General features: G+C 40.2%; 134 protein-coding genes and 2 riboswitches (2 of these 136 only partly in view). Of the genes, 98 read left to right on the top strand and 36 right to left on the bottom strand.

The window, feature by feature from the left end:
- Positions 1-1,079 carry the 3' portion of an Nramp family divalent metal transporter gene (locus FCL54_RS11715; RefSeq protein ID WP_138126614.1) on the top strand. Its footprint begins 217 nt before the window's first position, so only the last 1,079 of its 1,296 coding nucleotides appear in the window; the start codon falls outside the window, past its left edge; its stop codon occupies positions 1,077-1,079.
- A 229-nt stretch (positions 1,080-1,308) separates the two neighbouring features.
- Entirely contained in the window at positions 1,309-2,091 is a 783-nt protein-coding gene (locus FCL54_RS11710; protein ID WP_138126612.1) for a hypothetical protein, read from the top strand.
- Between the two features lie 53 nt (positions 2,092-2,144).
- Here FCL54_RS11710 and FCL54_RS24410 read toward each other — a convergent pair whose 3' ends face one another.
- The gene (locus FCL54_RS24410; RefSeq protein WP_246055224.1) at positions 2,145-2,345 is read right to left on the bottom strand and encodes a hypothetical protein; all 201 of its coding nucleotides are present in this window, start codon (positions 2,343-2,345) and stop codon (positions 2,145-2,147) included.
- 4 nt (positions 2,346-2,349) lie between these two features.
- Between FCL54_RS24410 and FCL54_RS24405 the strand changes: the two genes are divergently transcribed.
- The 7 genes from FCL54_RS24405 (at position 2,350) to FCL54_RS11675 (ending at position 6,211) form a co-directional block, all read left to right on the top strand.
- Positions 2,350-2,763, top strand: a complete 414-nt coding sequence (locus FCL54_RS24405) for a DUF3267 domain-containing protein (protein ID WP_246055223.1) — start codon at positions 2,350-2,352, stop codon at positions 2,761-2,763.
- Positions 2,723-3,193, top strand: a complete 471-nt coding sequence (locus FCL54_RS11700; protein WP_138126609.1) for a helix-hairpin-helix domain-containing protein — start codon at positions 2,723-2,725, stop codon at positions 3,191-3,193. The genes FCL54_RS24405 and FCL54_RS11700 overlap by 41 nt, the downstream gene beginning before the upstream one ends.
- A 65-nt stretch (positions 3,194-3,258) precedes the next feature.
- The gene (locus FCL54_RS11695) at positions 3,259-3,453 is read left to right on the top strand and encodes a hypothetical protein (protein ID WP_138126607.1); all 195 of its coding nucleotides are present in this window, start codon (positions 3,259-3,261) and stop codon (positions 3,451-3,453) included.
- A gap of 164 nt (positions 3,454-3,617) precedes the next feature.
- Positions 3,618-4,166: a sigma-70 family RNA polymerase sigma factor gene (locus tag FCL54_RS11690; RefSeq protein ID WP_138126605.1), complete on the top strand. Its 549-nt coding sequence runs from the start codon at positions 3,618-3,620 to the stop codon at positions 4,164-4,166.
- Positions 4,159-4,563: a PadR family transcriptional regulator gene (locus tag FCL54_RS11685; protein WP_138126603.1), complete on the top strand. Its 405-nt coding sequence runs from the start codon at positions 4,159-4,161 to the stop codon at positions 4,561-4,563. Before FCL54_RS11690 ends, FCL54_RS11685 begins: the two co-directional genes overlap by 8 nt.
- Positions 4,564-4,570: 7 nt before the next feature.
- A complete protein-coding gene (locus FCL54_RS11680) occupies positions 4,571-5,860 on the top strand; it encodes an FtsW/RodA/SpoVE family cell cycle protein (RefSeq protein ID WP_138126601.1) in 1,290 nt (429 codons plus the stop codon).
- Between the two features lie 96 nt (positions 5,861-5,956).
- The gene (locus tag FCL54_RS11675) at positions 5,957-6,211 is read left to right on the top strand and encodes a hypothetical protein (RefSeq protein ID WP_138126599.1); all 255 of its coding nucleotides are present in this window, start codon (positions 5,957-5,959) and stop codon (positions 6,209-6,211) included.
- Between the two features lie 208 nt (positions 6,212-6,419).
- Here the strand turns inward: FCL54_RS11675 and FCL54_RS11670 are convergent, their stop codons facing one another.
- Entirely contained in the window at positions 6,420-8,153 is a 1,734-nt protein-coding gene (locus FCL54_RS11670) for a metallophosphoesterase family protein (RefSeq protein WP_138126597.1), read from the bottom strand.
- 360 nt (positions 8,154-8,513) lie between these two features.
- Here FCL54_RS11670 and FCL54_RS11665 point away from each other — a divergent pair, with 360 nt between their 5' ends.
- The gene (locus FCL54_RS11665; protein ID WP_138126595.1) at positions 8,514-10,028 is read left to right on the top strand and encodes a bifunctional metallophosphatase/5'-nucleotidase; all 1,515 of its coding nucleotides are present in this window, start codon (positions 8,514-8,516) and stop codon (positions 10,026-10,028) included.
- A gap of 273 nt (positions 10,029-10,301) precedes the next feature.
- On the opposite strand, the gene FCL54_RS11660 is transcribed toward FCL54_RS11665, so the two are convergent.
- Positions 10,302-10,976: a DUF2238 domain-containing protein gene (locus FCL54_RS11660; protein ID WP_171016805.1), complete on the bottom strand. Its 675-nt coding sequence runs from the start codon at positions 10,974-10,976 to the stop codon at positions 10,302-10,304.
- A gap of 188 nt (positions 10,977-11,164) precedes the next feature.
- Here FCL54_RS11660 and FCL54_RS23995 point away from each other — a divergent pair, with 188 nt between their 5' ends.
- The 6 genes from FCL54_RS23995 (at position 11,165) to FCL54_RS11635 (ending at position 15,241) form a co-directional block, all read left to right on the top strand.
- Positions 11,165-11,338, top strand: a complete 174-nt coding sequence (locus tag FCL54_RS23995) for a hypothetical protein (protein ID WP_171016804.1) — start codon at positions 11,165-11,167, stop codon at positions 11,336-11,338.
- A 12-nt stretch (positions 11,339-11,350) separates the two neighbouring features.
- Positions 11,351-11,794: a hypothetical protein gene (locus FCL54_RS11655; RefSeq protein WP_138126591.1), complete on the top strand. Its 444-nt coding sequence runs from the start codon at positions 11,351-11,353 to the stop codon at positions 11,792-11,794.
- 142 nt (positions 11,795-11,936) lie between these two features.
- On the top strand, positions 11,937-12,245 hold the full coding sequence (locus tag FCL54_RS11650) for an NUDIX hydrolase (protein ID WP_138126589.1): 309 nt from the start codon (positions 11,937-11,939) through the stop codon (positions 12,243-12,245).
- A 201-nt stretch (positions 12,246-12,446) separates the two neighbouring features.
- The gene (locus FCL54_RS11645) at positions 12,447-13,481 is read left to right on the top strand and encodes an STAS domain-containing protein (RefSeq protein ID WP_246055222.1); all 1,035 of its coding nucleotides are present in this window, start codon (positions 12,447-12,449) and stop codon (positions 13,479-13,481) included.
- A gap of 207 nt (positions 13,482-13,688) precedes the next feature.
- Entirely contained in the window at positions 13,689-14,672 is a 984-nt protein-coding gene (locus FCL54_RS11640; RefSeq protein WP_138126587.1) for an alpha/beta fold hydrolase, read from the top strand.
- 347 nt (positions 14,673-15,019) lie between these two features.
- Positions 15,020-15,241 (top strand): hypothetical protein, encoded by a 222-nt coding sequence (locus FCL54_RS11635; protein ID WP_138126585.1) that lies wholly within the window; start codon positions 15,020-15,022, stop codon positions 15,239-15,241.
- A gap of 523 nt (positions 15,242-15,764) precedes the next feature.
- Here FCL54_RS11635 and FCL54_RS11630 read toward each other — a convergent pair.
- Together FCL54_RS11630 and FCL54_RS11625 are read right to left on the bottom strand one after the other, a co-directional pair.
- On the bottom strand, positions 15,765-16,214 hold the full coding sequence (locus tag FCL54_RS11630; RefSeq protein ID WP_138126583.1) for an ArsI/CadI family heavy metal resistance metalloenzyme: 450 nt from the start codon (positions 16,212-16,214) through the stop codon (positions 15,765-15,767).
- A gap of 131 nt (positions 16,215-16,345) precedes the next feature.
- Positions 16,346-16,675, bottom strand: a complete 330-nt coding sequence (locus FCL54_RS11625) for an ArsR/SmtB family transcription factor (protein ID WP_138126581.1) — start codon at positions 16,673-16,675, stop codon at positions 16,346-16,348.
- Positions 16,676-16,910: 235 nt separating this feature from the next.
- Here FCL54_RS11625 and FCL54_RS11620 point away from each other — a divergent pair, with 235 nt between their 5' ends.
- From FCL54_RS11620 to arsC, 3 genes are read left to right on the top strand one after another with little or no spacing between them, the layout of a single operon-like run.
- On the top strand, positions 16,911-17,255 hold the full coding sequence (locus FCL54_RS11620) for an ArsR/SmtB family transcription factor (RefSeq protein ID WP_138126579.1): 345 nt from the start codon (positions 16,911-16,913) through the stop codon (positions 17,253-17,255).
- Positions 17,256-17,268: 13 nt separating this feature from the next.
- Complete coding sequence (locus FCL54_RS11615) at positions 17,269-18,564, top strand: arsenic transporter (RefSeq protein ID WP_138126576.1); 1,296 nt, start codon at positions 17,269-17,271, stop codon at positions 18,562-18,564.
- A 28-nt stretch (positions 18,565-18,592) separates the two neighbouring features.
- Positions 18,593-19,015: an arsenate reductase (thioredoxin) gene (gene arsC, locus FCL54_RS11610; RefSeq protein WP_138126574.1), complete on the top strand. Its 423-nt coding sequence runs from the start codon at positions 18,593-18,595 to the stop codon at positions 19,013-19,015.
- Between the two features lie 172 nt (positions 19,016-19,187).
- On the opposite strand, the gene FCL54_RS11605 is transcribed toward arsC, so the two are convergent.
- Positions 19,188-19,388, bottom strand: a complete 201-nt coding sequence (locus FCL54_RS11605) for a cold-shock protein (protein ID WP_138126572.1) — start codon at positions 19,386-19,388, stop codon at positions 19,188-19,190.
- Between the two features lie 246 nt (positions 19,389-19,634).
- Here FCL54_RS11605 and FCL54_RS11600 point away from each other — a divergent pair, with 246 nt between their 5' ends.
- The 4 genes from FCL54_RS11600 (at position 19,635) to FCL54_RS11585 (ending at position 23,909) form a co-directional block, all read left to right on the top strand.
- Complete coding sequence (locus tag FCL54_RS11600) at positions 19,635-20,033, top strand: IDEAL domain-containing protein (RefSeq protein ID WP_138126570.1); 399 nt, start codon at positions 19,635-19,637, stop codon at positions 20,031-20,033.
- A gap of 302 nt (positions 20,034-20,335) precedes the next feature.
- Positions 20,336-21,613, top strand: a complete 1,278-nt coding sequence (uraA, locus tag FCL54_RS11595; RefSeq protein ID WP_138126568.1) for a uracil permease — start codon at positions 20,336-20,338, stop codon at positions 21,611-21,613.
- Positions 21,614-21,684: 71 nt separating this feature from the next.
- Positions 21,685-22,119, top strand: coding sequence for a nucleoside 2-deoxyribosyltransferase (locus tag FCL54_RS11590; protein WP_246055221.1), 435 nt, complete (start codon positions 21,685-21,687; stop codon positions 22,117-22,119).
- A 287-nt stretch (positions 22,120-22,406) separates the two neighbouring features.
- Positions 22,407-23,909, top strand: coding sequence for a malate:quinone oxidoreductase (locus FCL54_RS11585; protein WP_138126566.1), 1,503 nt, complete (start codon positions 22,407-22,409; stop codon positions 23,907-23,909).
- Between the two features lie 56 nt (positions 23,910-23,965).
- Here FCL54_RS11585 and htpX read toward each other — a convergent pair whose 3' ends face one another.
- Positions 23,966-24,844, bottom strand: coding sequence for a protease HtpX (gene htpX / locus FCL54_RS11580; protein WP_138126564.1), 879 nt, complete (start codon positions 24,842-24,844; stop codon positions 23,966-23,968).
- Between the two features lie 187 nt (positions 24,845-25,031).
- Here htpX and FCL54_RS11575 point away from each other — a divergent pair, with 187 nt between their 5' ends.
- Positions 25,032-25,787: a DUF1836 domain-containing protein gene (locus FCL54_RS11575; protein WP_138126562.1), complete on the top strand. Its 756-nt coding sequence runs from the start codon at positions 25,032-25,034 to the stop codon at positions 25,785-25,787.
- An 84-nt stretch (positions 25,788-25,871) separates the two neighbouring features.
- On the top strand, positions 25,872-26,234 hold the full coding sequence (locus FCL54_RS11570; protein WP_138126856.1) for a cupin domain-containing protein: 363 nt from the start codon (positions 25,872-25,874) through the stop codon (positions 26,232-26,234).
- A gap of 41 nt (positions 26,235-26,275) precedes the next feature.
- Here the strand turns inward: FCL54_RS11570 and FCL54_RS11565 are convergent, their stop codons facing one another.
- Both FCL54_RS11565 and FCL54_RS11560 read right to left on the bottom strand, forming a co-directional pair.
- The gene (locus FCL54_RS11565) at positions 26,276-27,097 is read right to left on the bottom strand and encodes an STAS domain-containing protein (protein WP_138126559.1); all 822 of its coding nucleotides are present in this window, start codon (positions 27,095-27,097) and stop codon (positions 26,276-26,278) included.
- Between the two features lie 379 nt (positions 27,098-27,476).
- Positions 27,477-28,220: a DUF4397 domain-containing protein gene (locus tag FCL54_RS11560; protein WP_138126557.1), complete on the bottom strand. Its 744-nt coding sequence runs from the start codon at positions 28,218-28,220 to the stop codon at positions 27,477-27,479.
- Positions 28,221-28,349: 129 nt separating this feature from the next.
- Here FCL54_RS11560 and FCL54_RS11555 point away from each other — a divergent pair, with 129 nt between their 5' ends.
- The 7 genes from FCL54_RS11555 (at position 28,350) to FCL54_RS11525 (ending at position 33,380) form a co-directional block, all read left to right on the top strand.
- Positions 28,350-28,823, top strand: coding sequence for an NUDIX hydrolase (locus FCL54_RS11555; RefSeq protein ID WP_138126555.1), 474 nt, complete (start codon positions 28,350-28,352; stop codon positions 28,821-28,823).
- Between the two features lie 274 nt (positions 28,824-29,097).
- Positions 29,098-30,036, top strand: a complete 939-nt coding sequence (locus tag FCL54_RS11550; RefSeq protein WP_138126553.1) for a C40 family peptidase — start codon at positions 29,098-29,100, stop codon at positions 30,034-30,036.
- Positions 30,037-30,149: 113 nt separating this feature from the next.
- Positions 30,150-30,716, top strand: coding sequence for a sigma-70 family RNA polymerase sigma factor (locus FCL54_RS11545; RefSeq protein WP_138126551.1), 567 nt, complete (start codon positions 30,150-30,152; stop codon positions 30,714-30,716).
- Positions 30,717-31,409, top strand: coding sequence for a DUF4367 domain-containing protein (locus FCL54_RS11540; protein ID WP_138126549.1), 693 nt, complete (start codon positions 30,717-30,719; stop codon positions 31,407-31,409). It begins immediately after the preceding gene.
- Positions 31,406-31,834: a hypothetical protein gene (locus FCL54_RS11535; protein WP_138126547.1), complete on the top strand. Its 429-nt coding sequence runs from the start codon at positions 31,406-31,408 to the stop codon at positions 31,832-31,834. The genes FCL54_RS11540 and FCL54_RS11535 overlap by 4 nt, the downstream gene beginning before the upstream one ends.
- Positions 31,835-31,949: 115 nt before the next feature.
- Entirely contained in the window at positions 31,950-32,615 is a 666-nt protein-coding gene (locus FCL54_RS11530) for a Type 1 glutamine amidotransferase-like domain-containing protein (protein WP_138126545.1), read from the top strand.
- Between the two features lie 18 nt (positions 32,616-32,633).
- On the top strand, positions 32,634-33,380 hold the full coding sequence (locus FCL54_RS11525) for a class I SAM-dependent methyltransferase (protein ID WP_138126543.1): 747 nt from the start codon (positions 32,634-32,636) through the stop codon (positions 33,378-33,380).
- A gap of 82 nt (positions 33,381-33,462) precedes the next feature.
- Here FCL54_RS11525 and FCL54_RS11520 read toward each other — a convergent pair whose 3' ends face one another.
- Entirely contained in the window at positions 33,463-34,095 is a 633-nt protein-coding gene (locus FCL54_RS11520) for a spore coat protein (protein WP_138126541.1), read from the bottom strand.
- A gap of 476 nt (positions 34,096-34,571) precedes the next feature.
- On the opposite strand from FCL54_RS11520, the gene FCL54_RS11515 reads away from it, so the two are divergent.
- From FCL54_RS11515 to FCL54_RS11490, 6 genes are all read left to right on the top strand, one after another.
- Positions 34,572-35,075, top strand: coding sequence for a sigma-70 family RNA polymerase sigma factor (locus FCL54_RS11515; RefSeq protein WP_138126539.1), 504 nt, complete (start codon positions 34,572-34,574; stop codon positions 35,073-35,075).
- Complete coding sequence (locus FCL54_RS11510) at positions 35,068-36,081, top strand: anti-sigma factor (RefSeq protein WP_138126538.1); 1,014 nt, start codon at positions 35,068-35,070, stop codon at positions 36,079-36,081. The genes FCL54_RS11515 and FCL54_RS11510 overlap by 8 nt, the downstream gene beginning before the upstream one ends.
- On the top strand, positions 36,078-36,362 hold the full coding sequence (locus FCL54_RS11505) for a hypothetical protein (RefSeq protein WP_138126536.1): 285 nt from the start codon (positions 36,078-36,080) through the stop codon (positions 36,360-36,362). The genes FCL54_RS11510 and FCL54_RS11505 overlap by 4 nt, the downstream gene beginning before the upstream one ends.
- Before the next feature lie 433 nt (positions 36,363-36,795).
- Positions 36,796-36,999, top strand: a complete 204-nt coding sequence (locus FCL54_RS11500) for a hypothetical protein (protein WP_138126534.1) — start codon at positions 36,796-36,798, stop codon at positions 36,997-36,999.
- Positions 37,000-37,072: 73 nt separating this feature from the next.
- Complete coding sequence (locus FCL54_RS11495; protein WP_138126532.1) at positions 37,073-37,402, top strand: hypothetical protein; 330 nt, start codon at positions 37,073-37,075, stop codon at positions 37,400-37,402.
- A gap of 23 nt (positions 37,403-37,425) precedes the next feature.
- Entirely contained in the window at positions 37,426-38,352 is a 927-nt protein-coding gene (locus tag FCL54_RS11490) for an MBL fold metallo-hydrolase (protein WP_138126530.1), read from the top strand.
- 67 nt (positions 38,353-38,419) lie between these two features.
- Here the strand turns inward: FCL54_RS11490 and tatC are convergent, their stop codons facing one another.
- Together tatC and tatA are read right to left on the bottom strand one after the other, a co-directional pair.
- Positions 38,420-39,157 carry a twin-arginine translocase subunit TatC gene (tatC, locus tag FCL54_RS11485; RefSeq protein WP_138126528.1) on the bottom strand — a complete coding sequence of 246 codons (738 nt, stop codon included), beginning with the start codon at positions 39,155-39,157 and terminating at the stop codon, positions 38,420-38,422.
- A 36-nt stretch (positions 39,158-39,193) separates the two neighbouring features.
- Positions 39,194-39,394: a twin-arginine translocase TatA/TatE family subunit gene (gene tatA / locus FCL54_RS11480; RefSeq protein WP_138126526.1), complete on the bottom strand. Its 201-nt coding sequence runs from the start codon at positions 39,392-39,394 to the stop codon at positions 39,194-39,196.
- A gap of 509 nt (positions 39,395-39,903) precedes the next feature.
- Here tatA and FCL54_RS11475 point away from each other — a divergent pair.
- Positions 39,904-41,523, top strand: coding sequence for an alkaline phosphatase D family protein (locus FCL54_RS11475; RefSeq protein ID WP_138126524.1), 1,620 nt, complete (start codon positions 39,904-39,906; stop codon positions 41,521-41,523).
- A gap of 224 nt (positions 41,524-41,747) precedes the next feature.
- Here FCL54_RS11475 and FCL54_RS11470 read toward each other — a convergent pair whose 3' ends face one another.
- Positions 41,748-42,152, bottom strand: coding sequence for a hotdog fold thioesterase (locus FCL54_RS11470; protein ID WP_138126522.1), 405 nt, complete (start codon positions 42,150-42,152; stop codon positions 41,748-41,750).
- Positions 42,153-42,380: 228 nt separating this feature from the next.
- Between FCL54_RS11470 and paaK the strand changes: the two genes are divergently transcribed.
- Positions 42,381-43,709, top strand: coding sequence for a phenylacetate--CoA ligase PaaK (gene paaK / locus FCL54_RS11465; RefSeq protein ID WP_138126520.1), 1,329 nt, complete (start codon positions 42,381-42,383; stop codon positions 43,707-43,709).
- 67 nt (positions 43,710-43,776) lie between these two features.
- Here the strand turns inward: paaK and FCL54_RS11460 are convergent, their stop codons facing one another.
- From FCL54_RS11460 to FCL54_RS11445, 4 genes are all read right to left on the bottom strand, one after another.
- Entirely contained in the window at positions 43,777-44,952 is a 1,176-nt protein-coding gene (locus FCL54_RS11460; RefSeq protein ID WP_138126518.1) for a Ger(x)C family spore germination protein, read from the bottom strand.
- Complete coding sequence (locus FCL54_RS11455; RefSeq protein ID WP_138126516.1) at positions 44,949-46,448, bottom strand: spore germination protein; 1,500 nt, start codon at positions 46,446-46,448, stop codon at positions 44,949-44,951. Before FCL54_RS11455 ends, FCL54_RS11460 begins: the two co-directional genes overlap by 4 nt.
- A gap of 16 nt (positions 46,449-46,464) precedes the next feature.
- The gene (locus tag FCL54_RS11450; protein WP_138126514.1) at positions 46,465-47,541 is read right to left on the bottom strand and encodes a GerAB/ArcD/ProY family transporter; all 1,077 of its coding nucleotides are present in this window, start codon (positions 47,539-47,541) and stop codon (positions 46,465-46,467) included.
- 169 nt (positions 47,542-47,710) lie between these two features.
- Entirely contained in the window at positions 47,711-48,943 is a 1,233-nt protein-coding gene (locus FCL54_RS11445) for an MFS transporter (protein ID WP_138126512.1), read from the bottom strand.
- A gap of 264 nt (positions 48,944-49,207) precedes the next feature.
- Here FCL54_RS11445 and FCL54_RS11440 point away from each other — a divergent pair, with 264 nt between their 5' ends.
- On the top strand, positions 49,208-49,378 hold the full coding sequence (locus FCL54_RS11440; RefSeq protein ID WP_138126510.1) for an aspartyl-phosphate phosphatase Spo0E family protein: 171 nt from the start codon (positions 49,208-49,210) through the stop codon (positions 49,376-49,378).
- Positions 49,379-49,506: 128 nt separating this feature from the next.
- Here the strand turns inward: FCL54_RS11440 and FCL54_RS11435 are convergent, their stop codons facing one another.
- Positions 49,507-50,502 (bottom strand): LLM class flavin-dependent oxidoreductase, encoded by a 996-nt coding sequence (locus FCL54_RS11435; RefSeq protein WP_138126508.1) that lies wholly within the window; start codon positions 50,500-50,502, stop codon positions 49,507-49,509.
- A 103-nt stretch (positions 50,503-50,605) separates the two neighbouring features.
- The gene (locus tag FCL54_RS11430) at positions 50,606-51,223 is read right to left on the bottom strand and encodes a histidine phosphatase family protein (RefSeq protein ID WP_171016803.1); all 618 of its coding nucleotides are present in this window, start codon (positions 51,221-51,223) and stop codon (positions 50,606-50,608) included.
- 124 nt (positions 51,224-51,347) lie between these two features.
- Between FCL54_RS11430 and FCL54_RS11425 the strand changes: the two genes are divergently transcribed.
- Positions 51,348-52,187, top strand: a complete 840-nt coding sequence (locus FCL54_RS11425; protein WP_138126504.1) for an MBL fold metallo-hydrolase — start codon at positions 51,348-51,350, stop codon at positions 52,185-52,187.
- A gap of 46 nt (positions 52,188-52,233) precedes the next feature.
- Here the strand turns inward: FCL54_RS11425 and FCL54_RS11420 are convergent, their stop codons facing one another.
- Entirely contained in the window at positions 52,234-52,629 is a 396-nt protein-coding gene (locus FCL54_RS11420; protein ID WP_138126502.1) for a hypothetical protein, read from the bottom strand.
- Positions 52,630-52,779: 150 nt separating this feature from the next.
- Between FCL54_RS11420 and FCL54_RS11415 the strand changes: the two genes are divergently transcribed.
- A complete protein-coding gene (locus FCL54_RS11415; RefSeq protein ID WP_171016802.1) occupies positions 52,780-53,931 on the top strand; it encodes an ATP-grasp domain-containing protein in 1,152 nt (383 codons plus the stop codon).
- A gap of 51 nt (positions 53,932-53,982) precedes the next feature.
- Here the strand turns inward: FCL54_RS11415 and FCL54_RS11410 are convergent, their stop codons facing one another.
- Entirely contained in the window at positions 53,983-55,098 is a 1,116-nt protein-coding gene (locus FCL54_RS11410) for a right-handed parallel beta-helix repeat-containing protein (RefSeq protein WP_138126498.1), read from the bottom strand.
- A 191-nt stretch (positions 55,099-55,289) separates the two neighbouring features.
- On the opposite strand from FCL54_RS11410, the gene FCL54_RS11405 reads away from it, so the two are divergent.
- Positions 55,290-55,742, top strand: a complete 453-nt coding sequence (locus FCL54_RS11405; protein ID WP_171016801.1) for a YndM family protein — start codon at positions 55,290-55,292, stop codon at positions 55,740-55,742.
- A gap of 59 nt (positions 55,743-55,801) precedes the next feature.
- Here the strand turns inward: FCL54_RS11405 and FCL54_RS11400 are convergent, their stop codons facing one another.
- Positions 55,802-57,418 carry an MDR family MFS transporter gene (locus tag FCL54_RS11400; RefSeq protein ID WP_138126494.1) on the bottom strand — a complete coding sequence of 539 codons (1,617 nt, stop codon included), beginning with the start codon at positions 57,416-57,418 and terminating at the stop codon, positions 55,802-55,804.
- An 85-nt stretch (positions 57,419-57,503) separates the two neighbouring features.
- Positions 57,504-57,923, bottom strand: a complete 420-nt coding sequence (locus tag FCL54_RS11395) for a MarR family winged helix-turn-helix transcriptional regulator (RefSeq protein WP_171016800.1) — start codon at positions 57,921-57,923, stop codon at positions 57,504-57,506.
- Positions 57,924-58,194: 271 nt separating this feature from the next.
- Here FCL54_RS11395 and FCL54_RS11390 point away from each other — a divergent pair, with 271 nt between their 5' ends.
- Positions 58,195-58,662: a DinB family protein gene (locus FCL54_RS11390; protein ID WP_138126854.1), complete on the top strand. Its 468-nt coding sequence runs from the start codon at positions 58,195-58,197 to the stop codon at positions 58,660-58,662.
- Between the two features lie 248 nt (positions 58,663-58,910).
- On the opposite strand, the gene FCL54_RS11385 is transcribed toward FCL54_RS11390, so the two are convergent.
- The gene (locus FCL54_RS11385) at positions 58,911-59,552 is read right to left on the bottom strand and encodes a CPBP family intramembrane glutamic endopeptidase (RefSeq protein ID WP_138126490.1); all 642 of its coding nucleotides are present in this window, start codon (positions 59,550-59,552) and stop codon (positions 58,911-58,913) included.
- A 22-nt stretch (positions 59,553-59,574) separates the two neighbouring features.
- Entirely contained in the window at positions 59,575-60,015 is a 441-nt protein-coding gene (locus FCL54_RS11380) for a hypothetical protein (protein WP_138126488.1), read from the bottom strand.
- Between the two features lie 213 nt (positions 60,016-60,228).
- On the opposite strand from FCL54_RS11380, the gene FCL54_RS11375 reads away from it, so the two are divergent.
- From FCL54_RS11375 to FCL54_RS11355, 5 genes are all read left to right on the top strand, one after another.
- Positions 60,229-61,146 carry a DMT family transporter gene (locus tag FCL54_RS11375; RefSeq protein ID WP_138126486.1) on the top strand — a complete coding sequence of 306 codons (918 nt, stop codon included), beginning with the start codon at positions 60,229-60,231 and terminating at the stop codon, positions 61,144-61,146.
- 237 nt (positions 61,147-61,383) lie between these two features.
- On the top strand, positions 61,384-61,878 hold the full coding sequence (locus FCL54_RS11370; protein ID WP_138126484.1) for a DinB family protein: 495 nt from the start codon (positions 61,384-61,386) through the stop codon (positions 61,876-61,878).
- Between the two features lie 353 nt (positions 61,879-62,231).
- On the top strand, positions 62,232-64,340 hold the full coding sequence (locus FCL54_RS11365; protein ID WP_138126482.1) for a hypothetical protein: 2,109 nt from the start codon (positions 62,232-62,234) through the stop codon (positions 64,338-64,340).
- Positions 64,341-64,359: 19 nt separating this feature from the next.
- Positions 64,360-66,336: a beta-propeller fold lactonase family protein gene (locus FCL54_RS11360; RefSeq protein ID WP_484083219.1), complete on the top strand. Its 1,977-nt coding sequence runs from the start codon at positions 64,360-64,362 to the stop codon at positions 66,334-66,336.
- Between the two features lie 482 nt (positions 66,337-66,818).
- Positions 66,819-67,178, top strand: a complete 360-nt coding sequence (locus FCL54_RS11355; RefSeq protein ID WP_138126481.1) for a SpoIIAA family protein — start codon at positions 66,819-66,821, stop codon at positions 67,176-67,178.
- A gap of 89 nt (positions 67,179-67,267) precedes the next feature.
- Here FCL54_RS11355 and uptA read toward each other — a convergent pair whose 3' ends face one another.
- The 3 genes from uptA to FCL54_RS24805 all read right to left on the bottom strand — a co-directional run bounded on the left by uptA (position 67,268) and on the right by FCL54_RS24805 (position 68,514).
- Positions 67,268-67,870, bottom strand: coding sequence for an undecaprenyl phosphate transporter UptA (uptA, locus tag FCL54_RS11350; RefSeq protein WP_138126479.1), 603 nt, complete (start codon positions 67,868-67,870; stop codon positions 67,268-67,270).
- 123 nt (positions 67,871-67,993) lie between these two features.
- Positions 67,994-68,176: a hypothetical protein gene (locus tag FCL54_RS11345; RefSeq protein WP_138126477.1), complete on the bottom strand. Its 183-nt coding sequence runs from the start codon at positions 68,174-68,176 to the stop codon at positions 67,994-67,996.
- Positions 68,177-68,214: 38 nt separating this feature from the next.
- Positions 68,215-68,514: a TIGR04104 family putative zinc finger protein gene (locus FCL54_RS24805; protein WP_138126475.1), complete on the bottom strand. Its 300-nt coding sequence runs from the start codon at positions 68,512-68,514 to the stop codon at positions 68,215-68,217.
- A 185-nt stretch (positions 68,515-68,699) separates the two neighbouring features.
- On the opposite strand from FCL54_RS24805, the gene FCL54_RS11335 reads away from it, so the two are divergent.
- The 4 genes from FCL54_RS11335 (at position 68,700) to FCL54_RS11320 (ending at position 72,265) form a co-directional block, all read left to right on the top strand.
- Positions 68,700-69,689: a Gfo/Idh/MocA family protein gene (locus FCL54_RS11335; protein WP_138126473.1), complete on the top strand. Its 990-nt coding sequence runs from the start codon at positions 68,700-68,702 to the stop codon at positions 69,687-69,689.
- Positions 69,690-69,798: 109 nt separating this feature from the next.
- Positions 69,799-69,903: riboswitch (SAM riboswitch) on the top strand.
- A gap of 248 nt (positions 69,904-70,151) precedes the next feature.
- Complete coding sequence (gene sfnG, locus FCL54_RS11330; protein ID WP_138126471.1) at positions 70,152-71,234, top strand: dimethylsulfone monooxygenase SfnG; 1,083 nt, start codon at positions 70,152-70,154, stop codon at positions 71,232-71,234.
- Positions 71,235-71,304: 70 nt separating this feature from the next.
- The gene (locus FCL54_RS11325; protein WP_138126469.1) at positions 71,305-71,769 is read left to right on the top strand and encodes a pyridoxamine 5'-phosphate oxidase family protein; all 465 of its coding nucleotides are present in this window, start codon (positions 71,305-71,307) and stop codon (positions 71,767-71,769) included.
- Positions 71,770-71,908: 139 nt separating this feature from the next.
- Entirely contained in the window at positions 71,909-72,265 is a 357-nt protein-coding gene (locus tag FCL54_RS11320; protein WP_138126467.1) for a KGG domain-containing protein, read from the top strand.
- A gap of 128 nt (positions 72,266-72,393) precedes the next feature.
- Here the strand turns inward: FCL54_RS11320 and FCL54_RS11315 are convergent, their stop codons facing one another.
- Positions 72,394-72,630: a YczF family membrane protein gene (locus FCL54_RS11315; RefSeq protein ID WP_138126465.1), complete on the bottom strand. Its 237-nt coding sequence runs from the start codon at positions 72,628-72,630 to the stop codon at positions 72,394-72,396.
- 110 nt (positions 72,631-72,740) lie between these two features.
- Between FCL54_RS11315 and FCL54_RS11310 the strand changes: the two genes are divergently transcribed.
- From FCL54_RS11310 to FCL54_RS11275, 8 genes are all read left to right on the top strand, one after another.
- Positions 72,741-74,372, top strand: coding sequence for a spore germination protein (locus FCL54_RS11310; RefSeq protein WP_138126463.1), 1,632 nt, complete (start codon positions 72,741-72,743; stop codon positions 74,370-74,372).
- Positions 74,369-75,580: a Ger(x)C family spore germination protein gene (locus tag FCL54_RS11305; protein WP_138126461.1), complete on the top strand. Its 1,212-nt coding sequence runs from the start codon at positions 74,369-74,371 to the stop codon at positions 75,578-75,580. The genes FCL54_RS11310 and FCL54_RS11305 overlap by 4 nt, the downstream gene beginning before the upstream one ends.
- An 18-nt stretch (positions 75,581-75,598) precedes the next feature.
- A complete protein-coding gene (locus FCL54_RS11300) occupies positions 75,599-76,717 on the top strand; it encodes a GerAB/ArcD/ProY family transporter (RefSeq protein WP_138126459.1) in 1,119 nt (372 codons plus the stop codon).
- 120 nt (positions 76,718-76,837) lie between these two features.
- Positions 76,838-77,749, top strand: a complete 912-nt coding sequence (locus tag FCL54_RS11295) for an ABC transporter ATP-binding protein (protein WP_138126457.1) — start codon at positions 76,838-76,840, stop codon at positions 77,747-77,749.
- Positions 77,746-78,498 (top strand): ABC transporter permease, encoded by a 753-nt coding sequence (locus tag FCL54_RS11290; RefSeq protein ID WP_138126455.1) that lies wholly within the window; start codon positions 77,746-77,748, stop codon positions 78,496-78,498. The genes FCL54_RS11295 and FCL54_RS11290 overlap by 4 nt, the downstream gene beginning before the upstream one ends.
- Positions 78,499-78,529: 31 nt before the next feature.
- Positions 78,530-79,264, top strand: a complete 735-nt coding sequence (locus FCL54_RS11285; RefSeq protein ID WP_138126453.1) for an ABC transporter permease — start codon at positions 78,530-78,532, stop codon at positions 79,262-79,264.
- Positions 79,265-79,317: 53 nt separating this feature from the next.
- The gene (locus FCL54_RS11280) at positions 79,318-80,049 is read left to right on the top strand and encodes a response regulator transcription factor (RefSeq protein WP_138126451.1); all 732 of its coding nucleotides are present in this window, start codon (positions 79,318-79,320) and stop codon (positions 80,047-80,049) included.
- Position 80,050: 1 nt separating this feature from the next.
- Entirely contained in the window at positions 80,051-81,454 is a 1,404-nt protein-coding gene (locus FCL54_RS11275) for a HAMP domain-containing sensor histidine kinase (RefSeq protein WP_138126449.1), read from the top strand.
- Between the two features lie 313 nt (positions 81,455-81,767).
- Here the strand turns inward: FCL54_RS11275 and FCL54_RS11270 are convergent, their stop codons facing one another.
- Both FCL54_RS11270 and FCL54_RS11265 read right to left on the bottom strand, forming a co-directional pair.
- A complete protein-coding gene (locus tag FCL54_RS11270) occupies positions 81,768-82,190 on the bottom strand; it encodes a cupin domain-containing protein (RefSeq protein ID WP_138126447.1) in 423 nt (140 codons plus the stop codon).
- A 157-nt stretch (positions 82,191-82,347) separates the two neighbouring features.
- Positions 82,348-83,067 (bottom strand): YebC/PmpR family DNA-binding transcriptional regulator, encoded by a 720-nt coding sequence (locus tag FCL54_RS11265; RefSeq protein ID WP_138126445.1) that lies wholly within the window; start codon positions 83,065-83,067, stop codon positions 82,348-82,350.
- A gap of 208 nt (positions 83,068-83,275) precedes the next feature.
- Between FCL54_RS11265 and cypC the strand changes: the two genes are divergently transcribed.
- Positions 83,276-84,532 (top strand): CYP152 family fatty-acid peroxygenase CypC, encoded by a 1,257-nt coding sequence (gene cypC / locus FCL54_RS11260; RefSeq protein ID WP_138126443.1) that lies wholly within the window; start codon positions 83,276-83,278, stop codon positions 84,530-84,532.
- 58 nt (positions 84,533-84,590) lie between these two features.
- Complete coding sequence (locus FCL54_RS11255; RefSeq protein WP_171016799.1) at positions 84,591-84,788, top strand: hypothetical protein; 198 nt, start codon at positions 84,591-84,593, stop codon at positions 84,786-84,788.
- A 259-nt stretch (positions 84,789-85,047) separates the two neighbouring features.
- Here FCL54_RS11255 and FCL54_RS11250 read toward each other — a convergent pair whose 3' ends face one another.
- Positions 85,048-85,557 (bottom strand): GNAT family N-acetyltransferase, encoded by a 510-nt coding sequence (locus FCL54_RS11250; RefSeq protein WP_138126439.1) that lies wholly within the window; start codon positions 85,555-85,557, stop codon positions 85,048-85,050.
- A gap of 266 nt (positions 85,558-85,823) precedes the next feature.
- Between FCL54_RS11250 and FCL54_RS23990 the strand changes: the two genes are divergently transcribed.
- The 25 genes from FCL54_RS23990 to FCL54_RS11135 all read left to right on the top strand — a co-directional run bounded on the left by FCL54_RS23990 (position 85,824) and on the right by FCL54_RS11135 (position 103,801).
- The gene (locus tag FCL54_RS23990) at positions 85,824-85,961 is read left to right on the top strand and encodes a hypothetical protein (protein WP_171016798.1); all 138 of its coding nucleotides are present in this window, start codon (positions 85,824-85,826) and stop codon (positions 85,959-85,961) included.
- Between the two features lie 332 nt (positions 85,962-86,293).
- Complete coding sequence (locus FCL54_RS11245; protein ID WP_138126437.1) at positions 86,294-86,506, top strand: IDEAL domain-containing protein; 213 nt, start codon at positions 86,294-86,296, stop codon at positions 86,504-86,506.
- 66 nt (positions 86,507-86,572) lie between these two features.
- Positions 86,573-86,737 carry a hypothetical protein gene (locus FCL54_RS23985; protein ID WP_171016797.1) on the top strand — a complete coding sequence of 55 codons (165 nt, stop codon included), beginning with the start codon at positions 86,573-86,575 and terminating at the stop codon, positions 86,735-86,737.
- Positions 86,738-86,807: 70 nt separating this feature from the next.
- Positions 86,808-87,071, top strand: a complete 264-nt coding sequence (locus tag FCL54_RS11240) for a hypothetical protein (RefSeq protein WP_138126435.1) — start codon at positions 86,808-86,810, stop codon at positions 87,069-87,071.
- Between the two features lie 509 nt (positions 87,072-87,580).
- Positions 87,581-88,273, top strand: coding sequence for a response regulator transcription factor (locus FCL54_RS11235; RefSeq protein WP_138126433.1), 693 nt, complete (start codon positions 87,581-87,583; stop codon positions 88,271-88,273).
- Positions 88,251-90,464 (top strand): histidine kinase dimerization/phospho-acceptor domain-containing protein, encoded by a 2,214-nt coding sequence (locus tag FCL54_RS11230; protein ID WP_138126431.1) that lies wholly within the window; start codon positions 88,251-88,253, stop codon positions 90,462-90,464. The genes FCL54_RS11235 and FCL54_RS11230 overlap by 23 nt, the downstream gene beginning before the upstream one ends.
- A gap of 24 nt (positions 90,465-90,488) precedes the next feature.
- A complete protein-coding gene (locus FCL54_RS11225) occupies positions 90,489-91,007 on the top strand; it encodes an RNA polymerase sigma factor (protein ID WP_246055220.1) in 519 nt (172 codons plus the stop codon).
- Positions 91,008-91,254: 247 nt separating this feature from the next.
- Positions 91,255-91,318: riboswitch (Fluoride riboswitch) on the top strand.
- Between the two features lie 55 nt (positions 91,319-91,373).
- Complete coding sequence (locus FCL54_RS11220; RefSeq protein WP_138126429.1) at positions 91,374-91,748, top strand: fluoride efflux transporter FluC; 375 nt, start codon at positions 91,374-91,376, stop codon at positions 91,746-91,748.
- Entirely contained in the window at positions 91,748-92,110 is a 363-nt protein-coding gene (locus FCL54_RS11215) for a fluoride efflux transporter FluC (protein WP_138126427.1), read from the top strand. The genes FCL54_RS11220 and FCL54_RS11215 overlap by 1 nt, the downstream gene beginning before the upstream one ends.
- A gap of 175 nt (positions 92,111-92,285) precedes the next feature.
- Positions 92,286-93,404 carry a GerAB/ArcD/ProY family transporter gene (locus FCL54_RS11210; protein WP_171016796.1) on the top strand — a complete coding sequence of 373 codons (1,119 nt, stop codon included), beginning with the start codon at positions 92,286-92,288 and terminating at the stop codon, positions 93,402-93,404.
- Positions 93,361-94,848, top strand: a complete 1,488-nt coding sequence (locus FCL54_RS11205) for a spore germination protein (RefSeq protein WP_171016795.1) — start codon at positions 93,361-93,363, stop codon at positions 94,846-94,848. Before FCL54_RS11210 ends, FCL54_RS11205 begins: the two co-directional genes overlap by 44 nt.
- A 1-nt stretch (position 94,849) precedes the next feature.
- A complete protein-coding gene (locus tag FCL54_RS11200) occupies positions 94,850-96,040 on the top strand; it encodes a Ger(x)C family spore germination protein (RefSeq protein WP_171016794.1) in 1,191 nt (396 codons plus the stop codon).
- 278 nt (positions 96,041-96,318) lie between these two features.
- The gene (locus FCL54_RS11195) at positions 96,319-96,726 is read left to right on the top strand and encodes an HIT family protein (RefSeq protein ID WP_138126419.1); all 408 of its coding nucleotides are present in this window, start codon (positions 96,319-96,321) and stop codon (positions 96,724-96,726) included.
- 157 nt (positions 96,727-96,883) lie between these two features.
- Positions 96,884-97,240 (top strand): hypothetical protein, encoded by a 357-nt coding sequence (locus tag FCL54_RS11190; protein WP_138126417.1) that lies wholly within the window; start codon positions 96,884-96,886, stop codon positions 97,238-97,240.
- Positions 97,241-97,503: 263 nt separating this feature from the next.
- The gene (locus FCL54_RS11185) at positions 97,504-98,391 is read left to right on the top strand and encodes a TIGR01777 family oxidoreductase (RefSeq protein WP_138126415.1); all 888 of its coding nucleotides are present in this window, start codon (positions 97,504-97,506) and stop codon (positions 98,389-98,391) included.
- 22 nt (positions 98,392-98,413) lie between these two features.
- On the top strand, positions 98,414-99,334 hold the full coding sequence (locus tag FCL54_RS11180; RefSeq protein WP_246055219.1) for an alpha/beta hydrolase: 921 nt from the start codon (positions 98,414-98,416) through the stop codon (positions 99,332-99,334).
- 111 nt (positions 99,335-99,445) lie between these two features.
- Positions 99,446-100,072 carry a nucleotidyltransferase family protein gene (locus FCL54_RS11175; RefSeq protein WP_138126413.1) on the top strand — a complete coding sequence of 209 codons (627 nt, stop codon included), beginning with the start codon at positions 99,446-99,448 and terminating at the stop codon, positions 100,070-100,072.
- Positions 100,073-100,109: 37 nt separating this feature from the next.
- Positions 100,110-100,421, top strand: a complete 312-nt coding sequence (locus FCL54_RS24400; protein ID WP_246055218.1) for a histidine phosphatase family protein — start codon at positions 100,110-100,112, stop codon at positions 100,419-100,421.
- 74 nt (positions 100,422-100,495) lie between these two features.
- The gene (locus tag FCL54_RS24395) at positions 100,496-100,684 is read left to right on the top strand and encodes a hypothetical protein (protein ID WP_246055217.1); all 189 of its coding nucleotides are present in this window, start codon (positions 100,496-100,498) and stop codon (positions 100,682-100,684) included.
- Between the two features lie 55 nt (positions 100,685-100,739).
- On the top strand, positions 100,740-101,159 hold the full coding sequence (locus FCL54_RS11165) for an SRPBCC family protein (protein WP_138126411.1): 420 nt from the start codon (positions 100,740-100,742) through the stop codon (positions 101,157-101,159).
- A 233-nt stretch (positions 101,160-101,392) separates the two neighbouring features.
- Positions 101,393-101,596: a transcription initiation factor TFIIIB gene (locus FCL54_RS11160; protein ID WP_138126409.1), complete on the top strand. Its 204-nt coding sequence runs from the start codon at positions 101,393-101,395 to the stop codon at positions 101,594-101,596.
- A 256-nt stretch (positions 101,597-101,852) separates the two neighbouring features.
- The gene (locus tag FCL54_RS11150; RefSeq protein ID WP_138126405.1) at positions 101,853-102,155 is read left to right on the top strand and encodes a hypothetical protein; all 303 of its coding nucleotides are present in this window, start codon (positions 101,853-101,855) and stop codon (positions 102,153-102,155) included.
- Between the two features lie 66 nt (positions 102,156-102,221).
- The gene (locus FCL54_RS11145; protein ID WP_138126403.1) at positions 102,222-102,689 is read left to right on the top strand and encodes an NUDIX hydrolase; all 468 of its coding nucleotides are present in this window, start codon (positions 102,222-102,224) and stop codon (positions 102,687-102,689) included.
- A 70-nt stretch (positions 102,690-102,759) separates the two neighbouring features.
- Positions 102,760-103,320, top strand: coding sequence for an AAA family ATPase (locus FCL54_RS11140; RefSeq protein WP_138126401.1), 561 nt, complete (start codon positions 102,760-102,762; stop codon positions 103,318-103,320).
- A gap of 91 nt (positions 103,321-103,411) precedes the next feature.
- A complete protein-coding gene (locus FCL54_RS11135; RefSeq protein WP_138126399.1) occupies positions 103,412-103,801 on the top strand; it encodes a VOC family protein in 390 nt (129 codons plus the stop codon).
- A 108-nt stretch (positions 103,802-103,909) separates the two neighbouring features.
- Here the strand turns inward: FCL54_RS11135 and FCL54_RS11130 are convergent, their stop codons facing one another.
- Complete coding sequence (locus FCL54_RS11130; RefSeq protein WP_138126398.1) at positions 103,910-105,013, bottom strand: mechanosensitive ion channel family protein; 1,104 nt, start codon at positions 105,011-105,013, stop codon at positions 103,910-103,912.
- A 69-nt stretch (positions 105,014-105,082) separates the two neighbouring features.
- Positions 105,083-105,316 carry a hypothetical protein gene (locus FCL54_RS11125; RefSeq protein ID WP_138126396.1) on the bottom strand — a complete coding sequence of 78 codons (234 nt, stop codon included), beginning with the start codon at positions 105,314-105,316 and terminating at the stop codon, positions 105,083-105,085.
- A 357-nt stretch (positions 105,317-105,673) separates the two neighbouring features.
- On the opposite strand from FCL54_RS11125, the gene FCL54_RS11120 reads away from it, so the two are divergent.
- The 3 genes from FCL54_RS11120 (at position 105,674) to corA (ending at position 107,135) form a co-directional block, all read left to right on the top strand.
- Positions 105,674-105,880 (top strand): hypothetical protein, encoded by a 207-nt coding sequence (locus tag FCL54_RS11120; protein ID WP_138126394.1) that lies wholly within the window; start codon positions 105,674-105,676, stop codon positions 105,878-105,880.
- Positions 105,877-106,041 carry a hypothetical protein gene (locus FCL54_RS23980; protein WP_171016793.1) on the top strand — a complete coding sequence of 55 codons (165 nt, stop codon included), beginning with the start codon at positions 105,877-105,879 and terminating at the stop codon, positions 106,039-106,041. Before FCL54_RS11120 ends, FCL54_RS23980 begins: the two co-directional genes overlap by 4 nt.
- 140 nt (positions 106,042-106,181) lie before the next feature.
- Complete coding sequence (corA, locus tag FCL54_RS11115) at positions 106,182-107,135, top strand: magnesium/cobalt transporter CorA (protein WP_138126392.1); 954 nt, start codon at positions 106,182-106,184, stop codon at positions 107,133-107,135.
- A gap of 268 nt (positions 107,136-107,403) precedes the next feature.
- On the opposite strand, the gene FCL54_RS11110 is transcribed toward corA, so the two are convergent.
- Both FCL54_RS11110 and FCL54_RS11105 read right to left on the bottom strand, forming a co-directional pair.
- Positions 107,404-107,844, bottom strand: a complete 441-nt coding sequence (locus FCL54_RS11110) for a cell wall hydrolase (protein ID WP_138126390.1) — start codon at positions 107,842-107,844, stop codon at positions 107,404-107,406.
- 144 nt (positions 107,845-107,988) lie between these two features.
- On the bottom strand, positions 107,989-108,411 hold the full coding sequence (locus FCL54_RS11105) for an HIT family protein (protein ID WP_138126388.1): 423 nt from the start codon (positions 108,409-108,411) through the stop codon (positions 107,989-107,991).
- A gap of 142 nt (positions 108,412-108,553) precedes the next feature.
- On the opposite strand from FCL54_RS11105, the gene FCL54_RS11100 reads away from it, so the two are divergent.
- The 6 genes from FCL54_RS11100 to FCL54_RS11075 all read left to right on the top strand — a co-directional run.
- Entirely contained in the window at positions 108,554-108,946 is a 393-nt protein-coding gene (locus tag FCL54_RS11100) for a MerR family transcriptional regulator (RefSeq protein ID WP_138126386.1), read from the top strand.
- The gene (locus tag FCL54_RS11095; RefSeq protein WP_138126384.1) at positions 108,943-110,169 is read left to right on the top strand and encodes an MFS transporter; all 1,227 of its coding nucleotides are present in this window, start codon (positions 108,943-108,945) and stop codon (positions 110,167-110,169) included. Before FCL54_RS11100 ends, FCL54_RS11095 begins: the two co-directional genes overlap by 4 nt.
- Before the next feature lie 135 nt (positions 110,170-110,304).
- Complete coding sequence (locus tag FCL54_RS11090; RefSeq protein WP_138126382.1) at positions 110,305-110,895, top strand: kinase; 591 nt, start codon at positions 110,305-110,307, stop codon at positions 110,893-110,895.
- 22 nt (positions 110,896-110,917) lie between these two features.
- Positions 110,918-111,859, top strand: a complete 942-nt coding sequence (locus FCL54_RS11085) for a hypothetical protein (RefSeq protein WP_138126380.1) — start codon at positions 110,918-110,920, stop codon at positions 111,857-111,859.
- Between the two features lie 34 nt (positions 111,860-111,893).
- A complete protein-coding gene (locus FCL54_RS11080) occupies positions 111,894-112,640 on the top strand; it encodes a class I SAM-dependent methyltransferase (protein WP_138126378.1) in 747 nt (248 codons plus the stop codon).
- 51 nt (positions 112,641-112,691) lie between these two features.
- Positions 112,692-112,936 carry the 5' end (the start) of an MBL fold metallo-hydrolase gene (locus tag FCL54_RS11075; protein WP_138126376.1) on the top strand. The gene runs 610 nt beyond the window's last position, so only the first 245 of its 855 coding nucleotides appear in the window; the start codon lies at positions 112,692-112,694; its stop codon lies off the right edge, out of view.

Here is a 112,936-nt window from a genome sequence, read left to right as displayed (position 1 = left end):
TTCTAGCATCCAACTTGATGGCAGTTTTGATTCAAACGATGTCAGCCAAGCTTGGAATCGCAACCGGGAAAAACCTTCCGGAAGTGTGCAGGGACCGTTTTTCTAAAAAAACGTCCTTCTTCTTATGGATTCAGGCTGAACTGGTGGTCATGGCTACCGACCTGGCAGAGTTCATAGGGGCTGCCCTGGGATTGTATTTGATCTTTAATATCCCGATGGTAACCGCTGCACTTATTGCTGCAGTAGGATCATTCGCAATATTAGAGTTGCAAAGGCGAGGGGTTCGCCCGTTAGAAGCGATCATCACCGGAATGGTGTTTATCGTTGTTATCGCATTCGGCGTCCAGGTGTTTTATGCCCAGCCTGAAGCAGGTCCAATGTTGACAGGGCTATTCACTCCAAGATTTGAAGGTATCGACAGCGTGTTGTTATCTGCAGGAATGTTAGGGGCGACAGTCATGCCACATGCGATCTATCTGCATTCTGCGCTTACGCAAAAAAGAATCGTCGGAACGAACGAAACAGAGAAAAGAAAGATTTTCAAATTCGAATTAGTCGATGTCATCATCGCGATGGTTATTGCCGGTGCTATTAACGCAAGCATGCTGATCGTGTCGGCAGCATTGTTTAATAAAGAAGGGCTCTTCGTTGAAGACCTTGATGTTGCATTCCATCAATTCGATCACCTGCTCGGTTCTACTGCTGCCGTTATGTTTGGAGTTGGTTTGTTATCGGCAGGGCTTTCAAGTTCTTCGGTCGGTACGTTATCAGGAGATGTGATCATGCAGGGGTTCATTAAAAGAAGAATCCCGATCTATCTAAGGCGTTTTATAACGATGGTGCCTCCTTTAGCTATTATCATAATGGGGGTCAATCCATCGAAAGCACTGGTGATGAGCCAGATCGTTCTTTCCTTTGGTATCGCGTTTGCGCTCGTTCCTTTGATCATGTTCACAAGCGATAAAAATTTGATGAAATCACTCGTTAACCGTAAGATAACAACCATTATCGCCTGGATTATCGCGGTCATTATCATTGTTTTAAACGTGTTCTTGTTGTATCAAACACTTTTTAGATAAAAGGTAATAACATCAATTAAGCAGCCGCCTTTTTGGGGCTGCTTTTTTATATGGCTTTCTCTTTCTCAAGGTTTCTAAACCATGTTTCTTTAACGGATTAATTTAGATGAATAGAAGGCAGTTAGTCAGTTTTCGCAGTTTGTAATTTTGGAAGGATATCAGCTTTAAAGAAAGAAATAGTAATAACAAAACCAGAAACATGAGACCAAAGAATAAGAGGTGACGTCCTTTGAACATTTCCCGGGTCATTGTAGGACTACTTGTTCTCGTTGTGATCGCTTCAGGGATTTCTTTTGGAGAAAATGGCAGCCTTATTGACCATGTAAAAAAGCAGATGACAGCTAATGAGCATCCGAACGGTAAAAAGGAAGCAAAGGAAGTATCCTCCTCTCCTTCTCTCAAAGAAGAGGATTCAACAGATAATAAGGAGCAGGAATCTAAGGGCAAAATTGCCGAGAAAGAAGAAACAGGGGAAACAGCAAAGGATGAACCAGAAGATAAACAAGAAGCTGACAGTAATGAAAGTTCCGAGAAGATTTATGATGGTCCGATCGCAAAATGGGTGGAAAAGATAGATTACGAAGATGCAGTGAAATACAGGGACGGGCAGGAAGAAAAAGCGAAGAAACTGGTTCAGGTTTCCCATAACTATTTAAACGATACTTTTGCATATGGAAGATTGGACGAAACCGAGTTAAATAATCTGATCGAAGGACCGAATTATCCGGAATGGTCTAAATTTCAGGACGATGTTGCCTGGCTGCGCGGCTACGGATTTACGGAAGATTCCCGCGTCTATTATGACATGATGAATGTGGAAGGTTTGTTCTATAGTGTCATTAAGGGGGATAAAATGGCTGTAAGATACATTCACCGGATCTTCCATGACCTTGATAAAAATATAAACAACAGCTATCCGGATACGAAAGAGTGGGGAGTGACCGAAGCCTTTGGCGATAATTATAAAAAGGTTGAAGACTACGTGGCTGGAGATGTGGAAACGGATGAATAGGAGGGAGCAACCATCAAACTGCTAACCAGAATGCCAGAAGGAAATGAAGATTATCAGCTTAACTTACTAGAAAAAGGGTGGAGGCAGTTAAAGGAGCCAAAAAGTATAACCTCTGCCATATTTCTTTCGATTCCTGTCATGTGCGTTACTGTTTTGATCACAATAGGAATCCTCATGACAGTCTCTTCTCTTTCTTTAGAAGAGTTAGGCTTTTCCAGTGAATCGATTACATTCACCATCAATATTGGAGCCATATTTTTGATCTTCCTGCTCGTTGTTATACATGAACTGCTGCATCTTGTTTTCATCCCTGATTTTTTAAAATCAAAAAGTACTTCTGTCGGGCTTACGATCTTTGGGGGATTTGTTTATACAGAGGAAGAGATTTCTAAACCAAGATATATATTGGTGACGATCGCTCCGTTCATAATTCTTTCTGTCGCGTTGCCGCTTTTCCTCGGAGGATTAGGATGGCTGACACCGACATTGAAATTTGTCATTTTGCTTAATGCATTGGCATCCTCTGTCGACATCTTGAACCTTATTATCCTTTTGACACAGGTACCGAAGAACGGAAAGTTAAGAAGCAACGGCATGAAGACATACTGGAAAAAGGGAGGGGATGATCAAAATGAAAAGAAAGAAATCGCCAAAACTTCCTTTAACGGATGAGGAAAGAAACAAACTAAGAAATGCTAAAATAAAGTTAGCCGATATCCATTTGCTCGAGATAGATGACTTAGCAAAAATCCCCGGGTTTTCAAATGCGCGTGCAAGATATTTGATTGGTCTTGCATCCTTTCAACAGGTACCATCGATCGGTTATGAATTCGCTGATAAAGTAGTACGTTATCTGGAGTTTTACAGTATGGAAGAATTAATAGACCAAAACTGGGCCGAGCTGGTTCATCGGTTAGAACGTAAGCTTGGATGCTGGACTGACCCGTGTGTAGAAGACCAGGTCATCTGCCTGATTCACCATGCAAGCCATCCTGAAAGTGATAAACAGTGGTTTCACTTTACGGATGAAAGAAAGAGGTACCGCACTGAGTTTGGGTATCCGGACACACGGCCGAAGCTTGCATGGTATGAAAAGAAATGACTCGATTTTTATATATTCGATAAAAGGTATCTGTTCATGCTATAGTGAAACACAGGGTGATATAGTTGATCGTCGTACAAATTATACTTTTACTTGTTTGCGCAGCAGCAATCATTAATATACTTTTGATCGGTTCGAAATATGGTTCAAGTCATAACCTGGATCCCAAACTGGTTAACAAGCTTGGAAAAAGAACTTTTTATTCGATCTTAGCATTGATGATAAGTGCTGCCCTGTTTGTTTTCATTCATAATTCTTAAGATAGTTTCCAACTGGTTTTCGCTTTAAAAAAATGAAAAGCAAGATACATAGTTTAGGCGTGCAAACTGGAAACAGCTCCGGCACGTTTTTTTTGTTTTTTTTCAATAAAATAAAAACTTCTTTATACGGGGAGTCGTCAAAGAAAAGGGAGAGGGGGAGTGACATGGAGGATTTTGTTGCTGAAGCATGCAATACGACAGAGAAAGAAGCATTGATAGATGACTTAATGTGCAGTTACGGCCAGGATATTTTGCAGCTTGTTTTTTCATATGTGAAAAATAAAGCGACAGCGGAAGACCTGACTCAGGAGATCTTCGTCAAGTGCTATAAATCGCTGCATACATACAAGCAGAATGCGAAAATTCGTACATGGCTCTGGCGGATCGCCATCAATCATACAAAAGACTATTTGAAAAGCTGGTATTACCGGAATGTGCAGCTTGCAAAAGATGAAGAAACGGAGATCGTGGTCCAGGAACGGGTGACACCTGAACAGACAGTTGTACAACGGGATGAAGACAGAGAGCTTGCTGAGACTGTAATGGAGCTTTCGGTTGACTATAGAGAGGTAGTCTACCTGTTTTATTTTGAAGAACTTTCATTGAGAGAAATCGCTGAAGTGACAGGCGTTAAAGAAAACACAGTGAAAACAAGGCTCCGCCGTGCCAAACAGCTGTTAAAAGAGCGACTGGAGGGATCACATGATGGATGAGCGATTAAAGAAGCTAAAAAAATCGATGAAGGAAAATACCTTTAAAGGGCTCGAATTCACCGGCGAGCACCGCCTGGCGATAAATGAGAAGATCAGAAGAGAAGAGAGCGAAGAGGATATACTTTTGGCCGTGATGCAGCTGCTGGTCCGTGAGAAAACCGGATTCGAGCTATCCAAACTTCTCCGGGGCCGAGGCATCCGTAAGTTCGAAGGAAATGAAGGGTTTCTTTATTCACTGCTTCATAAACTTGAACAGAAAGAATACTTGAAAGCGATCTGGAAAGACGAAAGCGTAAAAGTCTACTTGTTAAACAATAAAGGGAGAAGAATGTTGAAGAAGGCGGAGAAAAAGAAAGACGGGAAAGGTTTCGTCCTGAAGGAATTGTTGGAGGGATGATGCGGAAATGAGTGACAAAAAGTGTTCTTTCGTTGATGAGGTTATATCCCAGATTAAATCAAGAGAAGCGAAGAAGTTTGTTTCTTCCGAGCTTGTCTACCATTTGAATGAAGCAAAAAAAGATTACGTGAAACAGGGATATTCAGAAGAGGATGCAGAAGAAAAAGCGGTTAAGCAGATGGGGAACCCGATTTCGTTGGGACAGCAGTTTAATAAGCTGCACCGACCGGGGGTTGACTGGTATCTAGTTGCCCTCTTAGTGACGGTGATGGGACTGGGATTCCTGCCGATCTTCGTTTTATATCTTGGCGATTCTCCACTTGGATACATGGACATCAGGCATGTTTCCTTTATCAAAAGTTTTTCCGTTCTGGCAGGTATGGCTGTGGTGGTCGGGCTCATGTTCGTTGATTATCGTAAGCTGAAAAATTTAGGATGGCTTTTCTATGCAGCAGGAATATGTTTGATTTTTATTTTTCAGTCTACCGGGATACCTGTAAACGGTGTACCATACTTGATGTTAGGGCCTTTTACAGCCAGCAATATGATAGTGATTCCATTCTTTTTCCTTGCGTGGGCGACCTTTTTTAGAAATGAGCGGTTGAAAATATGGATGTTAGCTCCTTTGTTTGCCGTTTCATTGTTTTTGCTCCTCAGGTTAAGTAATCTGCCTGTGGTAGGAATCTATCTCATCATGGTGATGGCGATGTTATGGGGCAGCCATTTCACCAGGAAAAAGGCAGCTATCTTTACAGGGACTGTATTCAGTATTTTTACTATTTTTGCATTGGTAGTATGGAATACGACAAGGATTGAACAAAAGGATAGGATACTGGGGTTTTTGTACCCTGAGAACTATCCGAAGGGAGCAGGCTTCATATACCTCCGGATAAAAGAGTCGATGTCTGGTGCAGGATGGTTCGGGAAGTCCGAGGCGATTTCCTATATACCGAATACACTCACGGATCTTGTTTTTGTAGGTTTAACTGAGCGTTTAGGCTGGTTGTTTGCGATTGCACTTGTCTTCGTCCTTTCGCTGCTAATCGTCAGAATGGTGTTCATGATGGTAAAGGTCAGGGACCCGTTCGGCCGTATATTGATTATCGGCGGAATTTCCCTTTATACGGTTCAACTTGCAGTAAATGTTGGAATGACGATCGGACTTTTTCCGATCATTGGAGTATCGATGCCGTTCATCAGCTATGGCACGATGCCAGTCCTCTTTAACAGCATTATCTTTGGAATCATCCTGAGCGTATACCGAAGAAAAGATCTTGTATCCGCAAAAAGCGTTTGATAGCACACTGGCAATGTGATTTAGTAAAAAGTACACACGATTCCGAACGTTTGGTTCTTTATAATGGGAGTTAAAAGAAACAAAGGGGGATGAACGGTGGAATTGCTTGATTGGGGCTATTCTAGAAGATATAACATTAAGGCTGTTTTTGACCGGTTCCCGAACTCCCTTGTCGTTTTTCGAATGATAAGAGACTATTATTTCGTCTATATCGTGAACTGGTCTGAGGACGATCCGATTGTTACAAGGCCTGATTTGAAGCAGATGGAGTTACTTCTCAACCAGGAACTCGGCACCCTTGGAGAATATCGGAAGAGGAAAACTTATATAGAGGATGCAGGAACTGTTTAAGCGTAGATTTCATCGTGGGATCGCGCTTTTTTGTTTTGCCTCGTGTATGAGGATTAGAGGTTGAAAGTATACCAGGGGAAGTTGAAAATATTTACCGCAAAGGCCGAGCTCTATGACTGAATGTTAGGCAATAGATAAGTAGTTATTGAATTATTTTGCTTAATAAATGAAAAAGCGGCGTCATTAACGCCGCTCTTCTATCTTTCTGTTAATTTACTTCAATTGAGCTCGTACTGTTAGCAGGAATGGTTACTTTTACCTCCAGGTAGTGCATATCACTGTTGTCAAGTTCGTTTACGATGGAACCAGAGCTCGTTTTGTAATCACCAGGTTTCATATAAAAAGGCAGTGTAACAGTGATTGCTTTGTTATAACGATTATAAACGGTTGCTTTTTGAGAGGCTGCTGTTCCATCGTTAGGTTTTTCATAGTAGCTTTCAAGTGACATAACGCCTGTGGAAGTGTTTCCGTCTTGATATACTGGCATTGAATTATGTGGTTCTTCGTAAATGTAAGAGTTGAAGCCTTGCTGATCTTTTTCAAACAAGCGAAATCCAACCCATGGCTTTCCTGTCAACTCGATGGCAGCGGTAGTTGAGTACAGGATGCCATTCTGCTTTGAGATATTATCGATATGGGTATGCCCGTGAAGGCTAATATCAACGCCATGCTGTTCCATAAGATCGATCAGTTCATGTGCACCTTCACCGTGCCATTGCTGGTCATATTGGGTACCGAGCTTTTCACCCAGCAATAAAGTATCGAGTCTTTGAGGGTTATGCTGCAGGTCATATTCCTTCCAATACTGTTGAACATTCGAGTCGGCCTCAGGCCAGATGTCACGGTCTCTCCATAATGGATTATGGTGGGAGAATAACCCTGTTACCTGTGATGGGATTTTTGTCTTTTCATTTTGAATCAAGTCTTTTTTGATCCACTCCATTTGCTGCTGTCTAACCTGTCCGCCCCAGGTCGGTACAGAAACTGTTCCATGCCCGCTTCGATCAAACTTATGCCAATCAAAAGAGTTATAACCAATCATATGGGCATATGGTCCGTAATCAAACGAGAAGTACTGAGGGCCAAAATACTTCTCCCAGTATTTCGCACCGTCAGCCAGAGTGGCATCCTGGGCATAATAATCATGGTTCCCTGGAACAAGATAAATCGGCACATTAAATTTCTTTAGCATTCTATAGGTCTCTTCATACTCGTAAATGTACTCTTGAGGATTCATCTGCCCAAACATTAAGTCACCGGTTACGACGACAAAATCGGGTTGAAGCAAGTTAACTTCTCGCATTGCTTTTTGCAGATAAAGCCACCGTTTGGACTTGTCAGGGTTCCAAAAACCGGCTTCCACTGTATTCTCTGGATTGTTCAGATTTCTTGGAGAACCAACGTGCAGGTCTGTCAGGTGCATGAAGGTGAAATTCTTCTTATATTTTTTTATAACCTTTACTGCATGGGGCTGTTTGTCTGTAATTCGCTTTCCGTTGGAAGTATAAGAAATATTAAGATCGTAAAGCTGTTCAGGTATATCTTTTGGAATGGAGACAACTATCTCATATATAGAAGAGCTATCCTTCCAATATGAAGTACCTTCTTTCGTTTGATTTACCGGTAGATCGTATGTGTTTTTTAAGGGGGAATTTTCTATGTTTGTTAAGCTGGCCTTCCATCCGCCAGGTAGTTCGCCTCCTGTGTCTACTTTGATCACGAGTGTTTCTCCGGCTTCTTTTATTGCTGGCTTTGCAAAGACAGGATCAATTATCTCTTTAATTTTCGGATCGAGTGAGATATTCGGTGATTCTTCTAAATAATGAGTAGAATTCCCGATTCCGCCATCCCGATCTAATAAAGTACCTGTGTACGCATTTGCAGATATGGGGATAATCAGGATGCAGAACAAAAAAAATAATAAAAATGGTTTCCCTCTCATTGTTTTTATCTCCTTTCAAAGTTTACTACTTTTTAAATTAGCAATAGATTGTTAAACGTCTATAACAGAATAATTAAGAGCTTTTAAATGTTTGTAAACTAAAACCTTATTATTTTAACGGTTTAGGCCAAAGGGTACAGGTTAAAAGTTTCAGGAAAGTTTACCAAATCCTATCAAAAGGTTAATCACAGATTAAAACTCGTCCTTTTTAATAGAGAGTGACAGGTGCTGTTACCTAAATTAAAATATTTAATTTGAGTTCAAAATGAGTGTTTTGAAGAAAGGTATATACTAGGATGTCTGTTCTACTCCTTTTCATTTTGGCTTGAATCAAATAAAAAATTTGTAGGAGGAAATAAGATGAAGAAAATAATTTTTATGCTGTTGGCATTTTCCCTGATGCTTGGAATCTTTACTATGGCAGGTACAGGTGTCGATGCGGCAAAAGGTGAGCGGAAAGCCACTGTATTGTATTTTAATGACGCTCATGAAATTAGCCCAGTGGTTAACAGGTTTGGTGACCGAGGAGGAGTAGCCAGGTTGAAAACGGTAATCGACCAGGTAAGAGCGGAAAATAAAAAAACGGTTGTTGCTTTTGGTGGGGACCTCGGAGGAGGAACTTTATTTGGAGGAGTTTTTAAAGGATATCCAATGGTAGAAGCATTTAACAAGATGGATATCGATATCGCTAATTTTGGACAACATGATTTTGATTTTGGAACTGACGTCACAAGAGATTTAGTCTCAAAATCTAATTTTAAATGGATCAGTTCTAACCTCACGGATCAAGCTGGAAATACATTTGCAGATGTTCCGCGTTATAAGATCTATAATCTTAAAGGAATTAAGATAGGTTTTATTGGATTGACGGATGATATGGATACCACAACTCAAAATGGAAACGTTGTGCAACAGTCTATCATTCCATCTGCAAGGAAGGCTGTTGAAGTTCTTCAAAATGACAAGAAAGTAGATGCGATCGTTGCTCTGACACAGGAACCTTTAGAAAAAGACAAAGCACTTCTCGATGCAATTCCAGAGATCGATGCAGTGTTCACTGAAGAAAAAGCGGAAGCACAGTCATTCATTTATCCCTATGGAGACCGCTACATTTTAGCTCCAGAAGGAAACATTGGCTCCGTTATTCGATTGGATATATTCAAAAAAGGAAAAGATATTTCACTTGAACCAACAGTTTTAGAAGTAGACGATACAGTAATTGAAGATCAAGAAATGAAAGAATTTGCAGATTTCTATCAAAACAAGCTAGAAGATGAGCTTGGAAAAACGATAGCAACAGTTCAAACACCACTAATATACGGCGATAACCATGAGTCAAGGTACCAGGAAACGAACATAGGAAACTTCGTAGCGGATGCTTATCGGAAACATTATGACGCAGATATCGGCTTCATGTTAGGTGGCGGTATCAGGGCAAGTGTTCCTGCAGGCGATTTTACGCTTCGTGATGCTTATTCGATTCTTCCTTTCCAAAATAAAGTAGTTCTGGCCAATGTAAATGGACAAACAATAATACATGCACTGGAAAATGGAGTTTCAAGAGTAGAAAACTTAGGAGGCGGCTTCCTTCAGGTTTCTGGCTTAACCTATTCTTATAACCCGGCTGCACCAGTTGGAGAACGTATAACTGAAGTCCTTTTCAATGGACAGCCGATCGAGGAACAGAAAATCTATACTGTCGCGATGCCTAGTTATATGTTTGAGGGTGGAGATGGTTACTCTATGTTCGATCAGAATGACGTGATCGTGAGTGCTGAAAATGCCCGGACAGACGCAGAGGTATTGATAGAATATGCAAAAGGATTGGAAATAATCAATATTGAGAAAGAAGGAAGGATTACTGTAATCAAATAACGGGATTTAATAATAAGTGCGTTTAACCTACTTAATTATTGCCGGAAGCTCGGTACCAAATGGAATACAAAAGAAAAGACTTAAAAGCGCGTAGATTTCATCATTGGATCGCGCTTTTTTGTTTTGCCTCGTGTGAGAGAATTAGAGGTTGAAAGTAAATCTAATGAAGTTGAAAATATTTACCGCAAAAGCCGAGCTCTATGACTGAATGGCACGCCGATTTTCTAACTGTTTGCGTTGAATTCACCATGACGCTTCTTTGTTTTTCATTCTTCACTTGCCCTTACGTCTCCCTCCAGTGACAATCATAATAATGATAGAAATCAGGGATCCGACCAAAACCATGGTCATGTCTTTATGTGTGTTGAAGGGATCATGCTCGAGCCTCATATGTTTTTCGGGATTATGTGGATTGGTTATTATATTAACCAGCATTTCAGTGATTTCGAAAGTGGCACTCATCGCCATCAGCAACGAAAAGATAAAAAGATATAACCAAAAGGTGCGCAGCTTAATAAATCGCGTTAAGAATTCCTTTAGCGGAAAGGCCATCAGTAATCCAAAACTGAAATGGACGATCTGATCATAATATTCTCCTTTGACTCCAAATAAATTTCTAATCCAGCCATCTATCGGTGTATTTGTATAATCGTAATGCGCACCATAAGCGTTTAAAATGACTAACAGTGAAATTGACAGATATGAGAAATTACTTAACCAGATTCTTTTATATAAAAAAGCAAGCAACAGGATGAAAAGTAACACCGGAATATTTTCAAGTAGATAGAACGTCCAATCTGCGGGCCGAATGGCGGTCAATCCCCATAAGATGACTAGAACAACGATAATGATCTGTAACGTTCGATTCTTTTTAAACGGTATAGGACTTTTATTAAACAGCACCCCGGGCTTCTCTATATTTTGAAAGGCTTGAGATGAATCGGTCATTAAACTTCCGCCTCCAATTTTTGGTCTACTGGTTAAAATGCCCAGAAGATATAAAAATATGTAAAGGATTGGCAGCGATAGCATCATTTCTAGCGATTAAAGAGGTGGAGATTAACTGTTCACAACACCTGCTTATAGATTAATGATAAGATAAATTGAAGAATATTCTGGAAAAAATGGAGGTTTTTATGAAGATAAATCTTTTATTTGGAACAATCCTTGGCCTGGCGGTCGGAGGTATTCTTTCTAGTGTTTTCTTTGGCAAGTTTGATTTTGGGTTGTTAGTTGCTTTGTTGATCGGCGGATTGGTAGGGCACTTTTCAGTAGCTTATTTCTCTAATAAAAAATCTGAAGACCAATAAGGGGTGGGGAAAATGAGTGAAGTTAAATCTATAAAAGTTAACGCGCTAATGCTGCTGATGATCATCCCCTTATCGTTACTTGGCTATTATTTTGCGGTAGAAAAAGAGTCTCTGTTTTTTATCTATGAGGGCTTATTTTCACTTTTAATTGTTTCGTCTGTTATTATGGCGATGAGAAATATCGTAAAAAGCGAAAGTTCGTTAAAATGGGTGTCTGTTTCCATCTTAGCTTTTCTCCTACAACTTTCAGTACTGGGTATTTTTTTAGGGCCATTTTCGTTTTACAGCATGTTCTATTTGTATTATGTTACAGCAATCATTACAATTATGGTTTACGTAATATCCCTGACAAAGGCTGAAAGATTTAAGTTCCTGCCAGTGCTTTTTATTGTTTTATCAGTATTGATGACATTCTATATGATTTTCTTAAACATGTTATGGGGAAAGGGTTTCTAGTTTTATCATAAACCGGGAAGAGATTAGTTTTAAAGGGAGAGGAGAGTACAGCTTGCCTACAGTAGGTGTCTTTGCAGCAATTTTTGATGAACAGGACAGGATTTTATGTACGAAAATTAACTATGGCTCGGGAAACTGAACTTTGCCCGGCGGCCGCCTTGAGAAGAATGAATCACCTAAAGAAGGAACGGCAAGAGAAGTTCTTGAAGAAACCGGTTTTATCGTGAAGGTTGAACATTTAATAGCTGTATATTCAGCGCCTGAAAAAGACGATCTCGTTCTTTTGTTTAAGGCTACCATTACAGGTGAAACAGGCTGGTGGCCGAATGATGAGATAGAACAAATAGAATTTTTTGAGAGGGATAACTTGCCAGAGCGTCTTCATCCCAGGAACAGGAAACGAATAGAAGATGCTTATAACAACAAAGTGAGCCATTTTGTTGTCTTTTAATTAACCAAATTGAGATAAGCTTATAAACTAATTTAGAAGATAGGAAGGGATGGATGAAAGGAACGAGAAGATAGTACGGTAAGGAAACAACGGGAACAGTATTATAAAGAAAAAAACATAATAAGAACTACCACAAAAAAATAGCTGGATACAATCAAATCATTTTGTCAGGAGAAATACTTTTAAAAGGTGGTAGAAAATATGGGGAACCAAATGGAAACGCCCGAAAAAGATTCTATTAAAGTAGGGGCAACTAGCTTTAACTGGGACATAAACGAGGGGCTTTTTGAATATGAAGGCTCAGACGCTGTATTATTTTGGATTAAAACATCGATGAAAACCTTCCTGGATACGATGGAGGAAGTGACCGGAACGGAAGCTGCTAACCTTGTTATTGAGACAGCCGGGTATCGGCAGGGGATTATTGTTAGCCAGTATTTTGGTGATGAAGCGTTATCTCCACAAGAGATGCTTTCCAGGCTGATTCCAAGATATGCTGCAGCAGGTTGGGGAAGAGTTTCTATAATAGAATTTAACGAAAAGGAAAAAACAGCTGTTGTTCAAATAAAAAATAGCTGGGAGTTCAAGTTGAATAAACAACAGGAGAAGGTAAACCATGACTATTTCTTTCCGGGTCATTTTGCCGGGTTGCTAACTGGTATACTGGGTGAAAACATCTGGTATAAAGTCACGCAAAGTCAGACTGAAAATGACGATTGCTGTGAAATTTCTCTTTTTCCTTCCAATAAAACAGTAACGGAGAATATTCATGAATTATCCAAAACGAAAGAACAAAGGCAGATCGAATTGCTGGAGCAAAAGGTGGCTGACCGAACACAAGAATTAACAGATGTGATCAATGAAATATCTTCTCCAATTATTCCAGTATTGGACAAAATCATTGTTGTACCCCTTTTAGGAAAATATGAAGAAAACCGTTCGGAAGAATTAACGAATAAGATTTTATCCCAGCTTCCCGATCATAAAGCAAGTTATATGGTGCTTGATTTAACGGGTATTGACGAAGACATATCTGAGTATTCGATCGACATGATACATAAACTTGGCGTATCTGCCTCTTTGCTTGGTACTGAAACAGTACTAGTCGGTATCTCACCGAAAATGGGGATAAAGCTAACACAATCGCACTTTGACCTCTCCGGATTCAACTGCTTCAGTACATTACAGCATGGCATCTACTATGCGCTTGGAAGAGAAGGTAGGCAAATTATATAACCTGTTGGAAGAACCAGCATTCGAGAAACTCGGGTGCTGGTTTTTGTAATTTGGAAGTTATAAAAGGTTCAGAGTGACTCATAAGTTTTTCACGTTTGTTCTGCCTTTTTGATTAAAATAAATCTTTTATCAGGCATAAAGGTTTTTACAAATTAAAAGGGAATATTTATCTTAAAGTGCAGGAAGAAGTTGTTTGGAGGGAAACGCATGTTAGTTAGAAGAACACGTAAAATCAAAAGTAACTATGAGTCAATCGCTTTGCTTGATAAAGTTTTGCTTGGAGGTTTGCAACAAAATATTCTAATAAGAGGAGAAGATGTGAACAATCCCCTTATGCTCTTTTTGCATGGAGGGCCAGGTACTGCTCAAATAGGGTTTGCGCCGAAGTTTCAAAGAGAGTTAGAAAAGGATTTTACCGTAGTGAACTGGGACCAGAGGGGAGCGGGAACCTCCTATTCTGTTGAGCTTACACCTGAAGATCTAACGGTAGATAAGATGGTAAATGATACGGTGGAACTCGTAGAGTATTTGCTTAATCGATTTAATCAGCCTAAGCTTTTTCTAGTAGGACATTCATGGGGGTCTCTTCTCGGTATTCTTGTATCACAAAAAATTCCTGAGTTGCTGTACACCTATATCGGAATAGGCCAGGTTGTAAACATGTCTGAAGGAGAAAGGCTTTCTTATGAGTTTACGATTGGAAAAGCAAAAGAGTTGGAGAATGAGAAAGCAATAAAGGAGTTAACCCTGCTAGAGTTCGATCCTTTCGACATGAACTACCTTACCAAACAAAGGAAATGGCTTGAAAAATTTGGAGGTTCATTTATAGGGGTAAACACGTACAGTTTAATCTATTCAAATATACTATTTTCAAACGAGTATACGATCAAAGATTGGTTTTCCTTTTTGAAGTCGGGAAGGTTTTCTTTAAATGCGCTGTGGGAATCATTGTTTGAATATAACTTTATAGAGTCCGTTCCAGAGTTGAAGATTCCAGTGGCCATTTTTGCAGGTAAACATGATTATCAGACCCCGTATGAACTAGCAGAAAAATATTATGATGAACTTCATGCGCCTTCAAAAAAATTTATATGGTTCGAAAATTCGGGTCATCTGTTGAACTTTGAGGAACCAGAGAAATTTGCGATTGAATGCAGAAAAATTAAAGAGGAGTTCTTTGTAACGGCATAATTAACAGTAAAGCAATTACCGGTTATGATAAAGGGTTCCGTTTTCGGGTGCAAAACTATAAACTGACACACTAAATGACGTGCGAAATGACACGTCACTTTTTCTTGTGAATAAAACGGTTCAAACGAATTCTTGTCTTGAATGATACTGAAATTGACAGCGTATCTTTCTCGTTCAATAACTATTGTACAGTTAAAAATTAATACTAAATCCCTTGTCAGTTGGGTTGTCAATTCTACTGCCGATTTATTACAAAATATTGATAAAATAGGATAAAGGCTTATTAAACTATAGTGGCAGGATAATGGAATAAGCTCACAGAAACTTCAAATGAAAGGGAGGCGAATATGGTTAGAACGATTATAAAAGGTATCATAAGTTTAATAATAGGAGCAGTTATATTTTTCTTCTTATTTTTTATAAGTGAGACTAAAGATTTTTTTGATATGGCAATATGGGGGACGGTATCTAGTGTATTAGGATATGTTTTTCTTTCATCCTTACTTATGTCAGACAAAGAATCCAAGGATTTCGAGAAAAAGATAGATGACACACTTTTTAAAAAATAGAATTGTTTTATTTTGTTCCGTAAAGGGGGCTTTATTCTAATAAGGTACTGCTGTAATCACCTATGTCATTATTTGAAAAAAATCTTAAATAAGGCACGCCAATATTGCTGTCAGTTGGCGTGCCAATTTCTTTGCTATTTCTTATTTTGCAACTCGAAACGGAACCCTTTACGGTTATGAGTAGTTGCTTTTTTTATTGTTTTCAAGCATCGAGTTACAGGGAATTTGGGATAAAGCACATTTATTGAAAATTCGGGAATAGGAAAAACACCAACCTTTTATAGATTGGTGTTCAGGTTGTTGCTCAATTTACACAGCAGACCGGTTTGCAGCAGACTGCTTCGGTACGTTCTTTTTTTAGGTAATTCGTGATGGATTGGAAGAGGCTCGACTTTAGAGGTTGCTCAATGTTGAGTGGATTTCGAGAGATTTTATCTAGCTTTTCACGATTTTCATTCATCAAATAACGATAGACATATTCGTTTGATAACATTTTATTTTTCCTCCTTCATTTTTAACTCTATTAGCAACAGGTGGACCTTTGTTCTTTTGCAGGTGCTTCTTCAGCAGATTTAGCACAGCAAGCTGAAACTGCAACTGGTTCTTCGATATCTTCTTTCGTGAAGAAAAACTCCCATTCGTTTCCGTCCGGGTCGGAAATCCAGAACTTATCCTGCAGAGCGTAACAACAAGTCGTATTCATTTCTTCTCTGGCAAAAAATCCAAGTTTTTCAAGACGATCTTTTTGTGCTAGTACTTCATCTAAGCTTTCTACCTGGATTCCAAAATGCCCAACCTGATTTCCTGAAACTTCTTCGCGAAGATTTAACGTGAAGTTTAGACTGAGGTTTTCTGGAAGGAATTTTGCATAACCAGCTTTTACTTTAACTGGCTCCTCGCCGAAAAGCTTCGTGTAGAAAGAAATTGACTTTTCAAGATCTGTAACATTCAAACCAACATGTGTTCTAAACATTCTTACCACTCCTTAATCAATTTTTTTTGATGTATTAGGCAAAAAACTAAAACACGTTATGAGATTAGATAATTAAATCAATGTTTTTTTTAAATATGTAAAAAAGATAATGTTAAGAATCAACTTTTTTATTAACAGTACTGTGATGGACGAAATAAACAGCAAAGCTCTTCAGAGAGCAGGTGATTTACTTCCTGGTTGTTTAACCTGTAATAGCTCCATGTTCCACGAGTTTCTTTTTCGATGATATTTGCATCCAGCAAAATCTTTAAGTGATAAGAAAGCTTTGATTGGGGAAGTCCAAGCTTATCGGAGAGGTCGCAAACGCAAACTTCACCTTGTTGAGTCATCTCATACATGATCTGCAGCCTTTTTTTGTCGGCGATCGCTTTGTATTTTGCCTCGTATTTTTCAAATGTGCTTTCTAATGTTGTATCGATAATCGGCAATTCCTTATTCAAGTTTCTCACCTTCCAGTTTCATCAACTTTTTTTGATTTAATCGTATTTTATGCTAAGCATTTCCAGAATGCAACTACTTTATCAAAAAAAATTGATTTATATTTTGAGGAAGAGTACTCATTAAGATCAGTTTTGCTTCGTGGTTTATATTAAATAAATAAATAATCGTAATCACAATAACTATTGCGCATATAAGTATATACTTATATAATGATTTGTAGTTGGGGGTGAGTTGATGGAAGTAACAGTAATGGAGATCGAGCGTGCTGCATCAATTTTAAAGCTTTTGGGTGATAAAACAAGGCTTACGATTTTGGGCATGTTAAAGGATAGCGAGTGTTGTGTTTGTGAGTTTGTTGAAGTTTTGCAGATGAGCCAGCCGTCAGTGAGCCAGCATTTACGGAAGCTGCGGGATGCAGGCCTTGTGAAGGAAAAGAGAAAGGGCCAGTGGATCTTTTATTCACTACATAAAGAGAGCGAGTCTTATCTGCTAATCCAGGATGTTTTACGGCATATCCCCGATCAAAAGGAGAAGATAAAAGTGCTTGAAGAACAGGGATTAAGAATTAGTTGTAACTAACGGAGGTATTGGTTTGAGTTCAGTCATTTTAGCAATCGTTATTTTTATACTTACATTAGTGCTGGTTATCTGGCAGCCAAAAAACCTTGGCATCGGCTGGTCGGCTTGCGGAGGGGCAATTATCGCGCTTATAGCAGGGGTTGTCGATTTTCAGGATGTTGTTACAGTAACAGGCATCGTATGGAATGCTACGCTGGCGTTCATCGCTATTATCATCATTTCGTTAATTCTTGATGAGATCGGTTTTTTTGAATGGTCTGCGTTACATATGGCCAGAATTGCTAAAGGAAACGGCCTGCGGATGTTTGTTTACGTCACGTTGCTTGGTGCGGTAGTCGCTGCCCTTTTTGCAAACGACGGGGCGGCGTTAATCTTGACACCGATCGTGCTTGCGATGGTACGGAACCTTAATTTTAAGGAGAAAATGATACTTCCTTTCATCATGGCGAGCGGATTTATCGCGGATACCACATCACTGCCGCTTGTTGTAAGTAACCTGGTCAATATTGTTTCCGCGGATTTCTTCGATATAGGATTTGCGGAATATGCTTCAAGGATGATCGTTCCTAACATCTTCTCGCTTGGAGCAAGTATTCTTGTACTGTATCTTTTTTTCAAAAAAGATATCCCGCCAAATTATAATGTGAATGAATTGAGGAAGCCTGAGGAAGCGATTAGGGACAAAAAGATGTTCAGGCTATCCTGGCTGGTTCTTGCCGTTCTGCTCCTGGGATATTTTGCGAGTGAATTTATTGGCATTCCAGTCTCTTTCATCGCAGGGATTGTAGCAATCTTTTTCTTATTAATGGCAAGGAAAAGTCCTGCTGTCGAAACGGGAGTTGTGGTTAAAGGAGCGCCATGGGCAATCGTGTTCTTTTCGATCGGCATGTATGTGGTTGTCTACGGCCTTCGAAATGTAGGACTGACCGATGTACTTGGAGATATTATTCAGGCTGCAGCAGACAACGGCCTTTTTGCGGCAACCATTTCAATGGGTTTCATCGCAGCGATTCTGTCTTCTATCATGAACAATATGCCTACTGTGATGATTGATGCGCTTGCAATTGCAGACACGTCTACAACAGGAACGATACGGGAAGCATTGATCTATGCGAACGTGATCGGCTCGGATCTTGGTCCAAAAATTACACCGATCGGTTCACTTGCAACTTTATTATGGCTTCATGTCCTTTCAACAAAAGGAGTGAAAATCTCCTGGGGATACTATTTTAAAATCGGAATTCTTTTAACTGTTCCAACGTTGTTCATCACACTGGCAGGGCTTTATCTGTGGCTGCTATTAATATAAAGAGGATAAAAAAAGGAGTGAAAACTTTATGGATAAGAAACCGACTATCTATTTCTTATGTACTGGCAATTCATGCCGAAGCCAGATGGCAGAAGGATTTGCGAAAAAACATCTCGGTGGGAATTATAACGTTCATTCAGCAGGAATTGAAGCCCATGGGCTTAATCCTAGTGCGGTAAAAGCAATGAAAGAAGCGGGAATCGATATCACAGATCAAACATCAGATGTTATTGATCCTGAAATATTAAATAACGCAGATTTTGTTGTGACATTATGCGGAGATGCGAATGACAAATGCCCGATGACACCCCCGCATGTTATAAGAGCCCACTGGGGATTCGACGATCCTGCAAAAGCCGAAGGGACAGAAGAAGAAAAGTGGGCGTTCTTCCAGCGAGTCCGAGATGAAATCGAAGAGCGCATCAAGCGTTTTGCAGTAGAAGGAAAATAACCCGGATGTCATTGTGGGAAAATAGGAAGGTGGAGATCGAAAAGCATCTCCATCTTTTCTCTTTTTATTGAAAAAAAAAAAGAAATATCTACAAAATCGCTTTATCGTCTTCCATGTTCATGTAAAACGAAAAAACAGACCCGGAAACCCGAGTCTGCTTATGGTAAACGTATTATAGTTTTTGTACGTTTGCGGCCTGTGGTCCACGTTGGCCATCTTCGATATCGAACTCGACATCCTGACCTTCGTCTAAAGACTTGAAACCATCGCCGTTAATAGCGGAAAAATGTACGAAAACATCATCTCCACCTTCACGCTCGATAAATCCAAAGCCTTTTTCACTGTTGAACCATTTTACTTTACCTTGTGCCATTTTGTTGCCTCCTAGCATGTGAAAAATACACAGTTATTTAATCTTGCTTAATTAGTTTTACCATATTTAAGGATTATATACTTCTTTTACCTATTTATTTTCGAATGTAGTGTTGATTACATAATTTTCCTCCATATAGCATATGGTTAACCAAAAGTAAGTTTTTACTATTTTTAGAAGAACCTATGGACTTTTGTCGAAAACAATCTAAAATAAATTTCACAAAAGGAAAAGGGGAATTGGAAAATGAAGCAATGTCATAAATGTAAACAAATCTTAGAACCCCTGGGGATTAAAGAATGCGGGAAAGTTCATGTGTTTATTTGCTTGAATGAAGAATGTGAAACATATAATCATCTGCAATCTCATATCAAAGGGGAATGTAAGCGAGTCAGCCTGCTGCAATTTGTAAGCAGAGTAGGCATATCTGAATGCCGTGTTGTTAATCCAAAATCAGGGCATCAGCTCAGCATGACCTTTAATCCTTTTTTTCCGGAAATAAATCTTGATGAGTTTGAATTTAACCGCAGCATCAGCAAAGTACACATTGATTATATAAAAGAGCAGATAAATCAGGCACTTGATCGAAATGATAAAGAAGATTTTGTTTTTTGGTCAGACAAACTTAAAAATAACGCGACTTGATAGGGGTTGACTCATAAGTGTCTGGCTCCCTCCGTTTAGCACACAATCCAGATAAACATTGGTATAAGTTTTCTGGATAACGTGTTGGAGGTGCCTGACACTTTGTTTTTGAGTCAACCCCTTCTTACGTTCTAAAAGAACATTCAGCATATTGGGAATTTTGGTCTAGATTTATCAACTTAAATTTAGTACACTTTTAAGGATGTATATTTAGCTGCTGTCACTAAGAATACTAATGATAGCTGGCTTTTTTAAAAGTTAACTTGTTTTTGTAAAATACATATAAAAGAAGGAGAAGTGAAATGCAACAGCGTGTTATTCAAGTTGAAGAAAGACCATCCTTTGCTGAAAGTATTCCATTAAGTCTACAGCATCTGTTTGCGATGTTTGGAGCAAATGTTCTAGTACCGATTCTGTTTGACATCAATCCGGCCACGATCTTGCTCATGAACGGAGTCGGAACGTTAATTTATTTAATGCTCTGTAAATGGCAGATACCTGCATATTTAGGATCCAGCTTTGCCTTCTTGTCTCCGGTGTTTGTGGTTATGGCATCAAAAAGCTACCAGCATGCTCTTGGCGGATTTATTATCGTTGGGCTTATCTTTATTATTGTCTCAGTGATTGTACATTTTGCCGGAACCAGATGGATCGATGTCGTTTTTCCACCGGCCGCGATGGGAGCGATCGTTGCTGTTATCGGGCTTGAGTTAGTTCCGGTTGCCGCTGAAATGGCTGGAATTTTGAAGCCAGCAGACGCTGGTCCGGACTGGACGTATGATACAAAAGCTATTTTTGTTTCAATGGCAACATTGTTGATCGTTGTTCTCGGCACGGTTGTTTTTCGAGGTTTTTTACGTATCATACCGATTTTGTTTGGCGTTGTTGCAGGTTACATCATTGCTGCCTTAACCGGTATGGTGGACTGGAGCTCGGTCGAAAGTGCAAAATGGTTTGCGATTCCTACCTTCTACACTCCAAAATTTGATTGGGCAAGTATAGCGATTATTGCTCCTGCTGCCCTTGTCGTTATTGCAGAGCATATCGGCCACTTGCTTGTAACAGAAAACATTGTTGGACGAGACTTAACGAAACATCCCGGCCTGTCCAGGTCTCTTTTAGGTAACGGTGTATCTACCGTAATTTCTGGTTTTGTTGGTTCCACACCAAACACAACTTACGGCGAGAACATCGGGGTTATGGCGATCAGCAAAGTATACTCCACCTGGGTGATTGGAGGAGCTGCTGTACTGTCGATCATCTTATCCTTTTCAGGAAAGCTTGCAGCGATGATTTCTACGATTCCTGCACCAGTAATGGGCGGCGTTTCGTTATTATTGTTCGGGGTAATCGCTTCATCAGGTATCCGGATTCTAGTCGATTCCAAAATCGATTATTCCAAGCCGTTCAATCTTGTACTAACAACAATCGTCCTCGTGATCGGCTTGAGCGGTGCAAATTTCGTTTGGGGCGCAGTGAACTTAAAAGGAATGGCACTCGCCACGGTTATTGCTATCCTGTTAAGCCTGTTTATTAGACTGTTAGGAAAACTAAATCTGTTAAACGAAAAAATGGATTAAACATCATGGACCATCTCCGATATATGAGATGGTCCTGTTTTATAAAGAAGAATACCAGGAGGTGGAAAATATTGTCGCAGGAAAAAAACATAAAATTTTATATTGCATCTAGTTTTAAAAATATAGACAATGTAAGATATGTTAATAGAAAATTGCAGGAAAAAGGATTTATCCAAACCTATGATTGGACTATTAATGAAAATGTTACATCACTTGAAGAACTGCAGGCGATAGGCCGATTGGAGAAAGAAGCTATATTAGAAGCGGATTTTGTAGTAGTTTTATTGCCAGCAGGAAAAGGAAGCCATATCGAATTGGGGATTGCTCTTGGGACTGGCAAGAAAATTTATCTTTACTCACCAAACAAAGAAATAGATAACATAGAAACAACCAGTACATTTTATCATCTGGAAGAGGTTGAAAAATACATTGGGACTGTAGATGGATTATTAAACTTTATATTCCTGGAATCAAAAGTCCAATTCGTTAACGGATCCAAATTTTAAGTTCGAGAAGTTTAGCTGATCGTTCGGTAATAAAAAAACTGTGTTGATGCTTTTTTTAATATTGTCCTTAAACCGATTGGGTAGACTTCTCACTTTTTTGATAGCCTTAAATGGTGTATAATTATAAGAGAATAGTAGATATATTAATTGATCAAATTTTTAATAGATAATGATGTAATTATATATGAGCTATAAAGGTGTGTTCCCGGGTGACGCCTTGCTTTTTGTAACTTCGTAGCAGGAGCGCCTACTCTTTTTGGGAAATCTATTAGATAAGGAAGGTTATCATGAGCAACGTACAGAATAAAACAGACGTTATCTTAATTGGTGCCGGAGTTATGAGCGCGACTTTGGGATCGTTACTGAAAGAGTTAGCACCTGAATGGGAAATCAAAGTTTTTGAGAAACTTGACAAGGCCGGAGAAGAAAGCTCAAACGAATGGAATAATGCAGGTACGGGCCATGCGGCATTATGTGAGTTAAATTATACATCCGAGAAACCTGACGGATCTATCGATGTTAGCAAAGCGATAAAAATCAACGAACAGTTCCAGGAATCAAGACAGTTCTGGTCTTATCTTGTAGACAGCAAACTCATTCGTAATCCGCAGGACTTTATCAGGCCATTGCCTCATATGAGTTTAGTACAAGGGGAACAAAACGTTACCTTTTTGAAAAAACGGTTTGAAGCGCTTACCGACTTACCATTGTTCCAGGGAATGGAATATTCTGAAGATCTAGAAAAGCTAAAGGAATGGATTCCGCTTATCATGAATGGCCGTACGTCGGATGAACCGATAGCGGCAACAAAAATTGACTCTGGTACGGATGTAAACTTTGGCGCTTTAACTCGCCTGATGTTCGACCACTTACAAAGCGAAAATGTCGAAGTAAACTATAAGCATAGTGTGGAAGATATCAATCGGACTGAGGACGGTTCGTGGGAAGTGAAAGTGAAGGATATCGATAACGATAACCTGGAGTATCATACTGCAAAATTCGTGTTTATCGGTGGCGGTGGCGGAAGTCTGCATCTATTACAAAAAACCGGCATCCCTGAATCAAAGCATATCGGTGGATTCCCGGTAAGCGGACTGTTTATGGTTTGTAACAATCCGGAAGTTATAGAGCAGCACCATGCAAAAGTGTACGGAAAAGCTAAGGTCGGCGCTCCGCCAATGTCTGTTCCGCATCTGGATACAAGGTTTATCGACAATAAACAATCCTTACTGTTTGGGCCGTTTGCCGGCTTCTCGCCAAAATTTTTAAAAACTGGTTCCATGCTTGATTTAGTAACATCCGTGAAACCTAATAATGTTTTAACGATGCTTGCTGCTGGCGCAAAAGAGATGTCATTAACAAAATACCTTGTTCAGCAAGTAATGTTATCCAAAGAACAGCGCATGGAAGAGTTACGTGAATTTATCCCGAACGCTAAAAGCGAGGATTGGGATTTAGTAGTAGCGGGCCAACGTGTACAAGTTATCAAAGATACCGAAGCTGGCGGTAAAGGAACGCTTCAATTTGGTACGGAGGTAGTTAGTTCCTCCGACGGTTCGATCGCAGCGTTGCTAGGAGCTTCCCCGGGTGCTTCGACAGCGGTTCACGTCATGCTTGAGGTACTAGAGAAATGTTTCCCTGAACATATGTTTAAGTGGGAATCAAAAATAAAAGAAATGATTCCTTCTTTTGGAATGTCCCTAGCGGATAACCCGGATCTTTACTTTGAGATTCATAATTCAACAGCGGAAACACTTGGGCTAAACAAAAAAGAGCCTGCCTATAATTAATAACAAAAAGCCTGTAAACCATGATTATTAATGGTTACAGGCTTTTTTGCTGTTGCTTATTTCATTTCTAATCGACTAATTCTATCATCTAAGTCAGGATGTGTAGAGAAAAGCATGCTCTTCTTCTTATTGTTAATTTTCAATGTAGAAATAGCCGTATCATTTTCTTCACTTATGCGATTTGTATATGCTTTTAAGGAACGTAGCGCATGGATCATTTTATCTTTTCCGGCTAAATCTGCTGCTCCGCGATCAGCATGAAACTCACGATAACGTGAATATGCGAATACTACAATACTGCCCAGTATCGAAAATGCAATTTGGAAAACGAGTACAGCAACAAAATGGACGATCGGTGCAATGTCTTCTCTGACAAACCTTGAAACAGCCCATGCTGCAATTCTGGCAAGGAATACAACAAACGTATTCACAACCCCTTGAAGTAGTGTCATCGTTACCATATCTCCATTCGCAATATGAGCAACTTCGTGTGCGATAACCCCTTCAATGGCATCATCATCCATCTCATGCAGTAAGCCTGCCGAAACAGCGACTAAAGAACGCTTCTTAGAAGGTCCTGTTGCAAAGGCGTTCACTTCAGGTGAATCATATATTCCAACTTCAGGCATATGAACTAAGCCAGCTGCTCGGGAAAGCCGATGAACCTTCTCAACAATCTCTCTTTCTCTGGAAGAAGAGCTGTTTTGATCTATAATGCGTACATTCATCATCTTTTTTGCTATCCATCTTGACATAGCGAGAGAGATAAATGAACCACTGAATCCGACGATGGCACTAAATACTAACAATGTTCCAAAGTCAATTCCGCCAGCTTGATTAATATAATTTCCTACTCCAAAAACCCTGAGAACAATACTGATTGTTACTAACACTAAAACGTTTGTTAGCAGAAAAAAGAAAATCCGTTTACCCATAATTTTCAATTCACCCTTTTTGAGTTCAAATGAACTTATGTTATGACCATATTATATAACGTTGATTAGAATAAGACAACGTTTTTTTCAGTAAACAATCGCATACACCTCGAACAATAATTGACGATTTTATAAGGAACAATTAGGATAAAAGAAATAGAGTAATTATTAGTAGGGGTTGATCAAGTTGGAAACATTCCAACTATCAAGGAAGCATCTGGCTGAACTTCTTTTAGCTCTAAGAGGAGATATTAAGAAGTCACCATTAAATGTTTTACAAGAAGCATGGGCAAGTTCACACCAGGAAGAATTGGATAAGAATAAAGCATTAACTGCTTTAATTGGTACTGAAATGCCATCTATCTTCCAGAAGTTAATAAAAGTAGATAGAAAAAAGGTCGGGTTTTCTATAAATGAAATCGTTGCTTTAGGGAACCAGATTGAATATACACATTTATCTTCAAGTGCCGTGCAAAATTGGGTGAAGCGCGATGTGAAAGCATTGATAGGTTCTCCGCAGTTAGGGAAAAAGTATACACTTGAACAATCTACAATACTGTTTATTGTAGAAGATTTGAAGTCTTCCCTTGATTTTCATTCCATCAGTAAAATCTTAACTATGATTTTCAGAAATCCGGCTGACCGTTCGGACGATATCATTGATCCGATCATTTTGTATAATGGCTATGCCGCCATTTTTGAAAAGATCCACCATACTATTATCAAAATAAATGATGGCAATCATCCTTTAAACAATCAGATCGAAAATTTCATTAAAGCTGAATCTGAAAAATTTATTCAAAACCTTACGATGTTAAGCAGTGAAGATCAAAAAGTTGTATTAAATACTTTGATCATTACTTGTTTGTCCGTGCAAACGACATATTATCAATCGACAACGAACAGACACTTAAATGCCGCCCTTTTTTCTTATGGCATTTAAAGTTTCTTATTATAAAGCGTTTTAGCTGGTATCCTATACTGCTGTAAAATGAAAGATAGCATATACATGAAAGGTGCGATCGATATGGAAAAAGTAAATGTGAAAGAAAAGTTTTCCCTTTTTAATGATCATTGGAATCCGAGAATTGCAGGAGAAGTGAACGATTCTCATATAAAGCTGGCCAAGCTTAAAGGGGAGTTTGACTGGCACCATCATGAACAGGAAGATGAAATGTTTTATGTAGTAAAAGGGGAACTTCTTCTCAAATTTAAGGATTCTGAGGATGTTTTACTAAAAGAAGGGGAGTTTCTTATAGTGCCAAAAGGGGTGGAACACAAACCGGTGGCGGAAGAAGAAGCACATGTTATTCTGATCGAGCCAAAGACAACCCTGAACACTGGTAATATAAAAAATGAACGCACTAGAGAAAACCTTGAAAGGCTATAGAGTTTATAATAATGAAAAAAGCTGTGTAGAGAAAAATTTCTCTAGCACAGCTCTTTTTCTTTAATTGCCTGATGAAGGCTGGCCCGAGTATCGAGGTTGCGAAGTTCGATTCCGAGATTGACCATGGTCTGGGCGATCTGAGGTCTCAGGCCGGTCAGAGTCGTTTTTACCCCGATAAGATCCAGGGAAGTAGCAACCTGCTCGATTTCCTTTGCTACCATCGTATCGACGATTTGCACACCCGACAGGTCAATGAAGAGATGGTTTAATTTTAAGTTAGTTGCTTTTTCCAATGTTTTCTCCATAATCACCTGGGCGCGATGGGTGTCGATATCACCTATCAATGGAAGTACAGCCACATCGTTTGTTATCGGCACAATGGGCGCTGAAAGTTCCATGAAAGCAGATTGTACTTCTTTTAAAACGGAAGAGTGGTGGGTAGCTGAAGCCATACACATTGTATGTAGGCCTTTATCGAGAGTGTCGTCTATCCTTATTGCAGCCTCAAAAACCATGTCCTGCGAAAGACTATACTCTGAGGAGATCTCCTTCAGCTGATTCCATATTTCCTTTCGATAACCGCTCGTATTTTGCATCGTTTTTTCAATTATCATTTCTAGATCCACGGTTTTTTTGGTGAAATTTTCAGCCCAATCTTCCATTCTCCTTTTTGCTTCCTCCACTCCTTCCGTAAGGGAATCTGCCAATACTTCAATTGCTTTACTTCTTGCCTGGATAAGGTCCTCTGTTGTTTCCTCATTAATATGGTCACCATTGTAAGCTGAAGAGCTGGTGATATTTCGGGCGATCTGTTCTTTTCTGGCATGTAGTTCCTGTGCGATTAGTTGCAAGTCACTTGCCATAGTATCCTTATCCTTTCTGTTATTTTTTCAACAGTACTTTGTTTCCCCTGTTGCTGGCTAACTAACCATGTAATTTATGGAAGATAGGAGTGGTTTGTTAATAGTAACTTTACTAGTTCGATAAAAGGAAGATTTTTTGGATATCCTGGAGGTTCAGAGAGGGGGTATCAGAGGTTCGGAGAGATTTATAAGAGGTTCGGGGAGTTTTATAGGAGGTTCAGAGAATTTCACCGGAGCTTCAAGAAGATTTATTAAATTTACAGAACTTAGGAGCGAGAAAGCCACCTAAATAAAAAAAACTCTCCCCATTAACGAAGAATGGGCAGAGTAAACTTTTCTTTTTCAATTCCTGGCAGAAACCTTGTTTTTCTTAACTCGTTTATGGTTTCAAGAACATCGCTTGAAGCTCTGGTGTTCCTTTAGCTAATCCAACTGCTACCGCTGTATATGCTTTGTTAGCTTTAAGCCTTACATTAGGAATAGTCAGAACTACGGTTTCGGTACCGGCGATGCGGACTTCTAGATCAACTGTTGTCGGATCTAATTTTAAATAGCGGGTTGCTTTTCCAAACGGTACATTGCGGAATAATACTTCTCCGCCTCTTACTGCAACATCGACTGCTGGAGCATCTGGGGAGAGGTGCCAGAAGCGAACCTTTGTCTTATTCCGAGGGACACTCTCTGTATCAAAAGCGGTAATAAGCTTAAGTTCTTCCAGCTTCCCGGCGGCGGCAACTGTATACATCTTTCCGGCTTCAACGCTTATCGTTTCAGTCAACACAGGCTGGTTTGTATTACCTGCCGGATAAATCTGGATCTGATAGCTTCCTTCCTGAAACGAAAAATAGTCGCTTTTTTCCTTAAAGGTAAGATCCCGTATCGCCCTTTGTCCGTTGATATACACATCAACTGCTGGAGCATCAGGTGAAGCATGGAATACCCGAACCATCGCATTGTAGGCTGCAGGTCTGTAGTAGCCTCCGGTCATCAACTGCTGCATGCAGTAAAAGTGTTTTTGATAATAATGAATATGTTTTGCTGGGTCGATATATTTATAATAGCTTGCCAACAAATCGTATTTTGCTGCTTTTTGAACGAGTTTGTCTGCAGAATGATATTTCATGTTCATTCTCCTTTCTTACAAATAACCATAAATAGCCTATGCAGGAGATTGACAAAGGAACATTGTCCGGAGGAAGGAAATTCAGGCTATGTAATGGAACTAGTAGAGAGACAACTGGAGGGGAATTGAATGTTTAAATTTACAATTTGTTTTATTAAGCAAGGGAATCGGATTCTGCTATTGAATCGAAACAAAAAGCCTAACATGGGCTTATGGAATGGTGTGGGGGGCAAAATCGAACCAGGGGAAACACCGGATGAAAGCATCGTAAGAGAAGTGAAAGAGGAAACAGGGCTGACGATAGGGAGATCTAAATACAAAGCTACAGTCAGATGGACAGTAGACGAAGAAGATCGTAACGGGATGTACGTTTATATTGTTGATTTATCAGATTGCAAAACACTGGAAACACCGCTCGTTATAGAAGAAGGAATTCTGGATTGGAAAGATATCGAGTGGATTTTTGATCCGAACAACATGGGTATCGTCAGCAATATCCCGTCTTTTTTGCAGGACCTTTTAAATGGTGCAGAAGATATGGATTACCATTGTTTCTATAAAAACGGAAAGCTTGAAGATGTAACTTCAGCTCAACTTGTTTAAAATTTTAGTGTATTTGTTTAAAAATTTTACCTAAAAAAAATAATAGATTAAGAAAAATTATGAAGAAGGACATAGTTGAGTTCTTCTTCTTTTTTGTTGATATGGCGGGCTTTGTTGTGGTTCGTGTCGAATTATTAGGACTCATATAGTAAAAAGGTATCTAATTTTGTTAAATCTTTGTAATTTGTTTAATATAGTCCTGTTACATTTATCCTGTAATATAGCAAGCGTTGAAAGAAATAGTTTAGAAATCATTTTATGGGGGAATAACAACATGTTTAAGAAAATAGTAGTAACAACAACTTTAGCAGGTGCGTTATTCATGGCACCAACAGCAGGAGAAGCTGCATTAGGAGATCAAACATTAACAAACGGAATGAATCATAGTGACGTTACAGAATTGCAAAATGTTCTAAGTGAAAAAGGATATTTTGATTACCATACAGCAACAGGATACTTTGGAGATATTACAGAAGCAGGAGTGAAAGAATTTCAAAGCGCTGCTGGCCTTACAGTCGACGGAATCGTTGGACCGCAAACAGTAGCGGCACTTGGAGGATCTTCTGTTCAAACAGCAACTAGCTCAAACGTTTCCAACAGCGGAACTTTAAGACAGGGGTCACGCGGACAAGCAGTATCAAGCCTTCAGTCTGCATTAAGTGAAAAAGGTTATTACAATTATTCAGTTGACGGAGTATATGGACCGGTTACTGCAAGTGCGGTACGAAGCTTCCAGAGCGATGCAGGGATCGCTGTAGACGGAATCGCTGGACAGCAAACATTTGCGGCACTAAACGGTTCAACAACAGCATCTGTCACACAATCAGCTCCAACAACATCTGTTAAAGCGGCATCAACCTCGATGTCAAGCGTGATCGAAACAGCTAAACGCTATATGGGCGTACCATACGTATGGGGAGGAACTTCACCATCAGGATTTGACTGCAGCGGATTCTTGCAGTACGCGTTCAAGCAAAACGGAATCAGTCTTCCAAGGACGGTAGCTTCCATGTGGGACGCGACAAGCAGAGTTTCAAGCCCGTCAGTCGGAGATCTAGTATTCTTTGAAACATACAAAGCAGGTCCTTCACACGCTGGTATCTACCTTGGAGACGGAAAATTTATTCACGCCAGCTCATCTCACGGAGTTACAATTAGTGACTTGAGTAACCCTTACTGGGCACCACGCTATCTTGGAGCGAAAAGAGTTTAATATAGAAATGAGAAGAGCAGTCATTATGGCTGCTCTTTTTAATTTTTTTAAGAATTACCTGCATTGTTTTGGATACCGTATTCGTCTATATATTGGAGTGAGGGGGGGAACAGATGGATAACTTGCAACGAATTGATTATTTATTACATACAAATGCTCTTGATGAGATGGGCAAAAATGAACTGATCTCTATTCTTTTGGATGAATACGGCAGCAAAATTGTCCGGCTCGCTTACATATACGTGAAAGACCAGGGGAAAGCGGAGGATATCGCGCAGGAAGTATTTCTTAAGTGCTATGAAAAGCTCGATCAATATCGCCAAGAAGCCTCCATAGAAACCTGGTTAAGTAAGATTGCAATCAATATTTGTAGAGATTATTTAAGAAGCGGTTGGTTTAAATATTTTGCCAGAGGAGTTATCGATACCTTTCCATATTTAAAACATAAAGAAACACCAGAGTTAAAGCTGATCGAGCAAATGGAAAATGAAAAATTGATGCAGGCGGTGTTTAGTTTGCCGCAGAAATACCGGGAAGTGATAATTCTTCATTACTATATGGAATACTCTACTAAACAAATAGGAGATCTTCTCGCAATCAAATCGGTATCTGTCCGTTCGCGCCTTGCACGGGCTCGCGAAAAATTACAAAAGAAGTTAGAGACGGGGGAGGGATCTTAAATGGAAGAAAAGTTAAAGGAGCTACCAGACATATACGGTAAAAGGACTCATAAACAATTAACTTTTACAGGGGAACATAAACGAAAAGTATTTGAGAGAATGCATCAGAAGACAGCCTTGAAAAAGAGTTATCGTTCCAAACCCCAGTTTGTGATCGGAATAGCAGCTTGTGTTTTGCTTTTCTTTAACGGCCTCCTTTTAAGTTATCCCTATTTCGAAAGTAGCAAAGAAACTTCCAGTAATGTAGAGAACAGTGCAGGCGATAATGACGGCCGGATCATTGGATTAAAGGCACTTCAAGAAAACATCACTACTTTAGAGCTGCCAGCAGTTGTTCCTGCAGGATTCATTCAAAAGGAAGCATACGGATTTTTGTTAAACCAATCAAACGATACTTCTAAAACGATTGCTATTATTCGTTATGAAAATGGAGAAGAATTTTTTCAAATCTATCAAGCTGATCCAACCGGAAAGCCGTCATTCAAACCGTCAGGAACAGTCAGGGGAGAAGGGCTCCACTCTATTTCAATCAATGGCAATAAAGGGGTATTAGTAGAGAAAAATAATAACGGACAAACAGAAATTGCATTCTGGAAAGATGGCATCTCCTTCTCCATAACCGGGACGCTAACTGGAAAAAAGCTTATGGATATAGCGGAATCACTTGAGTTAGTTAAAGGAGGGATCGAATGAAATACTTCCGATTGTTCCTTATATTGTTGGTCGTTGCCGGCTGTTCGAACAACAAAGAAGTTTCCGATCAGGTTATTTTTGAGAATGGCGAGCATAAAAAGCTGGAAAACTTTATTACCTTTATAAAGGATACGAGAGCAGGCAAGGCTGCAGCTTTAGAAATTATTATAAATGTGTCTCCCAATGCGATTACCCATCATTTAAAATCCGATAATGAAACCCTGACGTATGAAGGAGCAGCATCGAAGGAGAGTGTTTCGTGTGAGAGAATAGCTGTCTACGATTTTGCACCTACATATGTGTCTTATAATGTTACAGGGTGCGAAGGGAAACAGGAGGAAATCGAACTTCTAAAAACTACTCGTAGAGAATTGAAGGAAGCTGAAGAAAAAGCTGGTGTCTCAATCGAGCTAAATAAAGAATAGTCAAAACCTTAAAATCCGTCTACCATGGCGGATTTTGTTATGTGAAAAGGGAAAAGGCTTTTTGTATCGAATACTACATTCGGGTTAAAAAACAGGGGTAAGAAAAGGAGAAAAAATGAAAAGAGTCGTCTTGATTGGCGGGGGAGTTAACGGTGGGGATTTCTCTCCGGATCTTGAAAAAGAAATTGTGTCTTTAGTGAATAAAGAAACGGTTCATGCATTATACATACCTTTTGCAAGCGAAGACGAAAAAGGCGCATATGAGCGTTTCAGGAAGTTATATGAAGAGAAGCTAAATTGTAAAACAGATGTGATTTATTCTGAAGAAATGAATTCCACGTCCGCGGAAAAAAAAATTGCTTCTGCAGATCTTGTTTATCTTGGCGGAGGTAGTACGTTGAAGCTTTCAGAAGCATGCCGTCAAAATGGTCTGGATTTCTTACTCAGACAAGCCAGTAAACGTTCGCAGATGTTTGTCGGTTTCAGTGCAGGGGCAAATTACCTGTGCGATAGCGGCCTGAGTTATGAAGGCGAAAAAGGCTTTATACAGGTTGAAGGACTTGGGCTTGTGAGTGGATCCTGCTGTACGCATTTCAATTACGAGGACCGGGCAGATGCATTTAATAAGATGGTCAGCCTAAATGAAGAAGGAATAGGGATAACAGACCATTGTGCGGTTTCTTTTGTTGATGGACAGATAGCAGTGTTGAAGGATAGGAAAGAAGCGAAGGCATATAAGGTTTTAAGAAGAGGAGAAGAAATCGTCCAGGATGAGCTTTGATCAGTAAGGAGTGAAAAGATGAAGCAAAACATCTATGACAACAGGGAGTTCTTTGAGTATTACACGAATATGCGTGATACGGGAGTTACAGCTAACGATTTTATCGAGCAACCGGCATTAAAAGCATTACTGCCTGTTTTGAAAGGAAAGTCCATTTTGGATCTTGGATGCGGAGCGGGGGCTTTTGCAAAATATTGCATTGAACACGATGCTTTCCACGTAACAGGGATCGACATATCAAGCAACATGATCAATCTGGCAAAAGAAAAGAATCCGGATGAGAAGATTTCATATTTATGCAGCCCTTTTGAAGATCTGGACTTATCGGGAAACCAGTTTGACCTTGTCGTCAGTTCTCTTGCCATTCATTACATAAAAGATTACACATCCCTGGTGAAAAAAGTGAACGAACTTTTAAAGGATAACGGCCAGTTTATCTACTCCACGGAGCATCCGATTGTAACCGCACGAAAAGAGATGAATAACTGGGCTAAAGATAAGGAAGGAAACAAACTTCACTGGGCGCTCGATCATTATCAGGAGGAAGGGAAACGTGAGCAGCACTGGGTAATCGATGGTGTCATCAAATACCATCGCACTGTCTCTTCCCTTGTAAACGGACTGATCGATAACGGTTTTGCGTTAGAAAAAATGGTTGAACCTCAATCGACAGCAGAAGGATTAGAGAAAATGCCGAAGATCGTAAATGAAGAACGCAGGCCATCTTTTTTACTGCTAAAAGCGAGGAAGATAAATACAAATTGATAATAACTGAATATGGAAATTTAAGGTGAGGGAATAGAAGCCAGCAGTTTAGTTCATACTGGCTTCTTTCTTATTGATGCATTTATTGGTACATTTGGTCGCTTTGCCCAGCGACAGGATTTTGTCCCTGGTATTTATTAAGTGCCTGCTGTATCATCTCCTGGTTTTCAGGTACAACCTGGTATGTGGCTCCGATTTTGCCGACCATCGTCTGGTCTGCGGGTTCTAACGGATAGTATCCTTTTTCCACCATGTATTGCCACATATCATAAGCATGGCCGCAGCTCATCATAAAAGCTGTTTGGAGAAACGAACGCAAATCCGGATTGGCAGCTTCCATTGCAGAATAAGCATATTCACGCCCAGCGCGCTTTAGCGTTAATAAATAAGCAGTAGCCATTTCACGGTCGTTCATTTCCGTAACCTGTGTACGAGGTTGAACTGGAGGATACTGGCTGACAGGAGACATGGTATAATCAGTCAATCTTCCTTCTTCTTTAAACAAAGGAAGTTCTTTTGCAGCTCCTTCCATTTGGTTCAAAAATTCCACTTTCATGTTATAGTCACGAACATGGAACGGAAAATGCCTCTCTAAAAGGCTTTTTAGCTCTGCGTCCTGAACATGCTCAAGCATGTAAGCCATATTCGTGATCGAATTTACACAGCTCATCGTTAATTCATGAAGTTCGTGCAACTCATGTGCTGCTAATTTCATTCTCGATTCCTCCTAAAAGTAACTTCTTTTGTAACGATAATAATCTGCCCGTAATTTTGGGAATTATTAGCTGCTCTAAGAACATTTTTTACTTTATTCTTGGTTCAATAACGTTTAATCCCGTTTCGCCGAGCCTTATTCCCTGTTGGTTGAAACTTGTTCTTGGTTCATCGGCCATTATTCTTATTTCAGATTAATTTGTTCTTGGTTCAGGAAAATTTAATCGGGTTTCAGAGAGATTTATTCTTGCTTCGGGAGGGCTGTTAAATTTTCTCCATTAAAAAATCAAATTTACCTCTCTTATTTGTAGGGTGTTTTTGCAATTTTGTTGAGTGAGGACTGGCTGTAACGAAAATAGGAACATGTTGGTTCTGGCCCACAGTTATAGATGAAATGCTAAAAACACAATCTTTTTTTGAAAGAATTGAAACTTTTTGCCGACAATTTCGTTCTTTTTATGTGGGGGAGGGAGAACGTTGGAGTCGATCGAGGAAGTTTTTAAATTACATATGAATGATATTTATCGTTATCTGCTGTCTATGGCAAATAACGACTCCCACCTTGCAGAAGATATTTTGCAGGAAACATTTATTCGAGCATTTGTGGCCCTGGACCATTATGACAGTCAGCGGGTGAAGCCCTGGCTATTTAAAATTGCAAGAAATACTTTTATTGATTATTTAAGAAAACACAGCAGGGTCATCCCTACAGAAACGGCTTTTTTTGAAATTGCTAATATAGAAGAAGAAACACCGGAGCAAGCAGTCCTTGAACAGGAGAACTTAAGCAAAATTTTAGAGGTCATACATATGCTTCCCTATAAACAAAGAGAAGCGGTATTATTACGAGATTTCCATGCATTATCGTATCAAGAGGGAGCAGAAATAATGAATGTTAAGATGAATTCTTTCAAAACGTTACTATTCAGGGGAAGAAAGAATGCCAGGGACCAGCTAGAAAGGGGGAACGAGAATGACTAAGAAAGATAACAAGCTGCACGATGTGAACTTTGATTCTATTCTAAATGAAGCAAAACAGACATCAATCTTGAATAAAGGAAAACGGCAGGCAAGATGGCGTACGATTGTTATTACATTATTGATCCTGCTGATGATCACACCGGTTGCATTCCTTTCGACACTAATGTATTACTCTTTTGGAAATAAAGCAAATGATTATAGGGATGTTGTTATATCAACGTTTGCACTCACGGAGCCTAACGTCCTGATCGATCCGGATAAGGTGGATAACGTTATCCATCCATTCTTTTCAATCGATTACAAGATGGATCTACTAAAAACAGTCGGTGCAGAAAGAAAATGGATTGGAGAATATGATACTACTTTTACGATCAACAACTTAACGAAGCAGGACAAACGGATGATAACGGAAAAAAAGCCGGAAATACCTTTGTTGGAAAACCGGATGCTTTTTCATCCTGATGCTTTTATGCCTTATTCCCGCGAAGGATGGGATCAGTTAGAGAAGCTTCCTGAAGGAACTGTGTCGGAGGTTTACTTCTCTTTAACGGACACTTATAAGCCGGAAGAGGTAAAGGATCTTTTTAACGATTTTGACATTATGCTCTTATGGTATGCAGTAGACACAGGGCTAGACGGACAAATGAAAGACCCTTCTGGAGATAACGAAGGGGTATACTTACCGCCGATCGGCTACCCGGCAGGAATGCAGTCCAGTCCGAACGATCCTTTTTCAAAAGATGAATCAAATGAAAAACAGTTTCTTCAAGAATTGAAATTTATCCAGCAGCATGAAGAACTGGCTACAGACGTAGCGAGAGCGAAGACGTTAGCTCTGGAGGAGAGAATCGACTACTTAGATAAAAATGGGATTGCGGTATATGGAATCGTTGCAACCGGTCCTTCAAAAGAATTATTAAAGTTACGTGAACTGGAGGAAATAAGAGGCTGCAGGATAGGAAGTATTGATTTCTGGAATTGGAATAAGGAGAGTGGGAGCCAGTGAATCTAGATAGGAAAACATTAAAAGGCTTACCAGGCGCTTTTTCATTGGGAATGGGAATGATTGGCTTACTTTTAATAAATTTTGCTATCTGGTTTGATACGGATTTTCCAGGTCTTTTGAGTCCTGTTGAAGAAATTGCGGGAATATTCCTGGCTATTGTCGGCCTGTTTATGAAAGTGGATAAAAAAGTAGCGCTCGCAGGGTTGCTCGTGAATATTTTCTTGATCATTTTTGTGTTTTTAACCCTCATGTTGAGCTGGGGCATTAATCCGAAGCCGTAATAGTTTATCTATAAATGTTTTAAATTGAGACTGTTGATGGATGAGACTCCTGAAGTATCAAAGACCATGGGTAGTCAACTAATGAGCAAGGCAATCAGGGTGATAAATGAATGCATGGAAACCCGGGAAGTGTAATTATAGGTCATTGAATCCTCTATTTGTGAAAAAACACAACTTTTAGAGAAAAAGAGGTCATATGTTCCGCTATTTGCTAAAAACCTGAGCAATATAGGCGTGTTATCGGTAAATAACGGAACCGATGACCTATAATTTTTCAAAAATAAACATTTGTCACAAATAACGGAACAGATGTCCTCAAACAGTATTGGAATCCTGCAGAAAAATACCATATAGTTTTGGCCGTTCTTTTGAAACCTTTTTTCGATTTACTTCGTTTAATAAGTAAAAGAAAAAGGATATGGGTGGGTAAATTATGAAGATTATGTACGAAATGTTTGCTTCTAAATGGTTTGGCTTGCCGTTCATTCTGCTTCTTTTAGTTGGCGATTATGATCAACGAACGTTAATAGATGTTTTGGAAACAGTTTTTTATGCGTTTTCTTTCGCAGCATTCATTTCTGCGATCGTGAATTTGTCATTTATTAGAATGATTGAGGTTCTGATTAACAAACGGTAAGTCTGATGGTGGGAGAGACTGTTCTAACAAAGAATGGCTCTTTTTTTCTGGCTATAATAGGAAAGGGGATACAATGGCTATTTTTATCCTGATATTTTTTCTGACGATTATTTTAGGAATCGTAACTGCTGTTCAGGCATTTATCAGCAAATCTCCGTTGTTGTTCTTCGTTTCAGGATTGTTAATGTATATTGCCAGCTTTTTAGGCAGCATGTCGGTCGGACTGTATATCCTCGTGTTCCCGTTTATTCTGTGGATGCTTGCAATAGCCTATAAATTTCAACTATTGAAAAGAACGGTGAGAAATGTGGTTTTTAGCTTGATTGGTACAGTAGCATGGCTGTTTGCGATTTTGTTAGTTGATGACTACTGGCTTTTTTTGCCCTTCGTCTGGGTGTTTTAACTTGTTTTTAGGAGGATGGTATGATGAGCAGAGTGCATTCTAGTAACCATTTCAGCTTGGAAAAAGTTAGCGATGGCATTTATGCAGCTTTCGCGAAGGAAGGCGGAGGAGCAGTAGGGAACGCAGGATTCGTTGATCTTGGCGACAAGACGATCGTTTTTGATACATTTAACACCCAGCAGTCAGCTGAAGACCTTAAGCAAATGGCAGAGAGTATAACGGAGCGTCCTGTTTCTTGGGTCATAAACAGCCACTGGCACGGCGATCATGTTCGCGGCAATCAGGCATTTAATGAGAGCAATATTGTTTCGAGCGATAAAACCTTCAAGAATATGAAAGAAATTCATCCTGAAAGAATCAGCAAGCAGAAGAACGATCTAGCAGGCCTGCAAAATTACATTGAGACATTAGAGGAGAAGGCAAAGGAAACAAAGGAATCAAAGGAAACAAAGGATGAAAAAATTAACCTGCAGATTTCTTTTTTGCATGAAATAGAAAAATCGTTGCCCGATCTGCAACTGGTTCTTCCAAACTATACTTTTAAAGATGAATTTACGATTTACGGGTCAAAAAGGTCTGCCCGGCTGTTTACTCTGGGAGGAGGCCATTCCATTTGCGATTCGATGTTATACATACCAGAGAACAAGACCATGTTTTCAGGAGATCTTGTAGCTGTTGATACCCATCCCGCCTTGTTTGAAGAATCTAACCCAGAAGAATGGCTTGCGATCTTAAACAAGTTGAAGGAAATGGAAATCGAGACTATTATTCCGGGGCATGGGCCTGTTGGAAACAAACAAAACGTTTATGAGATATTTAATTACATAAAGCATTTGTTAAAGGCAGTAAGTGAGAGTAGTGAAGGAAACGTATTGCCTGAAAATTATAAACGGTGGTTGTCACCAGAAATTTATCAGCAAAATATTAAAACTATTAGTTTAAAGGATTAAAATAGGCCAATAAGAAAGGAAGAAGGCGTGCAAACAGTATATTGGTTACACGCCTTTAGCAATTCAATTAACTTTTTAAGTTACTATGCAAAAAGTTTTCTTTTCTTAACTTTTTACGGTATACCACTCTGGAAAGCGTAATGCTAACTTCATAAAGCAGCAGCAACGGAACCATTACAAGAAAATCTGATATAAAGTCAGGAGGCGTTATCAAAACTGCAGTAACGATCAGAATAAAATATGCAATCTTTCTAGTCTTAGCTAATCTTGCAGGATTAAGGATGCCGAGACTGGTGAGAAAAAGGATAACTGCAGGCAGTTCAAATAACACCCCGAACGGAAAAGTGAGATTGATCATAAAACGAAAGTATTTTTCAGTTGTGTAAAATGTTTCAAAATGTCCAGTAGACATATTTTGCATGAAAGAAAGTACGGTTGGAAAAACGATCATATATCCAAAACCTATCCCTGTTAAAAATAAAATAAAAAGCGATGGGATAAGAAGCAACGTAGATTTTCTTTCATTAGGATCCAGTGCAGGCAAGACAAATTTCCAGATTTGATATGCTGCTATAGGAATCGTAAAAGCTATTGCAAACACGCCTGAAATTAAAAAATAGACCCAAAGAATATCGGCTGGGCCCAGAATCGCCAGTTTGTCCTCTAGATCTTTGATTAAAAATTCATATATGTTTTCTACATACACAAAAAAAACGATGAAAAATATCAAGAAAAATCCAGTGGTAATGATCAGTCTTCTCCTTAACTCCTCAAGATGTTCAGCCAAATAAAGGTCTCTGTCCATGTTTCTTATTCACTCCCCAAGTAACAAGATGTTTTCTTAAGAAGCACTGTTTCTTTTATCATCCTCTTTTGGGAGTTCCTTTTCAGTAGATACAAGATCATTTGTAGCTCGCTTGAATTCTTTTAACGTATTTCCAAAAGCCTTACCGATCTCTGGAAGTTTTGATGGTCCGAAAATAATAAGCGCAATGACTAGAATTAATATCAATCCAGGAATTCCAATGTTACCAAATGGCATAATACAACCTCCTAAATTTTTTTAGAATCGCTGCAAGCTTCCACAGAAATTCTGATTCCATTACATCTTACTGATTTTCTATTAATCTATTGTTAATAAAGTTTATATTGTTGGCTAGTTGAGCAAAAATAAGATAAATGTCATTTTTATCCTTGTGAAAACATACTACTATAGACCTTAACATAATAAGAATTTAAAGCTGGTATGATGTGTTACCCCAATTTCCAACATCTTTTGTACTAAATTATTGAAAAGCTATTTGTTAATTTTGTGAAATTAATGTCAATTTATGGACATGGAGGTTATTATTTTTTAGGAAAAAGCACCCGGTCACTTATGACTGAGTGAGTAATATCGTTGATTCTTAGACTGGGCGACTTATAGAAAAAGGCTTAAAAACAAGACTAAATAACTGATTATTCCTTTGAATACATATTTTTACTGTAACGAAATATTTCCTTTACATTTTATGGCTACAATTGGGCTTGAAATATAAAGGAGGGCTAAAAATGAAAAGAAGCGATCAATTAGGGGACAAGTTTAATCGGCGGAATTTTATTAAGAGATCCGGTAAAGCTGTAGGGGTAGCACTCGGTGTTACAATCGCCAATTCACTTCCAGTTGATTTGGCATCTGCTGCGAAATCTAATTTTCAATCTTATCCATTTACATTAGGAGTAGCCTCTGGTGATCCTTTGCCAGATGGTGTCGTTTTGTGGACGCGTCTTGCTCCGGATCCGTTGAATGGAGGGGGGATGCCTTCCCATCCTTTTCCCGTCCAGTGGGAAGTTGCGTTAGATCAAAGTTTTAAGAATGTTGTCCAGAGAGGAACAGAGCTTTCTAAACCCAATCTTGGCCATTCAGTCCATATTGAAGTTAATGGGTTGAACCCATCGACATGGTACTTTTATCGATTTAAAGCTGGTCCGGAACTCAGTCCGGTAGGAAGAACCAAAACGGCACCTCCGTTCCACGCAAATGTAGAACAGGTCAAATTTGCTTTTGCTTCTTGCCAGCTATGGACGGCAGGATATTATACAGCCTATCAGCATATGGCAAAGGATGATCTGGACCTGGTTATACATTTAGGAGACTATATTTATGAAGGGACGCATAACTCGAATGGTGTGAGGCCGATCGATAAGGAGTACCCGGAAGTTTATACTATAGAGGACTATCGCAATCGATATGCGTTATACAAGCTTGATAGTGATTTACAGGCTGCACATGCAAATTTCCCGTGGCTTGTAACACTTGATGATCATGAAATCGATAATAACTGGGCAGATGAAGTTCCACAGGACCCAGACAAACAATCACGGGAAGACTTCTTAAGAAGAAGGGCCGTAGCATTTCAAGCCTACTATGAACATATGCCGTTAAGAAGGACATCTTATCCTTCCGGAATCGACATGCAGTTATATAGAAGAGTATCCTTTGGAAATCTAGTGGAATTTAATATGCTTGACACCCGCCAATACAGGGATAACCAGGCGAATGGGGATGGATGGGACAGTCCAACACCTGAATCGATGGACCCTAACAGAACAATTCTTGGAAGTGAACAAGAAAAATGGTTGCTTGAAGGCTTGAAGGCTTCTTCTGCTAAATGGAATGTTCTTGCCCAGCAGGTTTTCTTTGCACGGCGTGATTATGGATTTGGCCCAGAAGCAGAACGCTACAGTATGGATGCATGGGATGGTTATCCTGTAGCGCGCCAGCGTATTTTAGACTTTTTAAGCACTAATAATGTAAGCAACCCTGTTGTTTTGACAGGTGACGTTCATTCTAACTGGGCAAACGAGATAAAAGCTGACTTTGATAATCCAGATTCTAAAAACGTTGGTGTCGAGTTTGTAGGAACTTCTATCACATCTGGTGGAGATGGGTCTGATCGGAGAAATAATACGGCAGAAGTATTGGAAGAAAATCCGCATATTAAGTTTTTTAATAATCAGCGTGGATATGTACGTTGTACAGTTACTCAAAATAACTGGCAGGCAGATTATGTGATTGTTCCATATGTAAAGAAACCGGGTGCTCCTATGGAAACACGTGCTACTTTAACGGTGGAAGATGGTAACCCATCTTTACATATAAGAAAGGAGAAGTCCCCAGTGTCTGTATAAAAAAACGAACGAACCCCATGCCAGACGTTCGGCACGGGGTTCGATTTATCTTTTAGGGTTTAGGGGGATGAAGATGGGGTTTCATCTTCAAAACCTATTCTAGCAAACAATCATGATGAAATTGATATTATGAGAGACTTTTGATAATGTTTTTTGTTTTGTAACATAACAAACGTTTATGCAATAATCCATCCTTTAATTACCATAAGTGATTTTCAATAAGTTCAGCTAATCACAGTATCTTTTTTCCTGTAGACCATTCCCTCGCAAACAGCCAGCAAATCTTCTTTTTCGTTTGTCACTTCCATCCGGTATAATCCGAGGCGTCCGGGCTTTGTTTCTTCCTTTACGGTTGCGGTTACCCTTTCTCCTGTCCATCCTGGTGCAAGATAATGGATGGTTACAGTAATGCCGAAAGCAGCCTGGTTATGTGAATTGCTTGCAGCAGCAAAAGCGTAATCAGCAAGCGAGAAAATCACTCCGCCGTTTGCCGTTCCGTTAAAGTTAAGCATGTTTTCTTTAATAACCAATGATGCCTGAGCAAATCCCTCCCGAACTTCTAACAGCTCGATGCCAAGGAAGTTGGCATAAGGATCTGCTTTCATTTTCTCTACTAATTTTTCATTCATTTTTATCACGTCCTGATAGATGATTTCTTATTCTTTTAAAATTTTACTATTAAATAAAACAGAATAACAGAGCAAACCCAATAATAATAGTAATATTCTGAAAATATATTGACACCCATTCATTCTCGGTTTATTCTGTAATATATATCACACTATTAGTTTGACGGGAAATTAACGTTATATAATTAAATGGTTTTACTATTTAGGAGATAAAGGGAGGAATTGCAAGTGGCACTTCACGAAATCGAAACAGCAGTACGTTCTGACATTGAAAAGCTCCAACTCGATCGCATAAAGAAGACGGTAAATACTGTGTACGAAAAAGTAGATTTTTACAAAGAGAAATTCGATGAAAAGGGGATTAAGCCTGAGGACATCGCTTCCTTGGAAGATATTAAAAAGCTTCCTTTTACAAGAAAGCAAGATATGCGGGACCATTATCCGTTTGGCCTTTTTGCTGTGGGAAGAGATGAAATCGTCCGGGTCCATTGTTCGTCTGGAACGAGTGGAAAGCCAACAGTTGTGGGATATACCCAAAATGATATCGATAACTGGGCTGAAATTGTTGCAAGAGCGATTACAATCGCCGGTGGAAACCCTGGTGAAATACTACATAACGCATATGGCTACGGATTATTCACCGGAGGATTAGGCCTCCACTATGGCGGAGAAAAGCTAGGAATGGCAACTGTGCCTGTTTCAGGAGGCAACACCCAGCGCCAGATTACCCTGATCGAAGACTTTGAGCCTACTGTTATTTGTGCAACGCCGTCGTACGCATTAAATATTGCGGAAACGATGGAACAAATGGGAAAAGATCCACGACAAACAAGCTTGAAGTACGGAATCTTCGGAGCGGAATCCTGGTCAGAAGAAATGAGAAAGACGCTCGAGGAGAAGCTTGGAATAAAAGCGTGTGACATTTATGGATTGAGTGAAGTGATCGGACCCGGAGTATCGATGGAGTGCCACGAAGCACAGGATGGACTGCATGTAACAGACGACCATTTTTATGTGGAAGTAATAGACCCTGAGACACTTGAACCCGTTCCAGATGGAACACAGGGAGAACTTGTTTTTACTAGCTTAACGAAAGAAGCATTTCCGATTATCCGTTATCGAACTGGCGATATTGCTTCTATTACAAAAGAAAAGTGCTCCTGTGGAAGAACAACGACAAGGATGTCGAGAGTAAAAGGAAGAATCGACGATATGCTGATCATCAGGGGAGTGAATGTGTTCCCTTCAGAGATTGAACATTATCTCATTTCGATAGAAGAACTTGACCCGCATTACCAGTTGCATTTGAAGAAGAAGGGTTCTATGGATATCGTTGAACTGCATTGCGAAATATCAGAAGCTTTCCATAAGAGCATCAATGGCGATATGGCGAGTGAAGCTGTCCAGCTGTTGCAATACAAGATCCAGCATCAATTAAAATCTAACTGCTATGTTGCGATCAATACGGTTATCAAGGAACCAAAGCAAGTACCAAGATCGGAAGGAAAAGCAATCCGGATTGTGGATCATCGCAAACAGGTTCTGGAAGAAGTATAATTTAAATTGTAAGCGGTATCATGAGATGGTGAAATCAAGACCAGAATAATCCTGCTTTTTTTCAGGGTTATTCTGGTCTTTTTAACTCGATTTTACCGGTAGTATTTATTTTTGCTTTCACTTCAATTTTGTTTAACGAGTCAGATTTAAGCGGATTAATATTCCCGTCCAACGTTACTTTTTTCCATTCTTTCGGATTTGTCCTGTATAACTGTTCTGTTATTTTGTAAATGTCTACATTCTTATCAAGTGCAGCTTGATAGGTATGTTTAATCTCCTTTTTTATTGCTTTAGAAGCAAGTTGATTTAAAGTCTTTTCAGATTTTTCCTGAAAAAGTTCACTAACAGTTCCTTTCATCTCTACCTTGAGGTTGAACCTTACATTTCCGTCTTTGACTTCCGGCACGATTTTCAATTTGGGTTTTTCGAAGACGATAGAAGCGACAGGGCTGCCATCGCTAAAGATCATTAAATCATTCCGGCCAGCCTCGGGTGTTAGCCATCGAAGCCCTTTCACAGCAGTACCAGTTAAAGTACCGTTAAATCCGTCCTTTTTGCTGACAAGACTTACTCCGTTAATTCTTAATCCTGGTGAAGTAGTTTTCCCTCCGTCTTTCCAATAGCTGTCTACAACTTCGATTAAGGGTAGTATCGCTGTAAAGGAAGGTTCGTTAAGCTCGAGTAAAAAATCCTTCAACCGTTTTGGCTGTATAAAAGAATTTTGTTCGTAACTGTGCATCGGATCCGAAATCCTCGTTTGGAGGGGGGATATATCGGTTAGAAAGACGGAAGACAGCAGCTTTTCGACAGAGTCTGGTGTTGTCGAAATCCATAATGTATAGCGGGTTTCTCGATAACGATCGAAAACATCCAGTGTGGAGAACACAACGTCTTTCTGTTTTAAAGCTTCCTCAGAAAATATGATCGCAGATAAATGCCCCCAAAAGAGACGCCGTGGAAGATTCTTGTAGAAGTCAAATGCTGCTTCATCAACAGTTTTTCCTTTTCCTATTCCGACTATTGCAGGAACCTGGCCTCCTCCGGCCTGTCCATTACCTTTTGAAGAACTGCTTGTCCCTGAGGATTTAACATTTAAAAGCTGCCCATATAGATAATAATATCCATCCTTGTAATCCACACCTACCGCATGGATATACAGCATTCTGTCTATTTCATCCACGTCCCAGCAGCCAGAAAGAAACACAAGGGGAAGCAATATTATGAAGAAAAGCTTTCTTATCATCCATCTTCTCCTCCTTTGGTTGGATCCTGGGGTTTAAGGAAACCTGGTCTTGTGTGAAGAAGTTTCCATGGCAGCCGGAAATAGGTGTTTAATAAAGTGACCGGTTTTTTATAAGTAAAAGGAGCAAGATATGGAATGCCAAACGGCCTTAAGTGGGCTCCATAAATACTCAATAATGCAAAGGAAAGAAACAATCCCCAAACACCAAACGTCCCTGACAAAATAATGATAAATATGCGTAACACATTGACAATACCAGTCAATGAAATATTTCCGAGTGTATAAGTCGCTATCTCGGAAGCCGCGATGACGACTAACATGGCCGGATTGGTAAGGCCGGCCCTGATCGCCGCATCTCCGATGATCAAGCCTCCAATAACACTTAATGTTTGGCCGATAGTTTTAGGCAGCCGTAAACCAGCTTCTCTAAATAGGGAAAATAAAAGAAGCATTATGATCGCTTCCATTGCAGACGGGAGAGGAACCCCTTTTCTGGATTCGATTAACGTCGCCAATAAACTAAAGGGAATTTGATCCTGGTGAATGGTGATGAGCGCGATCCACATACCTGGCAAGAAAGTTGATATAAGCAGTCCTGAAATGCGTAATAATCTTTCGAAAGAATTAAATAAAAAGTTAAATTCGTTATCCTCCCCGCTCCTAAACAGGAAAAAGAGGTTAGCCGGGCCGATCAGGATGGTAGGAACACCATCAATGATAATTACAAATCTTCCGCGCAATAAACAATCGACTGCAAAATCTGGCCGCCCTGTATCTCCGATTGTTGGTAATATCGTAAAAGGGCTCTCCTTTAGTAATTCTTTCAACTGTGTAGAATTGATAACCCCATCGATATCTATTTTCGATATTCTCTCTTTTAATTCAGTTATAATATCCATATCAATGATATCTTCAATATATAACAGTCCCACCTTTGTATGGGTCCGTTTTCCGAGAACGAATTGTTCATAATTAAGGGTGTTGGTCCTTAATCTTTTGCGGATCAAAGCCATATTCACTTGAATTTCCTCTACGAATCCGTCCCTTGCTCCCTTTATACTTAATTCTGAGTTTGGCTCTTCAGGACTTCGTTGTGGATGATCTGAAATATCAACTGTAAGAAGTAAATCTTCGCCTATCATGATTAAGATTTCTCCGTTAAACACTCTGGAGATGATCTGTTCATTGTTTTCCACTATCGAAACAGGAGTTTCCAGTTTTTCTTCGATTTCTTCAAAACTTAAAGTTGATTCTGTTGCATGGTTGTTTAAAATCCTCATAAAAGAGGGGATCACTAATTGGTCTAATTTTCTTTTATCATATAATCCCTGGCAATATACAAGGTGAAAAGGTTTTCCTTCCTGATCCACTAACTTGTGGAACTTAACATCTCCGCATCCTTCAAATAATTTATGCAAATTTTCAAGGGTAGATGGAGTATGGTTTTTTTCACTTTTTCCGGAGATTTTTTGCTTTCGTAACTTCTTATACTTCATGGTATTATTTTCTCCTTTAAGCTGATTTCAACAAGGAATAGAAAGCCAGTAAAAATGATATTGCCACAATGAAAATGGATGAAAAAGGAATAAAGAGATCCTTAACAAACATTAAAAACTGGGTATCGCTCAGCGGATTAAAAAGAACTACACCGTTTAAGAATAAAAACACAAAGGCCTGTGTAAACATTCTTCGCTTTCCTTTTAAATTGAAAAGTTCGGGAATAATGTAAATGAGTAAGGAGATTCGAATAAAGATCCCTGCCATCCACTGGTATACGGATAAGAAATCAAGGTGTTCAATGTATCGTCCAAGTGAGAGCATCCCCCACTGTTCGTAAGCGGGGTAACGCTGGATAGCTGCTTCATGGGGGCCAAAGATCACAATTGCACCGATTAATGGTCCCAGCGTGAGCATAACCAATACGATACCGCTGAATAATAATGCTCTTAACTTTATCTTAGAACTTGCTTTATGCTGATATAAAATAATAAAAAATAATTCTAAAAGGCCGAATCCAGAATAAAGCGATGCTTCTAGAACAGGTTTCCAGCCGTTTTCTAAAAAAGGGCGCAGCAGGGAGTAATCTTTAAATTGGATGTTGCCAAAAGCGACTAAAAATCCAAATAGAATAACAACGGGAAGCATTATCCCATTGATGATGGCGATAGACTTTATTCCGCTGAGAGCCGATAGAAAACAGATAAAAGATAGCGTTAAACTTAACCAAATACCTGGTGTTTCAGGCAAGTAAGTAATATTAGCCCAGGTAATGGTGTCCAAAAAGGAAACCGAAGCTGTGGAAAGAAGATATATGGTTACGATTAATGAAAAGAGATATGCAATCGTTTTGTTGCCTTTATCGGCAAGCCACAGAAAGATATGCTTTTGTTGCGTTTTTTTTTGTATAACATGGAGGATTAAAATCCATGCAATATAAAAGACGGCAAAAATAAGCACCGATATCCATGAATCCCGTCCTCCTATATTTAACAATACAGGCAGGACTATTACGTGGGACATCAGTCCAGCACTTGCTATTATGATAAAAAGGCAGTGAAAAACGCTGATTTGATCGTTTTTTGATTCCATAAGAACCTCACATTAATAAATTTCCTTCTTATGTAATTGTTTGCAACTTTTTTCTTTTTATGTAATGTTAGCCCTTTAAGCATAAAAAAAGGCGTGATAACTGAAGTCAGTTTTCACGCCTTTTTCATTTCGAACTGAAGCTATATTTTTAAAGAAACAGATACATGCTTTAGATACTTTTTGGCAAAAGCTTGAGAGACCTTTTCTCAAACGTTATTGCAACGACTAAAAATAAAATGCCTGCCATGAACCTGACAACCGAAGTAATGCTCATCGCGGAAAACATGCCGAACTGGTTCAACAGGAACACGCCGAACTGAGGAGCGAAAAATCCGATAAACGACAGCAAGAAGTTGTAGTTTGCGATATAGTTCGTTCTGTCTTTTTCCGGTGAAGCGTTGAGCAGCTGGTTAAACAATAACAGGTTCATGCCGGATACGAACAATCCGATCCAGAAATTAATTGCTGTGATATAAACCAGATTAGTCGAAAGTACTGTTAAAATTGGCGCGGTAGCCATACCTGCTGAGACGATGACAAGCATCATCGTGTTGCCGTATTTATCCGCATGGCGTGCCCACCATTTAATACTGATAATCTGGGCGATCTGGTTTGTGACAGAGAACAGGCTGAACCATAAAGCGGTCGCTTCCGCTTCACGGACATGGTAGATGCTGAAAATCGACCAGCCCATTTGAGCTGCAAAGTTAAAGAACAGGGCACAGCAGATAAAATAAAGGTACGGCTTATGCTTATACACTTTAAGCGTAGGCTTCTTAATATTGCTTTCCACAACAGCAGGCTTTTCCCGCCGCTTCTCTTTATGCTTAAAAAGAAAATACACTTCGATGATTGCAAAAATGAAACCAAAAGCAAGCAGGATTTGATACGGGAAAGCATTTTCCCTATCAAACTGCTGGATGAAAAATCCCGTCAGGAAGGTCATTATCATTGCAACGATCGTCGTTATCCTGTTTCGGGAACTGAAAAAATCGCCACGCCTTTTCTCAGGAATCATATCGCCGATCATCGACTGCCAGGAAAGCCCGGATAAAGCTCCCGGAAAGTTCACCAGGGCGATGAGGATCACTAATAGCCATACCGGATTTTCGATCGGCAGAAAAGGGATGAAGAAAATCAACATAAACAAAAAACGTGTGGCGAACGTTGAGAGAGCAGCGAAATTTCGCTTTGATCCAACTCTATTCAGCCACATTGCCCCCGGGACTAAAGCCAGCATCCCTATAATAGAAGGAAGGGAAGTGATTAATCCCATTTGCTGGTTCGTCGCTCCGAGAACCCCGATTGCGAATAACGGAATAAATCCGTTTACTGTATTTGTAGAAATGGTAGAAGCGATACCATTATAGATACTTAATTTTTCATTGGTGGTCTGTTTCAATCACCTATCTCCTTTCAAATAAGACCACTGTATTTTACGAGGTTGCTTCCCGAAACACAAGATACAGCAAAATAAATAGTAAAAGAGTAACAAATCGAGACATGAGTTGTGAAAATTATTTGAAATAAAGAAAATTTTATAACTGATTCGACAAGGAATAACAAAAATTTCTAATTTGTTGTTATATACTCTTCTATGTGCCTCGGATACACCATGAATCTCACTTCACATAGATACAGTAAATACATACTTGGAGGAATAGTGATGACAGATTGGGTTAAAAAGATAGTTTTGAATGTTCGTATCGAAGTAAAAAGAAGAAAAATGTTTCTGGCCGCTAAAACATTCGGATATACAGATAACAGAACAGTTACCTGCAGCCAGGAACTTGATGAGTTATTGACAAAGTATCAAAGAGACCTTATATCGTCATGATTTTATATGAAATGAGAAGCCCCGCTTATAATAAGCAGGGCTTTTATCTTTGCTTTTTAAAAATAATTTTTGCAAGGGGTTATCAATCGGAGAACAAAAACAAGAATAGTTTTGCAAAAAGTTTTTATTTACATAAACAATTCTGCAAGACGTTCATACGAAGCTCTTTTTTCATCAAAATCAAACACGTTGGTCAATACCATGAATTCCTCTGTCTGGTATCGCCCGGAAAGTTCTTTTAACTTTTCCCTAACTGTCTCAGGAGACCCGATCACCATTCGCCTCCGGTTGTGTATAACACGTTCTTTTTCTTTAGATGTATAGGTATAGGATCTTGCTTCTTCAATAGAAGGGATGCGGCTGTCAAGTCCTTTTTCCACACGAAGCAGCCACAAGTCCTGGCTTAACGCAAGCTCTTCAGCATGTTCGTCTTTTTTTCCGCAAATGACAAAGATAGCGGTGATTCCTTTTGGCTGTTCGAAAAAGGATGATGGCTTAAAAGCATTGCGATATGCAGAAAAAGCTTCAGCTCCTCTGTCAGGGTTGATAAAATGACCGAGAACATAGCCGATGCCAAGCTCGGCAGCCAGTTCTGCACTGTTTTCTCCCAGGCCGAGCGTCCAGAGCGATGGCGTTGTCGAAGTCCGGGGTGATGCTTTTATCCCTGCATAGTTATGGTCAGAAGGGAGCGAATCGGTAAGGAAATAAGACAGATCCCGAAGTTGGCGCGGATATTCGTTAAGGCTTTTGTCTACACCATCCGTTAATGCAAGACGGGTCTTTGCAGTTCCGCCTGGCGAGCGTCCAACTCCGAGGTCGATCCTTCCCGGATGAAGTGCCTCTAACTGTTTAAAATTTTCAGCCACTTTGTAAGGACTATACTGTGGGAGAAGGACGCCTCCGGAGCCTACTTTGATCGAAGAGGTCTTAGACGCAATATGAGCAATCATTATTTCGGGGGAACTGCTTGCAAGCCCCTTTGTGCTGTGATGCTCCGCAAACCAGTACCGGCTGAACCCGAGTTTTTCAGCCAGTCCGGCAAGTTTTACTGATTGTTGTAAGGTAGCGTGCGTATCAGATCCTTTTGGGATCGGTGCCTGGTCCAGAATACTGAATCTTATCATGTAGTGGCATCCTTTCGATATCATTTGGTGTTTTTGAAAAGGAAAAACGCATTTGAGGAATGATAAAGAGAACGGGGAAGCTGTGACCTCTGGAAATTAATTTTTAAACGAGTCCTTCCAGATGTTCGGTAATCTCTTTATTTTCCACACAGGTTCCGTTTTCATCCAGAGTATACTCAAAGATAACGGCGTTTCCGTGGTCTTCATAAGAAACATCGGGACACAGGAACTTCTTTAGCTGTGCGGTAGTTGCCCTGTGCCCAAAAATAACCACATGTTCATCTTTTTCAAGCAAAGGGATAATAATTTTTTCGAAAAAAGATTTCACACGGTGTTTCACTTCTACCTCTTCGGTTTCAGGATAGTTTGGCCACCATTGTTTTTTGATCTCATCCGTTTTAGCGAAGGTAGCGAAAGGAAATTGCTTCTCAAGCTCCTCTCGTGATTCCCATTTATGGTCCCTTCTTTTAACACAGTCAAAAATTTCACTGAGCTCAGGAGATAAAGTGATTCTTTTCTCCTGGTCCACGGCGAGAGGAGTTGCTGTTTCAACTACTCTCCTGAAAGGGCTGCAGAAAATTCGAGAGACAGAGATCGATTCAAAGTAATCTGCGACCTTTCTTGCCTGTTTTTTTCCTAAGTCGGTTAAACCATCATTCGGTGTTTTATGCTGGTTCACATTTCCGAGTGACTGTCCATGGCGTATCACATATAGCTTCATCGTATACCTTCTTTCTGCCATAAATTCTTTTCATAATTCCATACCACCAGCCCGGAGCAGTATAACATCTAACATGATTAACAGTATTTCGGGGAATATTGTTAGAAGGAAAGGAGGCATTCGAATGGAGGAAGATAATTATATACCTGTCACTTCGCTCACAAGCGGAGTAGGGCAATTGGTCACGCCAGACGTGTTTTGCTATCCTATACAGGTGGTGAACTGTTATTTTTATGGTAAACCGTATGAGCCGCATGATTGGGTATTAATCGATGCCGGGATGCCGAAATCCCATGATAATATTTTAGAAGAGGCGAAAGAGCATTTTGGAGAAGACAACAAACCGAAAGCGATCATTTTAACACATGGGCACTTTGATCATGTTGGTGCCGTTGAAGAGCTGGCTAACCACTGGGATGTGCCTGTTTACGCTCATTACTTAGAACTGCCTTATTTGACAGGAAAAAAAGACTATCCAGAACCTGACTCCAGCGTGGAAGGTGGCCTGGTTGCAAAAATGTCGCGGATGTTCCCGAATGAAGGGATTGACCTTGGAACCCGGGTCCAGAAGCTTCCAGAGGATGGAACAGTACCTGAAATGCCAGGATGGCGATGGATCCATACCCCTGGACACACGCCCGGCCATGTTTCATTTTTCCGGGATGAAGACAGGACTCTGATTGCAGGTGACGCATTTATCACAGTCAGGCAGGATCAACTTTTTAAAGTACTGACCCAGGCTCAGGAAATCAGCGGGCCACCGAGATATCTAACGACAGACTGGCAGGCAGCATACGATTCTGTAAAAAAACTGCAGGCGTTAAATCCTTATGTAGCTGCAACAGGACATGGCACACCGCTTTCTGGAGAGGACTTAACCGATGGTCTTAAAAAGCTTGTTGAGGAGTTTGAAGAAATTGCAGTTCCTGATCATGGTAAGTTTGTTTCTGATGAAGAAGATTAAAAAAGCAGATGACTTTTTGGTCATCTGCCTTTCATTTTCGGTTACCTTACCAGCCGGTAGGAAGCATTGCTACTGGCATCAAGGATACTTCATACAGGTATCCGCCGTCCTGGGTTCCTGTTTGCCATAGTGCGGTAGCAATGTAAATTATTTCAATAGAGTTATCCTGGGACAATTCTGTTACATATACAATCCGGTCAGCCATAAAGCCGATTTGCTCTTCCGTCCATAAAATTCGATCAGCCATGAAACCGATTTGTTGTTCTGTGTAAAGCACTCCGTTTATACTTTGTTCATACATGTCCGCACCAGTCTGTCCCACGTAGACAACTGCATCAGCTGCAGTTGTTTCTGCAGATGCTTCTGAAGATGGATTTGCAGCAAAGAGAACGGTTACCGCCAGTAGCAGTGACATTATAATTTTAATACTATATTTAAACATTTATTAATTCCCCCTTTACCCTTTTATACCCTATGGGGTATATTTAGATTATACGAGCTTCAGCAAAAAAAGTCAATCGGTGTCCAAATACCCTATCTTCAGTGATAAAAGGATGATTAAATTAATTTAACAATGATAAGGAGAGTATTTATGATAATTCTCGATAAACCCTATGTTTCTTCATTTCTTATTGAGACACTTCAACAGCATCAGATCCCTGTATTGATCAATAACGAAAATCTGAGCCTGGAAAGCAAAACTCTAAATGAGATAGAAGAAGAGCGTTTCTTTACTGCCTTTAAAAGTGCTCTTCCCCCGTTGCTTACGAATTCGGAAAACGCGCTATCTATGATTTATAAGCATTTAGAAGGAACAGAGCTTGTTAAAACAACACAAATTTTAAAAGATAAAGCGGAGTTTCGAAAAAAGACCAGTCAATTATATCCGGATCTTTACTTTAAAGAAGTTACCAGGGATCAGTTAACCCAAATAAACAGTAAAGAAATCAATTATCCGTGTATCTTAAAACCTGCAGTCGGATTTTTTAGCATGGGTGTATACAAGATTGATAACGAGAAGGAATGGTTTGCGGCAATCCAGCAGTTGGAAGAGGAGATAGCACAAGTAGAAGGAGTTTATCCCGATTATGTGATGGACACCGCCAAATTCCTTATCGAGCAGTACATCGACGGGGAGGAATTCGCAGTTGATGCCTATTATGATGAAAGTGGAAACCCTGTCATTCTTAATGTGTTAAAGCACTTATTCGCTGGTGATAAAGATACAAGCGACCGTGTTTATTACACAGGGAAAAAAGTGATTCAGGAGAACAAAAAAGCCTTTTTAAAAGAACTTCAAGCGATCGGAGAAATATTTGAGCTACGGAATTACCCGATACATATCGAATTCAGAGTGACGGATAGAGGGCAGATATTCCCGATTGAAATCAATCCATTAAGATTTGCCGGATGGTGTACAACGGACATTGCAAGCTACGCTTTCGGAATAAACCCTTATGAATACTATTTAACAAACAAAGCACCTGATTGGGATACGATTTTAAAGAATATGGAGGACCGTTTTTATTCCATTACAGTTGCAGACACTTCAGGAGTTCCGCAATCAGAGATAAATTCTGTTGATTATGAAGGTTTTTTATCCTTATATAATAAGGTTCTTGCGTTTAGAAAAATCGACTTTAAAGAATATCCGGTTTTTGCTTTTGTTTTTGCGGAGATGACGGAGATAGAGGAGATGAACCGTATCTTAGAATTGGATTTAAAGGAGTATATCGTAGAATAGCAATCAACACGTAAGAGCCCCGGTAAAAAATCCGGGGCTTAAATGTTGGGTCTAATCATCATGTATAACCTCATTTTTATAGGCTGTCGATGAAAAAGAAAGGGGAGGAGATATCCCTTTCACCTGGTTAATCCCGATTGTATTGTTGCTTGACCATTTTGTGATGCGGATACCGGCATTTTTCTTGCCTTTACTTTTATAAGAATTAATAATATTTCCATCGATCATGTTATAATGGCTGGCGTTAATAACAATCCCATATTGGCCAAAGTCCTGGATTGTATTTCCCACGATAGAAGTGTTGTTGCTGTTATTATAAAGAGAGATTCCCTGGCCACCGCAGTTTCGCATGTTATTTCCATTTACCGTGATCTGTTCATTGTCGTTATACAGGCTTATCCCGTTTTGGGCTGAGTTCTGAATCGTATTGCTGGAGATGGAGCACACTTCGGAGTGTTCCACTTTTATTCCGGTCGAACAGTTATAAAACGTGTTACCTGTAATGATCAATCCATTATATCCAAGAGCCCGGACCCCTTCATCATATATCGTTTCAAAGTGGTTCCCGATAATCTTTATATCTTTATGCTCGTGTCCTTTTTCATAAGAATGAGATCCGATTCCTCTGCTCCAGTTAATAAACTGGCATCCCTCCACAAGCACATCCTTACAGGAGGTATAATCATAGATGCCGTGGTGCGGGAACACGGAAGGACGAAAGGCTCCGTCGATTTGGAATGCCTCACTCTTACGCGGCTCTCCGACCTGGCCGTCAAACATACAGTTTAACAGGCGCACCTTTTTCGAACTGTTTGCTTCCACAGCATGGTTGCGATGGACATCAAGCACTATAATGTTCCGTATCGTTATATTCGTGCAGTGTCCAAAATTGATCGCGGTTCCGGATGCATCGATTTCAGAGCCGTTATGGTGCCAGACGCCGCCTTCGATCGTGACATCGCATACCCCGTTGTATCCTGTAGCTTCTTCAGAAGTTTTAAGAAGGTTAGCGAACCTGCCTTTACGAACAAGAATCGCTCTCGGGTTTACTCTTAAGTAAAGACCACTCGTGCGTAGCAATAAAGGCGACTCCAGTTCATGGACCCCTTCTGGAATCTCCACAAAGCCGCCCATATCCATCATTCTTTGTATTTCAGATGTATTCATATGATTTCCCCTCGTTTTTGTCGTATATAACAGATATACCACATGGAGGTGAGTTGTATGCCAGGAGGAAAATATTTGCTTGCCATTCCATGCTGCTGAAACGCCTTTTCTTTGCTTTCGGATAACTTCTTTTAAATAGGACAAGGTAATAAATGGGTGAGTACCAGACTTATGAAGAAGGGAGGACAACCATGGAACATGTTAGGGCTTTTCTAATAAAGTTTGGAATAATCACAGTAGTTTTGTTGCTAGTTTTTGGATTGTTTTATGGAGTTGACTTTGCGGATATCGTATCGATTTCACTTATTTTATCAATCGTGGCTTATATTGGAGATTTGGCTATTATGCCGAGGGTCGGTAATACGATTGCCACACTCGGAGACATTGCTCTTTCGTATGTTATGCTTTATGTATTAGGTGGGTTATTTATAGAGGCGGCGATTCCGCTTGGATGGGCTTCGTTTATCTCAGCTGTGATCATAGGCGGAGGAGAATTCTTTTTCCATCGTTACTTACAGAAAACTGTTACCCATGATCCTGATAAAGAGCGGGACACCCATAGTGAGTTCCGGGATAATGCACCAATGGCTACCGAGTTTGCAGACGAAGAGGAATTAAACCCTAACGTAAGAAAAGAGGACTAATACAAATTAAAACACGGCATGAACACTGCTCACAGTGTTCATGCCGTTTCATGTGTTATTTATTCATTCAATAGCGGCTTTAACTCAGGTACTTCTGGTTCTTCTTCCTGTTCCTTTTTCAAATCTTTATCACGTTTGATTTTTCCGTTTCCAACGGACAATGCAACGCCGATTCCGAGTGCAATAAAGATCAACCCTGTTAAAAATGTAGTTGTAAACGACTGTGACCATGCAGTTTGGATAGCATGAACAACATTCTTCCTGACTTCCTCTGGAACTGGCAGCAGCCCGGGATTAACGAGAATTCCAAATAAAGAATCGGTTTTACTCCCGATCTCCTTTAACACTGCTGCAGCTGCTGGGTTTTTTTCCGAGGATGTAACATCTGCCATGTTGCTTTGAAGCGTCTGGTTCATGACAGAATTCAAGATCGTAATACCCATCGTTCCTCCGATCGAGCGGAAGAAGGTAGAGGCTGAAGTGACCGTACCAAGTCTATGTTTCGGGAATTCATTTTGGACCGCGATCATTAAGGTAGGCATCACAAGACCCATGCCAAGACCGAGTACAACCATATAGAAGTAGGCTGTCATTTCATTTGAATCAATGCCCATCGTGCTCATCAGGTAGAAGCCAAGTACTGCGATCAACATACCTGCTGTCAACACAGTTCTGAACCGGAATTTCAACAGCAGCCTTCCGCCGATCACACTTGCGACGATCAAAGCGATCATCATCGGTGTCATAGTGGAACCGGCCTGTGTCGGTGTAACTCCGAGTATCCCCTGCATGAACATCGGTACGAACATAATCGCTCCGAACATTCCTAGGCCAAGCAAAAATCCTAACGCGTTTGTTGTCGCGAAGATGCGGTTTTTAAACAAACTTAAGTCTAAGATCGGTTCTGCAGCCTTTCTTTCCACGAGTAAAAATAGAACTAAAAAGACCGCGAAACCTCCGAATAACAAAAAGCTGGTCGAAGATACCCATTCGAATTTATCTCCCGCAAAGTTCAGGCCGATCAACAGCATCACAAGTGCCGGGACCAGGGTGAATATCCCTAAATAATCAATGTTTGCTTTATCCTGTGTTCGAACGATTTCATGCTTTAAGCCGGTAAAAATCAAAAGAGCTGAAAGCAAACCGAACGGAACGTTGATTAAGAAAATCCAGTGCCAGCTGATGCTGTCAACAATAAAGCCGCCGATAAAAGGGCCGATAACAGAACTAAGTCCGAAGAGGGCACCGAACACGCCCTGCCATTTTGCGCGTTGTTCTGCAGTGAAAATGTCCCCGATGATCGTTTGGGACAGCGGCATGATCATGCCTCCGCCGATCCCCTGAAGCGCACGGTAAATGACAAGCTGTTCCATAGAGTTTGCAGTGGCGCATAAGCCCGATCCAACAATGAAAATCAATACGCCGAGTAAGTATAGGAAACGTCTGCCGTATTGATCAGAAAGCTTCCCGACGATCGGCGTTACCGTAGTGGACGTGATCAAATAAGCTGTCGTTACCCATGCAAAGATTGAAAAGCCATTCAACTCAGCGATGATGGTCGGCATCGCCGTTCCGACAACCGTCTGCTCTAAAGCGCTGAAGAACATTCCAATGATCAATCCGGTAAGGACCATCCTGGTGTTAATGCCCCTTTGTTGTTGCTCCTTCACACTCATCTTCTCCTTTTTCTAAACCTATAAAAATTGTTTTAATGTTTTAATAGTTAAACTGTTTAAAGAAATGGCCAATAGACTTCGTTTCTTATTTGTGAACGGTATTGGCCAACTTTTCATAAATCGCCACAAGGGATTCTAATTCTTCAGGGGTTAGATGTCCGAAAAACTGTTTGATCACTTGCTTTCTTTCAGCTTTTACTTTTTCCAGTAACACATTTCCCTCATCGGAGATTTCGATAAGAACAACCCTTCTGTCACCTGCATCTCTTCGACGTTTAACCAGGTCACTCTTCAAAAGGCGGTCGATCATGACGGTTACGGCACTTGGCTTTACGCCGAGTTTTTCAGCCAGGTCTGATACAGTATAGCTTCCTTTTTCAGCAAGGGAAAAGAGGATATAAAATTGTGTATCCGTTAAACCAAGATTTCTATGATCAAATTCGTTCTTTAGTTTCCTGAAAATAATTTTGTGAGCTTCCTGAAGCCTTTCAAAATAATGCTCCAATCTGATCCTCCTTTTTTGCTTATTGAAAATTATTTAAACAAGTTAAATATTAAGTTATGAAATAATCTATGTCAACAAATGAATTTTGACAAAAAATGTGAATGCTGATGAAAAGAGGACCATTATAAGGTAATCTGATAAAGTAGTTTAAAAGTCGATACCTGGTAGGTTGAAAGTATTCTAGCAAAGTTGAAAATAAATCAGCAAAAGTTGAAAGTAAACGCCAACAAAAGAGCCAAAAAGTGAATGATATGAGAGAGGAATGAATGAAATGGTCGAGATGTTCCGATATAACTGGCAAGTGAGGGAGGAATGGTTCGAATGGTGCAAAGAAATTCCCGGAGAAGAGCTGGTGAAGCAACGGACGGGAGGATCAGGCAGTATCCTGAAAACGTTATTCCATGTGGCAGACTGCGAACAAATCTGGATTAACCAGATGCAGGGGACACCTGTTATTGTAAAAGATGTGCAAAGGATATCTTCTCTTGAGGAAGTAATGGCATTCTCAACAGAAACGAAAAGCCAGACAGAGGAATTCCTAAGAAGCTGGAATGAAGAAATGGAAGAGAAGACGTTTCAGATGAAGCGGAGAAACGGTGGTTCTTATACTTTTACATACGGCAAGATCATGCGCCATATCATCACCCATGAAATACATCATATTGGGCAGCTATCGGTTTGGGCAAGGGAGATAGATAAAAAGCCCGTTTCAAGCGATTTGATTTTTAAAGAATTTTAGGGAGGAGTTTATGCTATACACATTCATGGCTGTTATAGGTTCGTTGATCCTGGGTTTTCTTTTGTATCAATTCGGGCCTGTGCAGGCAATATTCCATCACAACGATCTTTCTGGAATGTTTCAAATATCAAATTTTCTAATCATGGTCGTTATATTATTTTTGCTAATCAAAAGCAAGGCCTGAAAGGAAAGTAAAAAGCTGACTCGGAGAAAGGTATAAGTCACCGTTCGGGTCAGCTTTCATTTTTTTAAACAAAATTAATTAACAAACAAGAGGCTGTGGCGTTTGCCAGAAAGTGGGCGATCCAAGAGAGATACACATTATTCGTTTTATAAAAAATTATTCCGAAGAGAGTGCTGTCGATGAACACGGTCGCTAAGTCTATTAATACAGTGCTGGCTGGTCCTGTGGAATAATGCATGACGGTAAATAACAGTGAAGTTAAAAGAATAGCGAACGCGGGTTTCATCACCCAGCCGAGGCGTTTTTGCACCAGTCCCCTGAATACAATTTCTTCTCCAAACGCCAGTACTAACAAGCTGAAAAGAAGCTTGCCGTCAAAAGCTGCTAAAATAGTTACCCGCCCGTTGATCTTTGCAAAGACTTCGGGAAAGAAGTTTTTAAAAACTAAAAAATATGTAACCTGTAAGATGACCCCAACAAGAAGCACCCAGAGCCAGGTTTCCTTAAAATCTTCCACAGTTTCCTTTCGCTTAAATCCAATGCTGCTCTGTGAACGGTTTCTAACTCGCCTTTCTACCAAAACGTAAATGATCGGCACCAGTGAGATGATGATTTTAAATTGTGGAAGGAAGAGGGCAGTCAGTAGCATTAATACAACTAGTACAATCATTTCAAGAAAAGGCTGTTTTTCATAAGGATTATTCATTTGTAATCTCCTGTCACACTATTTAAATAAAGAAGCCTGCGATATAATGGCTTACAAATATAGCGAGGTAAATCAGTGAAATCCAGGGCTGGTAATCGACATAGAACTCTTTTATGGTAAAGCGGAAAGGATGAGGAATCAACACCCAGCCTACGTAATCGAGAATGATCGACATTGCAGTCCATTGTATGACGGTATAAAACATGAGCTCCTTCAAATTATCTGTCTCCACACCAAGGCTGTAGAACCACAGGAACACAGGGAACAAAACAACATTGTAAAGTGCCTGGTAGGGAATCGTTTTTACATACGCAGGCGATTTTAAGTAGCTTGTTCCTGCCTGCTTTGCATTTGGCACACCGAAGTAAATATGGAAGATGTACATGTGAATAATGCCGACTACAGTTACAGCAGTATAAGCCACTAACAACCAGACAAAAGAAATGCCAAGATGCTCAAACATAGAGTCACCCCCTTTTTACAAGATATTTTGATTTCTAGTTAATTATCCTCAAAAAAATTAGAGAAATAAAGTGAATCTTCGATGTTTTTAGTAAAAAATACCTAAAAGAACTAACTGGGAAAGAAATTTAATATAATTGAGTTATTCGTATTTAGACACAAATCAATAGGTTTTTGTTATTATTGGCTCAACAAAAGTAACAGGAGAACGATCATGGATAAGAAAATCGCCTATCTTTTCATTGCGCTTGGAGCTTCCCTCTGGGGAATTATCGGACTTTTTGTAACTTACCTGTATGGACTTGGATTTACCCCTGTCCAGGTTGTTGCGATCAGGGCATTGTCCGCCACATTTTTTCTAGTGCTCTACACGCTAATGAAAAATCGTAAACTACTAAAAATAAAATTAGCCGACAGCAAGTATTTTGTAGGTACTGGCATTATCAGCATCGTTTTCTTCAACTGGTGTTTGTTCACTGCGATCGAGGAAACGAGTATATCTATCGCGGCGATTTTGCTTTATACTGCACCAGCGTTTGTAACAGTGCTTTCTAGATTGTTGTTTCAGGAAAAGCTTACTGCGCGGAAACTGTTCGCATTGTTTACAACGCTAACCGGGTGCGCGCTTGTCATCGGGGTTTTTCCGATCGGAGGAGAAACGATCACTCTTTACGGATTCCTGCTTGGGATTGGCTCCGGGTTTTTCTACGCGCTGTACAGCATTTTTGGTAAATTCGCGCTCAGGAAATATGATTCTTTAACAGTTGCAGTATATACGTTTGTTTTCGCTGCGATCGCCGTAGCTCCGTTCAGCGGGTTAAGCTCGTTTGTACCGCTGTTTTTACACGGCAAAGTGTGGTTTTATGTCTTAGGGCTCGGCTTTCTTTCGACGATGCTTGCTTACATTCTATATACGAAGGGATTAACTTATGTGGAAACGAGCCGGGCGTCCATTATCGCAACGGTCGAACCAGTTGTTGCTTCCCTTATCAGTTTCCTAGTTTTTAACGAAAAGTTAGTTTTCTGGCAATACATTGGAATCGTCCTGGTCATTACAGCTGTCGTTTTGGTCCAGGAACCAGCTAAAGCGAGAAAAAAGAAAAAAACCGTGTCACAGGAATCCTCTTTGTGACAATATGATCCTGGTCTAATAGACTCGGTGGAACCCGGGTTTTTGTGTTTGAATTAGAGAAAATAACAAGGAATAACTCCAGTATCGTCGAATTAGATGAAAGGAGAAATATTGTGGAAACTGCTCATGCCAGGGAAAAGCCGATGATTAGAAAAGCGATCAAGGCAGCTGCAATGCGGTTTTTCCAGATCAAAGGTTGCTGTTGGTGCAGGTTATTTTTTAAGGAGGGTTTTGAATATGCAGGAAAATGAGACTATCCGTGAAGAGCTTTTGCAATATGTCAGTGATTTATCAGACGACCAGCTTAATAAAAAAGAAGACGAAAACAGCTGGTCGATTATACAAGTGCTGGAGCATCTGTATTTACTAGAACAGGTTATTACAAAATCGATTTCAAAAGAACTGGCAAGTGAAGAGAGTGTCGCTGTGGAAGATAAGCCGATCCATCTATCAGTGAACCGAACGAAAAAAGTAAGCGCACCGCCATATGTTACTCCTTCTGATAAGTACCAGACACTTGCAGAAATAAAAGCAAAGCTTGCTGAGTCTCGAGCTGCTCTTAATAGAGTAGTTGATGAAGCGGATGAAGAACAGCTTGAACAAAAGTCAATGCCACATCCTGCTTTTGGAGCACTGAGTTTAAAACAATGGATTCCGTTTATCGGCCTACATGAAAAAAGGCACCTTGAGCAGATTAAAGAGATTAAGGAAAAGATAGCGCAAAAGCAATAGGAAGTAGTATGAGAATCATGTGATCATCCATGGTTCTCTTTTTTTTCTGAAAAAAAAAACGAAAGGCAGATATGTTAGGAGAAAAGAGCTGCGCAAGAGGGGATTCAAAAGACAGAAACGAAGGCATCCAGTGTGTGGGAATCCTTATATATATGGGAAGTAAAAGACGGTGTGCCGACAAAAGGTCGGCACACCGTCTTTTACTTGAAATTTTACTGGCAGATGATAGCATATGCTAGCGCAAAATCAACCATTGTAATTGATAGTGATAATTGTTATCATTGAAAACGGTTATCAATCACATAGACATTTATAAATCTACATAAAAAATAGATACATAGGGAGAGAGAAAAATGAAAAAGAAACCATGGAGAGTGATGTCATCGGTTGCTCTTGCTGCAAGTTTAATTGTTTCCAGTGGCTGTACACCAGAAAACGACGCAAGCTCTGGTACATCTGATAAAGAAAAGAAGGCACAAACAGAGGGAGCTTCCAGGAATTCAGGAGTTTCAGTTCCTGTTACTGATTATAAGTTCGATACAGCAGGCAATATGTTCGCTTATGCAGAGTTCGAGCTGTCCGGTGAACCTCTTGTAGAAGGATTGGGCCTTGATCCAGATGTGCTCGATCCAAAGAACGTGAATGCACCAACCAAATTCGATTACACTGCTGGCGTTGAGGCATATGAGTATTCCGAAGAAGCGATGTATGAGGTCGTGGAGAAATCGGGACTCGGCCTCCATTTGATAAACGGACCTGCTGTTGAAGAGATCGCAAAGCAAAACGGCCAGGAAAAGAATGAAGTGTTAAGTGGACGGTTTATGAAACTTGCAGATGCAGTCGGTTATCCGAAAGAAGAAATTTTCCGTAACATGTATCCAACATTCATCGAATACTCCCATGGCGATCCCCATTATGCCGGGGAAGTAGATACCTCTCAATACGCTGATGGCGTGGACGGCGCTTATGTTCCGGAATTCCAGGTCAACTTTAAGTCGCTAAGATGGGACAGGGAGAAGATGGATAAAGTATTGACTCCGGCAGCTTATGGCGCGACTTTCTTGAAGCAGGCGCTGTGGGCCGGTGACTTTATGGGCGGTTACCACACGGTTGATGGTGATGAAGAGCTTGCAGGTGAAACGCCTAACGATGACCAGGACAAAAATATTGCTCTTGGCGTTAGTTCAGCTGATGGAATGCAGGGTGCGATCCTGGTTGAAGAAATATGGAACAAGTTGAATTATATTCGAAATGGTTTGTTCTATTCTCCGGACAAAAATGCCCTGACTGCTGCGGGAGCGGGAAGTAAATACGACCCTTCGAATGGGCTTGTTTATCTGCCGCATCAGATCAGCGTGAGTGAAAATGGAGACGAACAGGTTCCTGCTGCTGAATCGCTTGAGGTGAAGGACAGCAAAAGCATGCTGAAAGATCAGTGGCTCGTGCTATGGCCTGCTTCTGAATTTTACGGTATGGCAGACCAGCGTGAAGAGAACAAAAATGTAGCTCCTTCTTTCCGAGCACTGTTTGACGGAGAGCCTTATGCATCGGCTCCAGCAGAAAACATCGACAAGGATAAAGCGAACGATACGGAAGCAACCGACCCATATTCCGTTAATAAGGACGTTTTGCTTCACGTCTTTAAAAATATCGATGCGATGCATTTCAACGATGATGTGGGATCATTTGTGACCGAGCATAACGGAAAAGAACAGGGCAACTATGTTGACACGTTTAATGCCGGTTATACGACTGAATCACTTCGTATTTTCCAGCGCGCGATCGATGGGCTGCCAGTAGGGTATGCAAATGCGGAAGAAGCGGAAGGGCTTGGAACGGAAGAAGGCAAACGGGCTCTTGAGCTTATCAAGAAACAGGCTGATTTCATTATTGATGAGTTGATGCAGGATTCCAGGCTGGTTGCTGACGGTTATACGATTGGAGAAGGGCCTTCAGAAGAAGGTTCCTTAAAGGGGCAGCTGGGAGCGATTAGAGGGTTAACGGCAGCATTCCTTGCAACCAAGGATGAAAAGTATCGCGATGCTGCACGTACCGTTTACCAGCAGATGGATGAAAAGCTGTGGGACCAGGATGCCAAAGCGTATATCACTGGAAAAGATGAAATGAAGTATGACCCGGAAACTGCAGGCGGAGTTGCAGCAGTTTATCGAGTAGCGATCAACAATTTGAGCAACACGAGTGACGATAAGGAACAGCCGGAAGTGCTGGAAGTAAAAACAATTACCGAAAGATATACTGATTTCTTTAACACTGTTATCGATGGCCCTGCGTTAGACCAGGGGATGCAAGCGAGTGAATTCTGGGATACGGGCGACTTTTATAAAAAAGATGATGACTCAGCAAATACGGATGGAGACACTGTGCCTCAGGTTCAAGCCGGCCATGGGGAGCATGGTATCTCGCCAATTCTTGTGCCAGTAGAAGTCAAGAAAAACAACTAAGTAAAAGAGGCGAATCGCAGTGAAGAAAGCAATCCTCTTCCTCCCAGTACTTCTTATCATAGTAGTGCTGGCAGGCTGTATATCAAAACCTTCCATGTTAAGAGATAGTAAAGAAAATAGTGTAGTGCGTGATTACAGCATGAACAGCAACAACATTGTTATCAACAAAGCTGGAGATACGATCTATACAGCTAACATCGATGTGGGTACCGTTACGGTCGTGGACCGGGAGACAAAGGAAGTAACAGCGGAAATTAAAGTGGGCGACCACCCGGAGCAACTGGCGATCAGTCCGGATGAAAAGTTTCTGTATGTGACTTGCAGACGGGACAATAAAGTCGATGTTGTTTCCCTTGAAAAACAAAAGGTCGTCGATTCCATCGAAGTTGGGATTGAACCATATGGGGTTGTAACCAGTCAGGATGGAAAAACGCTTTATGTAGCTAATTATAGGTCTAATACCGTTTCAGTTGTCGATCTTATAGAGGAAGAGGAAAGAAAAACGATCAAAGTAGGAAACCGTCCTCGGACCCTCTCCATCACTGCTGACGGGAAAAAGCTTTACACCCCTCACTATTTATCAGGGGAAATTAGCGTGATCGATACGAAAACGGAAAAAGTGTCAAAAGTGATTAAGCTGGCTGATTCGCCTGATCAAAAAGATCCTAAGAAAAGCCAGGGAATTCCGAACACACTCGAGCAATTCGTCATCAGTCCGGATGGAAAGAAAGCATGGGTGCCACACTTGCTAACAAATGTTGATACGCCGATAAACTTTGAAGAAACGATTTTTCCAGCGATTTCTGTTATCGATTTAACAACGGATGAAGAGATTGTAGAAGAACGGAAAGAGCTGTTCCAAGAAATCAACGTAACAGATAAAAGTGACCAGACGATGATTGTTTCCAATCCATATGATGTTGTGTTTTCTCCCGATGGAAACAAAGCGTACACGGTTATGTCAGGAAGTGAAGATCTTGTCGTTTTCGATCTAGCCCGGGGAGGAAACGCAACGCAGATTGTCAGAAGGATCGAAGGAAACAATCCAAGAGGAGCCGTCATCACCCCGGATGGGAAAAATCTTTTTGTCCATAATGCGATGAGCCATGACCTTGCTTCTGTTTCTACAGGCGGAAATGATTCCTATGCAAGAGCAAAAATGGATGGTGAAAATCTTTCTCTTATCGAAAAAGACCCATTAGAGCCCGAGGTCAGAAAAGGAAAAACGATTTTTTATAGCGCGAACAGTGATGAGTATGCCACTGAGATTACCGGGAATAACTGGGTGAGCTGTGTGTCCTGCCATGCTGATGGAGAAATGAACGGGTTAACACTGACGACACCAAAGGGGCCAAGGAACATTCCGAGCAATACAGTGACGAGTGAAACAGGCTTATTCCTCTGGGATGGAAGCAGAGATGATTTTACGGATTATATATTAACGGTCCAGGGCGAAATGGGAGGAATGACTGAATTTGATGCAGGAAAGCCTCTACCGGCTGAGGTGGAAGAAATGTATGATGCGATGTTTGCCTTCTTAAGCGACCCAGAATCATTCCCACCACCCCAGAGCCCATATCGTGAAAAAGATGGTAGTTTGAGTGATTCTGCGAAAGCAGGTAAAGAATTGTTTGAAGGTAAAGGGAACTGCTTATCCTGCCATGGCGGAAAACAATTCTCTGACAGTATGAAAGCTGTTGAAGAGAACGGCGAACTAACAACCGATAATACAAAATACCTTTACGACATCGGCACAATGAACAAGCTTGACAAGCCTTCAAAAGGGGACGCCCGGGCTGCCAATAAAAATCCTAGAGACACGAAACACTTTGACACGCCGACACTACGCGGCGTATGGGCGACAGCGCCATACTTCCACGATGGAAGCGCCAAAACCATTGAAGAAGCGATCGAACGGCATGGCAACGATAGCGTACCGACACTCACAAAGGGTGAAATGATCAAGATTGCTGAATATGTAAGGTCAATTGAATAATAGGGATCATTGATTCTGCCCGGGATTTTATTTGTTATTTGGCTAATAAAAATAGGGAGCGGTCTTTTAATTGAGGTTTATTGGAGTTTCAGTATGTGTTATTAGAGGTTTAGAGATGATTATTGGAGTTTCGGAGGGGCTTTTTAGTCATTCATGTAGACTTATTTGGTTTCCAGGGAGGAATATTGGAGTTTCAGGGAGGAAAATTGGAGTTTCAGGGGGTTCTATAAGATGTCGAAGTCGTTTATAAGAGGTTAAAAGCAACTTATAAGATGTTCAAAACCTTTTATAAGTAGTTACGAGCAACTTATAGGAGATTATGTACAATTTTTAAGAGGTTAAGATCAACTTATAAGAGCTTCAGAGCAATTTATAGGAGGTTCGAAGCGATAGCCTCCTCCACCTCCCCCTAACATCTCAGGCTAAAATTTTCGTTTCAGAATTTTTTTTCCCGGGAACGGAACGGTAGGGAGGGAACTAATATGATTTCATTACTTCCAAGTCGTTCTGACTCAGCGATAGCGATTGAAGCTGGAGGGAAGATAACGAAAGACGATATAGAAACCTTTGAAGGATATATTGAGGAATCATTTGGTGATCATGACGATTTCAATTGTCTGATGATAATTAACGATGATTTGGACGGTTATTCGATTGAAGGATTGTTCGAAGACATGAAGTTAGATCTGGAACATATGAGCCAATTTAATAAATGCGCTGTTGTAAGTGAAAAGAATTGGCTTGAGAAAACAACTGAAATGGGAAATTATCTGCCAGGTATTGAAATGAAGCATTTCAACCAGGAAGAAACAGATGAAGCATGGAACTGGCTGAAGCAATAGAACAGATTGAGCGTGAATCCTTATGATTCACGCTTTTTATAATGGATAAGAAACAAAAAAGACAGATCAACTGATCTGCCCTTTTGCTGTTAAACGGTACGGTTATTCTTTCGGTTCGCTCTTTTATAAAGGATATAAAGCAAGATCATCATGATGGCAATAATCCCGATCGGTTTGGTATAAGGCCCTGCGATAGAGCTGATGTTTTCCCAGTTGTCTCCTAACTGCACTCCTAAGTACAAAAAGAAGATAGACCAGGGAATAATCGCAAGTGCCGTGTACATAGTAAATTTTGCAAACGACATTCTGGCAATGCCTGCCGGGATCGAAATGGCATGGCGGACAACCGGAATAAAACGCGCGGTAAAAATGACACCTGTTCCGTATTTTGTAAACCAGGTTTCGGACATGTCGATGTGATGTTTTTTAATTAAAAGATATTTCCCGTACTTGTCTAAAAACGGCCTACCACCGTAATAACCGAGCCAGTACAGAAACAGCTGTGCGATTGTTCCACCGATCGTCCCCGCGATTACAGCTCCGACAAAAGTTATTGTACCCTGAGACACCATATATCCGCCGTAAGAAAGGACAATCTCACTTGGAATCACTTCGACCATTAATCCCAGCGCGATTCCGAAATAACCTAGATCTGTTAACCACTTCAGCAAATCGATAATAAGGTTATGCATTCCAATCCTGCTTTCTGAAAGATGATGAATCTATCTTATTCTATTTTGAACCAATTTAAAACAAGCAGTTTTCATATGTATGATATGACTGTCAGATTTCTGTTAGAAGCCGGTTAATACAACTTATTTTTCTTTTTCTGAGATCAGCTTATTTGCAAAAAATGCACTCACAAGGAAAAATATAAAACCAGACAGCCATCCGACCGTTGGGGAATATTCAAAAACACTTTTAAAACCCATCCCGGCTGATATGGAAACTACGCCGAGCAGTGAAAAAATTGCAACGAAACGGTGATTTGAATTCAATTTTTACACTCCTATCTATGTAGTTAGGAAAACAACCTTTACCAGAGAGGTTCGTTTTCATTGCTTAATTTTATAGTGAATGGAAGATAACTAATATAAAAGACCAGGTAAACAACTGCTATCACTAAAGTAACCGAAAAATGTATGTTAAAAGCGGCTAAAAAAGGAATTATCAAAAAGAAAGGAAGGGAATACAAGGAAGATCGTTTCCGTGTTTCAGCTGAAAGGTACTGCTTTTGTAAACAATTGGGACATCGATAACTACTTTTAAACGTCAGCATCTTGAGGGTGGTTTCTTTCCGTTTCCATGTATATCCGCAATTCTGGCAAGCTGGCAAAGTATTTCATCCTTTCTATTACGAGTTTCAAAGACTCCTTCACTTTAATTACGATTTAGAGAGGCGAAAGGTTTCAGTAACCGGGCATTCCAGGGAAACGAAAGCCGGGCTGTTTTTGCTTGTGCAACAGGCGTATACTAGAGGACGGAACTTTATCTTTTTTAAAAAAGACAGGAGGCCAGGTTATGATAAGATTCGGCATTATCGGAACAAACTGGATCACAGAAAGGCTCTTAGAAGCAGCAGAGCATGTGGAAGATTTTCAACTGAACGCAGTATATTCCCGTACGGAAGAGAAGGCAAGCGAGTTTGCGGAAAAGTATTCGGTTGTACATACTTATACAAGTTTAACTGAAATGGCAGAAAGTGATGCGATCGATGCAGTTTACATAGCGAGCCCCAATTCATTTCATGCAGAGCAGGGGATTCTATTCTTAAACAACAACAAACATGTCCTGTGCGAGAAACCGATCGCTTCTAATCAATCAGAATTGGAAAAAATGATCGCAGCTGCAAAAGCGAATGATGTTTTGCTTATGGAAGCGATGAAATCGACGATACTGCCAGCCTTTAAAAGCATCCAGGAAAACCTGCATAAAATCGGGAAAATACGCCGGTTTGCAGTGAGTTATAACCAGTATTCTTCCCGTTATGATGCGTATAAGAGCGGTACGATAAAGAATGCTTTTAAACCCGAGTTTTCCAACGGCGCTTTGATGGATCTCGGAATCTATTGCTTGTATCCCCTTGCAGTGTTATTCGGAGAACCCGAGCAGATCAAAGCATCCGGGGTGAAGCTGAAATCCGGAGTGGATGGAGAAGGAACTGTCCTGCTGACTTACAATGATATGGAGGCAGTAGCCATGTATTCTAAAATAACAGATTCGGCACTTCCGTCTGAGATCCAGGGGGAGAACGGAAGCATTGTGATCACAAAAATCAGTGAACTGGAAGAAATTAAAATCCATTATAGGGACGGAAGCGTGGAAGATATAAGTATTCCTAATAAAAAGCCTTCCATGGCCTATGAGCTTGAAGAATTTATCACGCTTATTACAAACGGGAAGACAGAGTCGAAAATCAATTCATTTGAGCATTCCCTGTTAACGCTTAAGATGATGGATGAAGCAAGAAGTCAAATGGGCATCGTTTTCCCTGCTGATAAAAGAAACTAAAAAACCTGGTTCTTTTATCACAAAATCAAATTTATGATTGACTGGAAACAAAATTGTGTTAAAATTCAGTTTAAACAGTTAACAATTTAAAACTTAAAAGCATTAACGTTTCTTATCAAGAGAGGTGGAGGGACTGACCCGGCGAAGCCTCGGCAACCAGCATATTCATGCACGGTGCCAATTTCAGATGGGATTTTTATTCCGAAGATAAGAGAACGGGTGCCTGATTATGTATGTATTTCAGCGACCTTTCTCTTTATCGGAGAAAGGTTTTTTAAGTTTACATGGGAGGGATGCCTGGAGAAGATTAAAAATAAAAAGAAAGGTGCGGCAACACCTTTCTTCGATGATGGAAGCGTACACTCGGTTCTGCGACGAAACAAAACGAACGCGCCTTCTCATCCCTTTTATTTTAACATGAGAAGGTTCGTCCGTCTAAAACATGTAGGGAGGACGAATAAAATGGGAAATGTAAAATTCGCTTATTGGGTACCGAATGTCAGTGGGGGATTGGTAGTTTCTAAACTGCCCCAAAGAACAGACTGGAGCTTTGAGGCAAACAAACGATATGCCCGAATCGCTGAGGAAGTGGGCTTTGAATATGCTTTGTTACAGACTCGATTTTTTGCAAGCTACGGGGCCGACAAACAGCTGGAAGCAATCACGCTGGGATCTGCGCTTGCAGCCGTAACCAAAAAGCTTAATCTTATCTCTGCAGTTCATCCAGGCTTATGGCATCCGGGTGTGTATGCGAAAATGCTTGCTACGCTCGATCATATAAGCGGAGGAAGAGCTGCGGTGAATGTTGTCAGCGGCTGGTTTAAACAGGAGTTCATCGGCTATGGCGAGCCATGGCTTGAGCATGATGAGCGCTATCGAAGGGCGGAAGAATTTATTGACGTCCTTCGTGCACTCTGGAAAGAGGAAGCGGCAACATATAAAGGGAATTTCTATCGATTGAATGAAGCTCCACTGAAGCCGAAGCCAGAGAAAGAAATCCCGATTTTTCAGGGCGGTAATTCCGAGGCGGCGAGACAGATGGCAGCAAGGGTTTCAGACTATTACTTCATGAACGGAAACACATTGGAAGGATTTAAACAGCAGATCAAGGATGTGAAGCAGCGGGCAGAAGCGGAAGGAAGAGATGTGAAATTTGCCGTTAACGGATTCGCAATCGTAAGGAATACAAAAGAGGAAGCTGTTGCCTTACTAAGGGATATTATTGCAAATAAAGATGATGCCGCTGTTAAAGGGTTTCAGGACGCGGTAAAAGAGGCCGGGCAATCGACGAAGAATAAACAGGGCATGTGGGCTGATTCCACTCTCGAGGACCTTGTTCAATATAACGATGGGTTTAAAACAGGGCTCATCGGAACAGCTGAGGAGGTCGCAGATCGAATTATCGAACTGAAAAAGATCGGCGTAGATCTTGTGTTGACAGGGCATTTCCATTATGAAGAAGATCTTCAGCGTTTTGGGGAAGAGGTGATCCCGCTGGTACGAGAAAAGGAAGCTGCGCTAGAGAAGAGCACTGTTCTGGTATGAAGAGGTACCGATTAACGTACCGGACCCTTCGATGCCAAGAAAATCGTTGCAAATTTGAAAGGAGCAGTCCATGAGCAAGAAACAAAATAAGTTATCTCCAGAACTGGTCCAATTTCTGCAGGGGGAACGAATTGTTTCGTTGATTACCCAGGATGAGGAACAACAGCCGCATCTTAGTACCGTTTCCTGGCTTCTGGCTGATAAAAACGGCGGATCGGTCAGGATTGCAGTTGGCCATAAAGCGGGAAGTGTGAAAAACATCCAGTCCAATCCAAAAATCATTCTAGGAGTTATCGGATCCGGAAGTTCCTATTCAATCTGCGGGAGCGCCACGGTTTCTGAGGTCATACATGGTACGATGAAGTACCGTGTTATCGACGTCACGGTAGAAGAGGTGAAAGAAAATATTTTTTACGGCGGCAAGGTTGTCCAAAATACAGCGTTCGTTAAGACGTATAATGCAGAGCTCGCAGAAAAGCTTGATCAAGAAGTATACGGCCTGTTAAAACGGGAACTGGAGCACTCTTTTAGATGAAAATATGAAGGGGAATCGCCGGCTAAATTGCTTTTAGTAGAAAAGAAGCAATCCTGTTCTTATCCGTTTATTCTTAGCCATAAGCGGAAATTACACTAATATAAGCGAAACAAAATCACCTAAAAGGAGATGAGGTTTCATGGCTAAGAACAACAATGAAAAGAACAATAAAATGACGGTGGAGGAAGCTGGCCGCATGGGCGGAGAGAAAACTTCCGAAACTCATGATAAGGAATTCTATCAAGAGATCGGCCATAAAGGCGGAGAAGAAGGCGGCCAAAAAGGCGGCGAAACTACCGCACAACGTTATGGCGACGAATTCTACCAGGAAATCGGTAAAAAAGGCGGCGAAGCCACTTCCGAGAACCATGATAAAGAATTTTATCAGGAGATCGGAGAAAAAGGCGGCGAAGCTACTTCCGAAAGCCACGGTAAAGAGTTCTATCAAGACATTGGAGAAAAAGGCGGTAACGCCCGAAACAATAACGACTCCTAATCGAGTTAAGAATGTTGTAGGTCAATTTGCAAACTTTGCAAATTGGCCTTTTTTTTGCAAAGGAAAATGTTCGGTGTCGGTCTACGCCTCCATCTTCACATGAACGCTCGTCGATCGGCGAGTTTTCTTTAATTTTCAGGCTGTGATTGTTTCATTTTTTTATATACAAATTTAAAGACAGGTTTTAGTAACAGGATTGCGGAGAGGAGAAAAAGCAGAAAGAATTCAACAAGTTCCATTACTCTAAAAGGATTTATTGCATTGATCAGAGCTTCTTTTATCCCGGTCCCCATAAATATGTCAAAACAAATCATACCTCCTGTCAATACTCCCATTGAGAGGATCGCTATCAAAACTGGCTTCACGTACATCACCCCTCTTATTAGATTTCCCAAAAGCTTTTGAATTACTTCACCAACATTCGTTTAAACTAAGCCTAATCATTAAAAAGGCTTAAGAACGAAGAGGTTTTGTTATGCCGATAAAAATACACCGTAAAAGAAATAAAAAACTAAGCAAAAAAGAGCGAATCCAAAAGGAAGTCAGTACTTTTAATATTCCAGATGAAATGTTAAGTGATTCTTTAAAAGAAAATGTGGAACAAATGAAAAAAGTAACAGGGAACAGTTCGGATCTAAAGATACGTGAGTTGAAAGGAAACGATTTTGTAAATCTTACAGCTGTTTATATCGATGGTCTTGTTAATAATCAATTTATCAATGAATTCATTATTGAAACGATCTTTAATAATATAGAACCCTACCCTGATTTAGAAGAAAATAAGGAAGATTTGTTTGAACGTATTTACGCTGAAGTAGTTGCATCAGGAGAAGTGCAAAAGTTTTCGAATTGGAAAAGCGTATTACAGGAACTAATGGGAGGTTCTACAGTATTACTCGTTGATGGAATCTCAACTGCCCTGGTCGTCGATACAAGAGGTGGAGAAACGAGAAGTGTCGAGGAGCCGGGTTCACAGGTTTCGATACGAGGACCCCGAGATGGCTTTACAGAATCTATACAAACAAATATTTCCCTGATTCGCCGCAGGATACAGAATCCTAATCTCTGGGTTGAAACGATGAAAATAGGCAAAGTTACGCAGACCAGTGTAGCAATGATGTATTTAAACGGTATCGCAAATGAAGAAATCGTAAATGAAGTAAGAAAAAGGCTAAAAAGTATCGATATAGATAGCATCCTTGAATCAGGATATATTGAACAGTTGATTGAAGATCAGACAATGACGACCTTCCCTACGCTATTTCACACGGAAAGGCCGGATAGTACTGCAGGAAACATTCTGGAGGGAAGGATAGCGATTATTGTCGATGGAACTCCTTTTGTATTGATTGCCCCTGCAATATTTATTCAATTCTTTCAAGCTGTAGAAGATTATTATGCAAGATTCGATATTGCGACATCCATTCGTTTTTTGCGGGTATTGACCTTTACAATATCGCTTGTGGCACCGGCGCTTTATATCGCGGTGACAACGTTTCATCAAGAAATGGTACCGACCAGATTAATCATCGCAATATCAGCACAAAGAGATGCTGTGCCCTTCCCGGCTTTTGTAGAGGCTCTGTTGATGGAAATTACCTTTGAAATACTCAGGGAAGCCGGAATCCGCCTTCCAAGAGCCGTTGGTTCTACTGTTTCGATTGTTGGGGCGCTTGTGATCGGGCAGGCAGCTGTGCAGGCTGGAATCGTTTCTCCTGCAATGGTAATTATCGTATCGATCACGGCGATTGCCAGTTTTTCGACGCCATCTTATGCGATTGCCATATCAGCAAGGCTCATTCGATTTCTGTTTATGTTGTCAGCAGCTACTTTCGGAGTTTACGGAATCGCCCTTGTATTTATATTTATGCTTGTCCATTTATGCAGTCTGAGGTCATTCGGCGTTCCCTATATGGCTCCAATCGCTCCTTTAAGTCCTTCTAATTTAGGGGATACGATTGTCCGTTTTCCGATCTGGGCATTTACACAGCGCCCCCGGTTAATCGGTAATAAAAACAATAAAAGGGAAGGTCCTCATCAAAAACCGGGACCACCTCAATCACGCTCATTAAAAACTACTGCCGATGATCAAGGTGATACATCATGATTCGTAAACTCCAAAAACTTCTGGTACCTGTTCTTTCTGTTTTGTTGCTATCAGGGTGTTGGAGCAAAAAAGAATTGAACGATCTTGCTTTAGTGTCCGCCATCGGATTAGATAAGAACGAAAAGGGAAAATATGTTGGATCTTTTCAAATTGTTAATCCTGGCAATGTGGTGGGAGGAGAGAATACGGGTGGAGGGAGTAAGAGCCCTCCTGTAACAGTATATACTGCCGAAGGGAATAACCTGGTGGGGGTAAGCAGAAACGCTTCTGCCCATGTATCAAGAATTCTCTATTACGCCCATACAAATATTGTTGTAATCGGAGAAGAGATTGCAAGAGAAGAGGGGATAATGAAGTTACTGGATGCCCTTGACCGCGACCCTAACTTTCGTATCACTACTACGATTGTAATCGCTCATGATGCGACTGCTGAACAACTTATTAACACCCTGACGCCAATCGATAAAATACCTGCGAACAAAATTCTTAAAATGTTACGGTCAACCGAGAAGTCTTCTGGAGAACATCTTGAAATAAAGACGAGTGATGTTCTTGAAGCTCTTGTTACAAAGGGAAAGGAACCGGTGGTCACTGGAATCAGAGCAACGGGTGGAAAGATAGGAATGGAAATGGAGAACATCCAGCGTACGGAACCTTCCTCAGCGATCGAGGCGAATGGCATCGCGATTTTTAAGGCTGGAAAACTCATTGATTGGGCACACGGGAGATCAGCACGTGGAATTGTCTGGGTTTTAAATAGAATTAAAGAAGCAGACGTGAGCGTTGATTGGAACAATGAAAAAGATTCTATTGTATTTGAAGTGATCAGACAGAACACAAAAGTGACACCGATAATAAAAAACGGAGATCCAGAGATTAATATACATGTGGAAGTAGAAGGAGACATCGGCGAGATGCAGACAGCGGCTGATTTAAACAATCCTGAAACGATTAAAAAGATTGAAGAAAAAATAAATAAACAGATAAAAAATGAAGTAGAGAAAGGTATTGCAAAAGCTCAAGAAAACAAATCGGATATTTTTGGCTTTGGAGATTCCTTTCACAATAACTATCCGAATGAATGGAAAAAATACGAAAATGAATGGAACGATACTTATTTTCCAGAACTAAAAGTTAATGTAACGGTTCAGTCATTTATTCGCCGTACAGGATTAAGAACTAAACCTTTCTTATCTAATACTAAATGATGAAAGTGTGAACATGAAGTGGAAAAAGCAAAGATAGATGCAGTCCAGTTGTTTGTATTGATTGTTCTTTTTGAGTTAGGGAGTGCAATGCTTATACCTCTAGCAATCGACGCAGATGAAAATGCATGGTTAGCCATTCTCCTGGGGATGGCTTTTGGATTTTTTTTGTTTCTTATCTATCATGCCTTATATAAGTATTATCCCGATATGCTTCCGACTCAATATATGCAAAAGATACTTGGAAAATATATAGGATGGGCGTTAGGATTTGCTTATTCCATTTACTTCATGTACGCTTCTGCACGAGTGCTGCGGGATTTTGGGGAGATGCTGTTATCAGTAGCATACAGGGAGACTCCACTGTTTATAGTAAATCTATTGCTTATGTTTCTTATCATGTACACGGTTTACCAGGGGATTGAAGTGCTGGCAAGGACAGGCGAAATACTGTTCAGTTTATTATATCTTTTTGCTATAACGGGGTTTATTTTGATCGTTGCTTCTGGTCTTATTGACATAACCCATTTAAAACCCGTATTAGAAGAGGGAATTCTTCCTGTGTTAAAAGTAGTTGTAACTGAGACGATTTATGTGCCGTTTGGGGAGATGATTGTTTTTACGATGATTTTCCCTTACCTTAATAATCCTAAAGTTGCCAGGAAGATTGGAATTTCTGCGATCGCTTTGAGTGGTATAAACCTGACTATCGTGATGGCAGTAAACATAACAGTGTTAGGAGTTGATCTAACCAAACGTTCCCAATTCCCATTGCTCACTACAATCCAGAGTATTCAAATTGCCAATTTCCTGGAACGATTGGATGTATTTTTCGTTCTTGCTCTAATTATGACAATCTTTATCAAGATAACTCTTTATTTTTATGCTGGAGTAATTGGAATGGGGAATCTTTTTAAGGTTGAGAAAGTTAACCAGTTAGTTTATCCGCTTGGACTAGTCGTCCTGTTAATATCGGTTTCTATCGCCAGCAGTATATCAGAGCATATTAAAGAAGGCTTGAAGGTTGTGCCGATCCTTTTGCATCTTCCATTTCAAATCATCATTCCTTTGATATTGTTGGGTATAGCATTTTTGAAAAGTAAAAAGAAAAGTAAAGGTTCATCAGCGTCCGATGCATAATTGGACGCTATTTTATTGGGAGTCTTCGAGGTGAATTAAGCTAAATTTAAGGTTGCCTGAATGGGGAGTTAAACATCGGAGGTTATTCTTGTGTTATAGAGAATGAGGGAGGCAGAAACAATGAGCGATTATTTAATTGAAACCAATCAGTTAACGAAGAAGTTTGGCAACTTTAAGGCAGTTGACTCTATAGATTTAAAAGTGAAGAAGGGTAGCATATACGGCTTCTTAGGACCGAATGGTGCCGGAAAATCAACGACGATCCGGATGCTGCTAGGCCTGATCCAGCCAACATCAGGAAGAGTGAACCTGTTTGGAAAACCGCTTAAGTCCAATCGGATCCCTATCTTAAAACGTGTTGGTTCAATGGTGGAGTATCCATCATATTACGGACACCTTACAGCGTATGAAAATTTGAACACGACACGAATCTTGTTAGGGCTCGAAGCAAAAGAAATCGATAAAGTGTTAGAAATCGTAAGGCTGACAGAGGTTAAAAACAAGGCAGTCAAAAAGTTCTCGATGGGGATGAAACAGCGTTTAGGAATCGCGAACGCCCTGCTCGGCAATCCGGAGCTGCTCATTCTTGATGAACCGACGAACGGCCTTGACCCATCAGGCATCCATGAGATCCGTGACTTAATTAAAAGCCTGCCTAAAAAGATGGGCATCACGGTTCTCGTATCGAGCCATATTTTAAGCGAGATCGATCTTCTTGCAACAGATGTTGGCATCATTACAAAAGGAAAGCTTGTGTTCCAGGGTTCGCTAGAAGAACTCCATCAAAGAGGAAAATCGCAGATCGCGATAGAGGCGAACCCGGTAGAGGATGCAGCAGCACACTTGATCAACAACGGGTTCCAGCCTGAGATCGAAGGGGAAACGATCTATCTTCAAGTTGGTGAAGCCGGTCCCGCTGTGCTTAACAAAGAGCTCGTGATGAACGGCTTTGCGGTCAACAAGCTCGCAGTAGAGCGGAAAACACTGGAAGACATCTTCCTTGAAGTAACAAAGGAAGGTGCAACCGCATGACGATGATCAACCTTTTACGAACAGATTTTATGAAACAAAAGGGCGGGTTCATTTGGCTGTTTCTTCTTATCATCCCACTCGGAACAACAGCTGCCATGTTTCTGGATATGTATTTACGTTATGAAGATTACTTATATCAAAAGGTCCAGCAGCAGGGGACGACTTCATGGCACCTCTTGCTGGGCGAAAACCACTTTGTACTTGGATGGGGAGCGTTTTTGCCGGTCTTCGTTGCAGTGATCGCCGCACTTGTCCATCATGTCGAATTCAAGCAGCAATCATGGAAGAGCCTGCTCAGTCTGCCTGTTCCGAGGGGCTCGGTATTTATATCCAAATTTTTTATGATTCTGTTATTTAGCTCCCTGTTGATCATGCTGAACACCCTCGGGCTGGTTCTTGTTGGGAAATTGTCCGGATTTCCAGAAGGGTTCACGTTCGAATTTTACAGCAGCTATGTACTTTATCAATTTCTCGGCATCCTTGGAGTGGCTGCGCTTCACAACTGGCTGAGCTCTTGTTTTAAAAATGCGGTCTATCCGGTCGTGATCGCGTTTGTCGGCATGATCGCCACCTCGATCGTGCGACTGTCATTTCCGGAGAAAGTGAAGTTCATCCCTTACAGCTATGCTTATTATGCTGATGGGTTAAAAGAAAACGATCCGATGGTCGCTCTTTACGGTGGTTTAATCGCCGGGATACTCATCCTGGTTTTCGGAATAATTGAATTTAAAAAACGAGACATCGTGTAAGAAAAATTTAAACAAGAAAGGATAATGCCAAATGAAACAGCTGTTAAAAAGTGAATGGCAGAAGCTAAAGAGATCACGGATCATTTATCTGGCGACAGTTTTGCCTTTGCTTGCTGTTATACAGGGAGCGATATTTGCAGGTAATTCAAAAATAGTGGAAGAAGAGGGAGGGAATGTCTGGAACGTTTTGACACTCGGTGGCATGTCGGTTCATTCCTCTCTGATCCTTCCACTGACGATCACCGTCATCATGGCGATGGTCGCCAGGATCGAACATAACCAAAATTGCTGGAAACTGCTGCTTTCTTTGCCGGTGAAACGTTCGTCGGTCTATTTTTCAAAGTTTGTTGTTGGACTCGGGCTGATCTTATACAGTACTGCGGTATTAAGTGCTGGCTTTCTTGTTTCAGGACTCATCGTTGGGGCAGACAGCAGTGTTCCTTTTGGCCTGATCCTCGGCAAACCGTTGCTTGCTGTTGCTGTATCACTGCCGATCATCGCATTGCTGTTTTATCTCAGCATCCGGTTCTCTCATGTTGGGATTCCTTTAGCTGTAGGTGCAGGACTCGCGCTCCCAGCGATGTTGATCGCAAACTCTGCGAAATACTGGATCGTTTACCCATGGACATATCCGGTCATGGCTACGCTGACCGAAACGTTTGATATGGGCGGAAAGGCAGTTGCGATGTATGCAGTATGCCTGTTAAGCTTGCTTATCGTGATCCCGCTCGGCCTGTTTCAATTTCGTTCAAAGGATATTCTATAATCCAAAGCGAATCTTTTAGGACCGGCAATCTTTTTTTGAAATAAGGTGAAGCGATGATTAACGTAGAAAAATTAGAAGATAAAAAGATTCTTTTGGTGGATGATGAAGAAGCGATCCTGGACCTTCTGGAGGCTGTGTTGCTGAGGGAAGGCTTCAAGAAAATCATCAAAACGGCGACCGGGTTAGATGGCGTAGAAAAATGCAAACAAGCTAAGCCGGACATGATTGTGCTCGACATTATGCTGCCGGACATCGACGGGTATGAGGTTTGCAGAAGGATCAGGGAGATTACATATGCCCCGATTTTATTTTTGTCAGCCAAATCTGATGACGTGGATAAGCTCCTTGGGCTCGGGATAGGCGGGGATGACTATGTTGTGAAGCCGTTCAGCCCGAAGGAAGTCGTTTTTCGAATCAAAGCCCAACTTCGCCGAAGCCAGTATCCAGGCCATAATGATCCTGCTGATACGAACGAGCAGCAATATTCGTTTGGAAACATTTTGATCGATGCGAAGAGCAGTGAGGTTTTGAAAGAGGGGCAGCCAGTCATATTAACGGCAAAAGAGTATAAATTGCTGCTGTGCCTTGCAGAAAATGCAAATCACATTTTAAGCAAAAAGCGGCTGTGTGAAAAGGTATGGGGGTATGATTACATGGGAGATGACAACACGATTATGGTCCATATCAGGCATTTGAGGGAAAAGCTTGAAGACGATCCCGGGAATCCCGTCTTTATCCAGACGGTAAAAGGGCTCGGCTACAGGCTGGTCCATCGCGGGAAATAAGATGAAATGGAAACTGACAAGCCGCTTTTTGACAGCGATCATCATTACGATCGTGCTCTCCCTGTTTGCTGTGTATCTGTTCTTCACGTTGTTTTTTTACAGAGGAAACCCTGATACAGCAACGTTTTTGCCTGTAGAAGCCCCGACGATGACGCTGGATTTCGAAAAATACCTGGCCTACACTGATGGCCAATTCCGAATCGAAAAGGAGGGAATCCAGCAGCTGAAAAAAACAGAGAGCTGGGTCCAGGTGCTTGATGAAAACGGAACAGTCGTGTTTGAAAAGTACGCACCGGAAGCAGCTCCTGCACATTACACCCCGGCAAAGCTCATCTTTTATCACAAATACGGCGGAGCCATAAAAGGGAACACTATCTTTGTCGGAACCGCAGATCGGGGAGAGCGTGAGTTCAGCTATATAATGGGGTTTCCTGTTGAGAAGGTATCAAAGGCAGGCAGTTTCACGTTCAGCCCTGAAACCATTCAGAAGGACCTTTTCAGGATGTTCCTCATCATTGTCGGTGTCATCGTGCTGATCGCTACAGTTATCGGCTATTTGTTCAGTAGAAAAATGGCAACACCATTATTGAAAATCATCAGGGCGATTCAGGGACTTGCGAGCGGGACTTATGAAGGGGGTTTAAAGGAAAAAGGGCTGTATAAAGAGGTTTATAAAAATCTTAACGGCCTTTCAGCGACATTGAAGGCCAATGAAATCGAGCGGCAGCGGCTTGAAAAGGTCCGGGAAGAGTGGATCACAAACATTACCCATGATGTGAAAACCCCGCTTGCTTCGATCAAAGGATATTCTGAGATGTTGATGGAATACGAAACAGACCTCACGCCAGATGAAAAACTGCAATACACAAGGATCATCCAGGAAAAAGCGAACTATATCGAAGGCCTGACGGAAGACCTTAAGATAACGTACCAGCTGAACCAGTCTGTCCTTCCGTTAAAAAAAGAAAAAGGCAACCTTACAGACACGATCAGGGAAACGATCATCTCGATCTTAAACCATCCCGGCTATGAAGAGGTGCCGATCCATTTTGAATCTGAGTCTGAAGAGATCATCTTTTATTATGACGAAAAACTGATCCAGCGTATGCTCAGCAATCTTATTTATAATGCGATCGTCCATAATCCTGCAGGAACGGACATCGAGGTGAGCGTGGCAAATCATAACGGAATCTTCTTGACGATCAAGGACAATGGAGCAGGTATCGAAGAAGCAGAAATCGACCGGCTGTTTGAGCGCTATTACCGTGGTACAAACACAGGGGAAGCACATAAAGGTTCAGGGCTCGGCATGGCGATCGCAAAACAGATAATCGAAGCCCATGATGGGTCTGTTGAAATTAAAAGCGCACCTGATGTGGGAACGGAAATCACGATTACGTTCTAGCCTAAGGCTCTGTTAGGGAGTGTTGTTGACATTAGTTCGAATTTGCTCTTTCCGCAAACTCTTATAGATGCCCGGAATCTTCTATAAGAGCATGAAGCCTCCATGCATCTAACGAGCTTATTTGCTTACGCTCCTAAAAAATAGATTTATTTTTATCTATTTTTTAGGAAAGAGCAAAGAGGCATCGCTTTGTTGTCTATTTTTAAAGATAAGAAACCAGAAAAACAACAGTATTATGTAACAGGTTCTAACCTGAAAAACTGGCGCTTCAGCAGAGGATTCTGCTTTTACGCCAGTTTCTTAAATCCAGGAATCAATGGTGATGGTCATGTTCTGCTTCCATCGCGATCTCTTTTGTTTCATGCACTGTTCCATGGGGATGCTCTGCAGGTGCATAAATGGAATAAACCTTCAGCGGCTTATCGCCGGTGTTTTTCAGGTTATGCCATTTGCCTGCTGGAACAAGAACAGCATCGTCAGCTTTTGCATCTTTTTCAAATGATAAATTTTCTTTGCTATCCCCCATTTGAACACGGCCTTCGCCCTGTTCGATACGAAGGAATTGATCCAATTGATTATGCACTTCAAGGCCGATATCGTCACCAGGCTCAATGGACATCAGGGTAACCTGTAAGTTCTTTCCTGTCCAGAGTGCGGTACGGAAATTGTTGTTTTCCTCGGTCGCTTCCTCAATATTAACCACATATGGTTCTGCTCCATGGTCTTTCATAGCCATTTTCCATTCCTCCTTCAATGAGTAGTTTTTAACCATCACTTTAGGATGGGCGGACTATAGATTTTCCCTTATATTAATGTAGATAAACGATACGAGGAATATGGATGTGCTGAATTGAAAAAGCAGACCTCCTTTTAAGAAGATCTGCTTCAAACTATTATTCGCCTAAATCAACGTTATGGTAAACCTGCTGCACGTCTTCCAGGTCTTCCAGCGTATCGATCAGCTTTTCAAATTGTTCCTTCGCATCATCCGGTAATGGTACGTCATTTTGAGCAAGCATCGTCAACTCTGCAACGGTAAAATCTTCGATGCCGGCATTTTTGAACGCTTGCTGTACGGCATGGAATTGATCCGGCTCAGCATACACGATCGCCACGTCGTCTTCTTCGATAATGTCGCGAACGTCGATATCTTCTTCCATCAAAATCTCAAGTGCTTCATCAGCAGTTTTGCCTTCGATTCCGATAACAGCTGTCGCGTCGAACATATATGCAACTGATCCGTTCACGCCCATGTTCCCGCCGTTCTTTCCGAATGCTGCACGCACATCAGAAGCTGTACGGTTCACGTTGTTCGTTAGCGTATCTACGATCAGCATCGTTCCGTTCGGTCCAAACCCTTCATAACGAAGCTCATCATAGTTTTCGTCTGCACCGCCCTTTGCTTTTTCAATCGCACGGTCAATGATATGTTTTGGCACATTATATGTTTTTGCGCGTTCAAGTACAAACTTTAGCGACTGGTTCAATTCCGGATCCGGCTCACCCTGTTTGGCAGCTACATAAATTTCGCGTCCAAACTTAGCGTAAATACGGCTTGTGTTTTTATCCTTCGCGGCTTTTTTCTCTTTAATATTGTTCCACTTACGGCCCATAAAGTTCCACTCTCTTTCAAATAATATCTATTAATTACATAAAATTAGCATTTGCTAGTTTTTATTATACCTTATTTTGAAAATTGATGTTTTATGTTAAGAATTACGACGATTGTGAGGTTTAGTTGTTTAGGTTAACGAGAAAGAGGAGAAGGAGGGAAGATTTAATTTTCTTGGACAAACTACACGGTAAAAAGGAGATGGAAGCATGTCATCGAACGGCCAGGTGCCACACGATAAAACGCTCGATAACACATTAACACTGATTAAAGAGGGCTATCCCTTTATTAAAAAGAGGGTAGAAAGATATCAAACCGATTTATTCGAAACACGTTTATTGGGGCAAAAAGTCGTTTGCATGAGCGGGGAAGAAGCTGCTAAGAAATTTTATGATAGAGAATTATTTAAACGAAACGGAGCGCTGCCAAAGCGGATTCTGAAATCATTGTTCGGTGAGAACGCAGTTCAGACGATGGACGGTGACGCACATATCCATCGCAAGCTTCTATTTGTATCATTGATGACTCCGCCCCATCAAAAACGGGTGGCAGAACTGGTGATGGATGAGTGGCAAAGTGCGGCTGAAAAATGGAAAGGGATGGAGGAGGTTGTTCTTTTTGAAGAAGCGAAAGAGGTATTAACCCGTGCCTCCTGCAAATGGGCGGGCATCCCGTTAGAGGAAGATGAGGTGAAGGAACGCACGGAAGACTTCTTTGAGATGGTGAATGCTTTCGGTGCGTTCGGGCCAACACACTGGAAAGGCAGAATGGCAAGGAACAAGACGGAAGAGTGGATTAAAAGGCTCATTGAAGATGTTCGTGACGGGAAGCTGGATGCTGAGAAAGGCTCAGCGATCTATGAGATGGCCTTTCATAAAAAGGAAGACGGAAGTATGCTAGATGCACATATGGCCGGAGTAGAACTGATCAATGTCGTACGTCCGCTCATCGCTGTATGTATTTTCATCGCCTTTTCAGCTGCAGCACTTTATAACTACCCGGAATATAAAGAAAACTTGCGATCAGGAACGGAGACGTATTTTGAAAACTTTGTCCAGGAGGTTAGACGCTACTATCCTTTTGTTCCTTATCTTGGTGCAAAAGTGAAAAAAGAGTTTACCTGGCGCGACTACACGTTTGAAGAAGAGATGCTCGTACTTCTTGATATTTATGGCACAAATCATGACTCAGCACTATGGGATGAACCGAACGACTTTAAACCCGAACGTTTCTTTACCTGGGCGGGCGGTTTGTTTGACCTTATCCCCCAGGGTGGAGGAGAAGCATCGAAAGGGCACCGTTGTCCGGGTGAAGGAATCACGATCGAAGTAATGAAAACAAGCCTCGATTTTCTTGTGAACAAAATTGACTATGATGTGCCGGAACAGGATTTAAGCTACAATCTCGATAAAATGCCGACATGGCCTGAGAGTGGATTTGTGATGAAGAATGTTAGGGAAAAATAAGGTAGTGGCCTGCAACTAGTGGTTGCGGGCTTCTTTTTGTGTGGAGTCTGTTGAGAGAGTGAGGCCGTTCAGGGGAGGAAGGGCTGAAACAGGAATAAATTGCAATGAAGTTAGAATAAATTTCGGTGAACCAGGAATAAATTCCAGTGAAATTAGAATAAAGGATGGGGAAACAAGAATAACTAGTTGTGAAACTGGAAAAAGGCGTGTTGAATCAAGAATAAGAAGATTTGAAACAAGAATAAAGGGCGTATGAGGCTGAAGTTCCGAAAGTTTGCTCTGAAACTCCGAATTTGAGCGCTGAATCTCCGAAAGTACGTTCTAAATCTCCGAAAACGAGCGCTCAATCCCCGAATTGCAACAAAGAACCTTTGAAATAACTGCGAAGCTGCAATAGAAACCACTTCATCCCCTAAAAAGTGCACCATACCTTGAATAAAAACTGCTTAGCCTCTCCTAATATCCACAGTCCTGGGATTGCAAAAACTGGTCCTATTAAGGATCGATTTGTAAAATCACCTTATTTTCCGGCAGTATCTTAAAGACGTGTAGTCTTCGCTGGCTTCACTTGCAAATGTCTTCTGTTCACGCACCATTTGAAAGCCTCTTGCTTCATAAAAAGGTATGCCTTTCTGGTTCCCTTTTGATACAGATACCCATTGCATGACAGCTCCTTTTTCCTTTTGTATATCTGTAAGAAACTCCAGCAACCTTGTACCGATTCCTTCTCCACGCCGGGCGGGATCTAAATAAAGAACGAATATTTCTCCCTTATCGGCTCCGGTCATTCCACCGCCGATTGCTCCCACTACTTCCTCATCTTTGAGGGCAACGTACCAGCCATCCCACCCCTCATCCGGATTTAATATTTCATCATAAATGCGCTCAAAGTTATAAAATTCATTTATTGTCCTTTCGATGTATTCCTGGGAATGGGTTTCTTTATAGGTGTCACGATAGCCCTCAGAGCAGACCTTTATTATGCCGTCGATATGCTGAAATTCAGCTTTTTCTACTTTAACCAATCCTAACTCCTCTTTCCTGATTGTATTTGAATAAAGTCATTTTGATATTCCCCGCTATTATAAAAACTCCTTCAAAAAATATTTCTGCAAGATCTTGAGGCGAGATAAATTGATAGATTACATAATAACTTTCGTAAAGAGATGGAAAGTAGTATCAGGGTAATTAGGCCTCTTTATTCAATGATTTGGATTGAAAGAGGCATGCGATTAAACAGTACACCTTAATTACCCACTTACACTGAAAAAAACACCAAAAAGTGAAGCATATGAGTAATAGCAATGCTAGAACATCAACTGGATCCAAAAAGAATTATTTTGTAGTTGAGCAAATAGATGAGCGGCCGGAAAAGAAAAATGAATCACCAAATCCTAACTGCGCCAATATAGATATCATCACAGAATAGTTTTCATTTTCAGTACAGGACAGTATGCTGCACCTATTCAAAGAGCATTAACGCTTTACTTAGATGGAATATCTTTTATGGGTTGAACGAACTTGATGTGTTCGGAGAAATTATCAATGAGAAAAAACAGTTTCAGTTAAGCATGGACAAAAAGAAACATAACGAAGGTACCATAGTAAAAAAATCATAATATGCCCGCTCTATGATTAAAACAATGAAAAATGGGAAAAAAAAACTCAAACACTATTCATGAACATACTTAAGTGAGAACAAGCTTCTCAACGTACTTAATAAAAAGAAATGTACAACAGGAAAATAAGGAGGATGTAAAAATGGAAGAGAGAAACCTATCAACAAACATTGACCAATATATTTCAGATAAAAGGCAAGCGATCGTAGAGAGCCTCATCAAGGAAATCCAAACATCGGCAGTACATGCGGAATACCGCAGATATTTCTTGAAAAGAGAGATCGACAAAGCACTCGATGCAAGAGATGAAGAACAATTTATCAGTCTGTCTAACCGTCTAAAAGAAATTTCATAACGTTAGTCATATTTTTCAAACCCGGTGCCTATAAATCTATTAACAACTCTTTTTGGAGGAGATCACATGATAGATTTGGCATCGGTTTGGACAATGACTATCGACTGGTTTGCGGCAAACAGAGGATATAAATCACAGGGAATATTGTTTTTCTCATTGTTCGGAACAGCATTTGTTACATATTTTATCTGGTTTATGAAAAAGGGATTTGATCCAGAAGTTGACCGTTAAAAACCATCTCTATTTCCAAGCAGGAGCTCTGGCTTCGGATGTAGAAGGGGCCAGGTAGGGGTGGGATTAAATGGAACATAATCTTACACAGATAGTAATATTGTTCATCACCTGTATAGTTGTTTTAGAACTAGTAAAGTGGAAGTACAAAGATCATGTTAAGAGAAAAGTATTGTACTTTTATGGTGCTTCATGGTATACCATCATGATCACAGCTGGAGGTGCCCTTATCTCCATTGATTCCATCGTATTTACCTTGATTTTTGTTTTAGTTGCAATAGGATTTCATAGCGACCAGAAGGAAAGGGAAGCGAAGAAAAAAACAAGACAATAATACTGAATTGAATATCAAAGACTGTTAACAGAAAGTGTGCCAACCTGGTTTGGTGCTCTTTTTTAGTTTGTAGGGATTTTATAGGTCATCTGTTCCGCTATTTGTTGTAAAAAGACCTTTTCACGATTGCTAGAGGTCATCTGGTACCTTATTTGCTTAGTATCCTATCGAAATGGGCTCGAAATAACGAAATAAGTGATCATATGACCTATAAAATTCGAAATAAAGGTTTTTCATGAAAATAGCGGAACAAAAGACCTCTTCTGGTCTTCGGGGCATCCTGAGGAACACCCTCTACCAAATCCAACCCCAACCTAAACCATAAAATCCCACTTTCCTTTTTCTCACCTGTACCTTCTACCTACAATAGAAGCTATAATAGGTTTAAATCTCTTAATATATTTTCTGTACGTCTTAAGAAATTCTTAAGATTTTTGATAACTGATCGTTAAGATTTATTGGTTATGATTTTTATAGATGAAACGCATTGATTGAAAGAAGGGTGAAGGATGGAAAATTACAATGTGCTTGTCGTCGACGATGAAAAAGAAATCCGCGATGCGATTGAAATTTATTTGAAGAATGAAGGTATTACCGTATTAAAGGCAAAGGACGGGATTGAAGCGCTTGAAAGTTTAACGGAGAATACCGTTCATCTCATTGTATTGGATATTATGATGCCAAGACTGGATGGCATTTCGGCAACGGTTAAAATCCGCGAAAAACAGAACATCCCGATTATCATTTTAAGTGCAAAGAGTGAAGATACGGATAAAATTCTTGGTCTTCAGATCGGTGCAGATGATTATATTACGAAGCCGTTTAATCCGATGGAACTCATTGCCAGGGTGAAATCGCAATTGCGACGATATGTAAAGTTCGGAACATACGAAGGAATCCAGAAGGTGATCGATCTTAACGGGCTGACACTGGATCAATCCGCAAAAGAAGTGACCGCCCACGGGGAACCGGTTAAGCTGACGCCGATCGAATATAAAATCGTTGAACTGCTCATGGTGAACGCAGGCAGGGTATTCTCGATCAATGAAATCTATGAGCGCGTCTGGAACGAACCATGCTATAACGCGGAAAATACTGTCGCAGTACATATACGAAAGATTAGAGAGAAGATCGAAATCGATCCGAAAAATCCAAGGTTTTTAAAGGTGGTATGGGGAATTGGATACAAAATGGAAAAATAGAGGCGGCATTGCAATATGGTTGATCCTACTTACATTCGGAATAAGTGGAGTCTTGTCTTTTGTTAATATGGGCGGGAATTATCTTCAGCCAGGTTATTTTAACACACCTGAGTTCCAGAGCAGACTCGACCAGTTCAATTCCTATGTAAGTATGTTCGAGTTAAATGATATCACCGTGCAGAAAGCGAAGGAGTCGATTACAGTTTCCGAGGCGGAAATCGAGGAGCATCGTTATCGATATGGAGACCTGAATGCACAGATCAGTAATATTAAAAGTCAATATGAAGCACAGATCGAGGAAGCGACGACAGCCGGGAATGAGGAAGCGGCAGCCGCATACCGAAAAGAACGTGATAAGAAAATAGATGATATCACCAAAAACTTCGAGAGTGACGAATATGTGGAGCAAAAGGTCAGGAAAGAGAAAGAAAAAGAGCTAGAACAATATTTTACTGACAGGAAAGCGATACATTCTGAATTCGAGCGGCTAAAAGGTTCTTTCGATTTCTATCTTAAGAATACCGAGACAGGTACCGTGTTTACGAATATAAAACTGCCTGAAGGAACTTCCGCAGAAGAATATTTTGATGAAAAGAACATGCTGTTTTCAAAGCACTATGCGGAATTTCCGTATGTCCCGAGTTATGAACTGTCCTTTCCTGGTAGCGAAGAACTCTTGAATCAGCAAAGCGGCGAGTCTTTTGCAGGATATGTAGGGATTCCGGAATCTGCTTCATCAGCAAATCAGATTATTAGCGATTACAACAACTATAAGAGAGGCAAGATCGTATTCTTTGTTTACATGATTGCAAGTATTGCTTCCCTGGTTCTTGTTATATACGGATTGAAAAAAAGGAAAGTGGAATTTTCAGAGGTAGAAGGATGGAGACCGTACTATAACAGGCTGCCTATAGATGTAAGGGGAGCACTTTTCATTATCGTTGGATTCGGTGCACTGTTAAGCCTATCTTTCGTCAGTAACTTCAGGTATCTATCTTTTGATCGCATGTATTATAACGCGGTTGGGGATTTAGTGGCCGGTCTTGTTTTCGCTGCGCTTCTTGTAGGATTAACATTATTGCAGGGGAAATTTTTGCTGGAAGTATTGAAAGACAGATCGTTGTTTAAAGAGCAATGGAAAAAGGCCCTCTTCCATAAAGGGTGGCAGGGCCTCCAGGATGCATTTCTTAACAGGCGGACGGGCACTCAGTTCTTCTTGCTGTTAACGGTCGTATTTGGCTTAGGGTTTGCTGCGGTAGTCATTGGAGCAGAACCTGCATTTCTGGTTGTCTATGTTCCAGTGGTTGCCATTGTCGGTATTCCGCTCATGATCATCCTGATCAGAGCGATCGGATACTTTAACCGAATCGTTATGAAAACGGATGAACTTGCAGCCGGGACTCTCGGACCGGATTTGCCGATCAGAGGGAAATCAGTTCTGGCAAACCTAGCGGAGAACATAAACGATTTGAAGCAAGGAGTTAAGCTGTCACAAAAACAGCAGGCGAAAAGCGAGCGGTTGAAAACAGAACTGATCACCAATGTAAGCCATGACCTGCGCACTCCGCTAACTTCGATCATCACTTATACAGAGCTTTTGAAAAAAACTGACCTGGTGAACGAAGAAAGAGATGCGTATCTTGAAATCATCGACCGTAAATCAAAACGATTGAAACTCCTGATCGAAGACCTGTTTGAAGTTTCTAAGATGACAAGCGGGAATATTGAACTTGTAAAAGAAAAAGTGGACCTTAACCAGCTGTTACAGCAGGCGCTTGCCGAGCATGAAAATACGATAAGCGATTCCAGCCTGGCATTTAAAGTGACCAGTCCGGACCAACCGATATACGCGGTGGTCGACGGGCAAAAGCTATGGCGTGTCTTCGATAATTTAATCGGCAACATCCTGAAGTATTCTCTCGAAAAATCAAGGGTGTATCTCTCTGTAAAAGAGTTAGATGATGAGGCAGTAATTACGTTTAAGAACGTCTCTAAATATGAACTGAGTGATAACATCGATGAATTGTTTGAAAGATTTAAACGAGGCGATACTTCCCGCCATACGGATGGCTCTGGCCTTGGATTAGCCATCGCAAAGTCGATCGTTGACCTTCATGACGGAAGCATGGATATTGATGTAGATGGCGATTTATTCAAAGTAACGCTTCGATTGAAGACTATAAAAAACTAATTAAAAGAGATTGGAAGAGGAAATATGGAGAGCAGGATCAATTTTTCCGAAATATACTCGCAATTTAACAAACGGCTTTTCTCTATCTGCTATTCCATCATCAGAGACAATCACCTTGCAGAAGATGCAGTTCAGGAAACATTTATCAAGGCATTCAAGAACGTGAAAACAATTGAAGAAGAATGTAAAATCTGTGCTTGGTTATCTTCTATTGCAACAAGAACAGCAATCGATATCTTACGGCGAGAGAAGAGAAAAAGAGGAATCGTCATGGAGCACGAAATGCTGGAATTCCTGGGAATAGAAATGATCCACAACGTCGAACAGGAAGCGGAAGCAGAATTGCTTAAGGAACAAATTGAAGAAAATCTTAAGAGGCTAAAAGCAGAACATCAGGAAGTTTTGATCCTTAAAATTAGAAAAGGATTAAAAGAAGATGAAATAGCGAAGGTCCTTCAGCTTAACCCTCGAACAGTTAAATCAAGGTTTTACAGAGCTCGAAAACAGCTCAAGCTTCTCTACCAGGAACAGAATACAGCTTGAGCTAGTATGATTAGAAAGCAGCAATAATGGACCAAAATAGTTTAGCCAAAGGAAAATCCGAGCGATGGTTTAAAATTCTTTCACCAGAATTGAAATCAGCTCGGATTTTTTTATTAATTATTGTTCCTTATTAATCGACTATCATTTATCATTAAAACGATACCAGGAAAGCGGTATTACATAACTCGACCAGGTCAGTTTTTATTGAAGAAGCAATTATAGGGTGATATGATTAAATTACCTGGCAAGCAATATAGGTGATGGGGTTCACCTTTAACCGCCGAAGAATGGCTAATGACTCCTGCTGAGGACATAGGGATTCTTATGTCTTCAGCAGGAGTTTTTATGTGTAAAAGGAGGAAAAATATGGTTTATATCTATGTTGGGATTGCTGGAGCATTGGGAGCAATATTAAGATATTTAATTGGGATTTCATTATTAACGAATAGCACGTTTCCCTGGGCAACGTTAGTTACGAACTTAGCTGGAAGTTTTTTATTGGCCTGGTTGACCACTACGTTATTTAAAAAAATTCCCGTTTCACCAGTAGTGGCAAGTTCAATAGGAACAGGATTCGTTGGCTCATTTACAACTTTTTCGACTTTAAGTGTAGAAACCGTTGAGCTGTTTAAAGATGATCATTTGTTATTAGGGATCGCTTATGTTCTTGTAAGTATTGCCGGAGGAATCTTCATGAGCCGGTTAGGGTTTAAAGTGAATAAGGAGGTTGAGAAGGCATAATGTTTATTCACTTAGTATTAGTCGGTATTGGCGGTTTTGCCGGAGCGATTTCCCGGTTTGCTCTTAGCAAATCTTTAAACAAAGCCTCTTATTCTCTGCCTATTGGAACACTTATTGTAAATTTGTTAGGGTCATTCCTATTAGGGATTATAACCGGGGCGAAATCTGATGAAATGATCGCTTTACTTTTCGGAACCGGGTTTATGGGAGCATTCACAACATTTTCCACTCTAAAACTAGAGATGATACAAATTCATTTAAAAAAGTATAGAAGAGATTTTATTTTATATACCACAGTCACTTATGCTGGCGGTATCTCTCTTGCATTCTTAGGATATGAAATTGGGAACAGGTTTTTATAATTTAGTTATAGGTGCGTTTCTCCAGGCAGGAGACCGCACCTTTCTTATTGAAGGCGTGCCCAGGACGAACATTAACTACGGAAATTAGTTTTAAACGGAAGCATTAAAGAATAAAAGATAAATGTCGGTAAAAGATATACATATATAACTTAATTCCCTGGTTGGTGAGTATAGTTTGAATTATAATGCCTTACACACAAAAGAAGTTTTTTTTATCCTGGTATTATCAACAGGATTGTTTAACCATGTCACTATTATTCCGATGTTATTGGAGTCAGCTGCCAGAGATTCCTGGCTGAGTGTCATAGTCTCTGTCATCCCATATTCGATATTTCTTTTGATTGTTTATTACATTGCACACAATACAAGACAGGAGAATATCTCTGCATGGTTAAAGGAAAAGTACGGCGCTTTCGCAGCGGGGATTATTATCGTTCCATTGTTGATCATATTATTTATCCATGCAGCACTGACCCTCATCGACACCTCCATTTGGGCAGGGATATATTATCTTCCTAGAATACCTAATCCGATTATCTCTGCGATCCTGGTTATTTCATGCTATTGGATTTCGACCAGAAAGCTTAAGGAACTAGCGGTCATGTCAACCATAGTGCTTCCGATGGTCGTGTTGCTTGGATTTTTTATAATGGGTGTTAACACAAACCAAAAAGAATTAGAATATTTATTCCCTGTGTTCCTGAATGGATATACGCCGTTCTTAAAAGGCATTGCTTATTCACTATCCGGTTTAACAGAAATCTATGTCATCATCTTGCTTCAACACTGTATTAAAGCGAAAGTTAAATTAAAACAAATTGCCCTGCTCGGCGTGGTGTTAACTGTCTTAATATTAGGTCCTTTAACAGGTGCAATAATGGAATTTGGACCAGTAGAAGCACGGAATTTAAGTTTTCCAGCATATGAGGAATGGAAGTTGTTAAAAATAGGCGAGTTTATCTCAAGGATGGATTTTCTTGCGATGTTCCAGTGGATCAGCGGTGCTTTTTTTAGAATAGGATTGTTCATGTATATCATTAATCATTTTTTTAAGAGGGGGAAGAGTAGATTTTTACTTCCTGTTTTATATTTAGTTATCTACGGATTAACTTTTCTACAATTTAATACTTATGATCTCAACAAATTTCTGTATGTTTATTTTCTACCAGTAAGCCTAATAACGGTTTTAGCAGTTATGATCCTTTTGTTTGTACTCGTATTAATAAAGAAAAAGAGGAGTTATGACAGACTTGAGAAAACACAAAGTAAACAAACTGGGGTTGAAGGCTCATAAGAATAACGGGGTGGCCGAAAACGAAGTTCTATCTATGTTCGAACAGCTTAAGCTCGAGTTTAATAATTGCTCAGACATTATATTCACGATAAAAAAACTGAAACAAAGCTCAATTGGCGTTTCATATATAGAAAGCCTTGTGAACGTTAATTATATCGACAAGATCATTTTACCGAAGTTAGATAAAGCTGAATTGCAGTGTGAAGAAATTACAAAGTGTTTGGAGGAAGAATTTCTAACGAAAGAACTGACTGATAAGAAATCATCTGAATTGCAGTATCATCTTCTTTCTGGATATACCTTACTATTTGCAGCAGGAAAAATTTTTGCAGTTAACGTAACAAAAATACCTGGCCGAAATCCGGAAGAATCGGCAATAGAGCCGTCAATCAGAGGGCCGAGGGATGGATTTGTTGAAGATCTAAACACCAATATTGCCCTTATTCGAAAGCGTTTTAAATCGAACCAGTTAAGAGTGGAAAAGTATATTGTCGGTAAAAGAAGTAATACGACGATGGCCTTGTTATATGTGGAAGATATTATAAACAAAGACCTGTTAAAGACAGTTAAAAAGAAGATAGATAAGCTGGATGTCGATATCGTCAGCAGTGTCCAGCAGATAGACAAGTTACTTTCCGATCAGCCGCATGCGTTAACTTCTACCTCAGATAACTCGGGAAGGCCAGACTTTGTTCTTGAAGCTTTAAATCAGGGAAGATTTGCCCTGATAATCGATGGTCAGCCGATGGTTTCGATCGCCCCTGTGCATCTCGTAAATCTCATTAAATCACCCGAAGATTTAAATCAAAATTATTTATATGTCTCCTTCGAAAGAATACTTCGTTTAGTATCACTCTTTATATCTATTCTATTACCCGGGTTTTGGGTTGCGTTGACTTCCCATAACGTTGACCAAATCCCTTTTCTGTTGGTCGCGACCATCAGTGTTTCCCGGATCGGCATCCCCCTGTCTACTTCGATGGAAATGTTCATTATGTTGTTTTTATTTGAACTGTTCCATGAGGCTGGGATGAGGCTGCCACGGTCTGTCGGACAGACCGTATCTGTTCTTGGCGGATTGATTGTTGGGGATGCAGCTATTAGGTCAGGGTTGACCTCACCCTCTATGCTTGTAGTTGGAGGGATTGTCTTTGTGAGTGGGTATACGCTTGTAAATCCTGCTCTTAGTGGCACTGCAACCCTCTTACGAATTTTCATCTTGTTTTTAGGCACGTTTTTTGGGATTTTTGGAGTCGTGTTGGGAGTACTTTTGACGATAGCCTATTTTTCCAGCCTGACTTCGTTTGGAATTCCTTACTTAGGTTTTTCCGATCCCTTCAGGCTGTCTAAGTTAGCTAAAACTGTTTTTAGGATGCCATGGAACTCTCTTTCCGGAAGAGATCCAACATTGCAGCCAGATGACACTACTCGTAAGGAGAAATAGTATGCGGAAGTTAAGGATAATTGTGTTGGTTATGTTGTTGTTTATTCTAAGTAGCTGCGGTGGAGCTGAGAACATTCAAGAGTTGACCTATGTCGTTGCAATCGGAGTTGATTATGATGAAGAAGCAAAACAGTATTTAATCTACACGATGGCCCTTGATTTTTCAGGAGTAGCAAAACAGGAAGGGCAGAAACAATCACAGTCTGTTCCGATCTGGATTGGTAAAGCCAAGGGACACACTGTAAGCGAAGCAATATCTGGCTTACAAAAATCCACCCAGCCAAAGCTGTACTTAAAACATGTTAAAACCTTTTTGTTTTCAGAAAAAGTATTACAAACGAAGTTGTCCGATGTCCTCGGGGATATTGGAAGATTAGATTTCTTCCGTCAATCTGATTATCTTTTCGGTACAGATTCTTCCATCGAAGACATTTTTTCAACACGTGCCCTTTTTGATTTTCCTCCCAATTATTCGATTTTATTAAAGCCATTAGGAGAGGAAACAGAAAATTATCTTAAACATATTCCTTACAGAGAATTTATATCACGATTTTATGAACCGGTGGGAGCATCCTATATTCCCGCGATCGGAGTTAAAAAAAGCTGGGAAAAGAACCGTTCAAAATATCCGGGTTTAACGATAAAAGGAGCTTATTTTTATGAAGACCAGGGATTCACTGGCTATAAATCTATTCGAAGTATTAAAGGGATCAGATGGAGTGAAAAAGAGGAGATGGAAAATACTTATACACTCGGAGACAAAGAAAAACCGCATACTGTTGTAAAAATCACTACTTCAGATCTTAAAGTTAAAGTGAGAAAAAATAAAGACAAGCCGGTCTTTGATCTGTTCATTAAAGGAGAAGCAGATATTTTAGAAAGTCTTCAAAAAGTATCAGAATCAAAGATTCAAGAAGACCTGGAAAAAACGATCAAGGAAGAAATTGATGGTACCTTTAAAGAAGGGCTGGCTATTAAAACTGATGTATTAAGAATAGGTACGAAATGGTTTAGGAACAACAAAAATGAGTATCTAGCTTTTAGAGAGAGACATCAATTAGAACCTTTTTATCTTGATGAGAATTCAATAAGAAATATTCGGGTGAAAGTGAAGTTGCATTCCACTTACAATTATAAACTGAAGACCAGAACAAATATATGGGATATGAAATCAATATACATGAGGGATTAAAACAGCCACGTCAAGTATTTGAAGCGCCGGAGCAAACTAATAAACAGCAAAGGCTTTGTTTTTGGTGAAAGAAAATTTATAGGTTGTTCCTCCACTAATTGCAGTTTTGGTTTTGAAGTGCCAAAACTGAGGGGTTAGCGTGCCTTGCCAATCATTAGCTGCACTTCAAAACGGCCCTTTGATACTAGTCCGGCTGTTTTTTTGTTGAAACTTTAAACCTTTGGAAACGTAAAGGATGATAAAATCAGAATAATTTTAAATGTGAAGGGAGTTTTTACATGGCATACGAAGAAAGTTGCCCTTTTTGCAACCCCCATCAAGACCCGGAACAAAATATTGTCTTTGAAAATGAAAGCTGCTATTTTTTACAGCATAACGATCAACAGGATGTACTGGAAGGATGCGGCGTTATTGTTCCTAAAAAACATCATGCAAACGCGTTCGAATTAACAAGGGAAGAATGGAACGATACATATGAGCTCTTGCAAAAAGCAAAAGAATATCTGGATGAAAAGTTCTCTCCCGATGGTTACACGCTTGGCTGGAATGTTGGAGAAGTTTCGAACCAATTTATCTTTCACAGCCACTTCCACATCATCCCACGGTATAATGACGAGCCTCTTGCTGGAAAAGGCTTTCGTTACTGGCTGAAGCAGCCGGAGAACAAAAGGGAAAAGCTAAAATAGTCGAGCTTTATCGTCTCGAGTACATACCAAATTAAATAGCTGAACGGGAGTGTTTATGAGAGGAGTTTTCATGAAAATAGCGAATGTACCAATCACCTGTTTTATTATATAGGCCAAACGATGTTGAACATTATCCAGGAACGGCAGGGGATATAGGATGAAGAAATTCAAGCAAGTTTATCTTTCCGACAGCAATATCGTTTACCTATCATTGTTATTTATCATGTCTGTTATCATTAATCGATCATACTCTGGAATTATTGCCTTATTTTTTTCCACTGCTTTCTTTGTGTTCTTTCTTAGTTTCATCAAACAATTTGTCAAAGCAATCTGGTTAAGAGGAATGATAGGAATCGCAGGTTTCTGGATGGTAGTTTTATTTCTTAACTTCTATGTTATTGAGGGGCAAGAAAAAACCCCATACATGTACCTGATATTGTGCTCGGTTATTTTATTGATTGGCCTAATAATCGAAACAAAAAAAGAGGTAGCAAATAATAGTGAGTCCCAGTAAGTATGGAGAGGGGGACCAGAAGATGCCGCTATATGCGGTCATCTTCCCATCTCCTCTCATAACTCGCCATGTTCTTTTCTTCATTTACAGAATCCTCAGTAACACCTTTCATTTGTTGAGTTTGATATTCCTTTTTTTTTTAGTAATGAATTAATAGGAAAACTTTGTTAAAATATAAGTATGTGAATCATTTCACAATAAAGGAACTTTCAGTAATGGAATAAGCTTTTTCTTTGGTGAAAAACAGAAATTGAGGTGATACGGTGGAAAAGAAAGTAGTCCTTGCCGGCGGAACTGGCTTTATTGGGAACTATTTTAAAGAAAAACTTAGAAGTCTTGGTTATGAAGTAAAGATCATCTCAAGAAAGCCTCCCCATATCACATGGGATAATCAGCCAGAGATCATAAAGGCTCTGGAAAATGCAGAAATGTTGATCAACCTTGCTGGGAAATCTGTTAACTGCCGCTATAATGCTGAGAACAAAAAAGAAATACTCCAATCTAGAACAGAGACAACTGAAATCCTGGGGAATGCGATAAAGGAATGCCATAACCCGCTAGGCCTATGGATTAATTCCAGTACAGCAACGATTTACCGGCATGCGGAAGACAGGCCTATGACAGAGATGGACGGTGAAATCGGAACAGGATTCTCTGTTGATGTAGCTAAAGAATGGGAGCGCTCCTTTTTCAACTTTAACCTTCTTCAAACGAGACAGGCAGCACTCAGGATAGCCATTGTTCTCGGTGATGAGGGAGGCGTAATGACGCCGTACAAAAACCTGGTGAAGTTTGGCCTGGGAGGTGTCCAGGGCTCAGGCGACCAGAAGTTTAGTTGGATCCATATAGAGGATTTGTTCAATATTGTACTCTTCTTAAAAGATAGAGAAGAGCTTAGTGGAGTGTTCAATTGCTCTGCGATAAATCCGATAACAAACCGTGAACTGATGGAACATCTTCGGAACTCTCTTAACAGAAAAATTGGCCTGCCGTCACCTGCATGGATGCTTGAGCTAGGAGCATTCTTCATCAGGACTGAGACAGAATTAATTTTGAAAAGCCGATGGGTAATCCCGGAAAGGTTAGAAAGAGAAGGCTTTACTTTCAAATACGGCACCATAGACAAAGCGCTTCAGCAAATCGTAACGTAAAAAATAAAAAGGGGAATATTAAATGATGGATGGAAAGCTAGTAAATGTAAGAGGCAAAAATCTTTATGTGGAAGTCTATGGTTCAGAAAAAAATCCGCCAGTGCTTTATTTGCATGGAGGGCCCGGGGAAAGCTGTTTTGATTTTACATACCACCAGAAAAATAGATTGAAAGATGACTTGTTTGTAATCGCGATTGATCAGAGAGGTGTTTGCCGTTCTGAGGCCATAGAAGAAGGTGAAGCATTCGGCTTAATGGACCTTGTGGAAGATTGCGAAGCACTTCGAAAATATTTTAACCTTGAAATGTGGTCTTTGATCGGCCATTCATTTGGAGGTTATTTATCCTTGCTATATGCAGCAACATATCCCGATTCCATCGATAGAGTGATCTTTGAGTGTCCGACGTTTGATTTTGAGTTAACCTCAAGATTTCTTTTAAAGAAAACTGCAAAGGTTGCAAAGAAATATGGACAGGAAGAGCTTGCGGAAAGGTGTCTTGCACTGACAGCTAATCCTGATAAAACAATTCAACAACTCACAGAAGAGTACATGGATCTTAGCGATGAGCTCGGGGAAAACAGAATGGAAATCTACCGTTATAATAATGATAATCCGACAGACTATTATTCTGCCTACACTGATGAAGAGTGGGAAGAATTTTATGACAGATCAGAAATCCATTACAACATCCTTCGCGAAGAGGGGAAACTTTTTGAGTCATTGCTCCCGTTGCTTTCAAAAGTGAAGAACCCGATGATGCTGATGACCTCTGACCATGATGCGGCTACTTGCGAAAAACACATCGAAGCGTTCGAGAAAGACGCAGAGAACGGCACGATCTATCACTTTGAAAACTGCGGGCATACCCCTCATTATGAAGATGCAGATCATTTTAAGCGGATTGTAGTAGAATACTTAAAAGTGAAAACTGTGGTTAAGTAAAAGTTCAGATTCTGGCGGCAATTCCTAACTGAAGGAGTTGTCGTCTTTTTTTACGGTGTTGAAGGAGAACAGGAGATTGTTAGGGAATCTTATTAACCGAGGTGATCACAAATGGATCAAGGCTGGAGAAGTGCATTAGGTATCGTTTGTCACAGATATTTTCGATCGGATGAAAACATAGAATGGATGTTAGTCGGCTCAGCGGGATCAGTTTTGCAGGGATGCGAAATGGATCCAGGAGATGTAGACATTTATGTCAAGCGTAAAGAGGATGTTTCACGATTTGCAGAGCTGCTAAGCGAGTTTTCCCTGCCAAATCAAGATAATCAAACGAACAGTAACGATTGGTACTCTACTAAGGGAGAGGCTGTCTTCCATCAAACATTTCCGTCAGGCTTTTCCTGGTCCAAAGCGAGGTGGAATATAAACGGCTGTGATGTGGAAGTTGTCCATATTTCAAACGCGGCTGGAATTCCTGACTCTTTGACAGGCGATGGAATATGGGAGGGAGGTCAGTATATATGGAGCCACTTTAAAGAAGTAAAGGCTGGGGAATATACCATTCCTGCTGTTCCACTTGAAATCCAGTTAGAATCGAATCTTAGACGAAAACGGGGAGACCGTGTTGAAGCAATTTTAAATGCTTTAAAGACTAATGGTTATGACAGGGAGTTAATAACAAAGGCTCTTTCTACACAAAACCTGGCTAAGTTTAACAAGGAAATGCAAACAATATAAAATCTGTAAGTAAAAAGTACAGGGAGGGTTATGAAGGTTGGATTTCTTATTTATCAGGCATGGGCAGTGCGAACATACCATAAACACACCTGAAAGCTTACATATTACAGACCCTGAGTTAACCAGGAACAGGATTACGCAAGCTAAAGCGCTAATAGAAAAGTTTCCTCTAAAAGAAACAGATATGGTGGTTTTCAGCCCTGTTAGAAGGACTTTGCAAACCGCAGCAATTTGGACGGATAATACGAAATGCAAGAAAATCGTTAGTCCGTTAGTAGCCCCTAGAATGTTTCCGCGAACCCTGAATGGAAAATCCTCCCACGCGATAAAATATTGCCTGTGGCCGTGATTGAAGAAGATTTCCCGGGTTTCATAATCGATGTTGATTCCTCGACCGAATTATGGAACACTGGGATAAATATGATGCCTGAAAAAGAATTTAAACTTTTAGCAATAAACTTCCTGGAATGGTGTAAAGAACAAGATTTAAAGAGAATATACATCGTTTCCCACGATGGGACAATTACTTCATATAGACAACTTATTACTGATAAGGAGTTATCAAGAGAAGATTTTCCGGGTGAGACAGAATGGTGTAAAATAAGTTGTTAACAATAACCATTCGCTTATGGTTAACTAAGATTTATACCAAAAAGGAGAAGGATTTATGGAACCGTTAAAAGATATTAAGCAAACAGTGATTCTGAAAGCACCCATACAAGAAGTTTGGAAAACAGTATCGACGTCTGAAGGGATTAGCTCATGGTTCATGCCCAATGATTTTAAACCGCAAGTTGGACATGAATTTCATTTGCAATCACCGTTCGGTCCATCTCCATGCAAGGTACTGGAGGTTGATGAACCGAACAAAATCTCCTTTTCATGGGATACAGATGGCTGGGTGGTTTCTTTTCTTTTAAAAGAGTTGGACGAAAAAACAGAGTTTACACTAATTCATGGAGGCTGGCAATCCCCGGAAACAATTCTCCCTAAACCTAATCAGAAAAGCGCTGTTATTCATGACCAAATGGCAAAAGGATGGGTAGGAATTGTTAATGAACGACTTCCCAGGGGTGTGGAAGAATAAATACCAGAGGCAAAATTATTAGCATAATAGTCTATTCTTAATCTAAATAAAATATAGAATTACTCCCGGAGCGTTTCTTTTTATAGGAACGCTTATTTTTTTGAAAATACTTCATCCAGGATATCTCCAATAACGGTGAAACCTTTTTTCACCAGAATCGTTTTTATTAGTAAAGGTTATTTAAATAAACTTTAAAAGACTGGTGTTTAATTAAAATTAAAAGGAGCCTTCTGATGAATCGACCTTTCAAAACAACAGAATGTCCCAAGTGTGGCAGCCAAGATCTGGGGAAGGGCAAGCAGAATGCATACGGGTTTATGTATCCTGCAAACAAAGTTAGCATGGGTTCAGAAATTGAATACCTCATTTGCACAGCTTGTGGCTTCATCATCGAAAGCTACGTAAAAAAACCAGAGAAGTTTAAAGGTACGCTTTAACATGGTAGTTTTAAGAATAATATTAGGGATTTTTCTTTGTCTGCTGGGATTCATGATCGTCAGCATATCGATTGATCAGCTTGGTGATATAGGTAACTTTATTAGGTTAGTAATAGGAAATTGCCTGGTGTTCTGGGGGGCAAACCAGTTCCTGATAATAAATGCAAATCGAAAACCTGGGGAGCGTAAATAGAAGGCTATTATTTGTTGATAAGAAATGATTTTGAACAAAGTGAGAGACTTTATGGGGGAGAATATGAAAAAGTTACTATTAGTAGGCTCGATTATTCTGCTAGTATTAGTGGTATTTTCCTTTGGGCCTTATAATATATATAACGAGTTTAATGAAGCAAAGGCTCTTAAACAATTTATTTCAGAAGATAAAACGTTCAAAGGGCTGGAAGTTATCGACATAGATTATCGTGGTTCCGACACCTATTTTATCCAGACAAAAGATGGTGGACAAAGAAGGAATTTTATCGTTATGAACTACCAATCTTCTGTTATGAATGGCCATTGGAAGGTCTTTGAAGAAACTTCAAAAGGAAACTATTATTAAACAAAAGGATAGAGAGTTAAAGATGGAAGTTTTACCGAGAGATATTTTATCCGAAAGGAAGTCAATATGGATTACATACAACATTTAAGAGCTATGGTTGGTACTGAAAAAGTGATTATGGTTGTTTCGGGTGCAGTTGTTTTTGATGAAGAAAATCGAGTTCTTATGCAAAAACGCTCTGATAATCATCAATGGGGATTTCCCGGTGGATTTATGGATCTGGGGGAAAGTGTCCAAGATACAGCCAGGAGGGAAGTGTATGAAGAGACTGGACTTTTGCTTGAAGAACTTGAATTATTCGGTATATACTCGGGGGCTCAATATGACAAAACGTTTTCCAATGGAGATCAGGTGTCATTAGTGCAGGTCTTATTTACTTGCAAAAATTACGGGGGAGAATTAGTTCAAAGTAATGAAGAGTCATTACAAAATGAGTTCTTTCCATTAGACAAGCTACCAGACAACATATTCACAGAGCATAGGGTTTTCATTAATGATTTAATATCGAACAAGAAACCTCCTATCGTTGGGTGATTGGTTTTAATGACTAAGAGAATGCCTCAATCATGTTAGGAGTTATTAAAAGTACTTAAGGAGTTGCTTCATGAAAAGGGTAGTGATTATCACAGTTGGAAAAACGCATAGCGGAAAAACGACTTTCGCTAGATCTTTAGAACAACAGTTGAAAAATTCTCTTGTGGTCGACCAGGATAACCATGCTGAATTTATAAACACTTATTATAAAACCCTCTTACCAAAACAAGGACCTAACACGCTCAAATATGCTATCTCAAAACTAATTATGGATTATGCCATAGAAAACACTGATTATCACCTTATTATTTGTAACTCAAATAGAAGTCGAAAAGGTCGAATGTCTTTACTTGAAAAATTGTTTGATCAAAATAAATTTATACGCATCCTGGTCCATTTTGATATCCCAGATGATGTGCTGCATGCGCGAGTGACTCAAAGTAAACGTAACACAAATATTTTTAGGAGCGCTTCTACCTTTGATGAAGTGCTTACCAGGCAACAGGCAGAAACTCTAAAAGAAGACGTGACAGACCCGGTAGAAGGAGAAGCTGATCATTTATTTGTGATTAAAGACAATGAGGAAGCTAATTCTGTGATTCAAAGAATTGTAGATATTGCTACAGATTAATCATCATGTATTCAAAAATCGTTTATAACCTGTAGGAAGCGGAGATCTAACGACTAAGGAAAAAATTAACGAAGTGAAGGAAGTGAATGTTTTGATCAAATATAAATGTCTCCATCACGTTAGTCTTACTGTTACTGACCTGGAAAGAGCCAAAGAGTTTTACGGAGAAAAGTTATGTTTAAAGGAAATATCACGCCCGGATTTTGATTTTCCAGGGGCCTGGTATGAAATAGAGGACCAGCAACTCCACTTGATTGTCCATCCCTCTGCACAGACCATTCGCCAGGATAAAAGTTTATCCAGCAGAGAAGGGCACTTTGCTCTTAGAGTCGGGAACTACTATGACACTCTTGAATGGTTAAAACAAAATGAAGTGGAAGTCCTTGAAAAACCATACGGAAAAAGTGGTTTTGCACAAATCTTCTGCGCCGACCCGGATGGTAATTTGATTGAATTGAATGTTGATCAAAGAGATCTATGATGATTGTTGATCGGTTTAGAGTGGTTATTTTGAAAAGTCAGTGTAAGAACAAACGAAAAGTAATGACAGTTAAATTTATATAAAGAAAGAGACCGGATAAATCCGACCTCATTGCTCGTCTCGTTCCATTGAAGCTGCAGCCTGTGTAAAAGATTCTGTTTGCGGGGATACATACAACGTTCTACTAGGAAACGCCACTGAAACACCTTCTTCTTCTAAAATATCCATAATCTTAAAATTGATCTCTTCTTTGACTTTTAAGAACTCTGCCCAAACGGTTGTTTTGGTGAAGAAATACAAGAAAATGTCCAGGCTGCTGTCATTGTATTTATCAAACGTGGCAAAAATGGTGTCCTTGTGAATGGCTTCATGGTTTCTCAATAAGTAATCAATCTTTCTTGTCACTCTCTCGATCTTTTCTTTAGGTGTATCATAAGTAAGGCCAAGGTTAAACGTGATACGTCTCTTGCCCATTTTGCTCCAGTTGGTTATCGATTCGTTCGCAAGCGTTGCGTTTGGAACCGTTACGACAGCTTGATCAAAGGTCCTGACCCTGGTGCTTCGAAAGTTAATATCTTCTACTGTGCCTTCTACACTTGGGGTCATGATCCATTCTCCGATCGAAAAAGGCTTTTCGGTGATGATAACGATCCCGCCGAACAAATTTGCAAGGGCATCTTTCGCAGCAAGTGCAAAGGCAAGTCCTCCCAGTCCAAGCCCTGCAACAAATCCGTTTACGTCATAATCGAATTCTTGCGCAATAATACTAAAACTGATCGCAATAATAATGAATCGCAGCGCTTTTGAGAAAAAAGGAATCAGTATCTGGTCAATCTTAATATTAAACCGCTCATTTACTTTTGTAAAAAGAAGGGAAGAGCTGGATGAAAGATTATAAAGTCCCCAGGTAATAATGATGATCACAGCTGATCGTACAAGGTTTAAAAACAAGGGGTTCTTTTGCTCCATAAAAGGAAAATACTTAGCTGATACATAAATTCCTATTATTAAAAACAGCCAGCGGATTGGCTTTTCAAACGCCAGGCAGATATATGTGAAAAACTCAGTCGGCGTTTTGTTGCTCAACCTCAGGATTAACTGAAAAATATATTTTGTAAAAAGCTTTCGAAAAACAAGGAAAAGCAAAAAGATCCCAATCGAAATACCCAGGTTTTTCAATGTTTCATAAGAAGAAATAAATTCCCATGTCATAAAATTTGTCTTTCTCCTTTACTTTAAATTTCCACTCGATTATAACACAGACTTCGAAGGCTAATTTTACTATTTAGGGATATACATAACCATTTTAAGTATAGGCTCTATTCGCATACTTTGTTGTTTAATAAGCTTCATATTAGAGATGGACTGCGACGCAATTGCAGCATTGATTTCCACTCCGGGCAGTTCGCTTTCCGCGGGCAACGCTTCAGCTTCCTCGTCAGCAAAAACCGCTTCCTGCGGGATCTTCAGCTGTTGCTTTTCCCGCTGGAGTCGACTGCCCTCTGCTCCAATCAACTGAAGTGTTTGATAGTTAATACTTGAATAAAAACTACAAAGCCAATCTTAGCGAAGGAAATACACGTAGACTCCTGCGGGACAGCGAAGACGTTGAGACCCCACAGTGAGCGTTCTTTGCGATCGAGGAGACTCAACGCGAGCCCGCGGAAAGCGTAGTGTATTTCCGTAGCGATCAGTCGTTCGCTATGTCGCAGTTTATCGCTTTTATGCAAAAACAACAATCTTTTAGAAAAGAGCTTAAGTTTAAAATGGATTTGCTGATTCAGAATGGCTAGTTTTCTTGAAGAAGGGACTGTATTTTAAAGAAATGACAATTTTAACTATTGAGAATTCAAAGGACTGGAGGAAGTTTTTATGATTAAAAGAAGAATTCCACTGGTTTTCTGTTCTGTACTTATCATAGGTATTCTTGGAGGTTGCATTCCTCAAGAAACACAATCTCCACCAATAACGGAAAAAACGGAGGAAAAAGTAGTCCAGGATACCGGGAACAGTGAGTTTGCGACACTTCAAGAATTTAACTTGATACAAAAAGCATGTCCTATACGGAAGTGTCCATGATAATCGGAGGTATGGGAAAAGTAATGGCAGAAGAGGGCGAGAAAGGAACTCCTGGCCACAGGTTGTCTGTGGTCTGGGAGGGTGTTAACCCAGAAACCTTCATCAACGTTACGTTTCACAATGATAAGGCTGCTACCTGGATACAGGAAGGGCTTCAGTAAAGGATCAATTATTTGTAAAAGGGACTTTGCTTCTAATAAGGGTAAAGTCTTTTTGTTTTAGAAAGGCAGGTTAGTTAGTTAAGAACAAGTTATAATAGAAAATATACATATTTATTAGTGTAATAATCGAGGTGTTATCTGTGATAAGGGTTATTGGAGTAACAAATGACTATCAAATAGAAACTGATATTTCGAAAAGTAATCTAAAGTCGGGTAAATATATGTGGTATTGGGTTGATTTTAATCAACCTACTACCGAGGAAATTAGATATTTAGCAGATGGATTTCAATTCCACCCCCTTGCTATTGAAGACTGTATCCAGACGCTTCAGCGACCGAAACTGGATTATTACGAAGACCATACTTTTTTTGTCACCCATATCGTTAGGGAACAGGAAAGTGAACTGGCAAGGGAAGAATTAAACTTCTTCCTGGGAAATAACTTTGTTGTTTCGTTTCATCGCCATCCAGCGAAGGAAGTTAACGTTGTTTGGGAAAGGTTGTTGTCTCAGAAAAATGTGGAAAAGTGGGATACGTACTATGTTTTTTACCAGATATTAGATAAGGTAGTCGATAACTACTTCCCGCTGCTTTATAAAATTGAAGATAAGTTGGACCGCATTGAAGATAACAGAAAGAATGAATCGATGAACCGTTTGATGAACGATTTGTTCGATACAAGGTCTTTGCTCCTTAACCTGAGGCATACGGTCAATCCGATGCGCGACTTGCTTTACCGGATGCTAAATTCTCATCATCTTGTTGGAATAAGTGAGAAAAGGGAATATTTTTCCGATATCTATGACCATTTATTGAAGCTTTCTGAGATGGTGATGTCTAACCGGGAAGTGACAGCTGATATTCGGGATAGCTATCTCTCGTTAAATTCACACCAGACGAACAATGTTATGAAAGTATTGACCATCATTACTTCTATCTTTGCACCGTTGACATTTATTGCCGGAATCTATGGCATGAATTTTGAAAACATGCCTGAGCTGACTTGGAAGTACGGGTATTTTCTGTCCCTTGGTTTAATGGGGATTATTGGTGTAGCCATGTACCTCTGGTTCAGAAGAAAGGGCTGGTTTTAATTACAGAAAAAGTTCTCCAGTATTGCAGTATCTTTTGAAGGGTATAAAAAAATTCAGAGCAGGTCTACTCGCAGGATACGCTGTTCGGAGAAAGGATATATGCCAAAAAAATCCCCACAAGTTATATTATGTGGGTTTTTGTACCGTATAAGAAAGCATAACTTTTTAGCAAAGGAGGATGTTCAACATCGTTGGAAAGTCTAAAAGTTAGATAAACTAAACTACGCCTCCGTCTTCTCCTAACAGCTTGCCGGTCAGCGAGTCTTCTTTACCAACTATAAGCACCTTCGCAAGTGTTTGCCTCTGGTTCATAATAACAATGCTTTTTAAATTGTCCTGTGAATGGCTGGCCGTACCATTCGGGAGGGCATGCACCATAAGGATTAAAATACCAGAGGGCAAACTTGGAAGGATGCTGCCTCCAATATTCTAAGTTTTGTCTGGCTAACCTTTTCTCTGTATCTCTTGCTCTGTTATAAAAAACATTACCTTTTTGTACTGCTTCAAAAGAAAAGTTTCCTCCCTGTACCTGGAAAATCACATCCCGTATCGATCTTAAATCTTTAAAATCTAAACAATTTGCTTTTAGTCGATTTACAATCACATTACCAACCATAAGCATTCCGAGTTTCCCTTCACCTTCGGCTTCTGCCCGCATCATCCTTGCCATTAAAGCAACATCCTTATCGGTATACTTTACTCTTGGCATTTTTATCACCTCAAAAAGCATTGTATGAAAAAAGCCTACTAAAATGTGCCTTTTTTAAAAAAATATCTGATTGGACTTGTAGTATTTTTCATTACACCAAATAACAAAAACCCATCAAGTACTATAATGGGCTTCGGTAGTTATTTATTCAAATTCATTAATCGCATGGACTAGTTTTCTTTTTGTTTCTGTTAACTTTGCTTTTTCTTCAACCATGACTTCTTCATCAGAATAAAAAGTGGCGAATGATTGGTGTTCGTATCGTGGTACGACATGCATGTGATAATGCGTTAGATCATTGAAAATACCGCCGTTCTGGCAAATGGTGATTCCATCTGGATTAAATAGTTTTTTAATCGATTTTGACAGAAGCATAGAGGCTCTCATCACTGCGGTTGCAGTTTCCTCATCAAACTCTTCCACATCGTAGAAATGATTTTTTGGTAATATGAGAACATGTCCCTCATTAAACGGATCATGATCTAAAAAACAACTTATATAATCATTCTCGTATACCATATGAACCGGTTCTCTTTTATTAGAAAGATTGCACCCCAGGCATTCCATATACACACAACCTAACGCATAATTCTGTAAACGAAGTGTTCACCTAATATGCTTTTTGAAAAATATTTTACTTTCTTCTTGACCCTGACATTAATGTCATACTTTAAGATAAAGTTAATCGAAAAAGAAGGAGGTATTTTAATTGAAAATCAGTGAACTGTCTAAGTGGACCGGAGCCAGTGTCAGATCGATCAGGCATTACGAAGCAAAAAAATTAATTTCCTCAAAACGACTGGATAATGGATATCGAGATTTCGATGAGTCTGCTATTGAAGTTATCAAAACGATTCAATTGTATTTGGGACTGGGTTTAACCACCGACCAAATAGAGGGGATTCTGGATTGCAAACATCACAATCCCCAACCTGAAATGGATGAACTTTGTGAGGAGCTATTAGAAACATATGAAAGTAAGCTGAATGAAATCAACAATCAGATAAACTTGCTGGATGCTGTCAAACACCGGCTGGAGGAACAGGTCGAGCGCTTTAGGGAAAGAAAGGCACAGCATGATAAAACGGGTGTGCAATCATGAAAACGATCAATCGTAAAACGCTTTTCTTACCAGTCTTAGCGTTTTGTTCTTTTCTGGTCGGTTTTGACCTAATAGTTACGATTCCATTGATTCCAACGATGGCAAAGGAAACGAATATGCCGATTGAATTAGGCGGCCTGTTAGTTGCAGTTTATGCTGTTTTTTATGCCCTTTCAGCTCCTGTTTTTGGAGCGCTATCGGATCGTCTGGGAAGAAAGAAAATGCTATTATTTGGCAGCGTCGTTTTTGCATTAGCTACTGCACTAACAGGAACTGCCAGCAGTTTTGTTATGCTCCTGACCTTTCGAGCTCTCTCGGGAATAGGTGCCGGAATGGTTGGGCCGGTCGTTTTCGCGCTTGTCGGTGATCGTTACGCGTATAAAGAGCGGGGCAGGGCGATCGGAATTGTGACCGGAGCGCTTATATCCGCCTCGATTGTCGGTGTCCCGCTCGGAGGGTATGTTGCTCAGTTGTTCAGCTGGCGATTGGCTTTCTGGCTTATCGGGTTCCTATCGATAGCTTCTTCCATCGCAGTTTGGAAGTTTATACCAAATATCGCTCAAGATATACAGAAAACAGACCATTCTTTATTGGTTGTAGTTAAGCAGTTTCGAACGGCCTTATCGAATCGTTCGGTGTTTTTAGCTCTGCTGGTCACGTTGTTATATTACGGGGGACTGCAGGGGATGTTTGTGAATATAGGCACCTTTTATAGCATTAAGTTCGACTTAACATCCGGAGATATTGGGTTAGTCCTAATGACTGCAGGATTCGGGAGTGTAATCGGCAGTGTTGTTGGCGGTAGGTTAGCAGATAAATACGGGAAAAAAGTGATGATATTGGGTTCCAGTCTCGTTGTTGCTGCTTCTGTGATGGTTATCTCCATGACGAACAGTCTTGTGCCCGCTATTCTTATCAATGTGTTGTGGGCTACGGTTTACGGATTTGGCCAATCTGCATTGACGGCTCTTATTTCAGAACTTAGCCCTTCTATAAGAGGTACCGTGATGTCACTCAACAGCTCTGCCATGCATATGGGTTCAGCTCTCTTTGCCGCAATTGCAGCTTCCTTACTCCATGGAGGCAGTTTTATCTGGATAGGAATTTTTTGTGCGGCAGCAAATGTAATTGTTTTTCTAGTAACAATGATTATTAGAGAGCGACAACCAAAAGAAGTAAGAAGAGCTAGAACTGCAAAAGATATATCCATGGAAAGAGCATAAATATCATATGAGAGCGATTCTTGGAAAGAGTCGTTTCTTTTTATTGGAAAAAATTTAAAGGGTCACGTTAGGTTTTAGCGAAAAGATTATGAGAGATGATTTGATACTGATTACTTGTAAAAGCGAGGGAGTCCTTTGAGCAAAGAAATTACAACTATTATAGAACAGGTATCAGAATTTGAAGGACGTTTTGTTCTTGGTATTGATGGGTTAAGCAGATCCGGAAAAACAACGCTTGTAAGAAACCTTGAATTGCAGTTAATGAAGGAAGAGATTCCTTGTTATATTTTCCATATCGATGACCATATTGAAGAACGGAAAAAACGATACGGAACAGGGAAAGAAGAATGGTATGAGTATTATGCTTTGCAATGGGATACGAAGTGGCTGGAAGAAAACTTTTTCAAGAAACTAAAAGATTCGCAACAGCTCGACCTCCCCTTTTATGATAATGAATCAGACTCACGGAGCAATCAAATCGTCACGCTTCCTGAAAATGGTGTGATCATAGTCGAAGGAGTTTTTCTGCAGAGAAAAGAGTGGAGAAGTTATTTTGATTATGTCGTTTATCTCGATTGTCCGAGAGAACGGCGGTTTTTTCGTGAAAGCGAACCGACCCAAAAATCCATCGAAAAGTTTTTAAAAAGATATTGGAAGGCGGAAGATTTTTATTTGGAATCAGAGGAACCGATTAAAAGAGCAAACCTTGTTTTAAGACAGGAGTAGTTTTTAAAAGGGGAGTTTAAAGGTGAAAAAGGTGTCAAGGAGTGAGTTTGAAAAAGCAAAAGAGTTTATACAATCAAAAGCTAGAGACCTAGAACAAGCCCGATTTGAGTTTCTATTGAAAAACGGAAGCAAAGAGAATGTGATGGAATTTTTAAAACCTTATCAGAATGAAGATGGCGGCTTTGGACATGGTATTGAGCCTGATTTCTGGTTACCGAAATCATCTCCTATGGCTACATGGGCAGCAGGACAAATATTGATCGAAGTAGGTGCGGACGCAAATGATCCAGTGGTAGAGTCGATGATTTCTTATTTAGTTGAAACCTATCATCTGGAAACAGGAATGTGGTGTTCTGTACTGCCTGAAAATAATGATCATCCACATGCACCATGGTGGCACTGGCGAAAAGGAGTACAAGATAACTGGATGTTTAATCCAGGGGCAGAACTGGCTGCGTTTCTAGTCCACTGGTCTTCTGAAGAAAGTCCGGCTGCTCATATAGGTTGGAGTTCCATTGAAAAAGCAGTTGCCTATTTGATGGAACAGACTGAAATGGACAGGCACGAAATCAACAACTTTCAGCAACTCGTGAACTTATTAAAACCATCTGAAGCTGTATTTAACAGTAAGCTCGCACATTCATTGGATGACGTTTCCGAAAAAGTAATGCTGTTAGCTGTAAAATGTGTGGAAAAGGATCCTTCAACCTGGGCTGCGGGATATAAAGCTCTACCACTCGATTTTATAGATGATCCTTCCCATCCACTTTGCGAAAAATTCGGACCATTAGTTGATGAAAATCTAAACTTCTATATTGATCAAATGACAGAGGAAGGGATCTGGGATATTTCATGGAACTGGGGGAGTTATCCAAAAGAGTTTGAAGTTGCAAGGAGATACTGGAAGGGGGTTCTTGCGGTAAACAGGTATAAGCAGTTGAAGGAGTTCGGCTGTTTGGAATAGTAGAATATTTTTTAAATAAGGAGAATTTTTAGTTATGGATCATAAATCACTTAAAATAAACAAACAAAGTTGGGATCAGGCAGCAGGCCGTTTTTTTGGCAGGAATCCTCTGCCGGAGTATGGACCGCTTGCACCCAGTGAAGATCAACTGAACTTATTCGGAGATGTTACAAATTTGAAAGTATTGGATATTGGCTGTGGCAGTGGCCATTCATTACAATATATGGACAAAAGAAATGCAGGGGAACTGTGGGGAGTTGATTTGTCTAAAACACAAGTCGATTCAGCTACAAAGTTATTACAGAAATCTGTTTCTCCAGTAAAAATATTCGAATCTCCAATGGAGGAAGATCCGGGTTTGCCAGTTAATTACTTTGATGTCGTTTTTTCTATTTATGCTCTGGGATGGACAACGGATCTTGATAAAACTGTAAGAAACGTGAACAAGTATCTTAAAAAAGACGGAATATTTATTTTTAGCTGGGAGCATCCAATATATAGTCGTGTAAAACAAATAGATGGCTCGTTAAGTTTTAATAAATCATACCATGAAGAAGGTCCTTACTATCATGAGGCATGGGATCAGCCAGCGATCATGCAGCAGTTCAGGCTCAGTACATATCTGAATACATTAGTCACTAATGGTTTTAAGATAGAAAGAGTTATAGAAGATGTTTGTTTATCAGACGAAGAACTCAAGAGGCACTCGAATAGATGGTACTCTTATGATAAAGCTAAAACTCTTCCTACTACATTGATTATTAAAAGCAAAAAGCTGTAATGTATACAAGATATAATTAGAACATTATTTTAACTACGGGGAGGATTTCCATTGAAGATTGAGTTTCTTGGGACAGGCGGGGCTATGACGATACCAAGGCCACTTTGTAAATGTAAGGTCTGTACAGAAGCAAGGGATAAAGGATTGCCATTCAGCAGGATGGGGCCGAGCATATTTGTTCATGGTCCAAATCTATTAATTGATACACCGGAAGATATTTACCAACAAATTAACCGCTCAACGATTGAAAGGGTCGATGGATTCGTATTTTCACACTGGCATCCGGATCATGTGAT

The organism is Exobacillus caeni (assembly GCF_005747095.1).
In the GTDB taxonomy this organism is placed as follows: domain Bacteria; phylum Bacillota; class Bacilli; order Bacillales; family Guptibacillaceae; genus Exobacillus; species Exobacillus caeni.
This window is presented reverse-complemented; position numbering and strand designations above follow the sequence as displayed.

Coding starts and splice junctions, on each gene's coding strand:
- FCL54_RS24410 (WP_246055224.1), bottom strand. CDS start 2,345: ATGGCTCCAATATTGATGGTGAATGTAATCGATTCACTGGAAAAGCCT.
- FCL54_RS11700 (WP_138126609.1), top strand. CDS start 2,723: ATGAAAAGAAAGAAATCGCCAAAACTTCCTTTAACGGATGAGGAAAGA.
- FCL54_RS11690 (WP_138126605.1), top strand. CDS start 3,618: ATGGAGGATTTTGTTGCTGAAGCATGCAATACGACAGAGAAAGAAGCA.
- FCL54_RS11685 (WP_138126603.1), top strand. CDS start 4,159: ATGGATGAGCGATTAAAGAAGCTAAAAAAATCGATGAAGGAAAATACC.
- FCL54_RS11680 (WP_138126601.1), top strand. CDS start 4,571: ATGAGTGACAAAAAGTGTTCTTTCGTTGATGAGGTTATATCCCAGATT.
- FCL54_RS11670 (WP_138126597.1), bottom strand. CDS start 8,153: ATGAGAGGGAAACCATTTTTATTATTTTTTTTGTTCTGCATCCTGATT.
- FCL54_RS11665 (WP_138126595.1), top strand. CDS start 8,514: ATGAAGAAAATAATTTTTATGCTGTTGGCATTTTCCCTGATGCTTGGA.
- FCL54_RS11660 (WP_171016805.1), bottom strand. CDS start 10,976: ATGACCGATTCATCTCAAGCCTTTCAAAATATAGAGAAGCCCGGGGTG.
- FCL54_RS23995 (WP_171016804.1), top strand. CDS start 11,165: ATGAAGATAAATCTTTTATTTGGAACAATCCTTGGCCTGGCGGTCGGA.
- FCL54_RS11655 (WP_138126591.1), top strand. CDS start 11,351: ATGAGTGAAGTTAAATCTATAAAAGTTAACGCGCTAATGCTGCTGATG.
- FCL54_RS11645 (WP_246055222.1), top strand. CDS start 12,447: ATGGGGAACCAAATGGAAACGCCCGAAAAAGATTCTATTAAAGTAGGG.
- FCL54_RS11640 (WP_138126587.1), top strand. CDS start 13,689: ATGTTAGTTAGAAGAACACGTAAAATCAAAAGTAACTATGAGTCAATC.
- FCL54_RS11635 (WP_138126585.1), top strand. CDS start 15,020: ATGGTTAGAACGATTATAAAAGGTATCATAAGTTTAATAATAGGAGCA.
- FCL54_RS11630 (WP_138126583.1), bottom strand. CDS start 16,214: ATGTTTAGAACACATGTTGGTTTGAATGTTACAGATCTTGAAAAGTCA.
- FCL54_RS11620 (WP_138126579.1), top strand. CDS start 16,911: ATGGAAGTAACAGTAATGGAGATCGAGCGTGCTGCATCAATTTTAAAG.
- arsC (WP_138126574.1), top strand. CDS start 18,593: ATGGATAAGAAACCGACTATCTATTTCTTATGTACTGGCAATTCATGC.
- FCL54_RS11605 (WP_138126572.1), bottom strand. CDS start 19,388: ATGGCACAAGGTAAAGTAAAATGGTTCAACAGTGAAAAAGGCTTTGGA.
- FCL54_RS11600 (WP_138126570.1), top strand. CDS start 19,635: ATGAAGCAATGTCATAAATGTAAACAAATCTTAGAACCCCTGGGGATT.
- uraA (WP_138126568.1), top strand. CDS start 20,336: ATGCAACAGCGTGTTATTCAAGTTGAAGAAAGACCATCCTTTGCTGAA.
- FCL54_RS11585 (WP_138126566.1), top strand. CDS start 22,407: ATGAGCAACGTACAGAATAAAACAGACGTTATCTTAATTGGTGCCGGA.
- htpX (WP_138126564.1), bottom strand. CDS start 24,844: ATGGGTAAACGGATTTTCTTTTTTCTGCTAACAAACGTTTTAGTGTTA.
- FCL54_RS11570 (WP_138126856.1), top strand. CDS start 25,872: ATGGAAAAAGTAAATGTGAAAGAAAAGTTTTCCCTTTTTAATGATCAT.
- FCL54_RS11565 (WP_138126559.1), bottom strand. CDS start 27,097: ATGGCAAGTGACTTGCAACTAATCGCACAGGAACTACATGCCAGAAAA.
- FCL54_RS11560 (WP_138126557.1), bottom strand. CDS start 28,220: ATGAAATATCATTCTGCAGACAAACTCGTTCAAAAAGCAGCAAAATAC.
- FCL54_RS11555 (WP_138126555.1), top strand. CDS start 28,350: ATGTTTAAATTTACAATTTGTTTTATTAAGCAAGGGAATCGGATTCTG.
- FCL54_RS11550 (WP_138126553.1), top strand. CDS start 29,098: ATGTTTAAGAAAATAGTAGTAACAACAACTTTAGCAGGTGCGTTATTC.
- FCL54_RS11545 (WP_138126551.1), top strand. CDS start 30,150: ATGGATAACTTGCAACGAATTGATTATTTATTACATACAAATGCTCTT.
- FCL54_RS11540 (WP_138126549.1), top strand. CDS start 30,717: ATGGAAGAAAAGTTAAAGGAGCTACCAGACATATACGGTAAAAGGACT.
- FCL54_RS11535 (WP_138126547.1), top strand. CDS start 31,406: ATGAAATACTTCCGATTGTTCCTTATATTGTTGGTCGTTGCCGGCTGT.
- FCL54_RS11530 (WP_138126545.1), top strand. CDS start 31,950: ATGAAAAGAGTCGTCTTGATTGGCGGGGGAGTTAACGGTGGGGATTTC.
- FCL54_RS11525 (WP_138126543.1), top strand. CDS start 32,634: ATGAAGCAAAACATCTATGACAACAGGGAGTTCTTTGAGTATTACACG.
- FCL54_RS11520 (WP_138126541.1), bottom strand. CDS start 34,095: ATGAAATTAGCAGCACATGAGTTGCACGAACTTCATGAATTAACGATG.
- FCL54_RS11510 (WP_138126538.1), top strand. CDS start 35,068: ATGACTAAGAAAGATAACAAGCTGCACGATGTGAACTTTGATTCTATT.
- FCL54_RS11500 (WP_138126534.1), top strand. CDS start 36,796: ATGAAGATTATGTACGAAATGTTTGCTTCTAAATGGTTTGGCTTGCCG.
- FCL54_RS11495 (WP_138126532.1), top strand. CDS start 37,073: ATGGCTATTTTTATCCTGATATTTTTTCTGACGATTATTTTAGGAATC.
- FCL54_RS11490 (WP_138126530.1), top strand. CDS start 37,426: ATGAGCAGAGTGCATTCTAGTAACCATTTCAGCTTGGAAAAAGTTAGC.
- tatC (WP_138126528.1), bottom strand. CDS start 39,157: ATGGACAGAGACCTTTATTTGGCTGAACATCTTGAGGAGTTAAGGAGA.
- tatA (WP_138126526.1), bottom strand. CDS start 39,394: ATGCCATTTGGTAACATTGGAATTCCTGGATTGATATTAATTCTAGTC.
- FCL54_RS11475 (WP_138126524.1), top strand. CDS start 39,904: ATGAAAAGAAGCGATCAATTAGGGGACAAGTTTAATCGGCGGAATTTT.
- FCL54_RS11470 (WP_138126522.1), bottom strand. CDS start 42,152: ATGAATGAAAAATTAGTAGAGAAAATGAAAGCAGATCCTTATGCCAAC.
- FCL54_RS11460 (WP_138126518.1), bottom strand. CDS start 44,952: ATGATAAGAAAGCTTTTCTTCATAATATTGCTTCCCCTTGTGTTTCTT.
- FCL54_RS11455 (WP_138126516.1), bottom strand. CDS start 46,448: ATGAAGTATAAGAAGTTACGAAAGCAAAAAATCTCCGGAAAAAGTGAA.
- FCL54_RS11450 (WP_138126514.1), bottom strand. CDS start 47,541: ATGGAATCAAAAAACGATCAAATCAGCGTTTTTCACTGCCTTTTTATC.
- FCL54_RS11440 (WP_138126510.1), top strand. CDS start 49,208: ATGACAGATTGGGTTAAAAAGATAGTTTTGAATGTTCGTATCGAAGTA.
- FCL54_RS11435 (WP_138126508.1), bottom strand. CDS start 50,502: ATGATAAGATTCAGTATTCTGGACCAGGCACCGATCCCAAAAGGATCT.
- FCL54_RS11430 (WP_171016803.1), bottom strand. CDS start 51,223: ATGAAGCTATATGTGATACGCCATGGACAGTCACTCGGAAATGTGAAC.
- FCL54_RS11425 (WP_138126504.1), top strand. CDS start 51,348: ATGGAGGAAGATAATTATATACCTGTCACTTCGCTCACAAGCGGAGTA.
- FCL54_RS11420 (WP_138126502.1), bottom strand. CDS start 52,629: ATGTTTAAATATAGTATTAAAATTATAATGTCACTGCTACTGGCGGTA.
- FCL54_RS11415 (WP_171016802.1), top strand. CDS start 52,780: ATGATAATTCTCGATAAACCCTATGTTTCTTCATTTCTTATTGAGACA.
- FCL54_RS11410 (WP_138126498.1), bottom strand. CDS start 55,098: ATGAATACATCTGAAATACAAAGAATGATGGATATGGGCGGCTTTGTG.
- FCL54_RS11405 (WP_171016801.1), top strand. CDS start 55,290: ATGGAACATGTTAGGGCTTTTCTAATAAAGTTTGGAATAATCACAGTA.
- FCL54_RS11400 (WP_138126494.1), bottom strand. CDS start 57,418: ATGAGTGTGAAGGAGCAACAACAAAGGGGCATTAACACCAGGATGGTC.
- FCL54_RS11390 (WP_138126854.1), top strand. CDS start 58,195: ATGGTCGAGATGTTCCGATATAACTGGCAAGTGAGGGAGGAATGGTTC.
- FCL54_RS11385 (WP_138126490.1), bottom strand. CDS start 59,552: ATGAATAATCCTTATGAAAAACAGCCTTTTCTTGAAATGATTGTACTA.
- FCL54_RS11380 (WP_138126488.1), bottom strand. CDS start 60,015: ATGTTTGAGCATCTTGGCATTTCTTTTGTCTGGTTGTTAGTGGCTTAT.
- FCL54_RS11375 (WP_138126486.1), top strand. CDS start 60,229: ATGGATAAGAAAATCGCCTATCTTTTCATTGCGCTTGGAGCTTCCCTC.
- FCL54_RS11370 (WP_138126484.1), top strand. CDS start 61,384: ATGCAGGAAAATGAGACTATCCGTGAAGAGCTTTTGCAATATGTCAGT.
- FCL54_RS11365 (WP_138126482.1), top strand. CDS start 62,232: ATGAAAAAGAAACCATGGAGAGTGATGTCATCGGTTGCTCTTGCTGCA.
- FCL54_RS11355 (WP_138126481.1), top strand. CDS start 66,819: ATGATTTCATTACTTCCAAGTCGTTCTGACTCAGCGATAGCGATTGAA.
- uptA (WP_138126479.1), bottom strand. CDS start 67,870: ATGCATAACCTTATTATCGATTTGCTGAAGTGGTTAACAGATCTAGGT.
- FCL54_RS11335 (WP_138126473.1), top strand. CDS start 68,700: ATGATAAGATTCGGCATTATCGGAACAAACTGGATCACAGAAAGGCTC.
- sfnG (WP_138126471.1), top strand. CDS start 70,152: ATGGGAAATGTAAAATTCGCTTATTGGGTACCGAATGTCAGTGGGGGA.
- FCL54_RS11325 (WP_138126469.1), top strand. CDS start 71,305: ATGAGCAAGAAACAAAATAAGTTATCTCCAGAACTGGTCCAATTTCTG.
- FCL54_RS11320 (WP_138126467.1), top strand. CDS start 71,909: ATGGCTAAGAACAACAATGAAAAGAACAATAAAATGACGGTGGAGGAA.
- FCL54_RS11310 (WP_138126463.1), top strand. CDS start 72,741: ATGCCGATAAAAATACACCGTAAAAGAAATAAAAAACTAAGCAAAAAA.
- FCL54_RS11305 (WP_138126461.1), top strand. CDS start 74,369: ATGATTCGTAAACTCCAAAAACTTCTGGTACCTGTTCTTTCTGTTTTG.
- FCL54_RS11295 (WP_138126457.1), top strand. CDS start 76,838: ATGAGCGATTATTTAATTGAAACCAATCAGTTAACGAAGAAGTTTGGC.
- FCL54_RS11290 (WP_138126455.1), top strand. CDS start 77,746: ATGACGATGATCAACCTTTTACGAACAGATTTTATGAAACAAAAGGGC.
- FCL54_RS11285 (WP_138126453.1), top strand. CDS start 78,530: ATGAAACAGCTGTTAAAAAGTGAATGGCAGAAGCTAAAGAGATCACGG.
- FCL54_RS11280 (WP_138126451.1), top strand. CDS start 79,318: ATGATTAACGTAGAAAAATTAGAAGATAAAAAGATTCTTTTGGTGGAT.
- FCL54_RS11275 (WP_138126449.1), top strand. CDS start 80,051: ATGAAATGGAAACTGACAAGCCGCTTTTTGACAGCGATCATCATTACG.
- FCL54_RS11270 (WP_138126447.1), bottom strand. CDS start 82,190: ATGGCTATGAAAGACCATGGAGCAGAACCATATGTGGTTAATATTGAG.
- FCL54_RS11265 (WP_138126445.1), bottom strand. CDS start 83,067: ATGGGCCGTAAGTGGAACAATATTAAAGAGAAAAAAGCCGCGAAGGAT.
- cypC (WP_138126443.1), top strand. CDS start 83,276: ATGTCATCGAACGGCCAGGTGCCACACGATAAAACGCTCGATAACACA.
- FCL54_RS23990 (WP_171016798.1), top strand. CDS start 85,824: ATGAGTAATAGCAATGCTAGAACATCAACTGGATCCAAAAAGAATTAT.
- FCL54_RS11245 (WP_138126437.1), top strand. CDS start 86,294: ATGGAAGAGAGAAACCTATCAACAAACATTGACCAATATATTTCAGAT.
- FCL54_RS23985 (WP_171016797.1), top strand. CDS start 86,573: ATGATAGATTTGGCATCGGTTTGGACAATGACTATCGACTGGTTTGCG.
- FCL54_RS11240 (WP_138126435.1), top strand. CDS start 86,808: ATGGAACATAATCTTACACAGATAGTAATATTGTTCATCACCTGTATA.
- FCL54_RS11235 (WP_138126433.1), top strand. CDS start 87,581: ATGGAAAATTACAATGTGCTTGTCGTCGACGATGAAAAAGAAATCCGC.
- FCL54_RS11225 (WP_246055220.1), top strand. CDS start 90,489: ATGGAGAGCAGGATCAATTTTTCCGAAATATACTCGCAATTTAACAAA.
- FCL54_RS11220 (WP_138126429.1), top strand. CDS start 91,374: ATGGTTTATATCTATGTTGGGATTGCTGGAGCATTGGGAGCAATATTA.
- FCL54_RS11215 (WP_138126427.1), top strand. CDS start 91,748: ATGTTTATTCACTTAGTATTAGTCGGTATTGGCGGTTTTGCCGGAGCG.
- FCL54_RS11200 (WP_171016794.1), top strand. CDS start 94,850: ATGCGGAAGTTAAGGATAATTGTGTTGGTTATGTTGTTGTTTATTCTA.
- FCL54_RS11195 (WP_138126419.1), top strand. CDS start 96,319: ATGGCATACGAAGAAAGTTGCCCTTTTTGCAACCCCCATCAAGACCCG.
- FCL54_RS11190 (WP_138126417.1), top strand. CDS start 96,884: ATGAAGAAATTCAAGCAAGTTTATCTTTCCGACAGCAATATCGTTTAC.
- FCL54_RS11180 (WP_246055219.1), top strand. CDS start 98,414: ATGATGGATGGAAAGCTAGTAAATGTAAGAGGCAAAAATCTTTATGTG.
- FCL54_RS11175 (WP_138126413.1), top strand. CDS start 99,446: ATGGATCAAGGCTGGAGAAGTGCATTAGGTATCGTTTGTCACAGATAT.
- FCL54_RS24395 (WP_246055217.1), top strand. CDS start 100,496: ATGCCTGAAAAAGAATTTAAACTTTTAGCAATAAACTTCCTGGAATGG.
- FCL54_RS11165 (WP_138126411.1), top strand. CDS start 100,740: ATGGAACCGTTAAAAGATATTAAGCAAACAGTGATTCTGAAAGCACCC.
- FCL54_RS11160 (WP_138126409.1), top strand. CDS start 101,393: ATGAATCGACCTTTCAAAACAACAGAATGTCCCAAGTGTGGCAGCCAA.
- FCL54_RS11150 (WP_138126405.1), top strand. CDS start 101,853: ATGAAAAAGTTACTATTAGTAGGCTCGATTATTCTGCTAGTATTAGTG.
- FCL54_RS11145 (WP_138126403.1), top strand. CDS start 102,222: ATGGATTACATACAACATTTAAGAGCTATGGTTGGTACTGAAAAAGTG.
- FCL54_RS11140 (WP_138126401.1), top strand. CDS start 102,760: ATGAAAAGGGTAGTGATTATCACAGTTGGAAAAACGCATAGCGGAAAA.
- FCL54_RS11130 (WP_138126398.1), bottom strand. CDS start 105,013: ATGACATGGGAATTTATTTCTTCTTATGAAACATTGAAAAACCTGGGT.
- FCL54_RS11120 (WP_138126394.1), top strand. CDS start 105,674: ATGATTAAAAGAAGAATTCCACTGGTTTTCTGTTCTGTACTTATCATA.
- FCL54_RS23980 (WP_171016793.1), top strand. CDS start 105,877: ATGATAATCGGAGGTATGGGAAAAGTAATGGCAGAAGAGGGCGAGAAA.
- FCL54_RS11110 (WP_138126390.1), bottom strand. CDS start 107,844: ATGCCAAGAGTAAAGTATACCGATAAGGATGTTGCTTTAATGGCAAGG.
- FCL54_RS11105 (WP_138126388.1), bottom strand. CDS start 108,411: ATGGAATGCCTGGGGTGCAATCTTTCTAATAAAAGAGAACCGGTTCAT.
- FCL54_RS11095 (WP_138126384.1), top strand. CDS start 108,943: ATGAAAACGATCAATCGTAAAACGCTTTTCTTACCAGTCTTAGCGTTT.
- FCL54_RS11080 (WP_138126378.1), top strand. CDS start 111,894: ATGGATCATAAATCACTTAAAATAAACAAACAAAGTTGGGATCAGGCA.